This window comes from Natrinema sp. HArc-T2 (assembly GCF_041821085.1).
Taxonomy (GTDB): domain Archaea; phylum Halobacteriota; class Halobacteria; order Halobacteriales; family Natrialbaceae; genus Natrinema.
On the sequence record NZ_JBGUAZ010000009.1, the window covers coordinates 1 to 95,577 of the forward strand.

Genomic DNA, 95,577 nt, shown 5'->3' on the forward strand with positions numbered 1-95,577 from the left:
ACACCTCATTTCCTGAGTGTGTGAACCGTCTCGGAGTCAAGCCTCGAGGCACCCACCGTGCTTATTTATAGAGATCTGTGTAGATGCTATGGGTCAGATGACCGTGGAGCTCTCGCTAGAAATGCAGACCGCCTACAGACAGCACACAGACACACCTCATTTCCTGAGAGTTCAACCACGAATCCGAGACTAGATCCGTTCAAAACTAGCTACAATACAAAAACAATCAACCTTCTAATATGAACTTGTTCCCAGTGCGGATACTGTTCTTAAGCTTATAACTTATAGTTTTCCCTCCTCTAGATATGTTTTGAGAAACTCCGCCCCACTTCAACAACAACTCTCAGGAAATGAGGTGTGTGACTGTCCTTGGTCTCAGGAAGCTCAGGAACTCTCAGGAAACTCGGGAAACAAGGGGGTTTATGATCCTTCAGTTGATTTAACTTATTCATGGGCCTTGAACCTTTCACGGCAGAAGACCCAATCTTCCTTGACGAAGACGTGCTTAGGGACAGCCACAAACCAGAGGATCTGATAGCACGAGACCGTGAACTCGAGGAATACCAAGCAGCCCTCAAGCCCGTAATCAAAGGTGCAAGGCCTCGAAACATCTTCCTCTACGGCCAAACAGGAGTCGGAAAGACAGTCGCCACGGAGATGATAATGGATCGTCTCCGCAAAGATCAAGAAAACTACGATAATCTTGATATCCACGTAGTCCACGTCGTCTGCAAAAATCTAAATAGCTCATACCAAGTTGCTGTCAAACTGGTGAACGAGTTCCGAGACACCAGCAATAAAATTCCTACCACAGGCTATCCTCCAGATACAATCTACGAGTTTCTCTGGGAACACCTACAAGAAATCGACTCCACACACGTCCTCTTCGTACTAGACGAAGTCGACGCAATAGGAAACGATGACGACATTCTCTACGAACTTCCTCGATGCAACGACAACGGAAACGTCCCAGTAGAAGAAACCAAAGTTGGCGTAATCGGAATCTCTAATAAATTCACGTTCAGAGACAATCTTTCCGCACGAGTCAAAGATTCACTGTGTGACGAAGAGATCCACTTCCCTCCTTACGATGCTAACCAGCTCCGCAACATTCTGTACCAGCGAGCGGAAAACGCATTTGTTGACGGTGTCTTAGAAGATGATGTAGTCCCACTAGCCGCAGCATTTGCCGGGCAAGAATCCGGAAGCGCCCGTCAAGCACTCAAACTCTTATTCAAAGCTGGTGACATTGCGCGCAGTCGAGATCTTAAGGAGGTCAAGGAAGAACATATCCGTGAAGCAGAGCCGAAAGTCAAAGAATCGCAGGTCAGAAACGAACTTGAGTCCGTCCCGACTCAAAGCCACTTGACACTGTATGCCTTGCTAACGTTGGAGAAGCAAGACAGTTTGCCGGCTAAAAGCAGTGATATCTACGATGTTTACGAGATCGCAGCGAATAGGATTGATACTGACGTGAAAACTGATAGAACCATCCGTGATCGGCTCAGTCAATTAAAGCTGAAAGGTTTTCTCGACGTGGAGGAGCACAACGAAGGGCCGAAAGGCGGCAGCTACTATCTCTACGAGTTCGGCGACATCCGGCCAAATATGGTGGAAGAAGTTCTACGGGACGTAGACCGGCTAGATGATTTATTCCAAACTGAAATCACTAACTACTGAGTTTAAATACAGAATATAATTAAGAAAATTCGAACTCCCGTGAAGAGTGGGAAAAGATGGGGACTGTTGTCCTGTCTCGATTTTAGATGTTCACACAGTTACAGCCCCGATTTATTTTCGATGAATCCAGACCCTCTCAAACACTCGTGAAATCTGGGGGGGGGTAGGTAAGTGAGTTAACCAGATGACGGCTACAAACATGTTCGCCATATCGACCTCAAGATCCGCATGGGGCTTGTCCTTGTGCCGAATGAAATACTCAGCCACTGACTATTGAACAACCGACTCCAGACGGTTTGTATCCCCCGAAAGGGGTGCGGGGGCTCGAAGGGAGCCCACCGCAGTAACCCATGAGACAAAGAGAGACAGCAATCGCGTCGACAGCCACTGAAACAACTCAGCTCCTGAAGCGAGGGATCGCCAGATGACTGACCGCGACCGCGACGAGTGCCGAATGCCGACGTGTTCGGAGCCTGCTCGCGATCGAGCAGGATATTCTGGTCGGTTCTGTTCGGACAGCTGTGAGGTCCGCTACGAGCATCTCCAAGCAGACGCTCGAGATGCTGCAGTGGATGAAGTCGAGAATCGGTACTGATGCTCAAGCAGATCGATCACCGTGGCAAGCGTTTCACGATCGGTGACGAGGACAGTGTCGACGACGTCGCTGGTGAACGGTGTCGGCGAGCCGAATTGCTCGAACGGCAGGCTCAGCAAGAGATTCGTGAACTCGAGCGTGCGAAGGCAGTTGCTGGACCAGACAGTGCAGGTTCAGATAGTAGAGGACTCGACCGATGACACGGAACGTAGGGGGACGAAAGACACACCGTATTTCCTGAGAAAACAAGGATGAAACTCCCCCTTCATAGATAGTTGATGCCCCACGCACACAGAGTTCACTCTGCACACGGTGTGTCTCAAGTACCGAAAAGCGGTACGTCCGGTGGATCGAAGACAAAGATCAGCACCGGACAGACTGAGGGGTGGGAGTGATCGGACAATGTCGCGCGCAGCGGATCACGCGACAGGTGATATATCCGATGTCCTCATTATCAATCTCTTCCCGATTCCCAGTCAAAGGCGCACGCTGAGAGTAACACATACTCCCCCACCCCAGTGTGTCCAGTGTCTTTGATTAGAGGGAAGGAAAGGAATCCGCGTGAATCTCGCACCCCACTTCAGACACGTGAACTCGTCCGTCTATCAAGAGAACACACTGAGAGTTCCGTTCTCAAATCGAATACTCTTCTGCCAGTTCAACCAGGTCGTAGACGTGAATCCCAGTTTTGAACCAGAGCATCCGCTCGCTCGTTTCACCGAAGTCATCATTCGAGCAGTCTAACTGTTCGGAGACTGCGACAAGGAGATTCTCAGCATCTGCCTGGCGTATTTTCTTCAGTTTCGACTCGAGATACTCGGGTGTCCAGAATCCGATAATTTCGAGAATCGCTCGCCGGCCATCCGGATGCTCGATCGCGAAATCGGGGATCATCACCTCGTCACCAAGGTCAAACACATCGTTTTCGCGTAGTAACTCCCAGTCCGTGGTCGCTCGCTCCCATTTCTGGGCGAGTGTCTGCTCGAGATCGCTATCGAACTGCCTGCCAGTACTGTAGTGTGAATCGAGTCCGTCAGTGTCGTCCAGTCTGAGTTGCCGTGTCTCACCCGCTGTCTCATCGATTAGTACTGTAGCAGTCATCTCCCAGCGGTCACAGAGGGGCAATGCTGGCAGAAAATTCGCCAACCGGATGCCATACTTTTGTGATTGAGAGAACAACGACGCTGGACCGTCAAGTATGGCCTCGTAGCCACCGGCATGGTCGGTTCGTTCGACACGCTTGCCATCAGAATCGATCGGATAGATCCGATGCATCAGTCCGAAGAGTTTGACGTAGCTGAATACCGTCCCGAAATGGTCCCAGACACGGATTCGCATCTCAGTTGCGTCGTAGAGGACTGCCTGGGCGAGCGCAAGATTGTAGCGAGTGACCAGCCAGTCGACCGTCAGATCAGTGTGTTCGTACTCGCCGTCACTACTGCCAGTCAGTGTCGTCGTTGTGGTCGATTGCTCGCCAGCACCGGCATACTGGTCAGCGGTCCGCGTGCCGATCTGGACAAGTCGTTTGTTCTCCTCGAGATCAGCATACATCCCGCGGTAGCACGCTTCGAGTGAGATATCCAACTCATCAGCAACTGCACTATACACCTCTATCTTCTGTGTGTCGTCACCGAGCGTAGGCTGGCGAACAACCGGATACCGCTCGTTAGCTTTCTCGAACAAGTGCTGGCGGATCTCACGAGGCTCAACCGGAGACGTGACTTCGAACTCACACTCGTCGAGAAGCAGTTTCGCCAGTCCCTGGACGATCTTGTAGTCGGTATCCGCCACAGTGAGTTCGTCGATTGCGTCTTCGAGATCGCCTTTTGGCTCACCAAGATGGGCATCAAACAGTGCAATGAGTTGGCGTGCCGTCTCTCGATAGTTCTCATCTGTTGGATCGATAAACAGCGGCTTGATTTCATCGCCGGTGGTACGAGAGCGAGCCAGATCAGCCGTCAGCATTCGTCGTCACCCCTTGTCGGCGCTGTTGGGACACGTACGTTTCCATCGTGTCTGCCGTGATGATCTCATAGAGTCGGGCCGGTTGGCGGTCATCTGTCGGCCGGAGGATGCGTCCAAGCCGCTGGGCATACTGCCGTTTCGAAGCGCTTCCCGACAAGATGATCCCCACGTTCGCAGCGGGAACGTCAATTCCCTCGTCGAGCACCTGTGACGTGGCTAACATCGAGTACTCGCCAGTCCGAAACCGCTCGAGAATCTCGGTGCGCTCGTCCGTCTTCGTTTGATGGGTAATGCAGGGGACGATAAATTCCTGAGAGATTTCGTAGGCAAAGTCATTGTTCGCAGTGAAGATGATCGCGCGGTCGTCGTAGTGGCGTTTGAGCAGGTTGTCGAGCGTCTCGAGTTTTTTCTCTGCCGTTCGGGCGATGCGTTCGGCGCGCTGCTTGGCGATGAGTGCCCGGCGTCCCTTTGGATCATAAGACGTCCGTTTGAGGAACTCCTGATAACCCTCCTCTTTCCAGAGGTCGAACTCGTGGCTGTCGACGTAATCGCGATAGATCTGGTACTCTTCGTCGTATGTCTCCCGTTCCTCGGCCGTGAGCTCGACAGACATGTGGATGGTTTCGTACTCGCTGAGGTACTCGCCAGCGAGTTCGTCGACAGCCTCTTCATAGACAACCGGACCGATGAGATCCTTGAGGAGTTCATGCTTTCCGTCAGGCCGTTCGTAGGTAGCGGTCAGTCCCAGCCGATACGGTGCGATCGTCATTTCGGGAATCTGCCGGTAGGTCGGCGCTGGCAGGTGATGTTCCTCGTCGACGACGAGTAAGCCGAACTGGTCGCCGTATTCGTTGATGTAGCGGTAGGCACTATCGTAGGTAGTGACGGTGATTGCGGTGACCTCGTGGCTGCCGCCGCCGAGAACGCCGATCGGTTCTGTGACCTGATCGCCAAAGGCGTTGGTGAGTGTGGCGTGCCACTGATTCATCAGGTCAATCGTTGGTGTCACGACAAGCGCACTTACGCCGGCGTCAGCAATTGCTTGCAGCCCAAGAAACGTCTTCCCGCTGCCAGTCGGAAGAACGACACTCCCCTGGCGGCCGTGGTCAATCCAGGCGTTGAGGGCAGCCTGCTGGTAGTCACGTGGCTCGATGTGGAGTGCTGGCGTAAGACCGAGTTCCGGGTAGCTTCGAGCAGCATCGTAGAGAGACATAGAACGTGGTAACGCATCTTGGAGTGTTGTCTGTCCATCGCTGTCGGACCAGCCTCCAGCCCATTCGAGAAGTTCCCGATACCGATAGGCCTGCACGCGGTACTCATCAATGCGGTCATCCCACTTCGCAAAGGGGACGTCAGCAGGCGCATCATGGAGCACGAGTGTCCCGTCGTCGAATTCGATCCGCATTCGGTGCGTAGTTCCAAGGGGCCAGTCAGATTGAGTCTGTGGTTTCCAACAAGTCCTTTTCAAATTCAGTATACCATGACAATAGTTCTATCTCTACATTCAGAGATGTATAAACATCCTATAGAGGAGTGCATGTTATTACATCTAGGAAATGCAATACAGGATAATAGCCAGAAGCGGCGCCGATAGATATACCGACATGCGAATGTTGTCGGAGATTCTGGAAATAGAGGATACAGTACTCCATCTGGACTCAAGGATAAGATAGGTTTCTAACTAAAGAACCCATTACGTCCAGTTGACCCCTGAATGTCCGGAAAAGCTGTTATGGTCTATCAATCAGGCTAAGAACATCATTAAACCGATTTTCCTCAGTCAAGACATTGATCGTAGTATCCAAATCCGTGTTCAACTCCCAGTAGTACTTTGGACCGCCACGCGATCCACCACTGCGCTTCGCCCCTGAGACGACACCAATCATATCTAGATCATGGAGATGACTGCGAACCCGACGCATTGCGATCGAGTTCGTGTCGACATGAGATGTGATATCTGTGTACCGCGAGTACACCTCTGGTGTTGGCGCTGGCGTTTCATTCCCTGTTGCCAACGAAGTGAGTGCTAGCAATGCCAACTGATCCTGTATTGTTAAATCACGAATGCTCTGCGCGATGTTCATCTGCTCAACATGGTCCTCGGCCTTGCGGACATGCTCCTCACCGACCTGCGGTTCGTCGTTAAGAGCGGCGAACTCACCGGCCTTGTACAGATACCGAATCGCCTGCCGTGCCGATCCTAGATCTTGGGCAGCAAGCGCCGCTGCTAGTGCGATAGCTTCCTGCGTGACAGCACTATCGACGAACGCTTTCTCTGACCGACGGTTGAGAATGCTCCGCAGCTGATCAGCATCATACGGTGGAAAGTGGATTTCGACCTCGCATAGCGAATCCTTAGCTCGAGGGTCGAGTTCCTCGTAGAACGTCATATCGTTGCTGATTCCGATCACGGAAACGTCCATATCCTCAATATGACTGTTATCACGCGCGCGTGGCAGCTCATAGAGAATCATATCTTTGTTTCCGATGTTGTCAACTTCATCAAGGACAATAACGACAATTCCACCAATCTCTTGAAGAGCATCGTACAGCCGGGCGAATACTTTCCTCTTCGGATGACCGTTCGGGTTGTCACCAGTTAATTGTTCTACAAGATCACACGCAACCTGATACGAAGAGTGATGCCCTTTACACGTTTGAAAAATAGTAGTCAAGTTGATTCCGCTCCGCTCATCGACTTTCTCTTGCAGTTTCTCAAGGAGAAAACGTGCAGCTGCTGTTTTCCCCTGCCCGGGCTTACCGTACAGAAACGCGTTGTGAGGGGGTGCATCGTTGAGAACTGGGGAAAGAACCTCCAACCCAAGTCGTTTGAGTTGCTCTTCTCGTTCTGGAAGATCATTCGGTGTGTAACTCTCTTTCAGGATACGTTCGCTTTCGAAGATCTCTGATCGGTCCTGAAAGTACTCGGTCATGATAGGAGACAACGCACTCATTACACAAATAACCGTAGTGTCCAGAACCCCCCATAATGTCCAGAAATACGGGTGGATGAGACCCACCCCCACCCGGGGGCGTCCGGAATTAGCGGGAAAAAGAGGCCCGCAATGAAACCAAGTTATCAGAGTCTGGAACCACAAGATATCACGATTACTACCTCAATGAAAGAGACTAGGAGAAAACAGTCGAAAGCGCGGTCGGATATTCATCCTTCCTTGCTTTCTACTACCTGCTTTGCGGTTCCGTACAGTAGTACACCTCTTATAGATTTCGAACTAGGATATATTCCACTAGAGAAAGATACAGTCTTACTAGAATGACGTTTTAATAGTTTCTCTGCGATCGTGAGGAAGATCGCTTTTTCTTCCGTCTTTTCTGGACGCCCCCGGGGGTGCCCCTTCCGTCTTCTCTCACTTGATCTTCTGAATCTCTTTGAGGTCTATCTCTCCTGACGAGCTCCACTCCTAAGATGAACTACCCGCCCTACTCGCTCACGGCTGATTCTGTTCGCTCCTTGAGGACGGGAGCTTAGCGCCCTCTCTTTCAGCCAATTCGCCGACCGTCTATGCTAGTCCTTCTATCTCCACATTCGAGAATGTAACTACATGTGCCACACTTCATCCTGTAGATCATTTCTATATTGTATAGAATTCACTCACGGGTCTGAATTCCGATAACGTGGCGAAGTTCACTCAGGTCTCTACATGATCTCTTTCCATCACACTTTATACTGTGGCTACGTGAACTATCCTCTATGGCTAGCGATCCCGAGCTCACGAAAAAACCTCGAGCTGTTGCAGTTAACGTCCTCAAAGGTGGTTTTGGGAAATCAACTACCGCGATCAATCTTGCACGAGAACTTGCAGAGAGAAATGGCCGTGTTCTCCTTGTTGACCTCGACGATAACGGCCACACCACATTCAATCTTGGCTACCGTGACCAGTACGAATCTGACAACCACGTTCAAGAAGTCCTACTTGACGGCGCTGATCCGTTAGATCATGTTGTTCCAGTTACCGATGACCTTGATCTTCTGCCGTCTCATGAAGCTCTCGAGGAGGTGGAGACGAATCTGAAATCGGCAATGGCCTCAAGTCAACGACTTAACCGTAACGTCGTTGATCCTCTACTTGGGGATACATACTCTTACATCGTTGTCGATACGCCGGCCAATCGAGGAAAGCTCAACGACAATGCCTTGTTTGCAACAAAGAATCTCATTGTCCCGCTCCGTCCAGAGAGTGGATGGGAATCTGGGATCACACAGACGAACAAACGCCTGATCCAAGAAGCGCGCCAGTACTTCGACCTCAAATTGCTTGCACTTGTTCCAACTGATCTTAGCGAACGCCTCGATCAGGACACTCGAGACCGAAACCTGCTGTACGCGATTAACAGCCGTGATGAGCTTGCATCGTGCGTCCCAAACTTCGCACATCTCTCTGCGGCTGATTGGGAAGCGATCGACGCTGGCAACTACAATGGTGATCTCCCAGGTATCCGTCACCGTGCTAGTATCGATAAAGCACATCGTGCTCGCAAACCGCTACGCGATTATGATCCAGAGTGTGACCAGCTCAAGTGTTATGAGGAACTTGCCCAAATCGTCGAGAATGGCGGGGTGATGCGGTAATGCCGTTCGACGATCTTGCTGACGAGTCGGAGGAATCTGATCCTGGTGACGAGGCGCTAGATGAACTTGCTGGTACCCTTGCAGACGACTCCACAGCAGGTGAGGAATCATCAGGAAACGACACTACGTCTAAGGATCGTGATAGCGTCTCAGCATACGATTCTCAAACAGAGCCAGCATTCCCGACTGCGAAAACACAGACACAGCATTCAATCTACTGCCTTCCTGAGACGTGGGACACGATTGATGGTGCATCTGGCCTTCTCTTCGAAGCCGAGATTATGCTCCGTCGCGATGGCTATGAAGCTGTGCAGAAACGTGAACTGCACAATGCATTGCTCAAATCTGCAGCACAACAGTTGACTCCCGAGGATATTGCTGAGGTCTTTGTTGCGACTCGAGAAGACCGAGAATCTGGACCACTTCTCACAGACGAATGATAACTATCTCGAGGCCGCAGGTTGGCTCAGCCCACGGCCGATGCGTACACTTCGGAGTAGCTTAGTGGTATCATTCAACAGCCATGACTGTCTATTGGTCTCCCTCTGCCAGTTCGGCGCCCTCATCGTCCTAATCGGGTTGCCGACTCACACGACCGGCAGGCATATTCGGCCAGTCCTCGCGCTGGTATTCGCCCTCGTGCTCGCTGTTAACGTGCGCCGCGAGGCCGGCGGCGCTATCGGATTTAAACGGACAGTCGTCGGGAGAGGGACACTCGTAGGTACGGTCAGACATCGTAATCACCGTCGAACACGACGTCGGCGGGCTTGAAATGCAACTCTGCTTTGTTGCTCGCTGCATCGCCGTCGAAGGCCACTATGCCATACCGGGTTGCGGTCTCAAACACGGATCGGAGGTCGACCGACTGGTTCGATTCCTTTTCGACGACTGTCACCGAGACCTCGCGATCGTGGCTCGTGGCCGCGGCACCGTTGAGTGTGTCGACTTCGGCTGCAAAACTATCCATACGTTCGGCAGGCGAGCGAGGGTCGGTATTAGTCATCGCCGACCACTTGCACAGCCGACGAGAGACATTCAGGACACTCACCGTTTGGTTCTTGTAACTCGGTGCTGGGATCGGTCCATCCACAGCGGGCACACTCGTAAGTTACTGACGCTGTGTCAGGCCATGTGGTGGTTCGGGGAACTCTATTTGGTTTCATTGTATTGGTTGTCGGGCTTATAGTTTACATCACCTTCGCCAACAGAGGTAGCGGTAGATTCGCCTTTTTGTTTTGTGTATGCTTTAGCGTGGCGGTGAGGGTGCCAAGCCCCCGCCCTCAAGGAGCGACCGGAGGGAGTGAGTAGGGTGGGGATACGGCACCCGCACGAGTATCAAACACGGGACAACCAGAATCTTTACCGTCGAATCTGTCGTACACAGAGACACATCGGATGATATACAGCCCTCGCTTCCGATTGCTCCCAACCACGGAGCAACGCGAAGCGATGGACTGGACGCGGGACATCGTACGACAAACCTACAATCATGCGCTCCGCGAGTTCGACAAAATCTCCAACGACGCGGGCACGCTCCGCCAGCGTGTCTGGAGCATCCGCGACACGCTTCCCACGATGAAAGACTGGTGGCCCGACCTGAAACAGGTCTACTCCACCGTCCTACAGAAGGCCGTCGAGCGCATCCGAGACAACATCGAGAACCTCGGGAAGCTCAAAGCCAAGGGCTACAACGTAGGATCGTTGAACTGGAAAAAGCCCCGAGAGTACAGGAGTTTCACGTACCGCCAATCAGGCTTCGAACTCGACAAGAAGAGTGGCCCGAACGGACGCGGACTCCTCATCCTCACGAAACTCAAGGGCAAAACCCGCGAAATTCCGATTCGCCTCCATCGAGACCTCCCTGACCACGAGCAAATCAAAGAGGTGACTCTCAAGAAAGAGCCGACTGGCGCGTGGTACGTCTCGTTCTGCATCGAGACTGACTCATCCGAGAAAACCGCCGTCGAAGACATCCAACCCGATGACACCGTGGGTCTTGACCTCGGTGTGCTAAACTTTATCCACGATTCGGATGGGCGCTCGATCGGGCGGCTCGACCTGTCCGCTGACCGCGAGCGCCTCGAACGCGAGCAACGTTCGCTCTCTCGGAAAGAGTACGAATCAAACAACTGGGAGAAGCAACGCCGCCGTGTCGCGGAAGTCCACGCCCGGATGTCGAACAAGAAGCGGGACTTCAAGCACAAGCTCGCGCATTTCTACACCACTGAGTACGACGCCGTCTTCGTCGAAGACCTCTCGGTAAAGGAGATGCTCGAATCACCGGAGAATGCACGGAACAAGGCCGAGGTCGGGTGGCGCAACTTCATTACCATCCTCGAACACCACGGCAAGAAGAACGGCTGTCACGTCGAGAAAGTCGAGGCGCGCGGAACAACCACAGAGTGTGCCTCGTGCGGCGTTTCGACGTGGAAACCCATCTGGAGACGCGAGCATTCGTGCCCAGCGTGCGGGTTCGAACTGGACAGGGATTGGAACGCGTCGTTGAACGTGCTATCGCGTGGTCTTGACACACTAGGAGTGGTTCACTCCAAATCTACGCCCGTGGAGACTGCGACCGCTGTGGACTCGGTTTCCGTATCTGCAAGTCGCGTTTGTCGAGGGAACCTCGACAGGCTGTCAGACTCAGTCTGACAACGTCGTCGAAACGGGAAGCCCCGCCCTCAAGGAGCCGCCGAAGGCGGCGAGTAGGGCGGGGTAGTTCACACGCGGTTTAGATCGCCCTATTCGGTGTTTGTCCAAGCACCGAAATCGGAGAGAGAAGGACTCACGGACTGATTCTGTTCGCCCATGATGGCCACGAACCGACGTGTTCAGCAGCGTCTAAACAAGCCCCAGAGAGTGCATTCGGCAGCTGGTGGGAATACGTTGCGCATCCTGAGACGAACGAACCATCATTTTATCCACATTCTAACCGTAGTTGGTACTATGATCTCACGAATTCTCGTTCCGATAGACGGCTCGGAAATGGCCCAACATGCGCTTGAGTACGCCCTTGAGAACCATCCCGACGCGGAGATTACCGTCCTACATGTCGTGGGCGAACCGTCACTGTGGGGAGGAGCAGCCACGTCGCTTGCTCTTGAAGAGGATGTTGAAGAGGCCGCAGAGGAGCGCGCAGAGGACATATTCGATGACGCCAAGAAACTTGCCGCCGAGTACGATGTCGAGATCACCACCGAGGTTCAACTGGGCCATCCGGCTCGGGCGATTGTGAACAGCGCCGACGATTTCGATGCGGTCGTCATCGGGAGCCACGGCGGCTCGTTAGTCGATCGACTGGTCGTCGGGAACGTCGCCCAGAAAGTGTTCCGCAACTCGCCCGTCCCCGTGATCGTCGCTCGGTGAGTCGCTGCGACTGAGACCGATGGACGGACGTGGTGTTCTCTTAGGCGAGGAGTGAAAACAAGCCATAGGATCCCACGACCGCCATCGTCGGCGTGATGACCCAGAGCGCCACGATACGCGCCGTGGCTGCGGGGTCAAACAGACTTTCGGCGGACAGTTCCTCCGGGTCTTTCTCGCCAATGCTAGACACACGATCCCCGGATGCGTGCTGCCTGTCCGGGTGAGGAGACTCGCCTTCAGCGAGTTCGCCCACAGTCGGGCCTGCAGCGACCCCCTTGTCGTCCTCAACTGGCGGGAGTTTGAGTGCACCAGTCGTAAACGTTGGAGCGGATTCATTGGCAGGGGACTGTGTGACTATTTCTGCGAGCGTCCGCGCTCGGCTTGCACGGCCCCACCCGAGCCCAATGATGCAACTGGTCGTACTCACGGCGAGGCTGGCTGGAATTCCGAGCCACGAGAGGACGGTGATGATCGTCGCACCCACGGTCGAAACGATGAGCGCTGCCAGAATCGGCATGTCAGTAACATCGTTGCCAACGGTCGCCAGCGTCCGCCGGGCAATCGTGAAGCCGCCCACGCTGATGGCTCCGACCGCGAGGAGAATCGCCGGGCTGGGGTCGAGGGACCCGTTGCCGACGAGCGGGGCGACCGCGTTCGCCGCGTTCGAGGCTCCGGCGCTGAACCCCATGTAGCAGGCAATTGCTACCACAAGCGCCGACCCGATCAGATCCCGAGGCGAGACGGTATCGTTGACCGATAGCTGTGGGAGCCTCCCCTGGGTATCGATTGCGATCAACGGGTTCGTGAGGCGACCAAATTCGAATTTGGCGTCGAGGTGCGGGTACAGATATCTGCCGATAAACGCACCTGTGAAAACGGCGATCAGCGGGGCGACGATCCATGCCGACAGGATGGTAAACATCAGGGCAGTGTTGAGCGTCCCCGTTGCCAATCCGAGTCCGACGATTGCTGCGACGGCTGTCATCGAGGTTGACGCCGGGACACCGTAGAGGTTCGAGATCAGGAGTGCGAGCCCGGTGAAAAAGAGGACGCCAACGCTCGCTTCGGGTGTAAAGGCTGCTGCATCGACGATTTCGGCACTCATCGTCGTGATGACCTTCCGCCCAATCGTCCACGCTCCGAGGAACGCGAACACGGTAAACAGTGCTCCAGCGGTGACTTTTCTGACGGCCCGGCTGCCGACGGCCGGACCGAAGGCAACACCGGTTGATGACCCGCCGATATTGTACCCGACGAATACTGCTACCAGAAACCCCAAGAGAATCAGTAATTCTGCCACGTGTCTGCGATTCGGTTCGCACACGAAAAATAGTGCCGTTTCACTGCTGAACCGTCGGCTACAACCGAGAGACGCAGTAATACGGAGATCCAGTACTTCACAGCTGAAGTCCCACTAGTCTCTACTGATTCGTCTCCACACGGGTTGTCCAAAGATCAGTGACTGATATGCGCTGTGTATGTAGCAATGTCGTTTCGATCTACTCAGTGTAGATTCAAGCGTGAACGGCCTATCTTACCGTAACTCTTACCGTAAAGAGACTCGATTAGTTGTTCATGCCTCCAGAAGGTTACACAACAATCACAATTAGTGATAACTTGGCTGCGAAGCTGACTCGAATCATGGCCCGTCATGATTGCTCCAGCTAGCTGAAGCAATCAAGTATGCTGTCGATACAACACTTATACAGGAAGATGAAATCACTATACGGGAGCTTGTTCAGCTTCTCGCTGAACGGGTAGATGAGGTGGACGAAAACGTTTTACAGTAATATTTACGGTAACCTACATATCGAGAGTTGAAGCTACACTCAGTGTCTGTCAGTCCCGGTGTGACCGATACAGAGCATAGAGCATGGATTCAGCAGAGAGGTAACTACAGACGGAGTTTATTTCAGCACAGGCGGTCCAATTTGCGAGATGAGTGTGTTGGACCGTTGTGCTATCGGCCTATGAGTTCCAGTATCCGTCTGCGAACGTCCTCGGCTGAGTCATATATTTGGTCATCAGTTGCAGAGAGTACGTCCTCTAGGGATTTCTTGCCGCCCTGCGTTTCAAGTTCATAATCGCCATAGGCCTCAACCAACTCAGTTGTCGTGGCTGGGTAGTCGTGCGATTTGAGCGCTTCATCAAGATCACCAAGCCCCTCACCAGGGGAGACGCGCACCGGCTCTTCTTCATCGGCGCGGGTACGTGCGTCCTCTTGCATCCGCTCTCGCTGGCGACGTTTTTCGTCATCTGCTTGTTCATCTCGGCTCTGTTTATCATCTGCCATATACTACGGTAGGGGATTCAGGCGGATAACAGTAGGGCTGCCTATCGGAGATGCGGGTCGAACTTCCCATCCCGACTGACCCAGATTTTGATACTGTCGGACAGAAGTCAATACGAAGTCGGTCGCGGATTCGCGGCCGTCTCCACCGGTGACGGCCGCAGCAGAGCGACCGATCTTCACGTAGTTCTGTCCGGCAGTATGAAGCCACTCCCCAGGACGTTCAGGATCAGGAAAACGACCTCGTCGCCGACGAACGCGATCCCGGTGGCTCTGGCGCTGTTGCTGGTCTTCGGTTCCCACCGCTGGGTGTAGACCTCTTGGATCGAGAGGTCTCCTGAGTCGCCAATGGCTCGGGGGCACGACTCATGTAGTTCGCGCGCGGTATTCGGTGGATTTAGCTACGGGTAGGATTTCATCCCGGACCACCTTCTGGAACTTCTTGACTCCCACCAACGCCCGCCGATCCACCGCCCGCGTTCCTCCGTTACCTCGCTCTACTCTTCGCGATCGCCGAAGGGTTCCTCATTCCGGTCGGAGGCGTCGCGGGTCCGCTGGAGGTAGTTCTGGATCGTCTCGTGGACGGCCCGGCCGAGGTCATGTAACTCGCGATTGATGGCCGAGACCGAACTCGAATCGAGCGATTCGGTCACGTCGCGCTCGCGCCAGTCCTCAGGCACTGTCGGGGCGTCGAAGCGGAGGTGGTCGTCCGTTGGATCACGATAGAAGTCGAAGGCCTGGAACAGGTCGAGGTCGTCGACGACTCGGACCTCCTCCTCGTCGAGATCCGTGTACTCCGCCCACTCCTCGAACCCCTCATTCCACGCGCCTTCCTGGAGGAGGTTCTCGAGATCCTCGCGGTAGAAGTCCTCGGATCCGAGGGTTTCCGATTCTTCCCAGTCGAAACCGCTCGGTCGGCCCCGGTTCGAAAGATCGGGTGGCCCCGGGATGGATACGTCGAGTGTCATATCGATAGTAGAGCGGGCACGACAATAAAGCCCCGAGGCAGTTCACGAGACGGGAGTCCGGGTGAAGTGGTAATCGATAGATCGCTCCTCCCCGACACGCTCTGCGGACACATCCTCCCGAGCACCGCTCCCAGTCCCGGGACGAACAGTCAAGGTGACTTGCCTAGCTTGCCAACGGACTCTCATGCAAGATTCGCGCTTTCTCTGTAGCAGACGCTGAACGAAACCCCAGGCTATTGTCAGAACAGGCGTGGTCGACTTAGAGGGTGAGGGCGAAGTAGAAAGGGGTCCGGTCAGACGGCTTATGGGCTACGCGTAGGCAGTGGAAAACTTACTGAAATTATATTGGAAAGCTATACAGCACTTCAGCGCGAATAGTCGCAGTATTGGGGTAAGACGTGTTTAAAGAGAATAATGAGTATCAGCAGGAAGCACTGTTTTCGCCTGTAAAAGACCTACAATCCGGACTAAAGACGAAGTTACAGAATCACTGGTCTACTCATTTCTACGAACATGTCTTCACCCAGATTGATGAGAAGAAGTTCGGCCGGCTATACCATGACGGGTATAGCCGGCCGAACAAACCGGTCAACGAGTTGGTTTCCCTGGAAATCATCAAGCACCTGCTTGGGCTGTCTGATGAGCAGCTCGAACACGCCTATCTGTTCGATTTTCGCGTCAGGAACGCGCTAGGGAAGGAAACGCTCGGTGACAACATCTGTGCAAAAACGTTCACCAATTTCCGCCGACGCTTACTGGAACACGAAGAAGAGACTGGTCAAGACCTGTTGCACGAGGTTTTCCAGGATCACCGAAGCTACCTCCAAGACGAATTTGAGATCGATGCCAGTACCCAGCGAATGGATTCGACGTTTATCGAGGCTAACATCAAGCAACTCTCTCGAATCGATCTCATCGCCAAAGTCGTTCACAACTTCCTGGACGATCTCCCCAACGAGATCGTCCAGGAACTCCCTGCCGGACTAGACGAATTCGCCGATACGGAGAACCTGGAGCTATCCTATGAACTGGAGCCAGGTGAGGTCGACTCGACCATGGAAACACTCATCGAGCATGCTGCCTGGTTGATCGACAGGTTCGAAGATGAGCAAAACTACGCTGAACTGGAGAGTTTTGCTCATCTTCAGCAAATCCTCGACGAACAGTGCTACCGCATTCCTGAACTTGAAGACGATGACCGTGATCACGATGAAGACGACGATGACGACCATCCCGGTGACGGCGAGTCACCGGGATGGGAACCACTCAGGACATTCACATCCAGCGAGGGAGAAACAGGCCACGAGCAGGCCAGTGATGAGCCAGTCCAGCCCGATGAGGACGACCATGAGCAAGATCGCGTCGGGCTGAAAGAGCCCGACGAGATCAGTAGCGGGTCGATGCAAAATCCCCACGACGTGGACGCGACTCACCGCCGGAAGGGCGGTGAGTCTTTCTGCGGCTACAAAGCGAACGTCGCCGAGACCTGTGACGGAGAGAACCCGTTTCGACTGATCACGACGATTCGCGTTGACACGAACAACACAGACGATGGTGATCTGTTAGCCGAAGACGTACCAGAATTGTCGGAGGAGACCGGGTTAACCGATCTCCTCGTTGACGGTGGCTACACGCACAAAGAAGTAGAGGCGTGCTGCGGTGATCATGGGATCACGCAGCACTTCACGGGACTAACCGGGCAGCGGCCTCCTGCAGAGAAGTTGTCGCTAGCGGATGCAGAGTGGGACGACCACCGAATGGTTGCGTGTCCTGCCGGACACGAACCATTCGAGCAGCGGTACATGCCCGAGAGTGGTCGCATCTCAGGGCGAATGGGGAAAGAGTTCTGTGAAGACTGTCCACACAGGGAGAATTGCTTCGTCCGGGAGAAACAGCAGTTCTACAGTTACGGCTTCTACGAGCGGAAATTAGCACTTGCTCACCGACGCAAGCGGTTGGATAATCCAGCAGAGAAGGAGTTTCTGAACTTACGCGCTGGGGCTGAGTCGTTGGTCAATGAGGTGTATTACCAGGATGGGGAGAAAGCACGGTTCACGGGGACGATTAAGATGAAGAACGCGTCGATAGCGAAAGCTATCGGGACGAATCTCAAGCGAGCCTCACGATTCTTGGAATCGGAGGCGAAGCGGGAGCACTCAGCGGGATAGCCGGAGGAGAAGGGAATTTTCTCGGCTCGGAAGTTGGATTCATCGAGTTGGTGAGCGATCCAGCAAATCAATCGTCGTGATCACTCGGGGTGTTCCCGGCGGAACACCCCTTTCTCCTGTGCCCTCAGAGGGTGAATTCAGCAGATCGGTAACGATAGGCTACAGCGTTGACAGTATGATTCGTGGCTAATAATAATAACTCGTGACCCTGTTACTCCATTATATGGTCAAATGTGCTCGGTGTGACCGTGATGTGGATGACGTTCAAAATATCACGCCAGATTTTATCACGAAAGAACTAATCGACTCAATCGATCACGGCGAAGAAGACCTCGCCGAGGGTGGTATGGAAGTTTGCGCCGAGTGTATGGATGAATTGAAGGGGAACTGAAAACGAAGCGGGTATGATTACTGATGATCTCAGCTTTACACGGTAGCCTCGGAGAAGTCCGTTACCGGCATCGTCCGTCTTTGCTACCGCCTACGTCACGCTCCTACTTCAACGGGCAAAGCTGAGTGATGATTTTCAGCATGATCTTGGTTACAAGACCGTGCCCTGTATGCAGCATAGAGTTCGAAACATGTCATCGTGTGTGAGTTTAAACAGAATCACTTTCCACTAATCCCCGCCCCGGACAACGTGACCGTATTTCAACAGGGCAACGAACACAACCCCGCCGACTGCGTTTCCCATCGTGGCTAACACGAGGAACGATACGTAGTCCATCACTGATACTATGGGCGACAGAAAGACGCCGAATAGCACCTCAACGTTACCCGCAATTGAATGAGGGAGGTGGAGGATACCGATTACACCTGTGACGATCCAGATGATAATGAGACGGCTCGTCGTCTCTTGAGCAGCAGTAACGAGCCACGCTAGCAGTCCCATCAGCCACCCCGCAAGCACGCCAGCGGCGAATAGCCATGTGAAATCGTGGGTAACGAGTGAGAGAGCGATAGTCTCGAAGGCCTCCGGCGAGGCGACACCTAGATCGGGCAGCAGCGTAACGATGAGTGCCACGAACGCCGCACCACCGACGATATTACTGACGTAGACCAAGCCCCAGAGACGGCCGAGTTCCGCGAGTGACGCTCGTCCGTCGAGGACCGGCATCACGGCCACGGTCGTATGTTCGGTGAACAGTTCTAACCGTCCCAAGATGACAAACATGAATCCGACAGAGTAGACACTCGCAAGTAGCAACTCCGTCCCGAGATCACCATACCCACCCGGTGAGAGGGTGAGTATCACCGCCATCAATAATGGTCCGAACCCAATATCGAGACCGGCCGAGAATCCAGACAGTACCAATCCGTTCGTCTCGCGGTTGATTTCGTGGAACCCGCTTTCGATCAACGAATCGAGGACCTCTGTAACTCGCGTTGGATCACCCGTGTCCTTGTTTTCCGGTTCTGATTCCTTCACATACTTCCTCTGTGTCCGTCGCTGCAAAAGCATAGTGACAGCAAACAAACGCGCTCGCGTGATTCTAGTGGTTTAGTAGAATTTGAGATCCCGAGATTGTGGTCGAGTGATCGGGATTTGGTTTGAATACTCGTTTTGGAAGCATCCGCTTGAGCCGCCGGATTTGAACAGCGTACTGGCGTAGCCACGATTCAGAAGTGACGCAGACCACTCCGCCACAATCTCGGAGGATTGGTTTGATGTGTGCCCTAATTACTACGGGCCATTCATCGGAATATACCTTAAGTAGGTATGAATATCTTGATATTTCCAACAAGTAGTCCTTCTGGCCTGAAGGCGGTCAGTATAGGGCGCATAACTCGTGCGATAACTACTCAAGAGTTCAGTATTGAGTCCTGATAAATCACTAGATGGCACCGACTTTGTGTGGGAGGTCACATCGCTTGGGGTGTCACGTTGGACCGGATGCGGTCCGTCTCGGAATCGAGCAGCGGCTCGATACGGCGCTCGAACTCGGCCTCGTCGACCTTGCCGGCGACGGACGCCTCACGATCAGCCTCAGCGGTGTGATCACCCAGGTTATCTGGCGAGAGGCCGACGATCGGTTTTTTACTGATCTCGACACTTCGTCGACGAGATCTTCGACCACCTCGTCACGTGGGCCGTCATCTAGGGCCTCCTTGACGTGACCGACCCAACCGCATTGATTCAACCGAGATGAAACCGATACCTGCCGATCCAGCTGCGTCAAAATACTACGATCAAACCGCTGAAGAGTGCTACTATGGCGACGGTTGCACGATCGTCTCGACTGGCTCAAAGAGGTCCATTACATTGGGGTTCAAGAGAGCCAAATAAAGAACCGTTCGAGGTGATGCCACAGTTGGCGCGGTCGAATCAACCGTTGTTGGGTGTTCGACCGAATCAGGACGCGTTCTTACACTTCTGTTTATACTCCTCGTACTCGCGTTTTGCGCGCTCGTAGGCGTGTTTCTTCTTTTTGAGCTGCTTTTTGTTCACCTTGCCCTTCTCGTATTTCTTTTTGTACTCCTCGTACTCACGCTTTGCACGCTTATATTTGCGTTTTAGCTTCTTCTTGTTCTTCCCGTCGCCCCCATTCTCGGGTGCCTTCGTAAACTCCAGAATGTCACCGTAGACAACCGTGGCACCGACCTGAGCGACCGCTCGGAACTCGTAGGTCGTGCCAGTCTCGAGGTTCGTCGCCGTCGCACTGAACGGTCCGGGTTCGGTGAGGACTGTTTCGTCGGTAAACGTCCACACCTCAGTCCCCTTGACGCGATACAGGAAGTAGACGGTGACCTCCTCTGCACCCTCGAGTTCGAGCAGTTCGCCGTTGAGCGTGGCCGTCGACCCGTTGACCTCCGTCGCCGGCTTCGTCTCGACGTCCAACTCGTCCGGGCCGAGCTTGGTGAACGAGAGCGTGGTTCCGAGGAACCGTTCATCGTCCGCTACCATGACCGCCCGGAATTCGTACGTGCTACCGAGTTCGAGGCCTTCGATCCCGGCGCTGAAGTCACCGGGCTCGTTGAGCGTCTGGGACTCGGTGGTGATCCACTCGTCTGCGCCGAGTTCACGCCACTCGAAGAAGACATCTGCGGTGTCGAAGTCCCCGAGATCGATTAACTCTCCGTTGAGCGTGGCCGTCGAGCCGTTGATTTCCGTCGCCGGCTCTGTCTCGACGTTGGGGACGCCGGCCTCAGCTTTGGTGAACGAGACGATGGTTCCTTCGTCGCGCGTGCCATTCGCCACGACGACTGCCCGGAATTCGTACGTGTTCCCGGGCTCGAGGCTGGCGATCTCGTCGCTGAAGTCGCCGGGCGCGTCGAGCGTCTGCGGCGCGGTGGTGTTCCACTCGTCCTCGCCGAGTTCATGCCACTCGAAGAAGACATCGACCGTGTCGAAGTCACCGATGTCGATCAACTCTCCGTTGAGCGTGGCCGTCGAGCCGTTGACCTCCGTCGCCACCTGAGTTTCAACGATGGGTGCGCCGGGTTCGTCTTTGGTGAACGAGAGAATGGCCCCTTCCTCACGCGTGCCATTAGCCACGACGACCGCCCGGAATTCGTACGTGCCGCCGGGTTCGAGGCCCGCGATTTCAGCGCTAAAGTCGCCGGGCGCGTCGAGCGTCTGCGGCGCGGTGGCAGTCCACACATCCGTGCCGAGTTCACGCCACTCGAAGAAGACGTCGACGGTGTCGAAGTCGCCGAGATCGAGCAGTTCGCCGTTAAGCGTGGCCGTCGAGCCGTTGACCTCCGTCGCTGGCTCTGTGATGACCTCTGGTACACCTGGCACCGTCTTGATGATGCGAAGCGTGGCCCCTTCGACCCGCTCGCCGTTTGCCAGCCCGATCGCCCGGAATTCGTATGTGTTTCCGGGTTCGAGGCCCGCGATTTCGTCGTCGAAGTCGCCGGGCGCGTCGAGCGTCTGCGGCGCGGTGGTGTTCCACTCGTCCTCGCCGAGTTCGCGCCACTCGAAGAAGACGTCGATGGTGTCGAAGTCTCCGAGGTCGGTCAACTCACCGTTGAGCGTGGCCGTCGAGCCGTTGACCTCCGTCGCCGGCGTCGTTACGACGTCAGGGATGGCCGAATCGCAACTAATGTCGAGCGTCGTGATGTCGAGACCGATTGCGATATTGTCGGTCTCGAGCGAGTACGTTCCGTCCGCGAGATTCCCCCACGTCGCCGAACCGCCGGCCGGAACCTCCATGGTCTCCTCGTACGCATCGGGACCGGTGACGGTTACCATCACCGAGACGTCGTTGGGGTTCGATACTGTGATCTCCCCCTCCTCATCTTCACACGCCGAGTCCACTTGCAGGTCTACGAGATCGCAGTCACACCCGGTAACCGTCGCCATCTGAAGATTGACGGCGGTTTGGGCGTACAAACAGCCGTCCACCGTTGCGTCGGTGAGTACGTTGATCGCCGTCTGGGCCAGTACGATCCCCGAAAAGTTTGCGTCCGTTCCGATCTCGACGCCGGGACCGCCGGCGACCACCCAGACGATGTTTTCGGCCTGCGCGCCCCCTTCCAGATTGACGGTCACCCCACTCGCCACGCTGAGACCTCCCGCGACCTGGAAGATCCAAGTGTCGTCCGGACCACCGTTGAGGGTGATATCTCCGTCAATTGAGAGGCCGGTATCCCAATTGTACACTCCTGGAGTCAGTGTTTCTCCGTCAAGATTGCCGCCGCCTAAATTTGTAAAGTCCGGTGGGACGCGGCCGTACGCATCGGTAAACGCGGTTTCCATATCGCTCACGGCCGTGGTCAATCTGGACGGGGTCGGCTCCGCATAATCTGCAGCGTACACCCGTCCGCCTACCTGCGTCGACGTCGCGAAGACGCCCGTCGCATCCAACGTCAGATCGAATCCGGTTATCGCGGTCGACGCGATCGGACTCACGCCAATGTCTCCCGCCACGTCAGAATTGGGAACGCTCGATATTCCGGATTTTGCCAGGATCGAAAAATCACAGGCCGTCCCGAGATCGACCGGTGCCGGACCGTCTTGTTGGATTTGGACCGGGGGATCTTCACCTTCTTGCGCGGCGCCTATACAGCCGGCAAAACCGGCTGCGAGTAACCCACTCGATGCGATGACAGTTCTTCTTGTCGGATTGTACTCCATATCTGATGCTCATCGGTGTAGGATATTGTTTTCGAGGAGTTAATTTTGTATATGTATCACATATCCTCTCCAGATATTCTTCAAATTGGATTAGTGAGTCCATTCCGACGCGCTCGACAACCGGTCCAGTAGGTGGGAAGTGACAATACAGAATTACGTGGGTATTTTTCCCAGTACCGCAGACACATCGCTAGGCGAGAGTGCCGTTGCAGACGGCACAACAGTGACAGTTGGCACACATTACTTGGGACATAGATTATGAATTACTTTTAGCAAGTCCATCATGGACGTGCTATGTCCTTCACCTAAACTGAGCGATCACCACCGACGTAAATCGAGCCGGTCCGTGAGAGCTCATCTTGGGACGAGAATTTATCCAATCAGGTCTAGTTGAAGAGACCGTGTTCTCATTGATCACGCCAAGCATCTAGCGGCTGCACTGCAACGAGCAGGGCTCCGATTTCAGCCCGCTTATTATGGAAATCGGAATGCTGTCGAACATGTCTTCAGAGAATTAAAACGATATGGCACTTCGTTTAGGATATTTTCAGCCACGTTGAACCAACAACCAACGAATCGTGGCTGTAAGCCTTCGCCGTCTGGTGGAACTCGCTTAACTAAACACGATGCAGCGGGACAGCCGAGGATAGATACCAGACACGCTGGACCCGCTTTCGAATCGTGCCCGGTGAGTGTGTCGAGATCGTCGCCTCGGCATTGATACCACCCGACTGAGCGACCAATTCCTCACTCGGCTCGCCGCTCGGGAGTGGCGACAACGTTCAGCAGCACCAGAACCCGCGTAATTTCTCATGCTCGCTTGATAGACACGCCCGCTAAGGTCCGAAGTCGACGCTTGATCAGTGAAAAGAATCACAAGTCGACGGAGATTCGACCAAAACTAGCCCATCCTCCGAAACTGTGTGTGGTCGCCGCGCGAGAAAATCTATACAGCTATATTTGATTTATGGAATGTGATTTTGCACGCTCGAGTACCCGAGACGGCCGAAATCGGCCGCGAGGGCCGTTTTCACATTCACTTGGTCAAATCCCAGTTTGAACAAAAGGTGGCTGTCAGATCACTCGTTCTCGAAGATTTCGGACGCCTCTTCAGCCAATTCTTCGGTCTCGATATGGGCGTACATCTGCGAGGTGGTCCGCGGATCGGCGTGGCGCAATACGCGTTGTGCTGCAGCCGCGCCATGCTCGCGATAGATGGCTTCACCGACACCACGTCGTGCGCCGTGTGGTTTCAGGTACTCACCGTCGATCTCGAGGTCAGCCGAATCACACAGCCGTTTCAGAACTGACCGGCCGCCGTTAGTCGACAACGACGGCGGAACGACCCCGTGTTTCCGGTGTAACTCGAGGGGTTTGCCCGCGGATGGGTCAACGTCATCGGGGAGATTCCCGTATAGCGATGGTGCATGGCTCGTGACGAACACGGGCCACTCGGGTGCCGGCGGCTCGAGCGCTTGTTCCAGCCGCTCGAGTGGCCGATGCACTTGTCGTGGGAGTTGGACCTCCTCGTCTTCGTGCTGGCTTTTCCCAAGCACTTGGAATTGGTTGTTTTCGAGGTCGATGTCGCCCCACCGTAAGCCGTTACGCCGGTCGTCACGTGGGTCTGAAAGGATTTCTCCGCCACGAGCCCCCGAATAGGCCAGCAGATAGACGAGCGCACGATCGCGCAGTTCCTCAAGTGCGGCCGAGCCGTTTTCGTCGACGGCTTCGTGGGCTCGTCGATCGGCATATCGGAGCAACGCCTTCCGATCTTCAGCCGACCAGAACTGTTGATCGCCGCTCTTTTTCGCTGGTCGCGGTGGCAGCTCGTCGAGTGCGATCCCTTTTTGCGCAGGATTGTCCTCGAGCCAGTCCCATTTCACGCAATAGGAGGGAAACGCCGAGACGTAGTCGTAGTACGTCCACGCGGTCGCCGCGGTCTTTGCCTCGTCGTTCGAGAGTGCTTTCGCATACGTCGCCATGTCTCGTTTCGAGACGCGTTCGACCGTCTCGGTGCCACAGGCTTCGAGGCGCTGTCGCCAGTCGGTCAAGACGCGCTCGAGGGCGTCGCGATAGTTGCCGGCCTTGTTGCCCGACTCGAGGAAGGCGTCGATGGCGTCCTCGAGGGCATGTTCGCCGGACGAAGCCGCTGAATCGCTGTGATCCATTTGTTCGGTTTCCCATACAGTGTCGGGGTGCATAAATTCACTGTGCATTACTACTCTAATGCACAGTGAACCTCGAACACACCAATTCGTCCGATTTCGGGCTTCTCGAGTGCTCTCTAGCACAAACCAATACTTGGTAAATCTTATAACGCTATAGAAATTCTGTTCGGTAGCGTTGCGAATGCCCCGATATCTGTGCACGAGATCACCCTCATGTGGACCTCTGTCTCGTCTTCAAATGGAAATCGGCCACTCACAACTGCCACTCTGCTGAATGAGTGGCAGTTGTGTGAGAGATTTTGAAGGAATCAGGCCAGTCGGACAGCAATGCCTCTCACAAAGGGCAAACACGGAGTGGGTTTCACAGCAATTCGATCAACCTCCGATTGAGAAAGCCACGAAACCGCGGGGCCGTAACCCGCGGTTTCGTGCGGAACTCGACGATATCGAGTGATGTCTGAACGAGGAAATCGACTAGCAGCCACATATCGTACAGCAGGACAGCGAAGCCAAAGTGGAACAACCGCACTGAGAAGTTCTTCGAAGTCGTCCAGGGTGCGAACTCTTTGACGCTACTGTAGGCGTTTTCGATTCCTCCTCGCCGGGTATACCGTTTGATCTTCTTGCGAGTCTGGCGGCGATCCAGACCAATCTCGTCGTTCACGGCGAGATTGGTCAGAAACACCTGGCGTCCATCATAATCCTCATCCGGTGGCAGTCCGACCAGCGTCGTCTCTGCCCTGCTGTTGGTTACTCCATTTCTCACCGGACCGTGCATTGCGTGCTTTTCTTTCACCGTGACTTTGTTGCCCATTCGCGCGATGAACCGCTTGACGCGGTCATCGCGCTTCGCCGGAATCACGTAGAAAAGGTTCCGCTCCTCGAGCGCCGCTACAACGTCTGTCGCGTGAAACCACCGGTCTGCATAGACTCGCCGCACGCTGAGACGGGCCCGGTTTTCGACAATGTCCACGAGCCGGCGGACGATCCCGCCGGCTCGGTGAGACTTGTCTTCGCCAGGATACGCTTCAGGATCGTGATTATCGGCGTTCCCTACTGGGACCATCGCGACCGCGAACTGAACGTTGTCACCGACAACGTTCGCGGTCGCGAACTTGTGACACCAGTCGTACTCTTTCTCCTCGGGCGCTCCTTGCACTCGAACCAGTTCCTCACGCTCACCCGAGTAGGCGACGTAGGTCATATCGATCGCGAGCATGATCGGACGCTCGAACTCAACGGATGGCTTGGCCCGCGTCAAGACGCGGGTCAAGCCGCGGTTGACCATATCGGCGATATCTGACGGTTCAAGGCTTTTAATCGCCGTTAACAAGGTTTCTCCAGTCGGTCCATCTTCGAAGAACGGATCGGCGATATCAGGTTCAGGATTAACGTGATCGCCGTAGGTCTCGGCACCGCCGTTGGCGGCGGTGCCTGTAACCCCGAGTAATGTCTCTAAGCGCAGTAATTCCTCGTCGTGGTAGATAGATCCGCTTGGACGGTCGAAGTCGAACGCTGGGAACACAACAGTGGTGAGTTCCTCGAGGACTTCGCGAGTTTTTCCTCGAATGAGTCGGTTGACCGTACGCTTCGAGGAGCCCGCGGGCTCCTCGGAAGCGTCCTCTGTGTACGGCGCACCGACCGGACTGCCTCGTCTAGCGGCAAGTGTCCGAATCTGGCGTACGGACACCTCGATTGTCGTCTGTAATCCTTGAAAACGGGTTTGTCGTGCACGCGTGATCGTGCTTCGATCAGGGACATCAGTTGGATCGAATCCAAGCGCAGTAGCAACTGACGAATCGTTGGTCAGCGTCCGATGCACGGCAGCATCGGACGCGTCCTCGAGTTCACGAAGGAGAACCGTCCGAAGCATCGGCTCGAACGGCTTAGAGTCGTGCCACTCCGGATATGTGTCGTCTCGTGTGTAGGAACTGAGATCGAGGTGGGAGACGAGGTCGACCGCAGAGGCAGTCGCGTCGACGACCTCTGCGGCCTGCTTGGTCAACGGGTGCCAACCGCCTGAGAGGGAATCGTTATTTTGGAGGCGCTCATCAACGGATCGTGGGTCGCGGCTGTCTTCAGCAGCCGCGACCCGATCTGACCGATTTGTTACCACTCGGGGGACTGTTCGTCCCCCATCGGTCAGTGTATCGATGTATCCCGTGCACAGATTCTGTCGTTCGCAACGCTACTGTTCGGCGGCTGATGAGACTATAGGGTCGTTAGCGGGGCTAAAATGCATGATTTCAGGCGAAGTGGGGGTGTTTTGTGCGACTCAAACGACTGTTTATAATCTGGCTCTTAGTTCATTACTCTTCCACGATTGAGCAGCTTACTGTAGAATAGTATCCTGCCAAAGAACTATATTACTCCGCCACGTCAGTACTGATATGAGCGATCGAACCTTACCGGACGAGTTCGAGGATATCAACGAAGCGGTCAGTGAGGAGTGGGTGTCTGAGACGACTCCCTACGAGCGTGTTCGCCACGTTATCGCGCATACGTACGAGTCTGTTTCTGTCGACGCTATCGCTGACGACGCACGGACATCGCCGAAGACAGCACGTAAGCACTTGAATGCGCTCGCGAACGAGGGGTTCGTCGTCACTGCGACTGGTGAACATGGTGGAACGACGTATGGTCGCTCGCCAGAATCACTCGTCGTTGAACAGGCTGCTGACATTCTTGAGCAGGTCTCAACTGACGAACTCACCACGCGTATCGCCGAAATGCGTGACCAGCTTAGCAGCTACCAGTCCGAGTACAGTGTCGACTCGCCCGAAGAGTTAGCCGTTGAGCAGACAAATCAAGCTCTCTCTGAATCTGCCTCTGCGCAACGAGACATCGACGCCGAGACAATCCAAGAATGGCAGACGCTCCGCCGTAACCTCGCATTCGCGAACGCCGCCCTCTCAATCGCGAATGCTCAGCGCTTCGTTGATGGAGACCGTCACTTGACTGATGGCAGCGTTCCTGCGTAACGATGGGTGAGACACCTGCGACAATAGAGGATCATTCGCTCCGTGGGCCGATCGATCGGCCAGCTCTCATCACGATTCGAGATCTCGTCGACGAGGCAGAGCCGCTCGCGACACCACAGCTTGATGATTTTCTCAACCCGTCTGTCCTCGAAGTCTCTCTCGATGATGGTCTTTGTGGTGCCACGAATGCTCGAATCGACGTTCAGTGGACAACACAGGCCGACTATAAGTTCCACTACACTGACTCAAAGGATGTGAACTTCCGTTGGGGGAAGCATCCTCACGATGGCGACTACATTTCGGTCTCTGATCTCGAACACTATCATCCACCGCCAGATGCTAGCTCTAATCCTGACGATGTTGAAGACTCCTGCATTAAACAGTCTCCTGAAGAATTAGTCACTCGTGCTGTCCTCAAACTCTGGCGTGTTGCCTATCGCACTGACTCGTACGCTCCCCTCAATTCGGGGAGCAATCCACCGTAAGGTCTCTGGACGAGGGGCTTCCTCTGAGGGCACAACCGTACTCGAGGCCATCGAGAGCTACCTGCGCTATAAGATCAACGCCGACGGTTCGAAGACGACCATGCGCTCACCACTGCGTGAGTTCGCCGACCACTGTCGAGACGAGCGTGACCTCGAGTTCGTCGACGAGCTCACACCCCACGATGTCCGCAGTTACAGCGAGCACCTCTACGACCGCGTCGTAATCGACGAGGACCTGGCGGCTTCAACTGCTCACAACTACTTCGCCTACGTCCGAGCTTTTCTCTCCTGGTCGGTGCGAGAACAACACCTCGAGTCGAACCCGGCGAATACGAACACCGCGATGGACCCGCTGCCAGAGGACGACGGGAAACGCAAGCGCCAGTATTGGTCTCAAGAAGACCGCGAGACGTTACTCGAGTATTCCACCAAGCGCGTGGACATGGCTCTCGAGGGAACCATCCGGATCGACGCCGAGACAGCCTTCCGTGACCGGGCGATCGTCGTTATGCTCGACGGGACAGGGGCGCGTGGTGCTGAGTTGTTCGCTGATCCGAAAGACGACAAGCGTAACGGCCTCCGGTGGAAGGACGTCGATTTCGACGAGCGGCTGATCGAAGTCTATGGCAAGTCCCGTGAGTACGAACAGGCCCCGTTTCCTGCGAGTGTCCACGACGTCCTCAAGCGATGGTATCGGGTGCAAGAGCCGACGACCGAAGCGTGGCCCGTCTTTCCGACCGGCCACTATGGGTCGAAAAAGCGTACACTCGAGGATGCACTCGGCGAGAAGGCAGTCTCTCGGGCGCTCGGGGATAGGGGTGACGCCGGGAAGACCGAGGTGCTTGACCGTCTACACTGCGAGCACGAGGTTCCGCCGCCGTCGATCTCGAAAGAGGGCGTTCGCCGACTGCTGAAACGGCTCACCGACGAAGCCGACATCGATCCAGACGGCGAGTACGACTATCTGACGCTGCATGGCGCTCGCCGGGCACTCGGACGCGACCTCTATACCAGCGGGATGTCCGAAAAGGCTCAGGAAGCGTTACGACACAACTCGATTGAGACCACCCACGAGGCCTACGCCGACGTCAAAATGAAGGACGTCTCCGATTCGATTGACGACGTTCGCGGCTGAGAACGAACTCGAGTCGTACATCCGCACACTGTCGCGCCGCCGCAACCTTGCGGATAGCACCGTCGAGATGAAACGCTCGTGACTGGCGACCTACGCGCGCCTGTATCGAGATGTGCATGGCAGCGCCGATCTTGCCGATCGACTCGACGACCTCGCACACCGGGCTGACGAAATCGAACGTTTGCTGACCGTCTTTGATGAGCTAGATCAGGACTTAGACAGCGAGGCGTCGAAACTCCGGTATCTCGGCGACGTTTCACAGTTCTACGAACACCTCCAGCGCCGTGGAAAAGCCGCGTATAATCCCGCCGAGACCATCGACATGGAGTATGGGTGGGAACGCTCGGAACCCGACAATCCGGCACTCTCGAGCGATCAGGTCCGTCGGCTGTACGATGCCGTCGAGAGTCCCGACGAGGAATTGTTGGTGCTCGCACTGTGTGGGTGGGGACTACGCCGCAACGAGGTTGCCTCGTTGCACGTCTCCCAGCTCGCACTCGAGGGTGACGACCCACACATCTATTTCGAGGAGCGCAAGAACGGTCCCGGCACGGTCGCGTTGCTATATGGCCGCGAAACGCTGACCGATCGGATCGACGCCCTCGGCGCTGCCGATCGGGAGTGGACAGGCTATCTCTTCCCCTCGAGCCGGGCCGAAAGCGGCCATATCGTCGGCGAGACGATACAAGCGCGTTTCCAACGGATCGCCGAGCGGGCCGGAGTTCGGGTACGTGGCGAGACGCCAACCTCGAAAATGGGTCGGCGTTTTTGGTATACGGCGTATGCGAACGCCCAAAAGCAGTTGCTTGAAAATCTCGACGCGATCGCAGCCGATCAGGGCAGTTCCGATACGAGTGTCGTACTGAAAAACTACCTCTCGGAGGCCGAACGGAGACAGTATCGGCGTGAATACATGCGCGAGCGGCTCGCAGAGGCATTCGGCGAATAATGGGTGCCAGACAAACCTACTCGTGTTCGTGCTTGATGTGTGGCTATCGCCGTGATTTCCTCGATAAATTGAAGGCCAAGCGAGTACGGAATTGAGAAGATCGGTCTCAAGTTCTGCGCGTGACCGAATGATGTGACTATGGGGCCGTTAGCGGGGTGATCGGCAGAGGATCGTAATCGTAGAGCAGCGTTCAATACAGGGAATCCACTTATCAGTGCAGGCAGTATATTGCTATTCTGTATGCCCGAAGAAGTTCTGTTCAAATCAGAGAGCAACCAGACCCGAGAAGAAATCGCATCGTATCTTCACAGTGTCGCTGAGAAGCTTGAACAAGGTGCTGCAGTCACACTAAAATCGGGTTCTGAGTCCGTGACAATGGAACCACCAGCCCGCCCGACGTTTGAGGTCAAAGCCGAACGTGAAGGCCCGACGGACGGTCCCGGTGAATTGAGTATTGAACTCGAACTTGAATGGAGCGAGAACGACAGTGGGGGAGACGGCGAGAGCAGCCAGTTAGAAATTGAGTGATAAGTAAGCAACTGTAGGGCTCTATTGAATCGCCATACGGCGTTGGAATCACGGGGGTCACGTACTGTTTGATGTTGTAGACGAGACACATCAGGACGATCTCACGGAACTCACGATACCACTCACGCGCTCGGACGGCAGGAGTGATCGGGGTTTGGTTTGAATACTCGTTTCGGAAGCGTTCGCTCAAGTCGCCGGATTTGAATAGCGTACCGGTGTAGCCAAGATTCAGAAGTGACGCAGACCACTCGAGCCGTACGAGCGCTTGACCGAGGAATTCGTCGTTTCAGTCATTGATCGCTGGTTGTAGAGTTCGTCGTTGATGCGAGCGTTGTGAGCATGGTCGTACGGAGCAAACCTAATTACTTCCCAACCCTATATGACAGATAGAATTACAGTCGATAAATATATATTTGATAATAGTATGTGGCGTGATACGGAATAGCGTGGAGGTAGAACGATCGCTATGTCGGTCTTACCCGTGGTAGTCACCGGCTCCGCCTTCCGTGCTAACTTGCTCGCCGTCCCTCACTGATAACGGCAGACAAGAAACGAACAATGGCACTTGGATTCATGGTCTTCCTCACGGTACTCGTTGTGTGCATCGGACTCGTCGGGACCTGTGCGATCTGTCTCGATCGAACTGTCTTGGGCCAGACAGCGACCGACTACGATCGTCGGCTCATCGAAATCTCACCGTACGTTGGTGTCACGGCACTGTTTTTCCTCGGCAAGCGGGCGACCCACGGCCACAGTTTGCGCCTTTCGCGTGCGCTCGACTGGGACCTCACTGCTGAAATCTACGCCATTGAAGGCGAGTTCGTCGCGGTGTTGCAAGACCTCGTCCCCACGGCGACACTCGAGTTCTTCTCGGCGATGTACATGTTCGGGTTCCCGTTCCTGCTGGTGACCGCATTGATCCTGTATTTCCTGTTGCCGTCCCAGCGATACATGAAGGAGTTGCTCATCGCATATCTGCTGAACTACGTCATTGGGACGCTTTTTTACACATTATTCATCGTCTATGGGCCGCGCAACCACCTCTCATCCGTCGACGGACTGATGTACTCGTTTTATCCTCAAACGCAGGAAGTCACGGCGGCGGTGTCGGCGAACACGAACGTCTTCCCCTCCCTCCACACATCGCTTGCGGTCGTCGTCATGATGTTCGCTTGGCGATCGCGACGCGAGTATCCGCGGTGGGTTCCGATTGCGTCGTTCGTGACGATCTGTGTCGTCTTCTCAACAATGTACCTCGGCATCCACTGGCTAATCGACATTATTGCAGGCATCCTTCTCGCCGTGGGGAGCATCTCTGGAGCCAAACAAATAGTTACTCGCGTGGAGGGGACGGCCGGATCTGGTCACACTACCGATAAAAGTGAGAATGCCATGATGTCCGACGGGAGTGATTGATCGATATCACTTTGATTGACTTTATTAATGATGCGGTTCTATCAAAGAACGTCAGCTATCTGACTCGCCAACCCGTTGTTTCGCGCAACCGAAGGCAAGTTGGTTTCTCAGGCATTGATATCCATGCTGATATCTAACAAAGTAATACTGTATTGGTCACGGAACAAAAGACAATGGTACCCCGAGCGGTGTCCCGAAACGGGACGGTGAGAGTATCGTGACTGCACAATCGCTCTCCTCACTCAAGCGCGTCCAATCTAAATGAGATCTGCTTGTCCGTTTTTCGCCAATCGGTTACGCCAGCAAGTAACATCTGACAAAGGGCTCCCGAGCTGACGAGCTCCAACTTGAGCAACTAGATGTAGCTCACGAGCGGGACTGGGGTATAGAGCAAGGCGTTGAAATCGGAAGGTCTCTCCCGGCATACGGTCGATCGGTCGCCCTCTGGGGCTGACGGCGATAGTCTTGGTCAGCCAACAACGGGTCATCGCACCGCCCGGACGCCGAACGCCGACACCGACAGCCCGCCAATCAGGACAGGCATCCAGTAGATTGCGCCCCGGAAAATGAGGACGGCCGCGGTGATTGTCGGCGCTGCAACGCCAGTCGTGGGAACCAGCAGCGTGACGAATGCGGCTTCGATACTGCCGAGTCCGCCCGGCAACGGAGCAGCGCCCGCGAGGTTTGCGAGCGGGATCACGAAGAGCGAGACATACGCCGAGACATCGTGGCCGATCGCCGCGAACGCGACCGTGAGCGCAGCCGTCTGAAAGAGCCACCCACATAGCGACAGGCCGATGATTGCGGTCAGTCGCCACTGGTCCGTCGCCACGCGTTCGATGTTCTCGAAGAATCGGCCTAGTCGGTCGGCGATGTCTTCCTCGAGCGTCTCGGAGTCGAAGCGATCGAGCCCGAGCCGGCCGAGTCGGGGCGCGACGATCGCGGGGAGTCGATCGACGATCGTCCGGTGGTACCGCCACACGAGCGCCATTACGAGGACGATGCCCGCGATCAGGACGACCGCCGAGCCGACGGCCGTCTCGAGACGTTCGCCGATCGCTGCAGTGGTTGCGTAGTAGCCGACACCCACGAGAATCAGCGCAATCGATGGAACGACGTTGATAATGTCAACAGTCGCGATCCCGACGAGGCTGGTCTCGTAGCGGGCATCGGATGTCTTCGAGATGAGCAAGGCGGCGATCGGCTCGCCGCCAGCCTGCCCGAACGGGGTAACGTTGTTCGCGAAGACGGCCCCAGCATAGACGAGAAACGACTTGCCGACTGGGAGATCAATGCCGAGCGCGGCCAGCACGGTCCGCAACATCAGGCTCCAGGCGGCCAGCCAGCCGAGCGCGAGTGCGAATGTCACGACGACCAGGGAAGATGTTGCCGACAGCAACGAGTCGAGAACGTCACGGGCGCCGACGAGAAAGAACAGGATCGCAAAGGCTGCGATCGCGCCGGCGATGCCGATTAGGAATGCCCGCCGATTTCGCTCGTCCATGGCGGGTATGGACCATCAGCAAACTTGAAACGTCTGATTAGCCTCGACAGTACAAACGTCTACGTGTGTACGCATCACGGGGGGCTAGTGTCATTGCTGCATCATGTTCCCATGGTGCTAAACTTTAGCTGGCTTGCAACGCGATCCACTCATTGGTCTCTCTTATTCGATCCCTCTGTCCCGATCAGTTGCTGGCCCCGGTCAATCCAACTTTCTGCCAGTTCCTCGGTGGTCTCAGCGGCTGTCGCGACGTGTGTACTGTCGGCGATAGCAAGTTCGGAGACTGACTCGATTCCTGCGGATCGAAGCCGTTCAGCATACACCGGTCCGATTCCTCCAACATCATCAAGCTCGTACGAGTATGGGGCAGCGACAGCCACCTCGTCAACGGCCTCTTCGACTTCAGTACGAATCGCCTCGCTGACGTTCTCAACAACCACCGTCTCGATGCCCTCGCCGGTTTCGACTTCGACAGCGATCCCCTGTGGTCCAGTATTCAAACCGATTTCATGACCGAGTGCGTCTTCAAGAAATGTCTCGATAGCTGTCGCATCACGAGTTACCATTCCACGTTCGAGCTCACCGTCGTCGTCTGCGAGGACCACTTCCAATTCGTCGACGTCACCAACCGTGACATTGGTTTCAACGTCGATACCGAGTGTTTCCTCGATACCGTCGCTAATAACGTCTGCGAGTGTTGGCCGCTCGGATTGCTCGAGGAACCACTCGGCGACTTCGGGCCAGAGATCTCGATGAGCCCCATTGGACATCGCGAGACCGACATGGCCGCTGGGATATTCGATGGTCGAAACGTCAGCAGTCCCGACGACATCGTTAAACGGTTTGCTCGCTGCCGGCGGAACGAGAACGTCATATTCACCGACAATTTGTAGAAGGGGCATATCGATGTTCGTGACGTCGACGTGTTCGCCGTCGATGGTCAGTTCGTTCTCGTAGAGGAGATTGTCCTGATAGATCTCTTCGAGGAACTCAGCATAGACTGTACCAGCGACGTCGACGCTATCGGAGAGCCACTGCTCCATTCGCGCGAAGTTTCGGACGAAATCCTCGTTTTCGAGTCGATTGGACAACTGCACGTACTTCGTGATGTTGTTGGCTACCGGATCCATCACATCGAAGCCAGCAGCGAGAAACTCTCCGGGGACGTTCCCGAACGTATTGGTCACTGTCCGCGGATCATAATAGTCCTCGTCGCCCCACAGCTCAAGAACGCCGCCGGTGTCGTCAAAGTACAGGCCAGTTGCCATCAGCGCGAGTGCATTCACTTTCTCCGGATGGAGCGCGGCGTAGATGGCCGACATCGTGCCGCCCATGCAGTAGCCAAGGACATTGATGGCGTCCTGACCCGATCGCTCGCGTATATCGTCGATGCAATTGTCGATGTAACGGTTGACGTAGTCTTGGAGTCCGAGCCGTTGATCGAGGTGTGACGGCTCGTGCCAATCGATGAGGTACACGTCGTGACCGGCTTCCAGCAGTCGGCGGACGATCGATCGGTCTGTTTGGAGATCGAGGATATACGGTCGGTTGATGAGGGCGTAAACGATGAGAATCGGAATCTGATGCTGGTTCTCGGTAAGCGACTCGTAGCGGAGTAATTCGAGCTTGTTCTCCGTGTAGACGACTTCATTCGGAGTCTGACCGACATCGGCGGACGCGGCGTCCTGGAGCCGGTCTTGGGCGACAGTCGCTTTGCGAACGACATCTGTGGTCGTTTCGAATACCGTCTGCTGGGCCGAGAGAAGGATCTCGAATGGAGGCCATTGCTGGTTGTCGTCCGAGGTCATAGTCGTCCTCTCGTGAACGTTGTTTCTGAGGCGTACTGTCCCGCCATCGTGTTATCCAGACTCCTCCGTGATTTTCCCACCAGTCCCTTCGACGATGCGAACCTCCCGATCACTCTCCTCGAGGAGTTTCCGACGAACCCCCGAGAAGTGCTCTGTGTGGTCGCCATGTTCCCCGACGACGATGATTTCTGCGTCTACCTCGTCGGCGTACTCGAGGATGACATCGTGTGGACTCCCGTGTCGAGTGTCTCCCACGACGCGAACGTCTTCTGTTGCTGCCATCTCCGCGACCTCTTCGATGCATATTGCGGCGTGATCAGCAGCGTAGATAGTCGCCAGTTCCGCCGAACTGAGGGCAGTATCGTCGAAGCGACGCTGGTCGACGGCACAGATGACATGCAGCGGTACCCCGCGATCTGCTGCGAGTTCGATTGCCTGTTTGGCCGCCTGTCTGGCGTATTCGCTGCCATCAGTGGCCAACAGAATTGATCCCATGCGTGGTGACTCAACAGGAAGCGAGTTAGTTCTTGTAGGGAACCCCCTACTCGCTCGGCCCTTGGGAGTGGTGTTAACGCCTGACGCTCTTGTGGCGGAGATTGTTGATACAGTTTCCTGCCGTCGGCTCGAGTCAAGACTTGGCCGCCAGAGTCACTGAGATGCAAGTTCGCGATCTATTGCACTCGCCGCAGAATCGCAGGACGGCTCCGCATCAACAATGTGCTACACAAGAGCGACGCCTGAAATTAGCTCAAGACGAATGTTCCAAGATGGATGTATCGGCGGATTATCGCTGCTTGTCGTCCTGTTTTTGATGGTCCTCAACTCGCACCTGCTCGCTTGTCGTTGACGAGCGGAAAAGTCGGTCATAGACGGTAGACGTGAGAATGTTGAGAAGAAGGAACGCAATGAAGGCAACGCCGATCCACCCCCACTCGTGAACAGCAAGCGGAACAACTTGGAAGAAGTCGTGTACTGGGGTGTACAGAACTATCAGGTGGAGGAGAAACGAGAACCCGATAGCGGCCAACAACCACAGATTAGATCCGAGGGTCAGACCGTACCGAGAGCGAATGACGTAGATCCGGATCAGTTCCCCGACGACGATGAACGTAAACAGGAGCGTCTGTGCACGGACGAGCGAGCCGGTGGCCTCGAGGCCATAAAAGAAAAGCCCGAGACCGATAATCGCCAGTAACATGGCGATCGTGACGATCGACACGAGCACACGCGTATTGATCACGCCTTCGTCCGACGGTCTCGGAGGCCGCTCCATGAGTCCGGCAGCGTGTGGATCCGCCCCAAGGGCGAGCGCGGGCAGCGTATCCGCGACGAGGTTGATCCAGAGGATCAAGACGGGAGTCAGAATCAGTGCCTGGGAAGTTCCTGTAAATCGCTCGGGAAACAGCAGACTGCCAAGCAGGACACCAAGAAACACCACCAGGACCTCACCGGTATTGGTCGAAACGAGGTAGTTGACGAACTTTCGAACGTTCTCGAATATCCCTCGCCCCTCTTCGATTGCGTCTCGTATTGTCGCGAAGTTGTCGTCACGGAGGATCATATCCGACGCCTGCCGTGCGACGTCGGTCCCACGATTCCCCATGGCGATCCCGACATCGGCTTGTGTGAGTGCGGGCGCATCGTTGACGCCGTCGCCGGTCATCGCGACGTTGTGGTCATTCGCCTGTAACGCGGACAGTATCCTGACCTTGTGGTCCGGTGTAACTCGTGCAAAAATGTCGACCTCTTCGACGGTGTCGCGCAACGCGTCGTCCGACTGGTCGTCGATGTCGCTGCCGGTAAGCGCGCCTTCCGGGTCGAACCCGATCTGCTCGCCGATCGCCTTGGCAGTCGTTATATTGTCACCGGTCGCCAGGACTGGCCGAACGCCCGCGGACTGACAGTCGGCGATCGCCTGTTCGACTTCTGCACGGGGCGGATCGAGCATTCCTTGGAGACCGAGAAATACCATCCCGTCCTCGATCTGGTCCGCATCCGCGTCTGGATCGTCGACCGTCTTCGATGCGAAGCCGAGGACACGAAGTGCATCCTCTGCAAACGACTGGGTTCGCTTGAGGACGTCTTGTCGTTTCGCGTCGGTAAGCTCACACACTTTGCCATCCTCGAGGATGCGGTCACACCGCTCGAGCACGACTTCCGGCGCACCCTTCATGTAGGCGGTTGGCTCGTCGCCATTGACGAGTACCGTCATCCGTTTGCGTTCTGAGGAAAACTGAATCTCGCGTATCCGCTCGCCGGGCCGATCGACACCGGCGTCGTCCGCCATTCGCTGGACCGCGATCTCGGTCGGCTCGCCTCTGTACTCGTTTTCGTCTGTTCGTTCCACATTGTTACACGCGGCACCACATCGGAGAAGCCACTCGAGTGCCTGGTCAATGTCCTGGCTGTGCCGAGTGTCCGTTCGCTGACTCCCTCCGTTCCCGTCGGCCGATACCGGACTGAGATCGGACGACTCGACGACGGTTCCAGCGGCGTAGAGGCGTGTCACCGTCATCCGTTCTTCGGTGAGTGTTCCGGTTTTGTCGGTGACGATGACGTCGGTCGATCCGAGGCTCTCGACGACTGGGAGTCGTCTGACGAGGGCGTTTCGATCGACCATCTTTCGGGCTCCAAGCGCGAGCGTAAACGTCACTACCGCAGGCAATCCCTCCGGGACTCCCGCAACGGCCAGGGTAATACTGACGAGAAGGACTGAGACGATACCCGTCGCGGTAAAGAGAAACTGGACGACAGTGACGAGGACGATGAGGACAGCGACGAGAGCGCCGATTTGCGTTCCGAGCTGTTTGACTTCCGCCTCGAACGGGGTTTGTCGGTCGTCGGACTCGCCGAGCTGGGTTGCGATCCCGCCGACCTCCGTTTCCATACCGATCTCGACAACGACGGCTCTCCCGCGCCCTTTCACGACGGTCGTATTCATGTAGACCATGTTACGCCGGTCGGCTAGTGGCGTATCGTCATCGACGGCTTCCGGATTCTTCTCGACCGGCGTACTCTCCCCCGTGAGCGCGGATTCGTTCGTCCGTAGCCCGTCTGCTTCGAGGAGCCGTGCATCCGCTGGAACCGCGTCGCCCTGTTCGAGGTAGATTACGTCACCAGGGACGAGCCGTTTCGAATCGATGGACTGCTTCGTTCCATCACGAATTCCGATCGCATTCGGGCTCGCGAGTTCACGAAGTGCCTCGATCGATCTCGTGGCCTGGTAATCCTGGACGAATCCGAATAGCCCGTTCACACACAGGATTAACGCGATGAACGCGGCTTCGGCGTAGTTCGGTTCACTCTCCGGGAAGAGCCCGACGCCGAGTGAAAGCAGTGCCGCCACGACGAGCAGGTACATGAGCGGATTTCGAAACTGAGAGAGCAGGAGTTCGACGCGCGACGTGCGCTCCGCCTCGCGGATGTCATTCTCCCCGTATTCCTCGAGCCGTCGGCCCGCCTCGGCGGACGACAGCCCACCGTCGTCAGTCTCGAGCGTCTCGAGAGTGTCTCTTGTGGACTTGCCATGCCACGGCTCTGTGCGGTCGTTTCGAGGATTTCCCGTCATACTGTCCACCTCGCTGCTGCTGGGCGCTCGATTACGTGTCCCTCCCACGCCTCGAACTGCTGGGCTACTTCCTGATGTTCGACGGGGTCCGACGGTGGCCCGATGAATACCGGAACGCTATCGGTCCACAGCCGGCCCGATATCCCGTGGTCTGTCCTCGGCTGTCGTCGCTTCACTCTATCGGCCAACGCGGCTTCGATACTCTGTTTTGGATCTCTGTGTGACCAGTCAGCGTTCTCCTCGCGTTCGAACGTGAACGAGTCGACGAAATCACGCGTCACCCGTCATCCCCCAATTTCGAGCGTGACTGGGCTGTCGTCTTCGAGTGGCCAGTCAATTGATGGAGGGACGTGGCAACCGCTGCTCGCGTTCTCGGTTCTTCGGGTTTGAATTCTCTCATAGTCGACCAGACAGTGGACATCCATATGAACAAAGGTACCAGTTCGGTGCGTCACTCACCATTCTCGACAGGCTCTCGAACCGTTAGAACAGGAACCGGTGATGTCCGAATGAGCGATTCCGTGACGCTTCCGAGCATGTATCGATCGAAGCCAGTTCGACCGTGTGTCCCGACAACGACGAGATCGACGTTGTGGTCGTTAATATACGAGAGAATCGCTTTGGGAATCGAGGGGGCGTGTTCGACTGTCTTCGAAACTGGCTCGACGCCAGCGTTCGCTGCGAATTCCGCTGCCTCGTCGAGCAACTCGGTCGCGCTTTCCTCTAATATCGATTGCTGGATGTCGCTCCGGACGTCGACACCGAGACTTGTGAGGGCGATGACGGAGAGGAGGTGAAGCGTTGTCTCCTCGGCGTTCACGACGTCTACGCCCATTGCGAGTGCTTGATTCGCACAGTCACTTCCATCAGTTGGGACGAGGACATCTTCATATGGGTACTGGCGTTCGTCGGCTGCATCTGGTTGCATCGTGAGGACTGGGACGTCCGATCGTCGGACTACCCGCTCGGTGGTACTCCCAAGGAGCAAGCGCTCGAGGCCTTGCCGACCGTGAGTGGGCATAGCGACGAGATCAATGTCGTTCGCTTCAGCGTAGTCGATGATGATTCTGTATGGGTCTCCTTGTCGAACATCTGTAACAGTGCTCACGCCCCGTTGCTTGGCACGGTCGGCTGTCTCTCGAACGAGTTGCTCGCCTTCCTGTTCGAGGGCATCCACGACTTCCCCTCGAATTCGTGTCACACTATCTCGTGTTGTATCCGCCACGTTGAGGATATGGACTGTCGAATCGTGTGCGGTCGCGATATCGAGGACGTGCTCAAATACGTCTGTCGCCCCATCGCTCTCGTCAACTGGGAAGAGAAGGGTATCGAACATATGTAGATCCTTGGGTTGAGTACACAAAACAAGAGGGGATGGTTATAGAGGGATGAGGTAAGTCCTACGGAGGTTGTTCCTGTAGATCTCCACAGAATACAGTCGACAGCCTTTGTGGCTACGCTTTTTCGCGATTGAGATAATCATCAATAGGGTCCTCAATGTCTCCCATGATTGCTTCTAAGAGGTCTGTCACTGTTACCATTCCAATGACTTCCCCATCTTCTATTACCAACGCGAGTTCTTGATGTTCGGCCTGAAACTGATCGATAGCATCGCTTATATCGACATCTGGCGACAGAGTCATCGGCGGAGCAGCGATCTCTTCGAGATTGAGGTCTCCTGTAGCCATTTCATCGCGATATCCGCCTAACACTGGGAAGTAGATGATACCACGGAAATCTGTAAGATCGTCACCGATCAATGGATACCGTGTGTGTGGTTGCTTTTCGATTCGGTTGAAATTCTCCTCGAAATCAACCGCCGTTGAGAGGGCAACAATATCATCAGTGGGGACCATCACCTCACGAACGGGCTGTTCTCCGATGTTGAGTGCATTCATAACCTCTTCCCGCCGCTCTGGCGCGAGATTGCCTTCATCGAGGACAGAACCGAGTCGATTGCGGAGATCCGCTCGTGACTCGATGACTTCCTGTTCAGTTTCACGCCATGCACCAGTCATCTCGATGCCGAACAGTTTCAGCGTTCCCTTTGCGATCCAGTCTCCGAACCAGATCGCCGGGGCAAGCACCTTCGCGAACCAGTAGAGTGGTCGTGCCCCGTACTGACAAACTTGCTTTGAACGTTCGACACCGAGATAGGTCGGTGTCTGTTCGCCATGTGTGAGATGAATCAAGTTAATAAGCAAAAAGCCAAGTAATGAGCCTGCCCCGATCGACGCGAGCGCCGTATTCTGGAATACCGGCTCGAATAGTGCTGCCAGCCCAGGTTCAGCAACAATACCTAACGCGATGCTCGTTCCGGAGATCCAAATCTGGCATGTCGTTAGATAGAACTCGAGATCATTGGTCATCTCCCATGCAAGTTGAAGCGATGGCGTGTCGAATTCAGACTCGGGATACTGTCGAGCACGGGTCAGACCGAACTCAATTGCGACGAAAAACGCGTTCAATCCGATGAGAAGGAGTCCTGCCAGTATTCGTAAACTGATCTCAAGTGGTTCCATCAATGACTCGTAGTGTTAGACACCACAAATTAGTATGGGAATGTCACTGCGACATTTCATAGAATGTAGTGAATTAGGTTCGGTGCCTACTGTTCACGCCGGGGAGGATGCCCATAGCCGTACCATCCGACAGTAAGTAGCGTTACTTTGATCTGCGGGTTTTGAGCCACGGCTCTCCGGGTAAATGACTGCCACCAATCTCCTACGGAAGAGCGAAAATCAAAGAGCAATTGCGAAATCGGTGGTAAAGGTTACGAAACCACTTCATAGCGCTTCTCCCATTTTGAAGCTTGTAGTCTTTCTGCTTCTAAACGAACTCGCGACTGTTATATTAGCACACCTACCTAACCGTTGTTTCAGCGACGATGATGTCGAACGCGTAGGATTTCAACAGAGCCTCTTTGTAGTAGCAATGGAGGAAGCTACGCATAATCTCTGGTGGCTCATGATCTCGTGTTCGCCCCGTCTTCTCCGGAGCGAACACGTCGAACTCTTCGAGAAACCTGAAGGAGAGGTGCTCAAACAACGCTAGCGCCTCTGTCTCTACCGAAGAATGCTCTTGCAGGGTCGCTGGCTCATCCACCACAGCGTTCATCCTGCTCTTTGGTGTGCCACTCGTTCTATGACACCCTCAGTCTCCGATATAACCTCCAGCGGCGACACTGGTTCAAGCACCGACTCGTTTCCGGAATATGGCGCTGAAAGCCTCCATCTTGAGAGAACTCGAGATAACCGATGAAGCGAACAGTTGAAACTGTCCCTGTTCAGTAAGCGGTGACGATTCGTCACCAGCCCTATTGCACGTACTTACTCGTGAGGTAAAGCAGGTACGCCGTTCCCGTCGATCCGAGGAGGGTCAGGATCCAACTTGCAAGTGTTCCGGCATATTTGCGTGTATCTACGCTGCTTCCCGCACCAGCGAATCCGCAGCCGGCGATGCTGTTGATGATGATGTGGTTGTAGGAGATCGGAACACCGAGCGTATTCGCGATGATTTGGACCATCGGAATCGCGGTCAAGAGGACCGCGAGGGACGTTCGTTGTCCGAGGCTGGCGTACTGTCGACCGACGGCCTGGAGCATAACGGGACTTTTCGTCCACGCGCCGACCATGATACCGAGTCCGCCGAACGCGATCAACGGAAGCATCCCGAACCCGAGTTCACGAACCGTGCCAACGAGTGGTCCGACTGCCAGTCCGACTTGGCTGCCGCCACCGATGAACGAAAACACGATTCCCGCGAACAGGACCGCCTTGTCGACCGCACGATCCATTTGGGCCGACTCCGGAACGTATCGCCGTATGAGGACGACTATTCCGTACGCCAGGACCACGGCGACGACCCCGGACACGACCCACGATGCGATCGTGAGATACCAGTAGCCGAGGGTTGGACTGTAGCCTGCCGCCAAACCGACTCCAGCGACCGCGCCGAACGTCGAGAACGCGACGGGGATCGAGTGTTCGAAGTAGATTCCCAGTCCGACGTACAGTCCGATAACGAGCAGTGCGATCGTCCCCATCTCGAAGGTGATGGTTCCGGAGACGATTTCCGTCCCCACGCCGCGTGTCACCGCCGCACCTTGGATGACGGCACCGACGAATCCGACGATTCCGACGAGGAACGCTCCCCGGAGTACCCCGACCGAGTTCGCCCCGATCGCAGGTGCCATTGAGACGGAGACACTACTCGCGCCGGTCACTGCTGCAACGGCGAATGACACGAGAAACGCACCGGCCAGGAGAACCAGTGATGGCATGTCGTCACTTGCGAAACCGTAGACGTTGGTGTAAAGCGTATCGAAATCGCAGTGTACGACTTCCAAAGGATTATCCGGCGTGAGACGTGACCGTTGCATGGCCCAGTCGAAGTTGGAGCGGCCGCCATGAATAGCCGACGAACAATCCATCACGGGCTGTCGGTATACGTTATGGATCCATCATGGGACCCAACAACACCGGGGGATCCCCCGCTGATCGAATCGTGGAGAAAACCGTCCGCACTCCGCAGGTCGAAACGGTTCGGGCGTCCGTTCGACGATTCTTGACGACCGATTGATCGTCGATCGACCAGTACAGCACTGTTTGGTCGAGCGTGCCCGGGAAGTAGCTGAGACGACCCGACGACGGCGGCTACTTGCCGGTGCCTAGTACAGTTTCTCAGTCGCCGTCAGCGGTATACACGCCTCCACGACGTTCACTTCCGATTCTCACGCTATTCCACTTTTGTTGCTCTGTTGCAGCGCATTGGTCTTTAGTTAAGCCTCAATCCTCGGTTGTGTAGCGGTAGCGAGCCTCTCTTGGAGTCTCGATCGTTGTTGATGTCTTTTTGAGCGTCGTCGATCAGTCGATCCAGTAACTGTGGCTCTCTCACTCGAAAACAACAGGGTTTCTTCAGGTCGCCTACCGATCTTACGACTTCTCGTTCGGTTCCACTTCTTGATGTCAGAGCGAGTTGACTGACGCCTACAGAGACGATTGAGATGGAGGGTTAGTTGAATGAGTCTGAGTATGGGTCAAAATCATTATTGGAGTGCCATACGAGTAGTCAGAATGTCTATTCATGGTGCGGCCAACGCAGCAGCGCGAACGCGACCAGATGTCGGTAACGGAAGCCGACGAAAATGAGAGTGAAGAGCAGACATGTCCTGAATGCGATTCAGGCGCTCTCGTTGCTAGCAACGATAGTAACGAAATCATTTGTGAGGAGTGCGGCCTCGTTATCGAAGAGCAAAATATCGACCACGGGCCAGAATGGCGCGCGTTCAATCATGCCGAACGGCAGAACAAAAGCCGGGTTGGTGCACCCACAACCCAGACGATGCACGACAAAGGGTTGACCACCCAGATTGACTGGAAAAATAAGGACGCACACGGAAGGTCAATCTCCTCAAAAAAGCGTAATCAGTTACATCGACTGCGTAAGTGGCAAGAACGGATTCGAACCAAGGATGCAGGTGAACGAAACCTCCAGTTTGCGCTTTCGGAAATTGATCGCATGGCGTCGGCACTCGGTGTCCCCCGTTCTGTCCGGGAGGTCTCATCAGTGATCTACCGACAAGCGCTCAGCAATGACTTGATTCGTGGACGGTCTATCGAGGGCGTCGCCACGAGCTGTCTCTACGCTGGCTGTCGCCAAGAGGGGATTCCGCGGAGTCTTGAAGAGGTGACTGAAGTCTCTCGCGTTGGGAAGAAAGAAATCGGGCGCACATATCGCTATATCGCCAAGGAACTCTCCCTCGAGATGAAACCAGCCGACCCCAAAGAGTACGTCCCGCGGTTTTGTTCTGACCTCGAGGTGAGTGAAGAAGTGAAGATGAAGGCGATCGAAATTATCGATGAGTCTGCTGAACAGGGTCTGCTTTCAGGGAAGTCGCCAACGGGATTTGCGGCAGCAGCCATTTATGCGGCATCGCTTCTCTGTAACGAGAAAAAGACCCAAAAGGAAGTTGCTGAGGTTGCGCAGGTGACTGAGGTGACCATCCGAAATCGGTATCAAGAACAGATCGAAGCGATGGGTCTCAACTGACACTGAGGCTGAGGACGAAATACACCACTGCTACGAAACGACTGACTGCTGCCAGACCGGCTACTCGTTGGCCGCGAGCTCGTCAAGAACACGGTCACCGAACGCAACCACGAGTAATGCGCCGACCAGATCGAAGACAATGTCCAAGAACGTGTCTTTCCGGCCGTACGTGACGAGTATCGGCTCGAGATCCAGGCGTTTCGCCGTTGCGTGAATAGCATACTCGATGGTTTCCCAGACAAGCCCTAAACTAATGACGGCGGCAACGACTCGTGGGCCAGGATCGCGCCCCTTCCTGCGACTGACCACATAGACGATTCCGGCCAGAATCGACGAGGAATGTGCGTGTGTAAGGTGATCCCACCACCAGACGTCGTCATAGGGACCGAGCATGCCGACAGCATGAGTAACCATTGCAGTGTTCACATAGGCTCGCTGCCACGGCTTGAGTTTAACACCATACGCACGCGTGACGACCGTGGGAAGGTATGTGCCGATCGCCGCAACGACAGCATTGACAACGGCGCCTAGATTCCGGCGTCGGAGTCCGACGAGGAATACCGTGAGCAGCGTATATCTAGCCTCACGACCCACTCCCTGTTCAGCTGTCGACATCTTCTGTATACAATAGACTGACTACTCGGGCCATATAGCAGTATCGCCCCGGAGACGGACCCAGACGCCTCGGACAGTCTCAGTTAGTACTCGTCCATCGTTCTCAGTGACAGTCATAGACTCTCGATGCATGCTGACGACGATCTAGAACTGATTTCATCACGGTTGATACGTGGGCCTGCTTGCGATTACCGTAGCTCGATACTGAGGAAGAGCCGCTAGTGAGGACTCCTAGTTTTAAGTGATATCCATGACTATCAGTGAGGCAAGAAGATCGGAGAATATACCCACCGCTCATCGGTTTGGGTCGCGGGGGCGTCAATTCGCCCCCTCGAGTTGGCTACTCAATCCTGCGACCCGGATCGACATAAAAGTTCGCCTCTCGAGGAGCCATTGCTCTGTCCAGCATGATATCTCGTTTCCTTCGAGAGTCGTCTCTCCCCCCAGCAGCATCGTGACTTGACCGACAACCAGCAGTACACGACCACAACGACCCTCCATGACAATTGGAAAAGATCCGGACGCAGTTGACGCAGAAACGCCCACTGATCACGACGTTGCCGCCGCTCTTGGCTTCGACAGCGTCGATACGCACACCAGCACTGATCCAACGGCCGACGACGGTGATGATGAACTCCCGAGTCGCGCAGAGATGTGGACCATCATCCAAGAGCAGTCACAGACGATCGACCGCCTCGAGGAGCGTGTCGACGAACTCCAGCAGGAACAAAACCGCGCCGATCGCAACCGAAAGGAGATCGCCAGTCAACTCCATGAAATCACCGAGTCGGTTGCCGAAACCGACGAGACGGCTGACCAAGCAAAAGAAATTGCGAAGACTGCGAACGCAAACGCTGAGCAGGCCAAGTCGATCGCCGAAACCGGTGAGACCGCGTTCGACCGCGAGGATCCAGAGGAACTGCCCGGCGGCATCGAACCCTCGAGCAGTCCATTGGATTTCCTTGCGAACTGCCGCCAGCACCGCGTCAAAAAACACCTCGTCGACAAGGGGATGACGCGGAAGAACCGATTCCGGGCACTCCTTGTAATGAAGCGCTGGGACGAGTTCGCAACCAAGCGCACGAACGGGAGCGGAATTTTCTGGACACGAGACGATGTCCAGGATGCGCTCACTGCAATCCTCGGAAAGCGTCCCCACGCACAGACACTCAAACGCGTGTGGGACGAGATGGTTGCGCTCGGAAGTTCGGACATCGATGTCACCGAGCGTCGTGTTTCTGCGAAACAGACTCCAACGGAGATCATCGCGATGGACATCGAGACTGCTGAGGGACTGCTCGAGGCCCGCTATCACCATCTCGAATTGCTCGACTCGGATGGACAGGTCACTGGTGGCGTCACACCCGTTGTGACTCAGAACGACAGGGCAGAGGTGTGAGAAAGCGGTTGACTTCATCCCGAGAGGGAGCATCTATCTAACGAGCACAACGAACGGATCTGGTCGTCGTCGGACCACGACGACGTCGCCGCTACCAATAGCCGCAGGTGTAAGAGACGATCGTCCCTTTCAGAGACAGTATTTGTTCCTCTAACGCTGGTTATGGAGGTTCGGCTTTGGACCTACTCACAACGGGTGTGATCATGACCGGTCAGTTGTGATCCGCACGATCGCACTTTCACAGGAGAAGATCATTGTGAGATAGGCATGATGAGCCCCTGATCAACAGAATCCCATGTATCACTGGGTAATATTGTGGAAAGTGAGGGGAATTGATATGAATTCAATCAAAACGGTGACTTGGGCGTGGGGAGAGGCTGTGAGGAACCCGTCCTCACGCTCTGTCAGAGGCACATCTCAGGCACATGGACCGTGTCGAATACTCGTCTCCACACGAGTCGTCTGGGACAAACAGTACAACTTGGAGGAGTGGGAGTGGCGTTCGGTGACTCCGTCGATACCCTGTCTCGAGAAGTGGTTTCTAGTCTGAGCGTGTTACTCAACGAGTTCTGCCTGATCTTTGACGGAGAGTTCTTGGTCACATCGTAAAGCCGTCTCGAGTGTGCCGCTGAGAGTCGCAGCGGCATCTTGCTACAGACAGTGATACTGCGTTAGAATGGCGTGCACTAAGTGCACGTAGTTTAGTTACCGTTAGAGAACGGCACTATCGGACCGCCTACTCACTCACGGCTCGAAACTCTATATCGTTTTGAAATAGCACCAATTTATATCTTGACAACCCACCTATTAGGTGTATAATTCCAATGACGGATTCAATCTCTTCGGACATTAATTTGTCCGATAACGGCGAGAGTATGGCCGATCTTGTTGAAATAATTCAGCAGCATGAGAAGAAATTGAGTGACCTTGAAGAAAACTATGTTCCCACAGTCGTTGTAAGAAAGGTATTACTCGAATATGGAATTGACCCTAACACTGTTGATGAAATCGTTGGAACAATCGAAGAAGTTGACGAGCAGTGGGGTGGTGACAATGTGTGACTGTGGCTATCAATGCTGTCAGCGTGTTCAGGAACTTGGTCGCGTCGCAAAGCCGTCTCGAACCCGCTCGTTTGTTTCAGTGTAGAACGCTCCTCGAGTCATCTTGGCGAACGCCTTCACAGCACGACCGGCGGCCGAATATAGTCGAGCGATAGCCAGCAAACCCAAGTACGGCGTCGGTCGTAGACGTTTGTAGTTGCATGCGCCTGACGTTCGATGATGGAACGCTGCTACTTGAGGACGCACCCGATAGTGTTCCCTACGCCGAGTGGGACGATCGCGTCGACGAGTATCGAGCGCAGGCCTATCGCTATCACGACCTCCATCAGTGGGCAGTTCCCTCCAGTCGCGACCAGCAGACCCTCGCGCAGGCCACGATGGCTAGCGAACCTCTTGAAGACGATGCTAGAGCCTACAGTGACCTTGCCCTCTCACCTGCCGTCGCGATCGAACCTCGAGGCTACCAGCAAGCCGCCCTCGAGGCCTGGATCGATCACGACCGTCGGGGGAGTGTCGTCCTCCCGACCGGCAGTGGGAAAACTTTCCTCGCGATCCAGTCGATTGCCGACGCCGGCGTCAGTACGCTCGTGGTCGTTCCCACGATCGATCTGCTCAACCAGTGGCATGCGACGCTCACTAACGCGTTCGGAGACCAGCTTCCTGACGATGTCGGCGTTCTTGGTGGCGGCAGCCACACAATCACCGATCTGACGGTGACGACATACGATTCGGCCTATCGGTACATCAACGAGTACGGCGACCGGTTCGGTCTGTTGGTCGTCGACGAGGTCCATAACTTACCTGCCCCCACCTACCAACAGATCCCTGAGATGACGATCGCACCCTATCGGCTCGGATTGACTGCCACCTACGAACGAGCTGACGACCAACACGAGGTCCTCGACGAGTTACTTGGTCCCGTCGTCTACAAGGAAGATGTCGACGAACTCACCGGCGAGTACCTCAGCGATTACGAGACGATTCACCTCGAGGTTGAGCTTACCACCGACGAGCGCGATCAGTACGAAGAGGAATACCAGCTGTATCGCGACTACGTCGACTCCCATGACTTCGACATTTGGAAGGAACGGGGCTACCAGGAGTTCCTCAAGCGCAGTTCCTACGATCCACAGGGACGACGAGCTCTAGTCGCCAAACAGCGGGCCGAAGAGATCGCTCGAACTGCTGAGAAAAAACTCGAAACCCTGGATAACCTCCTGAAACGCCACCACGACGACCGGACGATCATCTTCACAGCGAATAATGACTTCGCCTACGAGATTTCCCAGGAGTTCATCATCCCGTGTATTACTCACCAAACGGCTACCGAGGAACGCACAGACCTTCTCGACCGATTCCGGACCGGGGAGTACTCGATGCTCGTGACCTCACAGGTCCTCGACGAGGGTATCGACGTACCGGCGGCGAACGTCGGGATCATCCTCTCGGGAAGTGCCTCGAAACGTCAGTACGCCCAGCGGCTTGGGCGGATCCTTCGCCCGACTGACGACCGCCAGCCAGCACGCCTCTACGAGATCATCGCGGCCAATACCAAGGAAACGTATGTCTCTCAACACCGTCGCCAAGGGGTAGGAACCGATGCTGACAGCTGATCTCGCTCGCTCGCGCACGCGAAACGGATCTGTTGAGCCACTGTTTATTGATCCTGCCAAGCCCCAGTATCGGGAGACGGCCCAGGAACTCATCGACATCTTCGAAGGTCATCTGGGCGAACCCAAGGGTGACCTCGAGGAGACGATCGACCAGCTGACGATCGCCGATACGGATTACAAGATCGTACAGGGGCTGGCGAAACTCCTCACAGACGAGTGTGAGTTCGAGACAGTGGCTGCGACTGATCCCCAGGAGATCCGTCAGGCACTGTTCGCGAAGGCCAACGAGTCGTATCCGATCGTCCGCCAGCCCACCCTGGGAGACGATACGCAACGCCTCGAGGTCTACAGTGCTGTCGCCGACCAGCTCGGAATTAGTCTCGAAGAGTGTTACCGAGGGATGTACGCCGACCTCGAGGACAATATGCTGCTGGTTCGATTCGGCGATCTGTGCGTTGACGAATACACCGATGAGGGCCGTTCGTCAACGACCCGCCTGACCGGGGATAGCGAGGAGACATACGCTGAGGACACGATCAGCGTTGACTGGCTTCTCACGCGGTACAATCTCGCGCTGGCTCAGGCGGTCCTGTACGACGCAACGCAGATGCGGATCCGTGTGTGGGACCACTTCAACACGGTGTTCAGCTACGTCAAGTTGTTCGGGTTGATGCACCGAATCTATCCAATTGACGAAACCGGCGAGCGGGTCGACTCGACGGATGTCGCTGCAGGCTACGAAGCAATTCTGGATGGGCCTGCGTCGTTGTTCTCGAAATCCCGGAAGTACGGTATTCGGATGGCGAATTTCCTGCCAGCACTGCCGCTGTGTGACCGCTGGGAGATGACGGCGGAAGTCCTTGATGGGGACGGAGGATCGACAAACAGTGGATCACTGACGTTCGAACTCGACCAGACCGATGGATTGTCCTCTCACTACAGCGCCCAGGACGAGTTCGACAGCGATCTTGAGCGAACACTGGCCCAGAAGTGGGAACGGGCGACCACCGACTGGGAGTTACGTCGCGAGGACGACGTGCTGGATTTGGGTGCCGAGGTGATGATCCCCGACTTCGCAGTTGAGCATCCAGACGGCCGACGGGCAATCCTCGAGATCGTGGGCTTCTGGACGCCCGAGTACCTCGAGGAGAAGCTCGCGAAGATCGAGGCCGCCGAACTTGACCATCTCCTGATCGCGGTTTCTGATCGACTCGACTGTTCGGCGACCGATGTCGAGAAGGTGAGCGATCAGGTGTTGAGGTTCAAGTCCGGAATTCATGTCTACGATGTTGTTGATCTTGCCGAGGAGTATGCCCTCGAGACAGATGGACAAAAGTTCCATTCAGAGTAACGGTACGCGAGAAAGCTGGTATACTTTCACACATTAACACGGAGTGAAGGTCACGCATCGGCGCATTTGAACTCGGCGGGCAGCGTGACGATCACCGCTGTCTGTGGTTCGGTTTCGACTTTCTGGATCGTGTGGCGACGGGACTCCGTGTTCGCCGAGTGATTTCGCTTGGTTTGGCAATCAAGAAACCAAAGTCCCTACTCTAGACGTGTTTGAGACACAGCCAAAATATTTGAGAATGCCGCTACTGAAGCTCTTCAACGAGTGCAGCAACCGTCTCATCGACGAGATCTCCGGCAAGACGTCCCTGCCAGAAGTCGATATCCTCGTGGTCAATGGATTGAACGCCCCACGGGACGATCCGACTCTCATCCGGTGTCCTGCCACGAAGCCAGCTCTCCTCAGGAATGGCAATGAGGCCATCCATCCAGGACCTTGACGTTAGGGTTACTGCGATATATTGCTCGCCGTAGAATGGACGTCCCTCGTGGTTCTAGAGAATGAGCCAAGGCCGAGCGTCCTCGTCACGTTTGAATGGGTCATCGCCGTAGACGACATCGCCCCGTTCGAAAACAGGGGCTGCTTCTTCGTCGGTCACTGTTCGTCCTCGACGCTCGGGTGTGGTTTCTGAGGTGCGTGCTCGCGCCACGCCTCCTTGTCCTCGGTACCGAGTTGGTCGTTGAACAGTTCGGTCGCCCGCTCGTAGCCGCTGTATCCTTCGAGGCGCTCGGCGTCGTCGGTCACCGCCCAGTACGTTGCCTTGTGCTCGACCAGGTCGCGGTTCTTCAATCGCGAGAGAGCGGTGCTAACCGCACCCTCGTCGACGCCAATTTGAGGGGCGATCTCGCGTGCCTTGAACGCGCGCTCCTCGTTGGCGGCGAGAAACCCGAGGACCTGATCTGGGACCGAAAGATCCGCGAGCTCGTCCTCGCTCGTGTTCTCGAAGGTATCTCGGTCGATGGACATCGTTGAATGGGGATACGTTATGCACTGTAAAGAGTGTTAGGAGTGAAAGCTACGAAAACACTGAAATGCTATCCACTATTCTTACACAGTTGAGCGCGTTCGCGGACGAGTTTGGCCATCGAGCAGACAAACCAAGCACTCTCTGAATCTGACTCTGTGCAACGAGACATCGACGCCGAGACGATCCAAGAATGGCAGACGCTCCGCCGCAACCTTGCATTCGCGAACGCTGCTCTCTCGATCGCGAATGCCCAGCGCTTCGTTGATGGTGACCGTCACTTGACTGATGACAACGTTCCCACGCAACATCTGGATGGGGAACGTTCCTCCGAATACTCGAGTACAAGTGCTTGAAAGACTCTATGGGGGTTCGTCTCGTTCTCGCAAGCAACCGTGCCAACGTTTGGCCGAACACAATCTGGGAAATGGCACATCGTCGGGCCTGATGGATGTCGATACGGACGAGCATTTGCTGATGAGACAGAGAATTCGCCAGATAAGTCCATCACAGCAACAGATATTGTCGCATACGAACCGCCCGAATCACCAGACAGTACTCAATCTCGCTCGATGTCACTCTCCTCGAGAGAGGGTTCCCTTCTACAGGGTCAGACCACTGAGCAGCGCCTGGTCTTTCCGACTGACATTCGTGAGAAGAGCCCTGACGTGTGTGAGTCATGCCGCCTGCAACTAGAACATCAGCAGAAGCGGCGGTCACAAGTCATCACTCAACTCAAGCGAGTGACGCCGATTCGTGACATCGATTGGGAGGTGGTTGAAGAAGAGACTAGACGTCCCTGTGACTGGTGCCGCGCCCACGAACTCACGGCATGGCACAGTAGTGACCTCAACTGTACGGTCTGTCCAGCCTGTGGTCGGATCTTCGAGACACCACTCGGTGAGCCAACTGCTGAAAATGCGCCAGAAGAAGATCTCCTGCCGGAAACGCCAACAGAGCCGATTGAACCGATTGTATTGGGAGCAACACTCCCAGACTACGATCCTATCGAACTGGTCGGGAGCAATCGTCCACTGATCAAACACCGCGAAAAGAACAAATATGCTGAGCTGGTGCTTGAACTCGAGCGGACCGGCCATGCGTTCTCAGCCGATGGGATCGCTGCACTCGAGGAGATTCGTTCGAACTATGCAGACCAAGTTGCTGACGACACCGCCCACCAGACTGATGTCACGTTAGAGATTGGTATGACGCCGCGTACGGTAACGATCAAAGGGATATTTCCCGAGGATAGTTCATCGGTGATCGGAACGTGTTGGGATATCGTGAGCGATCCGACCAAGTGGTACCCAATCGGATGGCCGGAGCAAGGATGGATCCACCGCCGGTCAGCTGATCCCTCTATTCCTGGTGACGAGCCCGTTGTAGACGCATTTCCTCGTCTCCAAACACAGACACCATCTCAATCAGTCGATCTCGAGACGCTTCGAGAAGTAACCGAGCCAGCCCGCTATGAGCGAGGAAGCCGCTACTACGAACGTGGATCTGTGACTGATCTTGAGTACGTAGACGATACTCTCCAAGCAACAGTCCAGGGGAGCCGTCCATACGATGTCCAAGTTATACTCTCACAAGGAAGCTATGTCAGCGGCCAATGTAGCTGTCCTGATGATGCAGTGCCGTGTAAACATATCGTAGCAGCCGTGTTGGCTAGCGGTGACGTCGAAGCCGTCGGTGGTGATCAATCGCTAGATACTCTCCTTGCAGCGGCGTCCGCTGAAGAACTTCGGAGTGTGCTTACTGAGGTCGCGGACGAAGACATAAGGCTCCGCAAGCGCCTCTATGAGGAATTTGGCGAAGACTGAGGAGAATATCACGCTGGCGCAACATCGGAAGAGTGCTGGCCGATAGGAAGGTCGATATCGATCTCATCGTACCACACAACCGGACGCTTTGCGCGACCGTTTTGCTCGAGTTCGACGAGTCCGTAGTCGGCAAGCTCGGTCACGTTCTCAGTGACTTCTGGCGGATGACGGCCGACAATTCGCGCGAGTTCACGAATACTGTCTGGCTCATGATCAGCGATCGCCTCGAGGAGTTCGAGATTCGTCGGCCGAAAGATTCGACCGAACGTCTCGAGGTCCTCCACGGAGAGCGTCGACGGCTTGGGGTCGACACTCTCGCCAGCATCGAGAGCGGCAAGCGTGTCTTCGAGATCGCTACGGTCGGACGACGAGTTGATACGGACGTGAAGTGTTTGGGTCATGGGTGTGGGATCGGTGTATTACCAGTCGGTTCGTTTGGCGAACGGAAGTGCCGAACGCCAAGCACGATACAGCGTCTGCAGTCCCGGATAATCGGCCTCGTAGGAAGATTGCGATTCCACTTGTGATTCAAGAAAATTGTTCAAATCTATTCTCATATAGGACACTCTGTGTGCTGGTTTCTACAAGATCGCCGGGAACTTTATCGGTATTGTTTGCAAACGTAGAACCATGTCGATCCGGGAGGTTGTGGGACCGGACTCACTTGATCAAATGGTCTATGTTATTATGGTTTGGACTATTATCGTGTTCGCTTCTGCTTACATTCTTGACGGGCCAATTGTACGGTTAGAATCCCTCATTGGAACTGGAATTCTCCTTATTTGGGTCATCTGGGGTGTCAATTATCGTCTCCAGCAGATACAACAGGAACGGTACAAGCAGAATAAATAGATATTGAAGACGACAAGTAAATAGTGATAGTTCACCAAATATATCCAGCGAGGACATGATATAAATGCTCTTCCGATATTAGAATGTAACCTCTGTATGTCTAAACAAACTAGTCAACCTTCAGAACCAGCTTATTGGTGGATTGGTTATGTCATGCTTTTTGGCTTCCTATCTGCTGTTATTTCTATAACTCTCCAATCAGGTGTTTTTCCACATCCAGTTCCAAATTCGATCCTGAATATAATCGGATACAGTGGTATCTTTCTGATCCTGGTCGCGTTTTTCATCCAAATATTGCTTGAGTGATTAATATTTTTCTCACCTCCTGTTATTCTCAACCTCTCAATATCTAACAGGAAAACCTCGCACCCAATATTGTACTTTTGACGTTAAAATCTGACTTCAATAGTATCTGTGTACCTTCTGGTGACTAAGCTTTTAGAAGATAACACTACTTCGGGTTGCAGTTGGTTTCATGGTGGTTTTATAGTAGGGGTTTAGTTAAACAGATAGGTGTATTCTCTATGAGTGCTGGGACTGAATTAGTTGCTCTCGTCGTAATCATCTTAGGGTTGGGTGTTGCTTCACAGGTATTAGCTGACCGCTTGGAGATTCCCAGTGTACTCTTTCTCATTCTCGCAGGAGTTGCTGTTGGGCCTGAAGGGGCTGATCTTGTTGGATTAGAATCGTTCGGTGGTCCCGGTCCTCTCTCAGCGATTGTTGGACTGTCTGTCGCAATTATCGTCTTTGAGGGTGCGTTCCACCTAAAGCTTACAAAACTCCGGCAGACACCGCGTGAAGCGATTCGGTTGATTACAGTGGGTGCACTCATTGCTCTTGTTGGGACAGCTGCCGTTGTCAGATTCGCGCTCAATGTCTCGTGGGAGTTGTCGTTTCTTGTTGGCTCACTCCTCATCGCGACTGGTCCGACAGTCATCACACCAATTTTGGATGTTGTCCCGGTCCGAGATCGCGTCGCAGCAGCGCTCGAAACGGAAGGGATAGTTAACGATGTGACCGCAGCAATTTTAGCTGTCGCTGTCTTCGAAATGGTTGTTTCTGAGGAGACCGGGATACAGGTGTTAGTCGAAGAATTTGTTTCCCGACTTGGGATTGGTCTCCTCATCGGTGTCCTGGCAGCGGGGTTCCTCTGGTATCTCCTCAACCACGTTGATCTGTCTCCGTCGAATGCAGTCCGGAATTCACGACTAATCGTTCTCGTTGGAGCGCTTGCCACCTATGGAATCGCAAACACGATTATCACAGAGGCAGGTATTGCGGCGGTTGCAACAGCAGGGCTACTCCTTGGAAATGCTGGAGTCCCCTATGAGGACGAGATTGAGGCGTTCAAGGGCGATATCACGCTGATCGTTCTCTCATTTGTCTTCATCTCACTTACGACGCTCCTCTCTCTCGAGGATCTCTTTTCGCTTGGAGTCGGTGGTGTTGTCGTCGTCCTCGCTGTAATAGCAGTCATTCGCCCTGTTTCAGTGCTCCTCTGTACGCACGGAGAACAGTTCTCGTTCCGTGAGCAACTGTTCATGAGTGTCGTTGGTCCACGGGGAATCATCCCGGCAAGTGTAGCGACGCTCTTTGCACTTGAACTCCGATCATCGAACCCCGAAGCGGCGACTGTTCTCGTTGGAACTGTGTTTCTGGTGATTCTGACAACGGTTATTTTCGAAGGAGGGTTTGCCAGGCATATCGCACAAGCACTCAAGGTACTACCAATGCGCGTAATCATTGTTGGCGGTGGTCGTGTCGGTCGCGGCCTCGCCGAACGGCTGGAGGATCGTGGTGAAAATGTTATTCTTATCGATGATGATCAGGATAAAGTCGAGACGGCACGGAACGCTGGGTTCACTGTCTACCATGGCGATGGGACAGATATATCGGTTCTGCAATCTGCGGGCGCGGCGAATGCGAAAATTGTCGCTGCGGCAACGGGTGACGATGACACAAATTTACTCATCGCTCAACTGGCAAACTCGAAGTTTGACAGCGAGACAGTCATTGCTCGGGTGAATACACCGGGTAACGCCGATGCATTTGAGGAGTTGGGTGTGCGAGCAATTGCAGCTGACGAATCGATCGCCCAGTCCATGGATAATGCAATTGAACGGCCTGCTCTCTCGGAGTGGATGACTGAACTCGGTCGATCCGGCGACGTTCAAGAAATTGAAGTAACATCCGAAAAACTGGTCGGCAAATCGATTCGCGAGCTCGATCAAGAGCTCCCAGATGGCGTCTTAGTCGCACTCGTCAGTCGCGATGGTGAGTCGGAAGTACCTGATGCAGACTTGGTTCTTCAACACGGAGACCATCTCACGTTCGTCGGTCGGCGAAACGCGGTTCATGAGGCACTCGAGCAGTGCCACCCACACCTTCGTACCTAAGAATCGCGTTGGATTTTTCCACACGGTCGAAAAACCACACTGGGTTCTAGCGAGTCTCCAGAAGAAGATCTCAAAGTGCAGTGTTTAATCGTCTTATTGACGTGTTCCACGATAAATAATATATAATATGAAAAATAGTATGTAGATGATTGCGCCTCCAGACGTGAGGACCGACCGTCCCACGACAGCAATAAAGAGAATGAGCAGTGGGCCGACAAGCAGCAGTACATCGAAGACCCGATCCTCAGCGCCTGCCTCAAGGAGGTCTCCGACGACCGGGAAGTCACGAAGATTCATTGGTAAATCCCTCCACGACGGAAGAGTGCTCGGAGTGTTACCAACACGGGGATAATCTCGAGGCGACCGATCCACATATTGAACAGGAACATGAGTTTCCCAAGCGTCGGAAGCGACTCCGGCCCGGTGATGCCCGCGGAGAGGCCGACGTTGCCCTGAGCGCTCGCAACCTCGAAGATGACGTTCTCGAGGGTGTACTCTCCCTGTGGAAGTATCAGGAGAAGCACAAACATCCCAATGCCAAGGAAGACAAACCAGAGAAAGCCGATAATGGCTGCTTCCTCGAACTCCTGACGGACTTCCCGTTCGTCGAGCCGGCGACCGTTGATTTTCAACCGGCGAACTGCTGTCTTAGGATAAAAGACATCCGTGATACGGAATCGGATTCCCTTTAATAGCGTGAGAGCCCGGATGAGCTTAATTCCGCCGACTGTCGACCCAGCTGCACCGCCGACAATCATCCCGAAAACCACCGTGAGCTGGGCCTGTGCTGGCCACCGGCCAAGCGCGACGTTCGTCGAGTCGACTGCAGTCTGGAAGCCGGCGCAGGTCGCCGCCGAGACGAACTGGAAGGAGCTGTAACGAAACGCCGTAAACAGGGTGTCATACGTTTCGGTGACGTAGACGAGCGCGGTAAGAGCGAGCGTGCCAGCGCTCATGTAGATGAATACCCATCGAGTCTGGAGATCCGTATAGAGGTTTCGGAGGTCGCCTTGCAGGATGAGATAGTGCACCGGAAACGCGATACTACCGAGCAGCATGATCGGCAGGAGCGCGAAGTCGATAGCGGCGCTGTCATAGGTGGCGATCGAATTGTCGGTAATCGAGAATCCACCAGTTGATAAGCCAGTCATCGCGTGGTTGATTGCGCCCCAGAGAGGCATCCCGACAACCCAGAGTAACAGGATCGAGACGAATGTAAAGAGGAGGAAGATCCACCAGATCGTCTGCACTGTGGAGACGATACTCGGATGAATCCGTTCGGATCGCGCTTCGCTCTCATAGAGCGTCAGTGACCCACTGCCAGGGCGGGCGAGGATCGCCGTCGTCAGGACGATCACGCCGACGCCACCGACCCACTCGATGAACGATCGCCACCACTGCAGCGTCCGTGGTAAGACCTCCTCGTTGTCGGTCATCGTCAGGCCAGTCCCGGTAAAGCCGCTCATACTCTCGAAGACGGCGTTGAGTGGATTAGTAAACGCCGCGAGTGTCTCCGTCTGTGCCGGCGTCTCGAGGACTGGGAGCCCAAGCTCAACGGTCCACGCAATGAGGAGGAACGGGACCGATCCGAAAAGCGCGACACAGAACCAGCCCGTCGCGGCGATGATCATCCCGTGTAGCTTACCAGGCTGGGTCGCTTCCTCAAACGTCGACGCCAGGGCATAGCCGATACCAAGCGGGAGCAACCCGGAGACGACAAGAGCCGGAATCACATAGTATTCTCCCCAGACAAGCGGGACAAGCAGGGAAACGAACAGTAATCCGGCCAGCGCTTGGAACATGCGCCCTAAGTCTCGGCTGATCGTTTCCATCGCTTCGTTCATACACGCTTCACCTCCAGTTTCGTATTCCCACTTGCAGCGGTGTACTGATCAGCTGTTTGAGCTCTGATTCGCTGCCGCAGCTGGAGTAGTACATACATATAAAAACTCTCACCTCTAGTTTCGGTCATCATTTGGTTCTGTCTTCGGTATGACCGAATACATTGGTCAGTTCGGGAGCAGCGCCAAACGCCGAATAGACGGTCAGTAGATCACCGGCTTTGATCTCCATCCCGCCTTTTGGGGTAAGTGGTGAGTCCTGTCCTTCGCGCTCGATCGCAACGATTAGAACGTCGTCAGGGAGAACCTCCTCTTCCGCTGCCTCGACAATCGTTTTGCCATCGATTGGAGAATCTTCGGTAACAGTGATCTCGAAGACTTCTGCCTCTTCGCCGATTCGCATATAGTCGACGATCGCCGGTCGAGCGACCGCGCGGTAGAGATATTCGGCGATGAGCTCCTGTGGGTTCTCCATCGTATTGACGCCAATCTGGCGAAACACGTTCATGTGCTCGGGATCGTGCACAACTGAGACGACTGCTGGTACCTCGTGTTCCTGCGCGAGCAGACAGACCATGATATTGGTTGCGTCTCGGTCGGTCGTGCTGATTAGAGCGTCTGCTTCTTCGATACCGGCATCCATGAGTACCCCATGGGCCGTCGCATCGTCATTGAGAACCAGACAATCGTACTCACCGGCAACCCGATCAGCTCGTTCTTCGTCGTTCTCGATGACGACGACTTCGTTGCCCGACCGAGTCGTGATGTTGATCAGTGGCGTTCCAATATCTCCTGCTCCAACGATGAGAATATACATGTATACTTATAACTCGAGTCGCTGCATGATCACTTCCCGAATCGACATGGGAGACTCCTCTGGCCTACGTGCCATCATGACTGTTCCGTCTGTTTGTTCGCCAATGCTCTCCACAAGGGAGCCATTGTCTTTTCTACGGCATGGATACCTGTGACGCGGTGGAACTGATAGCGTTCGAAGATAGCTGCTATGTCCCGTGCGTTCGCCTCGTCGGAAACTGGAACAACGTGGTACAGAGATACACTCTACAAGAATTTGCATTAGCAGATCACTCTCTCAAATCTCCGATAAATGACCAGTTGAGGGTTTCTTCGCCATCTGGATGTCTCTCCCGAGTTACATGGTAGAGTGAAACAAGAGACGAATCGCCGTCGGAATCGTCCGTGTCAGGAGACCGCATTCGGACTAACGTGTATACTCCCTCATCCTCTATCGAGAGGACATCCCCTTTTGCTTCTTCGCGGATCTGTTGCTCTAGCGGCGGATGAGCCTCTTCAAGAAGCTGCTCGGCATATTCATGTACTGCGTGAAGTTCTGGTGGCTCAAGGGTATCCAGTTGCTCAACAAGGGCATCCGGGAGCTGCTCTGTGGGTGATCGTCCGTCGTCTGAATTGCTCATACATGGACCCCTATTCTGGAAAGCAAAATAACTTCCGCTGGATTTACGGATTCGTTCTCTTAATCGCGGCAATCTTTCTTATCGTTTAACGCCCTCGAGGTGACGTGTTCCCAGTGAAATCCCTACTTATCCATCAGACAGCATCGCATCTTTGGTGTGGTCGATGCTGTTTCCAATCGAGAACAAAAGTCAAGTTAAATGCCGAAAGGGAGCCAATTGTCTCGTATAAGTATGTCCAAAGGTATCGATGAGATCGATGAGGAGATACTGTATTATCTTACGCGGGAGGGTCGTCACACGTCTGCACCAGATATCGCTGAGAAAGTAGATGTCTCTGCTCCGACTGTCCGTAATCGGATTCGCCGTCTCGAAGAAGATGGGATCATTAAGGGCTACCATGCTCATGTGGACTACGAGCGAGCCGATGGCCGATTAGCAAATCTGTTCACCTGTACCACGCCAGCGACTGATCGGCAGGAACAGGCCCAGCGGGTGCTTGATATTCCTGGTGTTATCAACGTCAGAGAGATCATGACTGGCAAAGGAGATCTCCAAATCAAGGTCGTCGGGATGGATACCGATGACCTCACACGCATCGCACAGGATATTACAGCTCTCGGTATCGAAATTGATGATGAGGGCCTTATTCACAGAGAATATGTCCGCCCATACGCTCAGTTCGGTCCTCGGGAAAAGGAACCAATTTCGCCAGTAACCGGTGTTGCAGGTCTTGCTGGAGATGCAGATGTAATCGAAGTCATCGTGAAGGAAGGTGCACCAATCACTGGCAAAACGCTCCAACAAGCCAACGAAGAGGGCCTCATTCCCGCAAGCGTACTGGTGGTGAGAATTGATCGGGATGATCAGGCCATCACTCCAACAGGAGAGACCATAATCAGAGAGGATGACTTCGTGACGATTCACTCGCGATCGGGAATCACTGATGATACCTTAGAGGTGTTCACTGGCTAATTTGGCAGTGTAATTGAGGTACCCAACTGTTATGCTGTGTGTTATCTTCCTTCTCTTGTATGGGAAGTATACCTGACTCCTCTCATGGTAGCCTTCTTGCACATGTTCTTGTTCCGGTCGCAAACGAGAACGATGCCGAGAAGACAGCGATGGCGCTTGAACCGTACGATCCAGACAAGGTGACAGTGCTCCATGTTGTCGAAAAGGGAAAAGGCGTTCCAGATAAGACACCCGTTGAGCAATCCGAAAACATCGCTGCAGAATCGTACGCCGCTGTCCGCAGCGTATTCCCTGATGCTGATGAACACACTGCTTATGCTCGAGATGTCATTGACGCCATTTTTGAGGCTGCTGCTGAGATAGATGCGAGCGCTATTGCGTATCGTTCCCGTGGTGGAAACCGAATCATGCAGTTTCTGTCGGGAGATCGCTCGCTCAAACTCGTTACCCAAGCTAATCGGCCCGTCATCGCATTGCCGCAGGCAGATGGAGACATGTCAGCCGAGTGATCTCACACTCCCGGCGTCTCAACGACAGCCAAACAGCCGATTACGGAGTGAATCGACGGTGGGTCGTTCAGCCCAATAACACAGGAATTCACCGCTTCCAGAAGCTACCAGTGAACAGCACGAGCACGGGGATGATCTCGAGGCGACCGATCCACATGAGAAAGACCATGACGAGCTTCGAGCTGTCTGGGAACAGAAAGTAGCTTCCATAGGGTCCAACTGAGCCGAATCCGGGGCCGATGTTGCCGATCGTCGCGAGGCTGGCACTGAAGGCCTCGAGCGGCGTCAGCGTGTAGCCAATACGACTGGCATCAAGCGCGAGAAACAGCGTCGCAATGGCGAAAATAAAGAGATACATGAACGTAAATCCGAGGACGCCGCGGATAGCATCTTCGTCGACAACGTTTCCACCCAGGCGAATCGGCCGGACGACCTCGGGATGGGAGGCCGTAAACAGCTCTCGTCGGAGGACCTTGAGGACAATTAGCCACCGGACGACCTTGACACCACCACCGGTCGAGCCAGCCGAACCGCCGACGAGCATGGCAAAGAGGAGGACGATCTTCCCCGTCGAGGACCACTCGACGAAGTCGCTGGTCGCGTAGCCGGTCGAGGTCAGCAACGACGCGATCTGGAAGGCGCTCTGTCGCAACGAGTTCTCGAGGACACCCTCAGTGACGCCGCCAAGGCCCGCAAGCGCCGGTGCGGTGCCAGAGTAGAGCATCCCGGCGAGGAGGACGGTGAGACCAGCGATCGCGGCGATGTAGGCGCGAAACTCGGAGTTGCGAACGAAGCGGTGGCCCTCGCCGCTAAAGACGTGCCAGAACAGGGCGAAGTTCGTCCCAGCGATGATCATGAAGGGGATTGCCGTCCACTGGACAATCGCAGAAAAGGCCGCGACGCTGTCGGCCTCTGGGGAGAACCCGCCCGTCGGGAGTGTTGTAAACCCGTGGGCGATGGCGTTGTACAGCCCCATGTTGGGGGCCATCCCCGCGAGATGAAAGCCATAGAGCAATGCAATGTAGACCGCGGTAAAGGCGAAGTAGACGAGCCAGAGGATCCGCGCCGTTTCGGCGATCCGCGGCGTCAGTTTTTGTAACTCCGGGCCGGGCGCTTCCGACTCGATGAGCTGGGCACCGCTGACAGCGACTTCCGGGAGGATCGCGACCATCAACACGATGATCCCCATCCCGCCGAGCCACTGGGTGAGCTGTCGCCACATCATCACGGCGTGGGAGTGCCGTTCCAGCGAGATTTCCCCGAGGACGGTCGCCCCAGTCGTCGTGAAGCCGGACATTGACTCGAACAGCGCGTTGACGGGATCGGCAAGCGTCGACTCGGTCCCCCAGCCCGCGAGTACGTACGGGACCGCGCCCACGGCGGCGACGGCGAGCCATGAAATCGCGACAAACAACATCGCTTCCCGGATCTGCAGGTTCGGCTCGACCTCGAGCTGCTCGAGGCCGTAACCGACGGTGATCGTCAGTGCAATTGTTGCGATGAACGGGAACAGGGGATCGCCGTAGATGAGCGCCACGACGATTGGGATCACTAACGGAACGGAGAGATACTTGAGAACGGTCCCAACGAGCGCGAAGCTGGCGCGCCAGTCAGTTCGCAGCCGCATCGAACACCCCACTCGAATAGTCACATATAGACATAGTTGTAATGGCCTTTCGCTAAGGCCATAATGAATCCATCGTGACTGCCACAAGGTAAGCGAGGGAGTGCTTGGGGCTTGACCTCAAGTATGGTTGAGTGAAGGTTCTTTATGCGGCTCGTGTGTATTATGAACTATGCACATTCGATTACCAAGCGTTCGCCATCCGCACTCGTTTTACGATGTCTTCGGTGTTTCCGCTATTGCGGTGGCGATCATGGCCCTTGTCCTTACCATCTGGCATGGCTCATTTATCCGGATTGAGATGGTCGTGTTCATGGCGATAGTTTTTCTATGGGCCGGATGGGCAATTGAGCGGATCCTAGCCGAATCCGAAGAACGGTCGAAGCAACGAGGGAAGAAACCGCCTTGGTGGGACCAGTAACGGCGGTGGCTGTTATTTTACGTGAACCGCCTCGGGGCTTGACCACGGGACACTCGGCCTGCTCCGCCCGTAGGTTGGCTAACGTCGCTTGAGGCCGCGATATGCACGTCACCGAAGCGGTATATTTTCATCGGAGACGCAATAAGGCAGACACAATGTACATCATTGTCGTCGGGGCAGGCGATATCGGTATCCCCCTAATCGACATCGCGACCCAATCAGGGAACGAAGTCGTCGTCATCGAGAAAGATCCCGAGCGCGCGGATCGGGCTGCCGGTGAGTACGACTGTCTGATCCTCAACGACGATGCTACGTCCCACGAAGCGCTTATTGACGCCGGAATTGGGAAGGCCGACGCCCTGATTAGCACAACTGACCGGGATGCGACCAACATCATGGTCTGTCTGCTCGCACAGGAACACAACGTTCCCGCGATCGTGTCAGTCGTCCATGATCCCGATCACATGAACGTGTTTCGCCAAATTGGGGTCAATACGATGGAGAACCCACAGGAACTTATTGCCGAATATCTCTACCGGTCGGTCGCCCGGCCAGCCATTGTTGATTATATGCGAATTGGCGAGGAGGCGGAGGTGTTTGAGATCCGGGTCACTGATAACGCACCGATCGTCGGGAAGACAATCCTCGAGGCTGCAAATAAGGAAATCATTCCTGACGATGTCTTGATCGTTGCCATCGAACGTGAAGGCCAGGATCCTCCGATTACCCCTCAGGGAAGTACGACCATCCAAACAGGCGATTTGTTGACTGTCTATTCGGGATTCGGTGCCGATCCCGAACTTACGAACGTATTTGGTCACTATGAGGATCGAGTGAAATGATGACCTACCTGATCGGTTGCGAACCTGTAGCTGTCGGCACCGACTGCGATAAGACTAGGTTTGGACACATCTCAGTTTTCGACGTGTATATCAACCGCGACCAGGCAGTGAGCGATATATGAATAAGGCGGCCGAAACGATTGGCCGAGATCTAGGGCGGATCTTTCAGGCGTTGGCTGGTCTCCTGCTTATTTCGCTGCTCGTTCCACTGGTTTGGGGCGAGTATTGGGCGATGCCAGCGTTATTCGTTTCTGGACTGTTACCGTTCCTCATCGGCTATATCCTAACAACACGGTTTCAGGGGGCTGCCCAACCCAGCAAGCTACATGGGATGATCATCGCCGCGACGGGCTGGTTCTGCGTCGCGCTCTTCGGATCGGTCCCGTTCCTTCTCATCGCGTGGACCGTTGAGATCGGATTGCCAGTCATTGAGACACCGTCTCAGACAGAGACCCTCTCGGCCTTCACCAATCCGCTTAACGCCATCTTCGAGAGTATGAGTGGGTTTACTGGCACTGGGCTAACAATGACCGACAACGAAGAAGTCTTGCCGCGAACGTTGCAGTGGTGGCGGTCATTCATTGAGTGGGTTGGCGGTGTCGGCGTGATCGTTCTCACTACGGCGATTCTTTCACGTCCTGGGAGTGGTTCATTGACGCTTTACGAGAGTGAAGCTCGGTCCGAGCGGATTCACCCGAGCATTGTTTCGACCGTCCAGACAATCTGGTGGATATTTCTTTTGTTCACGTTTGCCTCAATTCTTCTACTCTGGGTTGTCGGCATGCCGCTCTGGGGTGCGATCAACCACGCGATGACGGGACTTTCGACTGGAGGATTCTCGATTACCGACAACTCGATCGCCACCTACGATAGCGCTGCTATTGACTTTGCACTTCTGCCAATCATGTTGCTTGGAAGTATCGCCTTCCCAGTCCACTACCTCATTCTGCAAGGCGACCTCCGAAACTTCTATACAGATCTCCAGACGAGGTGGGTATTTATTTATATGAGTGCTGGTACACTCGTCCTCACCGCATTCGTCTATGCCACTGAGACGTATGAGACTCTCTTTACTGCGTTTCGCTACGGTTCCTTTCAGTTCGTTTCGGCAGCGACTTGCGCCGGCTTTCAGACTGCTACCGATACGACTAATGTCGCACTTGGTCGGTGGCCAGCTCACGCCCAGCTCACGGTGGTCTTTGGGATGATCGTCGGTGGTGCAGCCGGGTCGACAGCTGGAGGGATCAAGCTAATTCGGTCGCTCACTCTCCTCAAAGGGATCCGCTTCCGTATCGCGGAGGTTTTTTATCCTGAGACAGCCGTTCGCCGGTTGCAAATCAACGGTCGCCGTCTCAACGAACGAGAGGTACGCCAAGAATTCGAAGAGGCGGCAATCATCGGCTTCCTCTGGTTTGTCTTCCTCGCTGTCAGTACTTTCATTCTTCTAGTGATTCTTCCACAGAACGAGTACGCTCTTGAAAACGTCATCTTTGAAGTCGCCAGTGCACAGGGCAACGTCGGCCTCTCTGCAGGTATCACCGGGCCTGAGTCGCTGCCGACGCTCGGCAAGATTATGTTCCTATTCAACATGTGGATTGGCCGTCTCGAGATCATTCCCGTCCTCGTTACACTGCGGACAGTTTTGGATCGTGGAGGGTTATACCGATGAAAATCGGTGACCTCCCGTTTGTCGGCGATCCTCTTGAGGGCGGTGCTGAGGACCAGGTCTTTGATTCGCTATTATTGCTTGGTCCAGTCATCATTGCACTTATCGCCATCGTCGGACGATCGGTGCTTACGACCGCTATCGCAGTCGCATATCTCTCAAGTTTCGTCGGGTATGTCTTGTATCAAGGCATACACAAAGGAGCGTGACATCCTCCGCGCCGTAAACGGCGCGGCTTCCCGTACTGCGGGTGGGATATTTACTGGTCTACGATACGACCTGTTCTCTCGTCTGAAACGTCCCGCTCTCGCGGTCGAACAGGTGTACCGATGGCTGTGCCACACAGCCGTTACTCCTATCCTCACCGTGAGGACTCGGAGTTATCTTCTGGCGCATGTTTTCCGCTCCGTTACAGTCCGCGTTGGCTACCAACTCACACGACTCACAGACATACAGGCCACGTTCGACACGGTTCGACTTCGTCGCATCGCCACAGCGTGAGCAGGTCTTACTGGTATCCCACTCGTTCTCCTTCAGCACCTCGACGCCACGAATCTCGCCTTTGTATGCGAGGTACTGGTAGATGCGGTCAAACGCCCACGAGTGCAACTTCTTGTTCCCCGTCTTCCCCTAGTCGGACTCTCGAACGTCTTCGGGCCAACTCACTGCGAGCGTTCCAACACCGCGTTCGACACATTCAGTGATGATGGTGTCCGTGAGAACGTGGTAAAAATGCGTCTCGCGGTCTGCGAGTTTCCGACGCGCCCACATCGACTTCTCTGACGGGCCGTTCTCACCTTCGGTGTCGTACTCGGCCCGGGTGAAGTAATGCTTGTCCTGTTTGAGCGAGTTGCCGGGGTACAGGACGTATTCGTTGGGGAATGCGACCGTGGCGAGATTCGTGATGCCGAGGTCGATGCCTGCTACCCCGTCGCCTGCGGAGTCGTTGGTTTCGCGGTCGACTTTGCAGACGAAGTGTAGTTCCCACTCGTCACCGTTCCAGACGGCGCGAACGTTCTGCACTCGGGCGACTTCTGAGAGATTGACATCTGGCCGAGTCTGGTACTCACAGAGGATGAAGTCCGACCAATTCTCTTTCAGGTTCGACCCTTTCGAGAGTCGGACACGGTTGTTCTCGGGATCGTGTTTGAAGCCGTCTGTTTTAAACGTGACCGTACTGCGCGGTCGTTCGTCACCGTGTTTGCGGTAGCCGGGCGGATTCGCCGTCTCGTTGTTCTGTCGTAGATCGAACCATGACTGGAAAGCGTCGGAAAGTTCTTCGATGACTTTCTGACTGGATTGTGCGTTCAGGTCTTTCCAACACGGTTGGTTCTTCATGTACGCTTTCAACGTTCCTTCATCGGGGATTTCACCGGTTTCATCCCAGATGCGATCGGCTGTCCAGCGTGCAACGTTCCAGAGTTTCGAGACGGAATCGCCGAGCGAATCGAGGTCACCGCAGACCTGCCGCTGGTTCTGGATGGAACCAACGTAGGTACGAGTAACCTGAATCGCCACACATAGGCTATGTAGATAAACCAATTTAATGGTGTGGATTATCGTAGAATATCCAGTCTGCCACCGACGGTGGCTTGTGTAATCCAGTGACGCGATTCACGCCCACCGTAAACGGTGGGATTCTCTCGCTGTTCAGAGATAGCGCCACAGTTGTCACACACGGCTGCTGCTCGCTGTTTCCCCTCCTCAATAGTCATCGTTGATTGTCCTTGTGTGACGAAGTAGGGTTAATAATTATCGTGAAAGATGGTGATATAGTCTTTGGGTGATCAATGCGCATACCTATCCATCGGCTAATTCACCATCGACGTGGGTGTAATAAACACCGTGGGAAGATTTCTATGACACCTTCGACTACATCTAATTCACTTGGGGTATGGCAGAATCTGATCGGGGCAAAGGGATTCACCCGTGCACGCATTTCGAGGAAGGATGGGTCGCCGTAGTCAACGACCGCCTCGCATGCTCTTGTTGTGACTATCGCAGAATCCTCTAACGCCTTTACATTCCGTTTCGGAGTTGTTCAGAAGAAAAGGTGCCGGCAATATTCATTCTCAATTAATTACGGCCGAAACAAACGTATTTCACGTCTGCTCTCGAGTGAGACACAGCAGCAGAGGCCCATTTTAAAGTTTCAGTCAGGCAGCAGTCGGTCCCGAGAGCAACGATTCGAAGACTTCCTTCTGTGCTCGGCGGAGGTGTTGATGGAACGTCGCCGGCGCAATCTCGAGCGAGTCGGCGACCTCTTCACCGGAGGCATCGCGAGGCCACTCGAAAAAGCCCGCGTGATAAGCGGCATCGAGGGCTGCTCGCTGGCGGTCGGTGAGTTCGTCTGTCAGTACGTGACGGACACGTTCAGCGGTGGTGTCTGGACGCGTGGTCTGACTGTGTTTCAGCAGCTCTGCGGTCGGATAGGTCGTCTGGACGGCATCGATGACTTGCCGGATATCCGCGCCTGGCGCGAGGTGAAGCGTCATCTGATAGCCATCGTCATCGATGACGGCACTCTTAACGGCGCCACCGAGTGAGGCAAGCGTCGACAGTATCGGTGCTTTGGAGAGTCGAAGCTCAAAATTTGTCACTCCGTTGTCAGTCCGGTAGGTGACAGAAGTCCAGTGGGGGAGTGCATCGACGAGTCCGTCCAAACTCTCAATAGCGTCTCCAGTGACTGTCCCGTAGACGAGGAATTCGTCGTTCTCGACGGGAACTGTATGGTCAATTTTGATCGAGCCGTCGGCTGGGGCATCGCTTTCAGTGACGTCGAAGATATCACGAATGCGAAACTGGAGTTCGACGACATCGTCACTCATCAACGCTCGCTTGCGCTCAGTGGCGGCGATCGCGTGGCCGATCACCTCGCCCAGTTGGCTGATGACAGTCTGTTCCTTATCCTCGAACGCATTTGGTCGGTCGGCATAGACATTCAACACTCCATAGACAGTGTCCTCGTAGATGATCGGGACTGCCGCCGACGAGCGAAAGCCGTACTGTTTGATATGGTCGCGCCAGGGGTCGTGTCTACTATCGGCCTCGATATCCTGCGTCGTCTGGATCTCGCGCTCAAGGATCGCCCGACCTGTGGGCCCTTGACTGCGCTCGTCGTCCGGATCGGCAGAGATTGTGATCCCATCGAGATAGCCCTCGACGCCGGCTTCCGCTCGCATGGTCACGGTCTGTGAAGAGACATCGACATTACCGATCCAGGCGAACAGATACGACTCCGCCTCGGCGAGACGTTCGCAGACGACTTGTTCGATCTCCGCGCGTGTAGACTGATCGATGACTTCGTCGGTGATGCTGCGGACGACGTCGTTGAGGTTATTGAGTGCGGCGAGTTGCTCGCGCTGACGCTCAAGGACCTGTTCGTACTCTTTGCGCTCGGTGATGTCCTGTGCTGCACCGCGGAGTGCGACGATCCCGCCGTCGTCTCGAACGGGCTCACCGATACTTCGGATCCATCGCTGGTCACCATCGGCCGTGATAATCCGGTTTTCGATATCGTAGGCTTCACCGTCCTCGATCGCACGGCCGAGAGCCTCGTCGAGGTGGTCCCGGTCCTCCGGTGGCAGATGGTTGAGTACCCATTCGAGATCAACTCCCTGATCGGGCGAGCGCTCGAAGATCCGGTAGACCTCGTCGGTCCATTGCAAGTCAGGAGGGTCGTCAGTCAGGTCGAGTTCCCAGGCACCCACGCTCGCCAATTGCTGTGAGTGTTCGAGCAGCTCCGTCGTTCGCTCGAGGATAGCCTCACGTTCGCGGAGCTGGCGCTCTTTTCGCTTGCGCTCGGTGATATCCTGGCCGATCACCATGCCTCCGAACACGTCACCGCCGTCGTCGGTCACAGGGGCTGTCTGCATCCACAGCTCACGGCCGTTTCGCTCTATCTCGAACGCTGCCGTTTCGCCAGCGATCGTGCTCCGATAGTTGGATTTGATTTGTTCGCGAGCCGTCGATTCTTCCACCAACGTCCCCACTGGCGCTCCGATAAGGTCGGTTACATCGACATCGCACTGTTCGATGAGCTGCCCGCCGGCAAGCGTGTACTCGAGATCGTCATCGAAGAGGGCGACCATGCCATTCGGGATGTTCTCGACAAGCGTTCGGTAGCGACGCTCCGACTCCTCGAGTTCGCGTTCGTGCTCCTTTTGATCGGTAATGTCGGTGAAATACACTGAAAGGCCGGACTCTGAGGGGTGCACCCTCACGATCTCCCAGATGTCGAGCGGCTCAGAGTAGCGTTCAAAACTCGTCGCGGTCTGGGTAGCTAGCGCCGTCTCGTATCGGTCACGGAGCGGGTCATCGTCGGGGACGGACAGCGCCTGCCAGATGTTCCTGCCCAGTAGTTCTGACTCGGAGTGTCCCAGCAATGTTTCGGCACGGTCATTGACGTAGGTAAATCGGAGGTCGTCGTCGAGCGCGTAGAACGCGTCGTCGATCCGCTCGAACACCGCTTCGAGTTCGGCCTCGAGGTCGTTGTGCTGACGCTCGAGTCGCTGTGCCTGCTCTTTGAGTTGGGTGATTTCGGCTGTCGTGACGATGACACCGTCGTCGAGCGGTTCGGCGTTTACGGAGAGCCATCGTGTCTGACCGTCGCAACTGTCGACCTGTATATGCTGACCGTCGATTGACTCGCCGGTCGCGAGTACCCGCGCTGCTGGTCGCTCTTCGTACGGAATTTCCTCGCCGTTCTCGTCGTACAGAGGCACGTCCCCGAGCACGTACGTCGTCGGATCGTCTCCGGTCAGCCCGAGGTACTCGGTGAAGCGCTGATTCACGCGGCGTATGTCGCCGTCAGCGTCAAAGATGCCGATTCCTATCGGGCTGGTCTCGAGGACACGCTCGAGAAGGGTTCGTTCCGTATGGCGGGCTCGCTCCGAGCGCTTCTGGTCGGTGATGTCGTAGTAGAGTTCGATGCGCCCGCCGGCGTACGTACCAGACTCGATCGGTTTGCTCTGGTGCTCGAGCCACCGTGCCTCGCGGTTCTCACTCGCTGTGACGCGACACTCGAACTGTTCAATGTGCGTATTATCCTCGTAAGCCGCTAGCACGGTGTCAGTAAACGACGTCCCGTCCGCGACGACCGAGGCAAGCTGCTCCGTGACGAGGTCTCGCTTGTCCTGGCCGAGTACACGCTCACGTTCGAGGCCAAAGTACCGCTCGGCTGTCTTGTTGAGCTGCGCTACCTCGAGATCTGCGTCGATAACAAACAGCCCGATTTCGGCGTCGTCGAGCACGTCGTCGACCGGGAGCTCGGTACTGGCCGGTGGTTCTCCATCACTAATCGATTGATCGGCCATTGACGAGGGTCGCCACCAGACACGGGCACTCGCACCGACCTTTTTGGTTTTGAGTCGATCGTGCTCGACGAGCCGCTCGAGCCGGCCGTAGGTACTCCGGCGGCCGAGGTCGAGCTGGTCCGCCACCTCGGTGGTCGTCCGCGGTTCCCCGGTGCCATCGAAGCACGCAAGCGTTTCCCGGAGACTCTCGGTTAACGCGGAACCTGTCATTGCACGCTCTAGAACGATTCGAGCAAATAAATCATCCGCCGGCGGAAGAGATCCAGTGTGTACGGACGCTTCCTGCTGCTTGCTCATCTCGAGCAGGCCATCGCAGTAAGCGCCGAACCACGACTTGTTTGGGAGAATTACCTAATCACATCTAGTATATGCTTACGCATGCTGGGTCACTGTAAAGGACTATGTCCCAGCCCATATACGACTCTTCGGAGACGCACTCCAATTTGGAGGGTCGTCCCGAGAGCGAGCGGTATCGATTGTTTGCAGCCGACCGACGCCGGCAGACACTTGATATTCTTATGGGACAAACTGAGCCGGTCGACCTGATGGAACTGGCGTCGGGGATCGCCGCGCGAGAACGCGATCTTGATCCGGCTGACGATGAAATCGTCACGCACGTGGCGGTGACACTGCATCACATTCATCTTCCCATGCTGAGCCAGTTCGGTATCATTGAATACGATGCCGAGCGAACTCGTATCGAGTCGTGTCCAAGCCGCACCGACGTCCACGCAGTGCCTCCTACAGGCTTTAATTGAGCAGTCGACGTCATGGCCTGTCGGCAGTGAGTCGCAGCCGTGACTATCACCCAACAGGGCAGTCTATTGAACAAGTGCTTTCGGGCCACTAATTCCACAACGCCCCTTTCTGGCATTCGAACGCGCCAGTATCAGGTGACCCACACGCTCCACCATTAGCGAAGAGTTGGTGACAGCGCGTATCCCTCCCGTGAACGGCGAAGCTTTGTATTATGGCCTATAGGTCGTCGTAGTGATGCCCTCTGTGGAATACATTTGGGCGTACTATTATTATGGAGAATTTCCTACAATAATGTGTAATCAAATAATGGGACACAAGAACCCATCTCTCCCTCTGATCGTTGACCGCCTGAATGTCGGCGTCACACTGCACGACCCAGGGACAGGGACGATTCTCGATGTAAACAATCGATTGGAGCAACTCTATGGGTATTCTGCAGGCGAACTTCGGGGCATGTCTGTTGGGGATATCACAGCCTCTTCACAGGGATACACAGAACCGGACGCTATCCGTCGAATCCAAGCTGCCGCTGGTGGCAATCCTCAAATCTTCGAATGGCAAATCGAACGCGCGAATGGGGAATCTCGATGGGTACGCGTTCATCTTACACCAACACAACTGGATGGGGAAGTCTACGTCTGTGCTGAAGTAAACGATATTACGAAGTACAAGGCTCGTGAGCAACTTCTTCGGCTCTTGAACCGAGTTATTCGTCATAATCTGCGGAATGAAATGAACATTCTCATGGGATATGCAGACCGGGTCAAGACCGCCATTGAGAACGATCAACTCGAGGAGGAACTGGAGACGGTTTTAGAGATCGCTTCTGAGGTCGGACGACTGAGCGAGTCGCTCACCGAAATTGAACACATCGTTGAATCTGAGGCGACACAGCGAGAAGTGACGAACCTTCGAACTGTAGTTCAAACGTGTGCGACAGAGGTCCAGTCAAACTATCCCGCAGTTGATTTGCTGATTGAGGCACCGACTGATGTCTGGGTCGTTGGGAATACAGGACTCAAGCATGCGATCGAGCATGCGATCGATAATGCAGTGAGGCATAACGATCAGGAAACGCCAGAAGTGACGATACTGGTAACTGACGATCCCGAGACCAACCAAGGGATCGTTCGAATCGCAGACAATGGACCGTCTATCCCCGAGATTGAGACTGACGTGTTGGACGACGAGACGGAAATCAGCAGTACGTACCATGGCTCTGGCGTTGGACTTTGGGTGATGCAGTGGGCTGTAAATTCACTTGGTGGGGACCTCTCCTTTGAGGCGAACTCACCCCGAGGCAATATCGTTCAGATTTCGCTTCCAACAGCTGAATCATAGCCTTCTTTTCTAGCCAGAAAATCGACTTCTAATCTAGCTACTCCTTCTCAAGGGAAAGTAGCCCGTCACTCTTGCACAGTTGGGAAACAAGTTGATATTCCTGCAAGACCGATTTTAGGTAGCGTGGACAAGGCGGGTCAACCTACGCCCCTGTACCGTTGACCCTTCCTCGATCACAAGTCAGGGGGAACACTTGTCCGCGCCAGCCGAGATCGGCACGTTCCACAAGATCCACAACTGGTTTCGTCTCCGATCTTTGGCTTTCGAGTACCATCCGGCCTTCGAGAACCTCATGCTGGCCTCTGGCCGGCTTTTCTATGAACTTGACAGTGAGTAGTTCTCAGTCTGTCCGGATGAGTTCGGGATGATAGCCGTCGGATGGTGCATGAGGAACTGTCTCTATCACGTAAGAGTACGAGACACGAGAATTCATATCATGATGTTCATCAACTTCTGTAAGTTAATCGAATCGGATCTATAAATATCTATGAATCTCACTGGGGATACTAATTCCTGTTAATAATCTCTAGAAAAAACTTTTATACACCATATACAATGGGTATTCTATGAACTTACAGCCCAAATGTGATAAATGGTGTATAATTCCAACATTATGAATGGGTCAGTCAAATTGACTGACGAAGTGTCAGTCCTCTCACAACCCGGACCATACGTGCCTATCAGTTTCCAAGGCGCACTGACCGAGAAGTCGCCGTTCGACGAGACTCGTTCTCGTAGCCCTCGCGATAAGCTGAGTGAGCAATCTGAAGCGGATCTTGATCGTGTGACTCTCGAAGTGCTGTTCGAACATTCCTGCAGATTACTCCACTAATGAGTATCAACTCCTCACGTAATTCATCAGAACCATCATCTGAATACTCCGATTTGCCGACCAAGTTCCGAGAGGCGTGCAGACGAGTCGCGCCAGCAGCAACCTCACTTGCTGTGTGGCTGACCTTCATTGCCCTTGCTTCCGGATCGGTCGCTGCCCAATCGAGTGTGGGTGACGTCTACTGTGGAACCGGTGTTGAGACTGGTATTGGCATCGTCTTCGGCGCTGTTGCTGGTCTCGGTCTTCCTGCAACGGGATTCTACGTCGGTCGAGCTGGCCTCTCGTACATGCGCGCTGGTGGGAATCCAGAAAAGAAGAATCAGGCCAAAGAGCAGCTCGTGATGTCGGGTATCGGGTTCGGGATCATCGTCCTCGCGCTGATCTCGCCCGAACTGATTGACAAGGTTGGCAGTCAGATGGGATTCGGCTTCTCAGATTGTGTCAAGCCATTCTGATCCACTAGAGCTTTCGGTTGATTGAATCCTAATGACTGCGTCACGTGCGATCGTCGCCGCCCTCACGCTTCTCGTCGCAAGCGGAGGCGCTGTGTTCCCGGCTGCCGGTGTCGCTGTTACCGAATCGAACTCGAGTTCGAACACAGCGATTCCTGCTGATGGGCCAGATTACGGCGTGAACGAGACACGGTTCCCACTGTTATGGTCAGAAGACCTCGATCAGCAAAACCGCTCGAGCGACGAATTCGAGGACACCATTCCCTCTGAACTGGAGTTTTCGGCCCGGCTTGCAGGGTCGACAGATGTCCCGTTCGAGAAACCGATCGAAGATGTCGAGAGGTGGAACAGCGGTGATATCCAGGACTTTGACCCTGGTGGCGAGAAAACCTCTGTCCATCCTGAAGGGGCACATCTTGAGGATGGGCTCTATATTCGGGATGCGCACGCGAGTATCGCGGCAGTCCAGCCGTCGACAGTGCTGCACTCGGGGAACACGTCGACGCGGTACATCACGCCAGATGGTGAGGTCCTCACTATAGCCGATTACCGAGTCCGTGTCCCAGACGATGACACGAGCGGCTCGGTTCGCCATCACTGGTCGATTGCTGAGAGTGCTATTGACTCGGTTATCCTACAGACAGAGAGCTGGGTACTCGACGCCGATCGTGGCCATCGCTCCACGCTTGAGTATCGGGGACTGTCGGGAGCGCAGAATCTGACTGTCGAAGCCACAATTACTGCTCGTCTTCGCCATGAAACCCGGACGTGCACGGATTACAATAGCACGATCGGATCCTGTGAAGGGTCATGGGAAACAGAGGTCGACTATCCAACCGAACAAGTAACAGCGACTGATTCACGCCACGCCGTTGTCACACAGATCAACGACAGAGGCGGCAAGCGCGTTACGTTCGAAAACGAGACAACTCACACCGGCGCTGTTATTCACCCGGGAACTCGGTGGTCAGCAATCGATGTTGGCAGTGACGCGCGTCTCCGTGGAAACTGGTGGTTCTATTCGGCGGGAGTCGACGGCTGGCAGACGATGGTGTCTCGGACGGACACGGAGACGACTCGGACGAACTCGTCTGTTCGTCCGGCACAGCTCCACGCGATCCCCACGCAGAAACGGCCAGATATGCCGAGCAAGGCAACGGAGGATGCCGAGCCGCCGTTAGTGATCGAAGAGGCGTGGGGGAGCGAACACGCTGGCCCGTCTCTTCCCGGTGAGATCGCCATTCCGACGGTTGGCAACTATACGAATGCGACGTCGATCGCCGTCCGATCAGAGACACTTCCAGCAGCGACCTTTGACGAGGTAACCGTTCACGGGATCGTTCGAGGCCAGTCAGAGACGATTTCGATCACGGACAACGGAACCGTTCGTGACACAACTCTCGAGTTGACGGTTCTCGAGACGAACTCGTCGGGGACGCTCGTTCAGGCCACAGTCACGGAGACGACGACCGGCGATCCAGTTACAACTGGGCAAGTCGAAATCGACAGCCAATCGGCTGCGCTGAACGCGAGCGGAATGGCCGTCTTCGAACTTGAGAAGCGACCGTCGTCGCTCATCACTGGCCAATACGTTCCAGCAGACTGGTGGCATGCCGATCAGCTGTACTCAGCAGCGGAGGATCGGACGACAGTACCTCCGAACTATCCCGAGTTCCAGAAGCTTGTCCAGTTGTTCCTCGTGACGCTGCTCTGGTTCCTCCCGGCTGCTCTAGCTGTCTACGGCTTTGACTACCTGACTGGCGGTGCGGTCCTTGGACTACGAGACTATTAATGACAGAGAACACCAATACAGACAACAACAGTATCGATCGCCGAACAGTCCTTGCTACCCTTGGTGTGAGTACGGCCGCTCTTGCTGGCTGTACGTCGGGTACATCCACAGACCCATCGAACACCAGTAACAGTGCGGATGGCAACGGGATTAGTGCAGAAGGTAGTGATGTCTTCACTTCTGTCGAGATGGGTGACGCAAATCTCGAGATCGAGGTTGCTGATGATGCGTCAGTAGAGGTCATCAACCTCATCGATCCGAACGGCGAGTTGTTCGATCAACAGCGTCTCGCGACCGGTGAGACCACGACATCATTCGAAATTCTCGGTCGCTACGAGGACAGTGTCCCCACTGGGGACTACGAACTGATTGCTCTCGATGGAGATGAGCAGATCGACACGACGACAATCACGCTCGAGGCAGAGTGTGTGATTACGGATGTGCTGTGGGCAGCGGAGAATCCCGACATGGAGTGGGACAAGAATTCGCCCAATTGGGAGACGTATGCAGCGGTTGTGATCGAGAATACAGGGACGATTCCATCGTTACTTACCGAACTCAAATGGGAAGGAGCACCTGTTGCCCGATTACAATCTAAGGAATCGCAGTCGTACTATCACGAGACACGTCTCCCACCGGGAGAAACAACCGTCTACTCAAAACGACCAGTCTATCGAACTGAGAACGCGCTTGGATCACTTGACTGTGGACAATTGGGGACAGAACCGATGGTCGTAACAGCTGTTGTGCAGGTGGGAAATGATCCGTCCTATTCTCAGCAAATTAGGTATGGCGGATCTCAGTCATGTGAACTTTCGATTGTGGAAGACGAACCAGATGCACCACTCTCCAGTGGGGGTGAGGATTGAATGGCATGGTTGCAAGAAGAGGTTGAGAATGCGATTAAGAACGTCATTGAAGACCTCACCGATGCACTCCTGAGTCTTGTAAATGATGTTTACACAACAATACTGGAACCTATAGTCGGCGTTCCAACCCCAAAATCGGATTCGGGGTATATGGTTGTCGGAACTCCAGATAATCCGCCATGGGCGAGTCTGTATCAGGAGGTGTATCTGGCGTACATCATGCCGCTAGCAATCATGATGATGGTTATCGCCTTTGCGTTTGTCGGCCTCCGAGCAGGCTCAATGAGCGAGTACCGCCGAAAACAGCTCCTGCGACGACTTGGGCTTGTATTCATAGGTACTTTCGTATGGTTTCCGCTGGTGTCTATTCCACTGCAGTTCATTGATGCGGTGGGTATGACGATCGCTCCGATAGATGATATGTCTGCAGGTCTCGGCGGCCTTATTCAATCTTCTCTCGGGGGTACGTTCACTATTCTGGCAATGGTCGTCATATCGAACTTCTTCTTGATCGTTGCTGGATTCGTTGTTGCTCTCCGCTGGATTGCTCTTTCCGTGTTAACTCCACTTATGCCGTTACTGGGTGTCCTTTGGTCGATGGAGGTGTGGCCGTTCAGTCCAGCGGCAAACATGGCACGTCGAGTCGCGGGAATTTATCCTGGATTAGTGATTTCTGGGGTACCAGCAGCGATTCTCTTTCGGATCGGATGGGAAGTTGGTGGCCTCGAAACCACCGTTGACGGGCTGTTCTCCTTGCTTATTGGATTAACGCTGATCCCTGCAGCGGTTATTGCGATGGTCATGACGGTCTACTGGAGTAGCCCTGCGATGCGAACGATCGCCCAGAAAGGAGCATCTACGACGAATCCTGCAGCGGCCAAAGCTGGCGCTGCAAAGGCAAAGCACACCTCTGGAAAAGCGGTCCGTGGTGCCCGAAACGTCCACCGTGGATACGCAGAGAACCAGGTTGGTGCCGTCACGAAAAGCGGCCAGACGACACTCGAGAGCGGCGATTCGAAAGCGTACAAGCTTGGTTCTTCGGCACGCTCAACGAAGGATCACGCTGGTCGCTACAACAACTTGCGGAAGTCGAAGACAGGACGAATGCGCGATAAGGCAGCTGATGATACTCGCAAAGCTACACAGAAGGCGTCGACTCGAGCGAAGCGTGGGCTCAAAAACACGAAAGAGAAGGTCTCGAGGTGGTGAATTCGATGAGTACCAACACTGAAGACTACGAATACAACGCGCGAAAGATCCACCAGTCCTTGGGGGGCACAACGGCCTTCTTCCGGGGCTACACGATCGGCGAACTCATGCTGTTTCTCGCAGTGGCGTTCGTCACGGTCGTTGCAGCGACGTTTGTCCCGGCAGCACTGACAATTCCGATACTGGGACTCGGGCTCATGCTTGTGACGCTGCTGTTCTTGCTCCACAAGGTCAAGCCCCGATATCTGTGGCTGACTGAGTGGCTTGCTGCCCGTCTTAGCTGGGCGATCAAGAACAAGGAGTACACGCACGGCGGCGAAGACAATAGTGAAGTCCGGTATCTGACTCGCCTCCAGCGAGTGTACCCACACGCGATCGAACGAACGGATGGCGCACTCGTTGGGGCGATGAAAGTTGAGCCCGCGAACATGGCCCTCGAGGATGATGATGCGTGGGCGAAGGCTGTTCAATCACTCTCGGAGTTCGCCAACTCGACTGTCGACTTTCCAGTGAAGATCTACGTCACTAGCCGCGAGGTCGATGACGACGAAACCATCCGTGCACACCAGGACCGACTTGCCGACGCCGACGTTCGCTCACGTCCCGTGTTGAAACGGCTTCTCGAGAAATACGTTGCGGCGAATACGACTGACAACGGTGAAATCGACTCTGAGACGACCACGATCCGCGAGTACTACCTCATCACCGCGGTGAACGACGATGATATCGAGCACTTCGATAAAACGGACGACAGTGTCCTTGCCTATCTTGCTGACCTTCCTGCTTTTGGACGGTTTTTCGGTCGGTTCCAAACTGACGATCTGACCGACGCCGAGCGAGAGCAATTCAAGGAAGAACACCTCGAGTCACGACTCACACAACTCCGCCGTGGTGGGTCGTCGCTCTATCGGTGTTCGGTCAGCCCTGTCGATGCCTACGATCTCGCTCGGATCACGAAGGAGTACTGGACGTGCCATCCCGAAGAGTACGCCGATATCACGAATGCACTCGGCACGTTCCCGGTCGTCTCCCACGGGATAAGCGACGGTGTCCCAGCAACACCGGATCCCAATGATGTCCTTGATGCGATGGCTGAGCACGACAGTGATAGCCCGTCAGGCACGGCCTCGAGCGATCGGGCAGAGGACACTATCGACGAGGATGCTGTCGACGACTCGTCAACCGGAACTGATGATCGGTTACCAGACACGTCGACGATGCACCAGTCGGTGGTCGCGCCGTCGACAGTCGACTGGGAGACGACCTACGCCGTGATCAACGACGAGACGTACGTTCGCACGTTCTGGATTGAACAATTCCCTGAGGAACCGCCAGATGGCCTTCTTGAGCGACTATTACTCGACACGGAGTTGCAGACCGACATCAGCATCCATCTCGATCCGTTCGACAGCCAGTCGGCCCAGGATATGATGGCAGACTGGATCTCGGATTTGAAGATCAACCAGCACGACTCGAACAGTCTCAAATCCGAGGACCTCCAGGAAGACATCGATCAGGCGAAGTACATGCGGTCGCTCGTCCGTGCGAACAAAGCGTCGTTCTATCGCGGTGGCGTGTTCATTCGCCTCGCCGCTGATAGTCAACAGGAACTCGATAATCAGACGACGCGTCTCCGCTCGATCATCAAGGATGCGCCGGCGAACTGTACGCTCAAGGTTGCGAATCGCTGGCAGGAACGTGGACTTGCGACAGTGTCGCCGCTTGGCGCGAACGAACTTGGTCGTGACCGCATGTCGACGCTGACGAACCAAGCTATCGGCGCGATGTTTCCGTTCTCATCGAACTACTTGATGATGGACGAGGGTATCGAGTACGGCTATCACGGCCACAACGGCTCTCCGATTCGGCTCAACCCGTGGGAGCTTGAGACGGGCCACAGTGAACTCGTCGTCGGGATGCCGGGTGCTGGGAAGACGTTCGGCGACATTATGCGCCACCTTCGGATGATGAAACGCCGCAACGACACCATGCTCGTTCTCGTCGATCCAGTTGGTGGCTTCCGTGGGATCGCAGACGCGCTGAACGCGAAGACGATCACTGTCGGTGGCGACACGAAGCTGAACCCACTCGAGATCCGAGAGACACCCCAGCATGTCCTTGATTCCGGTGACGGGATCTCACCTCTCTCGGCGAAGAAAGACGAAGTCTATGCCGTCCTCGAGAACTTCCTCGACGCTCGCGATATCGAACTCGGAACCGAGACGGGCGTTCTCTCGTATGTCATCGACGAAGCCTACCGGCAAGCAGGGATCGTTGAGGACGACGTCTCGACGCACACATCGGCGAACTCGCCGACGATGCAGGACGTTCATCGCATCCTCTGTGATATCGCCGAGAACCCGGATGAGCACAATATTGCAGAGTCCGAATCTGCTCGCGAGCGTGCTGCCCAGTATGCAGATGAACTCGCGATTGCGTTCCAGCCATTCCGCGAGGGTGGCTCCTACGAGAATCTCTCGCACCACTCCGAGATCGATATCCTCGAGGGCGACAGCAAAGTCGTCTATATCGACCTCGGTCAGATCGAAGGGAGTGCATCGGGGATCGATCGCCAGACGTTCCTGATGCAGCTGCTACTCTCGACGATCTACCAGCAGGCGAAAAACACCCAACGAAACGTCGAACTCGCGATCGACGAAGCCCACTACCTCTTCGAGGATCAGGCTAACCTCGACTTCCTTGAGACAGCGTTCCGGCACCAACGCCATGCAGGGCTTCGGATGGTGTTGCTCTCTCAAACCGCTCAAGAGTTCTACGAGACCGAGCAGGCGGAGAAAATCATCGGCATGTGCCCGATCAAGGTTCTCCACAAGCTCCCCGAACTGGATGATCGGACAGCGGACAAGATCGGCCTCACGGAAGAGCAGCGCCGGTACGTTAGAGGTGCCGACGCAGGGAATGAAGACCTTGGCTACAGCCAGGCACTCGTTCGCGTCGAAGAACACGGGACGTACCCGTTGCATATCGTCGCTGATGACTTCGAGAAACGGGTCATCGACTACGAGCCCGAGGATCAGGCCTTCATCGAGCAGGCGATTCGCGACGAGCCAGCAGAGTTGCTCGCCTTCGAAGAGTTCGTCGAAAACGAAGCTCAGCGCAATGCGCTTGCAACGCGTCTCGATCTCACTGCAGACGCCGCCGGTCGACTTCTCGAGGATGATCTCACGAAAGAGGAGGTCCTCGATGCGGTCGTTGAGCATTCCCTCGAGATTGAGACGGATGGTAAGAAGTCGCCTGTCCGGCCAGATGGTGGAGAATCAGCTACTGAACAAGATACGACTGAAACAGTGTCTGACCCGCAAGATCATGACTAGTCTCAACTCAATCAAGACAATCCTGGGTTCGTCGCCACAGTACGAGGCGACGCAACTCGACTTCGGAGAGCACGACTCGTTTGTCCAACGGCAAGCGGACACACCAGGGACACTACTGCGAATTCGTCCCTACAAAGAGAACAACGGTATCGCGGACGGGGCTGGAGTCCTCCAGTCAGTCCACGATGTGACGACGAACTTCCGTGGGAAGAATACGAGTGATCATCACTCCTTCGAGGTCTGGTTCGACGAAGGGAAGATCAAGTTCTACATGCACGCTGCCACTGAGGCGGCTGCTGACAAGTTCCGTCGTCGTGTCGGGAACAACTACGCCAACAGTGAGGTCTTCCCGGTCGAGGAGGGCTATGCGTTCCCCGTCATCGGCGCTGACGAGTATGTCGCTGGTGCGTGGCTCGAGATGGAGAAGATCCCCTACTATCCGATTCGCCATCACAACAGCGAAGGCTTCGAGACAGATCCTTACGGCGAAATTACGAGCGAGATGCTCTCGCTCGATGAGAGTACAGTCGTTACGCAGGTCGTCTTCCGACCTGCGAAACAGTCGTGGACCGACGGTGACCAGTTCAAGCATAATAGCGTCGATGAGCTCGCTCACGCGCTTCGGCAAGGGACGTCCGTCGGCTGGCTGAATCCTCGTACGCGACCGCCGAGCGAGAAGGACAAACAGGCTGCGAAAACCATCGAACAACAACGTGGCCAACAGGCGTTCCACGTGAACATTCGCGTGCTTGCTGCCTCGAGCGAACAGGACGAGGCTGAGGCCCGTGCCCGTGGCGTCGCGGGGATGTTCAGGAAGTACTACAATGCGATCACTGAGCAGGGCCTTGACGACAAGCCTGTCTGGCATCGCCGAGAGCGGAAACGTGCCACACGGCTTCGGCAGTTTGTCGAGCGAATGCGTGACCGCGAGTGGATTGATCGGCACATGATTATGACCGTCGACGAACTCGCCGGCGTCGCACATATCCCCAATTCGGAGATTGAAACGCCAAAGATCGACTGGCGGTATACACAGCGTGGCGATCGGCTGCCAGCAGATGGGAGCCGATACGGAGCTGATGAACCACCGGTAGATGGGCAGGCTCCTGGCGTTCCGAACGAGACAGCAGTCCGTTTTGAAGAGCCAACGCGAGAGCAGGAGGGATTCGATGGTGCTTGATCGCTTCTTCGGATCTGATGATGAGGCTTCCAGTGACGACCAACATGATGGGCACGCTACTGAAGGCGATAAACAGCCGGAAGAAAACACGACCGCTGAATCATCCACGCATCAGCAACCCAGTCCCGATGAGGGTGACCAATACGATATCGTAGAACAGAACACAACTCGTATTGGCGGAAAGCCAGTCATCACGGAAACCGCCGACGAGGGGACAGTTGCAGGCCCATTCATTCGAGAAATGTTCGAAGCCGGGATGTACAATGCACCAGCGCCACTCTGGATCGGCTACTCAGAGGACCCCCAGACTGGGTTTCGTGAAGCACCGCTCCGGTTCGAGTCGCTCTTTCGGCACACCTGGATCGCCGGAACGACCGGCTACGGAAAGACGACCGAACTCCTGAATATGATGGTTCAGTGGGCCTACTCCGGCTACGGCTTCACGTATCTCGATCCGAAGGGCCGTGACTCTCGAGAGCTACTCCGGATGCTCCCCAAACATCGTCTTAAGGACGTGGTTTGGATCGAACCCGGTTCGACTACCCATGAGAAGACGATCGGGATGAACTTCCTTGAGGTGCCCGAGTGTGAGACGCCCGAGGAACTCGAGAACGAGATCGAAAACCGGGTCGAGAACCTGAAGGCGGTCTTCGACACTTCCGATTACTGGGGCATCAACATGGAGGCGATCACCGAGTCGATGGCTCGGGCGATGATGAAATCGGAGAAGCCGTTCTCGATCATCGATATGTACTTCACGTTGCTCAACGGCGAGCGACGCGAAGACTTCGCGCTCGATGTCGAGGACCCCTATATCAGGGAGTTTTGCCTCGAGATCGCGAATATGGAAGAGGAGACGGTCCGGCCACTGCTAAAACGGATCAAGTCATGGGTCGAGAATTCGGTGATTCGCCGGATCATCGCCCATCGTGAGAGTACGATTGATTTCCGAGACATCATCGATAATGATCGAATCGTCATCGTCCGAACGCCTGTCGAGAATACGGACATCAAGAAGATGGTCACGCTCGGCGTGATGCGCAATCTCTGGAGTGCGATTCAGCGGCGGTCATATGAGTTGGATACGACGCCAGATCCATACTTTGTCCTCTGTGACGAGTTCGATGATATCGCCAGTGACAATCTCGACATCGAGTCAATGCTGGCTCGAGCCCGGTCGATGCGTCTCTCCGTGACCCTTGCCTCGCAGTATCCCTCGCAGCTTGACGAGGACACGTTGAAAGCGATGCAGAACAACTGTGACAACCTCCTCACGTTCTCGGTCAACGACAGTGATGACGCCGAATTATTGATGAAACGGTTCCGCGACTACACCGCAGAAGATCTCATCACGACCAACCAGTTCAAAGTGTGGACGCGGATTCCTCTCTCTGGAGGGCGATACTCCGAACCCGTCTTGATTCGGACGTTTCCGCCATATCCGCCTCTCCGTGAGACAGACGACGTCGATGACATCATCGAACAAAGTCTCGAGCGGTATGGGACTGAGCCGCTGACAGATAGCGAGATCCTCCGCAATCTCATCTATCGCGAGTACAATGAGGCAGCAAGTCCTGACGAACTCATCGTTGATCGGCTGATGGCCGAGGCAGTTCGTACCGTCCAGTTACGTGAGGATGTTCGCGACCAGAACGGCTGGGTTCCTGTGACCGATGTCGACGCAGAGGTGGTCGATCGTCTCGAGAGTGAGACCGGTGAGACCGCTGAAACCCTCACTCCAGACACTGCAACAGAGGAACTTCCCGATGTGCGTCAGGAGTCGCCGTTGATTGATGTCGATCTCAGTGTCAACAATGAGACGGTCGTCGTTCGACTCACTGACGAGGGCGAAGACGTTGCGACACCTGAGACTGGTTATGTGCGCTCTGCAGGTGGCTCGGAGCACGATGCCCTTCTCTTCGATCTCGAGGCGGCGCTGACGAAGCTTGGCTTCACTGTTGATATCTATGAACAGGATGGGAGTGAACAGCCTGATGGGACAGCCACACATCCTGATCACGACGGTGAGTTTGCTCTTGAAGCTGAAACAACGACACCGAATCGGCCAGCGAAGGTCCTGCAGAATCTCAAACGTGCTCAAGAGGACGACCGGATTCCACTGTTTGTCGTGCGACCGGGCGAAGAGAGGGTTACTCACTCGGCAGCCCGACTCGAGAGTATCCTTGCGTCACCACTCCGAGAAATGGCTGATGGCACAGAGAAACTCTACAATATGGACGAACACGTCACGTTTGGCGATGGAGCGACGTCTCATGGGGGTGTGACGGCTGTTCGACCAGCTACTGGCGAGTCAACACGAACGGTCTGGAAACGTGATGGCGGTGAGCGTGTCCTTTCGGACGGCGACACAGAATTCATTCGAACGGCATCGTCGGTTTCACTCTCGAAGGATACTGTGCCAGCATACTACAGCTACGACCGTGAGACAGATCAGTACACGGTCTATGAGCAGGGTGAAACCCATGTCTACGATACGTTAGATGCATTCGAGGCAGATTGGACGCCAATCAAGCGCCCTTTTGTTCCTGAAACTGATCTACCAGATCCAGAATACGACCGAGCCAGCTATGGCGTGGTGATCCTGCCAGAAGATGCACCGTCCCAACTCTATGTGGAAGGTGAAACAGCACTCCTCTCAGACGAGATTGAGGGACTGTTGGAAGCTGATCAAGAGTCCCTACAAGAGGACACAGACACCTCGCCAGCAACTGACCAAGATCGGCAGACAGGTGATGGCACTCCAGAGCTGGATTCTGACGGAGATGGTGTTGCTGTCTTTGTCGATCAGTTCCTCATTGCCGATACCGAGGGCTCGGTCCCGAAGAAAGAACTCTATCAAGCCTATGTGGCGTGGGCAGAGAGACATGACCTCGACTACACTAACGATGTCTGGTTTGGACGAAAACTGAGTGGCCATCTCGAGATTGGTAGCGACCGGCGGCGGAAAGATGGAGAACGTATCACTGTTCATACGGGAATTGAACTGGCTGATGCTGGTGCCCGTCTTCTTGAGGAGGTGATCAATCAGAATGATGGGTAGTTTGTCTGCGTTTCAGGATCACCTCGTGTCCAGGGTATTTCTGAATCAGAAAAGCTCCATAAAACCGCGCTTTAAACGTTCTCCGTGCAGTTTAGATCGAGCTGTCCAGGGTAAATCTCTGTTCAGGACACGTTCCCATCTCGGTGTCCAGGGTAAAAATCGCAAGATGGCGTTACTGTCCAGGGTAAATGAGGGTCAAAAACCAACTAGTATAGAGAGGGTTGCCGCCGCAAAACATGGTAAAGCAGGTTGGGAGAGCTATTGGAGATCTATCGTGCCGCTGATAATGCGGCGGCAGCACAGTAGCACGGCGCTACAGCGGTGTTAAAATACATGAAAGAAAAGCAGACACATTCAATCGATACGAGCGGCATTCCTGAGACTCTACAGGAGTACGACCAGTGGATCTGCTGGCGTGTTAAGGATCGTGATGGGAAGGCAACGAAGGTCCCAATTGTTCCTGGGACTGGCGAGTATGCCTCATCAACTGACCCGCAAACATGGCGACCGTTCAATGAGGCACTCGAGTATTTCGAACGTGGCGAAGCGGCTGGGGTCGGGTTCGTCTTCACAGACGATGATCCATTTGTCGGGATTGACCTCGATGACTGTCGTGATCCAGAGACGGGATCGCCGGGTACAGATGCTCGAGAAATCATCCTCGAACTCGAGTCGTTTACAGAGGTCTCGCCGTCGGGGACTGGCTATCACGTTATCGTCCGTGGGTCACTGCCTGGAGACCGGAGTCGACGTGGATCTGTCGAGATGTATGAGACGGCACGGTTCTTCACTGTGACTGGTGATCGTGTCGAAACAACACCGTCACAGGTGATGGAGCGACCTGCTGCACTCGAGAGCGTATACACCGAATACATCGCTGAGACAGAGCCATCTGACAGCGAGAACAAAGTTCGAGCCCAGCAGGCTTCGACGCACGAGACCAGCCAGAGCGTGACGCTCGAGGATGAAGAACTGCTCGAGCGAGCGCGGAATGCATCGAATGGCGAGAAATTCGAGCGGTTGTGGCGTGGCTCGACTACTGGTTACGAGAGTCAGTCAGAAGCAGACATGGCGCTGTGTTTCTTGCTGGCGTTCTGGACCGGTGGCGACGCTGCTCGAGTCGATCAGCTCTTCCGACAGTCGGGACTGCTTCGAGACAAATGGGATGAGGTCCATTACGCGGATGGATCGACATACGGCGAGAAGACGGTCGAACGAGCAATCGCGAACACAGACGATGTCTATGACCCATCGAGCAGCGAGGCGTCGCGTGGAAAGCAGACCAAGAAGCGAGGGCAGACGACCATACAGGAACCCGCTCAAGATGGACAGTCATCGCCAACTGAGCAGACCCTTGGTGGGACTGAAGGGACACAAGCAGCGTATCTAGCCGAGAAAAACCAGTTATTGAGTGACCGTGTCGACGAACTCGAGGCTACGCTCGAACAGAAAAATGAGCGTATCGATCGCCTCGAGGTAACAATCGAGGGTCTCAAAACTGAACTTGCAGAGCGTAACCGAGAGATCGAGCAGACTCGAGGAGAACAAGTCGAGACGACATCCAACTGTGATACCGCTTCAGAGACATCCTCCCCGTGGGGGCGATTATTCGGAGATAGCTCCAAGTAACAATCGTTGAGAAGATCGCTTATTCAATTCAGAGTAAGGTACGATAGGGGCACTCGATTCGGTAGGTGAGTCTGCTTACTCCTCAGACGTGACGAACAGGACAATATGTTCATTAAATAATATATGGCTGTTTCATCACTTTTGTATTATTTATTCAGTGGATAGCAAGCACAAGTGCCCAGGCAATCAGTCATCCTCATTTTCTCTGCCGGGAAGGCGACGGATTGCCTTTACCCATCTGTCTTTGGCCGCCTGCCCGGGGTCAGCAAACGGATCATGTGTGATGTCTTCAGTTGTTTCGGAATACGTTTCACCGCCCTTGTCGGTTCTCCTCCGCCACAGGCTAACTACCGTTGCAACCGCTAATAATGCTAATAAAATAGCTGATGTGAATTTAGATAAAGTGAAATTATCAAATGGGGCTACCACGAAAATTAGGGCCAACAGAAGCACAGCTAACTGGGTCGCATAGAAAAGACGACTGAGCCAGAAGTTCAGTATCCCGAAAATTTGTCCCATCGCTCTACAAGACGTACCAGCGGTGTGCATATAATATTTTACACTACGTTTATGTAAAGAATTCTATGATATCTGGTAGTAGAGTTTGGTTAGTCTGTACATGCATATATCTGAGTGACACAAACATATATTGAGCATGGTCGCGTACAGTTAGATATGGCTCAGTTCGATCCGGCACCTGAATCTGATGCTGCTCAGCGGCGGTGGCAAGAGGGTACGGACACGTTTGGTCGTGTCTACGATGTTGCCCTTGGAGTGACATCGCCCACCGCGTACACTGAGATTGCGGAGCTTGCCGATTGCTCTCCGAACGCCGCCAAAAAGCATCTCGAGCGTCTGACCGAGATGGGTATTGTTCGAGCAGACCGTGATAGTCGCCCCGCGCAGTACGAACGGAACGATGGGTATCTCGAGTGGCAGGAGGCCAGCCAAATTGCAGATGAACTCTCCATCGACGAGATAATCGACCGCGTGGCAGCACTCGAAGAACAGCTCACAGAGTACGAGGAGCAGTTCGGAACCACTGACCCGACAGCGGTCTCGGTTGTTGAGCATGACGACCACGAGATGGTTCATGAACGGATGACTGCGATCAGTGAGTGGCAAGGAATCATTCGAGAGATTCGACTGTACGAACTTGCTCGACAGCTCTCCCAGAACGATGGGCATCTGATTCCTGCCTGAATGAGTCGGCCACCATCGGATTCGGCCCCTGACTCGACAGGGCCACCGGATCGCCAGACGTTGCGATTGCTCGAGCGACATCTCACATCGGATTCACTCGTCGCCGAGACAGCATTCGATCCAGATTTCTACGAGCCGCGACTCCTCAAGGCGTTCCTTGATATGGAGCGATATCCAGAATCAGTCTCAGCAGCCCGGCTCGACATTCGGTGGTTCACGACTGAGGATTTCACATTTCATTATGTTGAAGATCACAACGATGGGAGCCGGTGGGAATGTCGTTGGGATCGGCATCCAAACACGCACAATGCCCGGTTGCACTTTCACCAGCCACCGGCTGCGAACGACATCACTGATCTTGAACTCCCGTCGCTCCACCCCCTCGAGGTGTACTCGACGGTGCTTACTGCGATCGAGCAGCGTCTCGAGACTCTTTGGTCTCAGTGAAGGTATGTGAGTCTCATTGGCCTCTCGCACACAGTATTTGCGAGGATGTCAGCGGGGTCTTCCACTGGACGGAACACTCAAACGCGTCTCGTGAGATGACCGTGTATGAACCGAGCGACCCTCGTGGTTTCTGTGGCGCTCCTCGTCGTTCTTGCGGGATGTGCGAGCGACACCGGGGACTCCGAGAATGCGATTGACGACTCTCAGACCGTTGGGAATGCTCTCGAGGTTGTTGACATGAACGTCGAAGACGTGTCGCCCGACGAGGAGTACATCGTCCTCGAGAATACCGCCGATGAGCCCGTTGATTTGTCTGGGTTTGAACTCCGAGACCGAGAGGGTGGACAGGTCGATGGCGGCCTCTCTCCGTTTTCGTTTCCAAGTGAGTTCGTTCTGGAGTCTGGGGAGACGGTGAAGATAACGACTGGTGAAGGCGATCCAACGGACAACGAACTGTACTGGGGATACAACGTGAATATCTGGCGAGACGATGGCGACGTGGTTCGGCTTGTCAACGCCAATGGCCAGGTCGTACTCGAGCACGTCTACGGCGATATCGAACTCGATGAGTCTGAGTCGGACGGCGATGGAGAGAGCGGCACTGGTGACGAGAGCGATGGACTCGACGGGAGCACTGTCGAGGGAGAACTCGAGATTCACCACATCGACGTCGGACAAGGCGATTCGACTCTCATCGTCACGCCAGCCAATGAGACGATCCTGATCGATACTGGCGACTGGCGAGAGGACGGCAGTGAGGTCATCGCCTATCTCGAGGCCCAGGGGATCGATCGGATCGACCATCTCGTCGCGACACACGCTGATGCCGACCACATCGGTGGTCACGCTGCTGTGATCGAGCACTTCGAGACGACTGGTGAGGGTATTGGAACCGCATACGATTCGGGTGTCCCATCGGATTCTGCGACCTATGGGAACTACCTCGATACCGTCGACGAGTACGACGTCGAGCTGCTCATCGTCGAAAGCGGCGATGAGCTACCGCTTGAGGGCGATGTCTCTGCCCAGGTGATGAACCCGCCTGCTGGGGACGCTGGGAGTGATGTTAACGATAACAGTGTGGTACTGGCGCTCGAGTTTGGTGACTTCCAGTATTTGGCACCCGGTGATGTCGATACTGGCGTTGAGCAGCGCTTGGTCGACGAGTGGGAAAACGATCTCGAGAGCGATGTCTACAAGGCTGGCCATCACGGCTCATCGACCTCCTCGAGTGACGCCTTCGTAGACGCCATCGATCCGGAGACGGCTATCATCTCGAGTGCCTATGATTCACAGTATGGGCACCCAAGCGATGAGGTGCTCGAACGGTTTGCCGCTCGAGAGATCGAAACATACTGGACGGGAGTCCACGGCGATATTGTGGTTCGCACCGATGGCACGTCGATCGAGGTAGAGACGGAAGAGTTGTTCTCGACGGACCCAGAGGATATCCTCGCGGAGACACCTGATTCCGACGATGAGACGAACTCCCTGATATCACCTCCTCTGGTCGCCAGTGGAATTGATGGAGCTGTCGCTCCTGCTATGGGGTGAGAACGATGGACGGGACTTACACTGGCGTTGTCGATCGAATTGAGGACGGTGAGATTGCTATCATCTTGCTCGAGGAGAACGGGCAGGTGATCGAGCAAGTGGATGTCCCTGTGGCTCGATTGCCTGAGCCCGCTCAAACAGACGGTGGTGTGTTGTCGGTTACGCTCGAGGATGGCGACATCGTGTCGATGGAATATCGACCGGACGCCACTCGCGACCGCCGTGAGTCTGCGCAGGAGAAACTGGATCGGTTGTCGGAGAAGTTGTCTGATCGCGAGGAGTGAGTCGACGCTGGCGGTGATGAAGAGTGACTCTCGAGGAAAAGTCTGTAGTGGACACTTGGTTCTGTTTCGAAGTTCCGTCTGATAAGAGGAGAATCGTGGATTGTCAAACGCTCAGTACAGAGAGGCCAGCAAACAGATGAGAACGTGAGTGCTCTATTTCAGTTCTTTCGGAAGATCGTCTACACCCCACACCTGTAGTACTTGTCGAATGTGGAAATCCTTCTCTGATGGATCATTGTTCTGTAACGCTTCTTCTAAGTGTTGTCTGCCTTCAGCACTCAGCTCCCCCATTTCGTCCTACGGTACCCCTATCAAAGGATTTAAAATATTTGATTGCTTTTTGCATATGGACTATAGATATTACCAATAATGAGATGAGGGAGATCTACTACAGCCCGTTCTGTTCGCACCTGTAGTGCGCAGTGATTCCACGGGAATAAACAGCTAAAGAACCGAGTTTCAACAGAGCTACGTATTCTAAAACGACCCCTCCGGAGTATTTTTTCGCCCCGAGATGGGTGCGGGGCGATCGAACTGCCCCGAGATAGCGAATGACTACTGAGCGACAGCACCCACGAGACCGTGGAATTGATCGGACACCAACTCACCGGCACCCCTCCAAGCAACCCTGGGCTGGCCTCAAGTTACGCGTTCCGAACGACCGAAGTCGGGAGTCACTCATCTCATTCGTTGAGTGTGCTCTCGTCGAACTCACGCATGCAGACGTCGGTGCCGAGTATCGATCGTCGAACATTTGGGGAGTTAAACTGACGCAGTACATCGCTGCCGATACGGTTGGCGAGAGATTCAAGAAGCGCCATTATGACGAACGGCTCGGCTGGCACGAACAGACGATGTCCCAGCAGGACGTGCGTGATGAACTACTCAACCGCCTCGAACGGCCCGCGTCACTGGCGACGAACCAGAGTCATTCCTATCCTGTTGAAGAACCAGATACGTTCAGGGTGAAGCCGACGTGGCAACTTCGAATGGGTCGACGGCCCAGCAAGAGGTAATCACGAGCCGTCGGTACTCCAGCCTGTTGTTGAATATCGGTCACTGACTCCAGTTCCTATCTTCTAAACTCTATTGAATTTATTAGATCCTGGTATATTTGGCACCGTCCGCGGTAAGTACAGAGGATGCATGCAGCAAAAGCCAGTGGTCGTTTCAGGTGATGAAGTGTGAGCTGAGCCGTTACGACGAGTGGTATCTAGCCGGGCCTGAGAAGTGATCAGACCCAGAATCGACCTTCGAGATACTCGCTTCGGTCGGGCGAAACCAACAGGCGACACGCAGAGTCAGCGGTGCTCGGAGGCATGGACGGGCGCCTCGGGTACTTCGATTTCTTCGCTGGCGAAGGCGGCCAGCGAGCGCTCTGTCACGTCCGAGGCGAACGCGAACTCGTCGCGCAGGTCGGCCACGTAAGCCTTGCCGCGAATCGTCCGATAGTAGGACTCGTCCTCGACTAGGACCGTGAACGAGTGGTCATCGTCGACGTAGACGTACTTCGAGGTCACCATGGCTTCCCTGACGATCGCACTCGCTCTATCGACGTCGGCAGCGGCGGTGACCGCGAGTTCGACGACGACCATCATCTGCGGGGTGCCGTCGTTGGCGTTCGAGACGTTCGAAGTGAACATCGTTCCGTTCGGGATACTAACGGCGCTGTCGTCGGGCGTCCTCAGCGTTGTCGCCCGAAGGTCGATGTCGGTTACCTCGCCGTAGTCGTCGTCGATGGCGATCTTGTCGCCGACCTGATAGGGACGCTCGGTGACGAGCACCAGCCCACCGACTATCGCCGCGAAGAGGTCCTTCAGGCCGAGCCCCAGAGCCGCCCCGAACAGTCCCGACACTGCGAGCAACTGTGCGGCCGATAGTTGAAGCAACGGTCCCAGGATCAGATACGCCGCGGTTCCGTAGATGAGAACCCGCGCGACCGGAATGAAAATCTTGATCGTAACCCCCCGACGGGGAATGCGCTCGACGGCCGCCGTGAGCACGAACCTGACTACCTTGGTTGCCAGGTACGCAGCTACGAGCACGCCCACCATTCTCGTGAGTGTCTCCTGGGCTACCCCCAGGTCTACCAGCGTCTGGAGCACGGTCACAGTATCCGCCCCAGTTCGGTCGCCGGCGCGGCAGCCGGCACTGCCGCCGGTACCAGTTCCACGATATCGTCCTCGACCGTGACGAGGCCGTCGCGCGAGAGGCGTCCGAGAACCCGGTCGAGACCGTCAATAATGCCCGCGAGCTGTGCCCGGTTGACCCTCTCTTTCGCGAGCACGATCCGCAGACAGAACGCCTCCTCGCGGTCCAGATCCGGGTCGGACGCGGGGACGGTCACGTCGCTCGGGCGCACCTTCGGCCCCTGTCGGGTCTCCCAGATCGCCGTGGCGACGCCGAGGTTCCCGTTTGAGACCGCAGCGAGGCGGCCGAACGTTACGTCCTTTGGATCCAGATTTCTCTCCGAAAACAGGTTCTTGACTGCAACTGGGCTCAGCATAGGAATCGGCACCGATACCGACCAGTCCCGCCAGCCAATCTCGTGGCGCGTCGTGATGACCAAGCCGCCCTGCTCGGGGTCGTCTGCGACGAACGCCGGCATCACGTCATACCGATCTAGCACGAGTTCCGCAATCCGTTCTGCGGGAAGGAGCTGGATCTCAACAGTGACGGGAAACTCCCGGTCGAGGGCCTGCACCGCCACGAGGTACTCCCACGCGTACCGGTTCCAGCTGGTCACCACTGTCGCATCGACGCTCGCTAGGTCGTCGAGAAACGCAGACAGCTCCTCGAAGCCGCCGATGCGACGCTCGTACAGGTGCTGGCAGTCCTCTATCACGACTGGCCCCCCGTTGATCCTCGCCCGGATCCGGTCGACCCCGTCGCCCGGGTCAAGGCTAACCCGGGTTGCGTCCAGATCCCGCACAGCCCGGTCTAGGACGGATCCGCGTCCGGAGAAGGGATCGCCCACGACGGCAACTGGCCCGGCCTCCTCGCCCGAGAGAACGGCCTTGAACGCCTCGTGGTCGTCACCGAGGAGTGTGGGGACGTCGACGTCCGGCACCCGACGTCTCCTTTCGACGGCACCATGCTTCATTATACCTATACCTTTGTGTCCAGCCGGTTGATAATACCGAATCAGGGTCGACCCCGTCAGATGGTTTTAAGCGCCCTCTCAATCCGTCTGGCTCGCGGCTCAACACGGATGTGAGACAATCATTCGGGTCACTGATTGTTAGTCCTACCCGGCTCATCAAGGACGTTAGCGATACCGCCGCTAAATACGTGCTCTGTATTCTGCTCTGTAGGATCACTAGACTGCGGCGACTTCGGAGCAATTGGAGCTGGTTAGTTACGATGTGATTTGGACGAATATTTCCCTGATGCTGATGGCTGGATGAACAGATTCCTGTAAAATCAAGAGACTGCGGTGGATTCCAGATACGAGTCCAGTGGTTGACTGTTCTCCAACGAGAGTAGGCTACTCACAGCGTCGTCTAGCGATCCTACAGAGCACTGTATTCACCTATGGAAATTCTGCTGGCTAAACAAACCACGTTTGCTAAGATAATTCTTCGGGCAACAAGGACTTGCTGTAGTTTTTGAACGTAGAATCGACAACCGA

72 protein-coding genes and 7 pseudogenes are annotated in these 95,577 nt (G+C 55.1%); 44 read left to right on the forward strand and 35 right to left on the reverse strand.

Going from position 1 to position 95,577, the window contains the following annotated elements; genetic code table 11:
• Nucleotides 1-450 precede the first annotated feature (450 nt).
• A complete protein-coding gene (locus ACERI1_RS16620) occupies nucleotides 451-1,680 on the forward strand; it encodes a Cdc6/Cdc18 family protein (RefSeq protein WP_373619584.1) in 1,230 nt (409 codons plus the stop codon).
• 594 nt (nucleotides 1,681-2,274) lie between these two features.
• Nucleotides 2,275-2,475, forward strand: a complete 201-nt coding sequence (locus ACERI1_RS16625) for a hypothetical protein (protein WP_008165019.1) — start codon at nucleotides 2,275-2,277, stop codon at nucleotides 2,473-2,475.
• A gap of 433 nt (nucleotides 2,476-2,908) precedes the next feature.
• On the opposite strand, the gene ACERI1_RS16630 is transcribed toward ACERI1_RS16625, so the two are convergent.
• From ACERI1_RS16630 to ACERI1_RS16640, 3 genes are all read right to left on the reverse strand, one after another.
• Nucleotides 2,909-4,240: a DUF790 family protein gene (locus ACERI1_RS16630; protein WP_373619585.1), complete on the reverse strand. Its 1,332-nt coding sequence runs from the start codon at nucleotides 4,238-4,240 to the stop codon at nucleotides 2,909-2,911.
• Nucleotides 4,227-5,645: a DEAD/DEAH box helicase family protein gene (locus ACERI1_RS16635; RefSeq protein ID WP_373619586.1), complete on the reverse strand. Its 1,419-nt coding sequence runs from the start codon at nucleotides 5,643-5,645 to the stop codon at nucleotides 4,227-4,229. The genes ACERI1_RS16630 and ACERI1_RS16635 overlap by 14 nt, the downstream gene beginning before the upstream one ends.
• A 325-nt stretch (nucleotides 5,646-5,970) precedes the next feature.
• Nucleotides 5,971-7,173 (reverse strand): Cdc6/Cdc18 family protein, encoded by a 1,203-nt coding sequence (locus ACERI1_RS16640; RefSeq protein ID WP_373619587.1) that lies wholly within the window; start codon nucleotides 7,171-7,173, stop codon nucleotides 5,971-5,973.
• Between the two features lie 779 nt (nucleotides 7,174-7,952).
• On the opposite strand from ACERI1_RS16640, the gene ACERI1_RS16645 reads away from it, so the two are divergent.
• Both ACERI1_RS16645 and ACERI1_RS16650 read left to right on the forward strand, forming a co-directional pair.
• A complete protein-coding gene (locus ACERI1_RS16645; protein WP_373619588.1) occupies nucleotides 7,953-8,831 on the forward strand; it encodes a ParA family protein in 879 nt (292 codons plus the stop codon).
• On the forward strand, nucleotides 8,831-9,271 hold the full coding sequence (locus ACERI1_RS16650; RefSeq protein ID WP_373619589.1) for a hypothetical protein: 441 nt from the start codon (nucleotides 8,831-8,833) through the stop codon (nucleotides 9,269-9,271). The genes ACERI1_RS16645 and ACERI1_RS16650 overlap by 1 nt, the downstream gene beginning before the upstream one ends.
• Nucleotides 9,272-9,401: 130 nt before the next feature.
• Here the strand turns inward: ACERI1_RS16650 and ACERI1_RS16655 are convergent, their stop codons facing one another.
• A complete protein-coding gene (locus ACERI1_RS16655; RefSeq protein WP_373619590.1) occupies nucleotides 9,402-9,566 on the reverse strand; it encodes a hypothetical protein in 165 nt (54 codons plus the stop codon).
• Nucleotides 9,559-9,798 carry a hypothetical protein gene (locus ACERI1_RS16660; protein ID WP_373619592.1) on the reverse strand — a complete coding sequence of 80 codons (240 nt, stop codon included), beginning with the start codon at nucleotides 9,796-9,798 and terminating at the stop codon, nucleotides 9,559-9,561. The genes ACERI1_RS16655 and ACERI1_RS16660 overlap by 8 nt, the downstream gene beginning before the upstream one ends.
• 482 nt (nucleotides 9,799-10,280) lie before the next feature.
• On the opposite strand from ACERI1_RS16660, the gene ACERI1_RS16665 reads away from it, so the two are divergent.
• Both ACERI1_RS16665 and ACERI1_RS16670 read left to right on the forward strand, forming a co-directional pair.
• Entirely contained in the window at nucleotides 10,281-11,483 is a 1,203-nt protein-coding gene (locus ACERI1_RS16665; protein WP_373619593.1) for an RNA-guided endonuclease InsQ/TnpB family protein, read from the forward strand.
• A gap of 294 nt (nucleotides 11,484-11,777) precedes the next feature.
• Nucleotides 11,778-12,197 carry a universal stress protein gene (locus tag ACERI1_RS16670; RefSeq protein WP_373619594.1) on the forward strand — a complete coding sequence of 140 codons (420 nt, stop codon included), beginning with the start codon at nucleotides 11,778-11,780 and terminating at the stop codon, nucleotides 12,195-12,197.
• Nucleotides 12,198-12,237: 40 nt separating this feature from the next.
• Here the strand turns inward: ACERI1_RS16670 and ACERI1_RS16675 are convergent, their stop codons facing one another.
• The 3 genes from ACERI1_RS16675 to ACERI1_RS16685 all read right to left on the reverse strand — a co-directional run bounded on the left by ACERI1_RS16675 (nucleotide 12,238) and on the right by ACERI1_RS16685 (nucleotide 15,455).
• Entirely contained in the window at nucleotides 12,238-13,497 is a 1,260-nt protein-coding gene (locus tag ACERI1_RS16675) for an anion permease (protein ID WP_373619595.1), read from the reverse strand.
• 660 nt (nucleotides 13,498-14,157) lie between these two features.
• On the reverse strand, nucleotides 14,158-14,490 hold the full coding sequence (locus tag ACERI1_RS16680; RefSeq protein ID WP_373619596.1) for a hypothetical protein: 333 nt from the start codon (nucleotides 14,488-14,490) through the stop codon (nucleotides 14,158-14,160).
• A 494-nt stretch (nucleotides 14,491-14,984) separates the two neighbouring features.
• Nucleotides 14,985-15,455 carry a hypothetical protein gene (locus tag ACERI1_RS16685; RefSeq protein ID WP_373619598.1) on the reverse strand — a complete coding sequence of 157 codons (471 nt, stop codon included), beginning with the start codon at nucleotides 15,453-15,455 and terminating at the stop codon, nucleotides 14,985-14,987.
• Between the two features lie 398 nt (nucleotides 15,456-15,853).
• On the opposite strand from ACERI1_RS16685, the gene ACERI1_RS16690 reads away from it, so the two are divergent.
• Nucleotides 15,854-17,623 (forward strand): transposase, encoded by a 1,770-nt coding sequence (locus ACERI1_RS16690; RefSeq protein ID WP_373619599.1) that lies wholly within the window; start codon nucleotides 15,854-15,856, stop codon nucleotides 17,621-17,623.
• Nucleotides 17,624-17,876: 253 nt separating this feature from the next.
• Nucleotides 17,877-18,014, forward strand: coding sequence for a hypothetical protein (locus tag ACERI1_RS16695; protein WP_373619601.1), 138 nt, complete (start codon nucleotides 17,877-17,879; stop codon nucleotides 18,012-18,014).
• Nucleotides 18,015-18,242: 228 nt separating this feature from the next.
• Here the strand turns inward: ACERI1_RS16695 and ACERI1_RS16700 are convergent, their stop codons facing one another.
• The gene (locus ACERI1_RS16700; RefSeq protein WP_373619602.1) at nucleotides 18,243-19,052 is read right to left on the reverse strand and encodes a formate/nitrite transporter family protein; all 810 of its coding nucleotides are present in this window, start codon (nucleotides 19,050-19,052) and stop codon (nucleotides 18,243-18,245) included.
• A gap of 587 nt (nucleotides 19,053-19,639) precedes the next feature.
• Between ACERI1_RS16700 and ACERI1_RS16705 the strand changes: the two are divergent.
• Nucleotides 19,640-19,907 (forward strand): annotated as a pseudogene (locus tag ACERI1_RS16705) (IS5/IS1182 family transposase); the annotation flags it as partial.
• Nucleotides 19,908-19,976: 69 nt separating this feature from the next.
• Here ACERI1_RS16705 and ACERI1_RS16710 read toward each other — a convergent pair.
• The gene (locus tag ACERI1_RS16710) at nucleotides 19,977-22,592 is read right to left on the reverse strand and encodes an ice-binding family protein (RefSeq protein WP_373619654.1); all 2,616 of its coding nucleotides are present in this window, start codon (nucleotides 22,590-22,592) and stop codon (nucleotides 19,977-19,979) included.
• Between the two features lie 517 nt (nucleotides 22,593-23,109).
• On the opposite strand from ACERI1_RS16710, the pseudogene ACERI1_RS16715 reads away from it, so the two are divergent.
• Nucleotides 23,110-23,291: pseudogene (locus ACERI1_RS16715) on the forward strand (IS6 family transposase); the annotation flags it as partial.
• 491 nt (nucleotides 23,292-23,782) lie between these two features.
• On the opposite strand, the gene ACERI1_RS16720 reads toward ACERI1_RS16715, so the two are convergent.
• Together ACERI1_RS16720 and ACERI1_RS16725 are read right to left on the reverse strand one after the other, a co-directional pair.
• Nucleotides 23,783-24,871 (reverse strand): tyrosine-type recombinase/integrase, encoded by a 1,089-nt coding sequence (locus tag ACERI1_RS16720; protein WP_373619603.1) that lies wholly within the window; start codon nucleotides 24,869-24,871, stop codon nucleotides 23,783-23,785.
• Between the two features lie 361 nt (nucleotides 24,872-25,232).
• Nucleotides 25,233-26,876: a transposase gene (locus ACERI1_RS16725; RefSeq protein WP_373619604.1), complete on the reverse strand. Its 1,644-nt coding sequence runs from the start codon at nucleotides 26,874-26,876 to the stop codon at nucleotides 25,233-25,235.
• A gap of 385 nt (nucleotides 26,877-27,261) precedes the next feature.
• On the opposite strand from ACERI1_RS16725, the gene ACERI1_RS16730 reads away from it, so the two are divergent.
• The 5 genes and pseudogenes from ACERI1_RS16730 (at nucleotide 27,262) to ACERI1_RS16750 (ending at nucleotide 30,949) form a co-directional block, all read left to right on the forward strand.
• Nucleotides 27,262-27,852, forward strand: a complete 591-nt coding sequence (locus ACERI1_RS16730) for an Rrf2 family transcriptional regulator (protein WP_373619605.1) — start codon at nucleotides 27,262-27,264, stop codon at nucleotides 27,850-27,852.
• 2 nt (nucleotides 27,853-27,854) lie between these two features.
• The gene (locus tag ACERI1_RS16735; RefSeq protein WP_373619606.1) at nucleotides 27,855-28,337 is read left to right on the forward strand and encodes a hypothetical protein; all 483 of its coding nucleotides are present in this window, start codon (nucleotides 27,855-27,857) and stop codon (nucleotides 28,335-28,337) included.
• Nucleotides 28,327-29,472, forward strand: a complete 1,146-nt coding sequence (locus ACERI1_RS16740; RefSeq protein WP_373619655.1) for a tyrosine-type recombinase/integrase — start codon at nucleotides 28,327-28,329, stop codon at nucleotides 29,470-29,472. The genes ACERI1_RS16735 and ACERI1_RS16740 overlap by 11 nt, the downstream gene beginning before the upstream one ends.
• A gap of 4 nt (nucleotides 29,473-29,476) precedes the next feature.
• Nucleotides 29,477-30,421, forward strand: a pseudogene (locus ACERI1_RS16745) (tyrosine-type recombinase/integrase); the annotation flags it as partial.
• 240 nt (nucleotides 30,422-30,661) lie between these two features.
• Nucleotides 30,662-30,949, forward strand: coding sequence for an amphi-Trp domain-containing protein (locus tag ACERI1_RS16750; protein ID WP_373619607.1), 288 nt, complete (start codon nucleotides 30,662-30,664; stop codon nucleotides 30,947-30,949).
• Between the two features lie 58 nt (nucleotides 30,950-31,007).
• Here ACERI1_RS16750 and ACERI1_RS16755 read toward each other — a convergent pair.
• Nucleotides 31,008-31,306 (reverse strand): annotated as a pseudogene (locus tag ACERI1_RS16755) (hypothetical protein); the annotation flags it as partial.
• 201 nt (nucleotides 31,307-31,507) lie between these two features.
• Between ACERI1_RS16755 and ACERI1_RS16760 the strand changes: the two are divergent.
• Nucleotides 31,508-32,365 carry a phosphatase PAP2 family protein gene (locus ACERI1_RS16760; protein ID WP_373619608.1) on the forward strand — a complete coding sequence of 286 codons (858 nt, stop codon included), beginning with the start codon at nucleotides 31,508-31,510 and terminating at the stop codon, nucleotides 32,363-32,365.
• Nucleotides 32,366-32,849: 484 nt separating this feature from the next.
• Here the strand turns inward: ACERI1_RS16760 and ACERI1_RS16765 are convergent, their stop codons facing one another.
• The 8 genes and pseudogenes from ACERI1_RS16765 to ACERI1_RS16800 form a co-directional block, all read right to left on the reverse strand.
• Nucleotides 32,850-33,869 (reverse strand): YbhN family protein, encoded by a 1,020-nt coding sequence (locus tag ACERI1_RS16765; protein WP_373619609.1) that lies wholly within the window; start codon nucleotides 33,867-33,869, stop codon nucleotides 32,850-32,852.
• Nucleotides 33,870-34,018: 149 nt separating this feature from the next.
• Nucleotides 34,019-35,677, reverse strand: coding sequence for a class III poly(R)-hydroxyalkanoic acid synthase subunit PhaC (gene phaC / locus ACERI1_RS16770; RefSeq protein WP_373619610.1), 1,659 nt, complete (start codon nucleotides 35,675-35,677; stop codon nucleotides 34,019-34,021).
• A gap of 51 nt (nucleotides 35,678-35,728) precedes the next feature.
• Entirely contained in the window at nucleotides 35,729-36,172 is a 444-nt protein-coding gene (locus ACERI1_RS16775) for a universal stress protein (protein ID WP_373619611.1), read from the reverse strand.
• A 289-nt stretch (nucleotides 36,173-36,461) separates the two neighbouring features.
• Nucleotides 36,462-39,245, reverse strand: coding sequence for a cation-translocating P-type ATPase (locus tag ACERI1_RS16780; protein WP_373619612.1), 2,784 nt, complete (start codon nucleotides 39,243-39,245; stop codon nucleotides 36,462-36,464).
• Between the two features lie 451 nt (nucleotides 39,246-39,696).
• Complete coding sequence (locus ACERI1_RS16785) at nucleotides 39,697-40,581, reverse strand: universal stress protein (RefSeq protein ID WP_373619613.1); 885 nt, start codon at nucleotides 40,579-40,581, stop codon at nucleotides 39,697-39,699.
• Nucleotides 40,582-40,699: 118 nt separating this feature from the next.
• The gene (locus ACERI1_RS16790; protein ID WP_373619614.1) at nucleotides 40,700-41,767 is read right to left on the reverse strand and encodes a CNNM domain-containing protein; all 1,068 of its coding nucleotides are present in this window, start codon (nucleotides 41,765-41,767) and stop codon (nucleotides 40,700-40,702) included.
• Between the two features lie 397 nt (nucleotides 41,768-42,164).
• Nucleotides 42,165-42,362, reverse strand: a pseudogene (locus tag ACERI1_RS16795) (IS5/IS1182 family transposase); the annotation flags it as partial.
• A 199-nt stretch (nucleotides 42,363-42,561) separates the two neighbouring features.
• Nucleotides 42,562-43,527, reverse strand: coding sequence for an anion permease (locus tag ACERI1_RS16800; RefSeq protein WP_373619615.1), 966 nt, complete (start codon nucleotides 43,525-43,527; stop codon nucleotides 42,562-42,564).
• Between the two features lie 803 nt (nucleotides 43,528-44,330).
• Between ACERI1_RS16800 and ACERI1_RS16805 the strand changes: the two genes are divergently transcribed.
• On the forward strand, nucleotides 44,331-45,296 hold the full coding sequence (locus ACERI1_RS16805; RefSeq protein ID WP_373619616.1) for a transcription initiation factor IIB family protein: 966 nt from the start codon (nucleotides 44,331-44,333) through the stop codon (nucleotides 45,294-45,296).
• A 60-nt stretch (nucleotides 45,297-45,356) separates the two neighbouring features.
• On the opposite strand, the gene ACERI1_RS16810 is transcribed toward ACERI1_RS16805, so the two are convergent.
• The gene (locus tag ACERI1_RS16810; protein ID WP_373619617.1) at nucleotides 45,357-45,911 is read right to left on the reverse strand and encodes a hypothetical protein; all 555 of its coding nucleotides are present in this window, start codon (nucleotides 45,909-45,911) and stop codon (nucleotides 45,357-45,359) included.
• A gap of 499 nt (nucleotides 45,912-46,410) precedes the next feature.
• On the opposite strand from ACERI1_RS16810, the gene ACERI1_RS16815 reads away from it, so the two are divergent.
• The 4 genes from ACERI1_RS16815 to ACERI1_RS16830 all read left to right on the forward strand — a co-directional run bounded on the left by ACERI1_RS16815 (nucleotide 46,411) and on the right by ACERI1_RS16830 (nucleotide 51,335).
• A complete protein-coding gene (locus ACERI1_RS16815) occupies nucleotides 46,411-47,310 on the forward strand; it encodes a methyl-accepting chemotaxis protein (protein ID WP_373619618.1) in 900 nt (299 codons plus the stop codon).
• Nucleotides 47,311-48,134: 824 nt separating this feature from the next.
• Nucleotides 48,135-48,371: a hypothetical protein gene (locus tag ACERI1_RS16820; RefSeq protein ID WP_373619619.1), complete on the forward strand. Its 237-nt coding sequence runs from the start codon at nucleotides 48,135-48,137 to the stop codon at nucleotides 48,369-48,371.
• A 200-nt stretch (nucleotides 48,372-48,571) separates the two neighbouring features.
• Nucleotides 48,572-49,984, forward strand: a complete 1,413-nt coding sequence (locus tag ACERI1_RS16825) for a DEAD/DEAH box helicase family protein (RefSeq protein ID WP_373619620.1) — start codon at nucleotides 48,572-48,574, stop codon at nucleotides 49,982-49,984.
• A complete protein-coding gene (locus ACERI1_RS16830; protein ID WP_373619621.1) occupies nucleotides 49,971-51,335 on the forward strand; it encodes a DUF790 family protein in 1,365 nt (454 codons plus the stop codon). The genes ACERI1_RS16825 and ACERI1_RS16830 overlap by 14 nt, the downstream gene beginning before the upstream one ends.
• 244 nt (nucleotides 51,336-51,579) lie before the next feature.
• Here the strand turns inward: ACERI1_RS16830 and ACERI1_RS16835 are convergent.
• Both ACERI1_RS16835 and ACERI1_RS16840 read right to left on the reverse strand, forming a co-directional pair.
• Nucleotides 51,580-51,933: pseudogene (locus ACERI1_RS16835) on the reverse strand (type II toxin-antitoxin system PemK/MazF family toxin).
• Nucleotides 51,930-52,301 carry a MarR family transcriptional regulator gene (locus tag ACERI1_RS16840; RefSeq protein ID WP_373619622.1) on the reverse strand — a complete coding sequence of 124 codons (372 nt, stop codon included), beginning with the start codon at nucleotides 52,299-52,301 and terminating at the stop codon, nucleotides 51,930-51,932. The pseudogene ACERI1_RS16835 and the gene ACERI1_RS16840 overlap by 4 nt, the downstream one beginning before the upstream one ends.
• A gap of 156 nt (nucleotides 52,302-52,457) precedes the next feature.
• Between ACERI1_RS16840 and ACERI1_RS16845 the strand changes: the two genes are divergently transcribed.
• Both ACERI1_RS16845 and ACERI1_RS16850 read left to right on the forward strand, forming a co-directional pair.
• Nucleotides 52,458-52,655: a hypothetical protein gene (locus ACERI1_RS16845; RefSeq protein ID WP_373619623.1), complete on the forward strand. Its 198-nt coding sequence runs from the start codon at nucleotides 52,458-52,460 to the stop codon at nucleotides 52,653-52,655.
• A gap of 417 nt (nucleotides 52,656-53,072) precedes the next feature.
• Nucleotides 53,073-54,125: an SWIM zinc finger domain-containing protein gene (locus ACERI1_RS16850; RefSeq protein WP_373619624.1), complete on the forward strand. Its 1,053-nt coding sequence runs from the start codon at nucleotides 53,073-53,075 to the stop codon at nucleotides 54,123-54,125.
• Between the two features lie 8 nt (nucleotides 54,126-54,133).
• On the opposite strand, the gene ACERI1_RS16855 is transcribed toward ACERI1_RS16850, so the two are convergent.
• Nucleotides 54,134-54,526 (reverse strand): MarR family transcriptional regulator, encoded by a 393-nt coding sequence (locus tag ACERI1_RS16855; RefSeq protein ID WP_373619625.1) that lies wholly within the window; start codon nucleotides 54,524-54,526, stop codon nucleotides 54,134-54,136.
• Nucleotides 54,527-55,501: 975 nt separating this feature from the next.
• On the opposite strand from ACERI1_RS16855, the gene ACERI1_RS16860 reads away from it, so the two are divergent.
• On the forward strand, nucleotides 55,502-57,373 hold the full coding sequence (locus ACERI1_RS16860) for a cation:proton antiporter (protein ID WP_373619626.1): 1,872 nt from the start codon (nucleotides 55,502-55,504) through the stop codon (nucleotides 57,371-57,373).
• Nucleotides 57,374-57,466: 93 nt separating this feature from the next.
• On the opposite strand, the gene ACERI1_RS16865 is transcribed toward ACERI1_RS16860, so the two are convergent.
• From ACERI1_RS16865 to ACERI1_RS16880, 4 genes are all read right to left on the reverse strand, one after another.
• The gene (locus tag ACERI1_RS16865) at nucleotides 57,467-57,670 is read right to left on the reverse strand and encodes a hypothetical protein (protein WP_373619627.1); all 204 of its coding nucleotides are present in this window, start codon (nucleotides 57,668-57,670) and stop codon (nucleotides 57,467-57,469) included.
• Nucleotides 57,667-59,217 carry a TrkH family potassium uptake protein gene (locus ACERI1_RS16870; protein WP_373619628.1) on the reverse strand — a complete coding sequence of 517 codons (1,551 nt, stop codon included), beginning with the start codon at nucleotides 59,215-59,217 and terminating at the stop codon, nucleotides 57,667-57,669. The genes ACERI1_RS16865 and ACERI1_RS16870 overlap by 4 nt, the downstream gene beginning before the upstream one ends.
• Before the next feature lie 127 nt (nucleotides 59,218-59,344).
• Entirely contained in the window at nucleotides 59,345-60,031 is a 687-nt protein-coding gene (locus tag ACERI1_RS16875) for a TrkA family potassium uptake protein (protein ID WP_373619629.1), read from the reverse strand.
• A 268-nt stretch (nucleotides 60,032-60,299) separates the two neighbouring features.
• Nucleotides 60,300-60,650 carry a hypothetical protein gene (locus ACERI1_RS16880; protein ID WP_373619630.1) on the reverse strand — a complete coding sequence of 117 codons (351 nt, stop codon included), beginning with the start codon at nucleotides 60,648-60,650 and terminating at the stop codon, nucleotides 60,300-60,302.
• A gap of 231 nt (nucleotides 60,651-60,881) precedes the next feature.
• Between ACERI1_RS16880 and ACERI1_RS16885 the strand changes: the two genes are divergently transcribed.
• Nucleotides 60,882-61,622: a winged helix-turn-helix transcriptional regulator gene (locus ACERI1_RS16885; RefSeq protein ID WP_373619631.1), complete on the forward strand. Its 741-nt coding sequence runs from the start codon at nucleotides 60,882-60,884 to the stop codon at nucleotides 61,620-61,622.
• 59 nt (nucleotides 61,623-61,681) lie between these two features.
• Entirely contained in the window at nucleotides 61,682-62,131 is a 450-nt protein-coding gene (locus tag ACERI1_RS16890) for a universal stress protein (protein ID WP_373619632.1), read from the forward strand.
• A gap of 88 nt (nucleotides 62,132-62,219) precedes the next feature.
• Here ACERI1_RS16890 and ACERI1_RS16895 read toward each other — a convergent pair whose 3' ends face one another.
• Entirely contained in the window at nucleotides 62,220-63,758 is a 1,539-nt protein-coding gene (locus ACERI1_RS16895; protein ID WP_373619633.1) for a TrkH family potassium uptake protein, read from the reverse strand.
• Nucleotides 63,759-64,331: 573 nt separating this feature from the next.
• Between ACERI1_RS16895 and ACERI1_RS16900 the strand changes: the two genes are divergently transcribed.
• The 3 genes from ACERI1_RS16900 (at nucleotide 64,332) to ACERI1_RS16910 (ending at nucleotide 66,893) form a co-directional block, all read left to right on the forward strand.
• A complete protein-coding gene (locus ACERI1_RS16900) occupies nucleotides 64,332-65,018 on the forward strand; it encodes a TrkA family potassium uptake protein (protein ID WP_130501563.1) in 687 nt (228 codons plus the stop codon).
• A 118-nt stretch (nucleotides 65,019-65,136) separates the two neighbouring features.
• A complete protein-coding gene (locus ACERI1_RS16905; RefSeq protein ID WP_373619634.1) occupies nucleotides 65,137-66,687 on the forward strand; it encodes a TrkH family potassium uptake protein in 1,551 nt (516 codons plus the stop codon).
• Complete coding sequence (locus ACERI1_RS16910; protein ID WP_373619635.1) at nucleotides 66,684-66,893, forward strand: hypothetical protein; 210 nt, start codon at nucleotides 66,684-66,686, stop codon at nucleotides 66,891-66,893. Before ACERI1_RS16905 ends, ACERI1_RS16910 begins: the two co-directional genes overlap by 4 nt.
• Nucleotides 66,894-66,951: 58 nt before the next feature.
• Here ACERI1_RS16910 and ACERI1_RS16915 read toward each other — a convergent pair.
• Nucleotides 66,952-68,202: pseudogene (locus tag ACERI1_RS16915) on the reverse strand (RNA-guided endonuclease InsQ/TnpB family protein).
• A gap of 638 nt (nucleotides 68,203-68,840) precedes the next feature.
• Nucleotides 68,841-72,209, reverse strand: coding sequence for a PAS domain S-box protein (locus ACERI1_RS16920; RefSeq protein WP_373619636.1), 3,369 nt, complete (start codon nucleotides 72,207-72,209; stop codon nucleotides 68,841-68,843).
• Between the two features lie 335 nt (nucleotides 72,210-72,544).
• Here ACERI1_RS16920 and ACERI1_RS16925 point away from each other — a divergent pair, with 335 nt between their 5' ends.
• The 10 genes from ACERI1_RS16925 to ACERI1_RS16970 all read left to right on the forward strand — a co-directional run bounded on the left by ACERI1_RS16925 (nucleotide 72,545) and on the right by ACERI1_RS16970 (nucleotide 88,458).
• Nucleotides 72,545-72,757, forward strand: coding sequence for a hypothetical protein (locus tag ACERI1_RS16925; RefSeq protein WP_373619637.1), 213 nt, complete (start codon nucleotides 72,545-72,547; stop codon nucleotides 72,755-72,757).
• 307 nt (nucleotides 72,758-73,064) lie between these two features.
• Nucleotides 73,065-74,099 (forward strand): PAS domain S-box protein, encoded by a 1,035-nt coding sequence (locus tag ACERI1_RS16930; RefSeq protein WP_373619638.1) that lies wholly within the window; start codon nucleotides 73,065-73,067, stop codon nucleotides 74,097-74,099.
• Between the two features lie 831 nt (nucleotides 74,100-74,930).
• The gene (locus ACERI1_RS16935) at nucleotides 74,931-75,386 is read left to right on the forward strand and encodes a pilin (RefSeq protein WP_373619639.1); all 456 of its coding nucleotides are present in this window, start codon (nucleotides 74,931-74,933) and stop codon (nucleotides 75,384-75,386) included.
• A 31-nt stretch (nucleotides 75,387-75,417) separates the two neighbouring features.
• The gene (locus tag ACERI1_RS16940) at nucleotides 75,418-77,175 is read left to right on the forward strand and encodes a hypothetical protein (RefSeq protein ID WP_373619640.1); all 1,758 of its coding nucleotides are present in this window, start codon (nucleotides 75,418-75,420) and stop codon (nucleotides 77,173-77,175) included.
• Nucleotides 77,175-78,044, forward strand: a complete 870-nt coding sequence (locus tag ACERI1_RS16945; RefSeq protein WP_373619641.1) for a hypothetical protein — start codon at nucleotides 77,175-77,177, stop codon at nucleotides 78,042-78,044. The genes ACERI1_RS16940 and ACERI1_RS16945 overlap by 1 nt, the downstream gene beginning before the upstream one ends.
• Nucleotides 78,045-79,253, forward strand: coding sequence for a hypothetical protein (locus tag ACERI1_RS16950; RefSeq protein ID WP_373619642.1), 1,209 nt, complete (start codon nucleotides 78,045-78,047; stop codon nucleotides 79,251-79,253).
• A gap of 5 nt (nucleotides 79,254-79,258) precedes the next feature.
• Nucleotides 79,259-82,588, forward strand: a complete 3,330-nt coding sequence (locus ACERI1_RS16955; protein WP_373619643.1) for a VirB4 family type IV secretion system protein — start codon at nucleotides 79,259-79,261, stop codon at nucleotides 82,586-82,588.
• Complete coding sequence (locus tag ACERI1_RS16960; RefSeq protein WP_373619644.1) at nucleotides 82,581-83,768, forward strand: hypothetical protein; 1,188 nt, start codon at nucleotides 82,581-82,583, stop codon at nucleotides 83,766-83,768. The genes ACERI1_RS16955 and ACERI1_RS16960 overlap by 8 nt, the downstream gene beginning before the upstream one ends.
• On the forward strand, nucleotides 83,758-86,829 hold the full coding sequence (locus ACERI1_RS16965) for a TraM recognition domain-containing protein (protein ID WP_373619645.1): 3,072 nt from the start codon (nucleotides 83,758-83,760) through the stop codon (nucleotides 86,827-86,829). The genes ACERI1_RS16960 and ACERI1_RS16965 overlap by 11 nt, the downstream gene beginning before the upstream one ends.
• Before the next feature lie 333 nt (nucleotides 86,830-87,162).
• Nucleotides 87,163-88,458, forward strand: a complete 1,296-nt coding sequence (locus tag ACERI1_RS16970; protein WP_373619646.1) for a hypothetical protein — start codon at nucleotides 87,163-87,165, stop codon at nucleotides 88,456-88,458.
• 186 nt (nucleotides 88,459-88,644) lie between these two features.
• On the opposite strand, the gene ACERI1_RS16975 is transcribed toward ACERI1_RS16970, so the two are convergent.
• On the reverse strand, nucleotides 88,645-88,977 hold the full coding sequence (locus tag ACERI1_RS16975; protein ID WP_373619647.1) for a hypothetical protein: 333 nt from the start codon (nucleotides 88,975-88,977) through the stop codon (nucleotides 88,645-88,647).
• Nucleotides 88,978-89,133: 156 nt separating this feature from the next.
• On the opposite strand from ACERI1_RS16975, the gene ACERI1_RS16980 reads away from it, so the two are divergent.
• The 5 genes from ACERI1_RS16980 to ACERI1_RS17000 all read left to right on the forward strand — a co-directional run bounded on the left by ACERI1_RS16980 (nucleotide 89,134) and on the right by ACERI1_RS17000 (nucleotide 92,962).
• Nucleotides 89,134-89,661: a winged helix-turn-helix domain-containing protein gene (locus tag ACERI1_RS16980; RefSeq protein WP_373619648.1), complete on the forward strand. Its 528-nt coding sequence runs from the start codon at nucleotides 89,134-89,136 to the stop codon at nucleotides 89,659-89,661.
• On the forward strand, nucleotides 89,662-90,108 hold the full coding sequence (locus tag ACERI1_RS16985) for a hypothetical protein (protein ID WP_092935830.1): 447 nt from the start codon (nucleotides 89,662-89,664) through the stop codon (nucleotides 90,106-90,108). It begins immediately after the preceding gene.
• 105 nt (nucleotides 90,109-90,213) lie between these two features.
• Nucleotides 90,214-91,662, forward strand: coding sequence for an MBL fold metallo-hydrolase (locus ACERI1_RS16990; RefSeq protein WP_373619649.1), 1,449 nt, complete (start codon nucleotides 90,214-90,216; stop codon nucleotides 91,660-91,662).
• A 5-nt stretch (nucleotides 91,663-91,667) separates the two neighbouring features.
• Entirely contained in the window at nucleotides 91,668-91,946 is a 279-nt protein-coding gene (locus tag ACERI1_RS16995; protein ID WP_373619650.1) for a DUF3006 domain-containing protein, read from the forward strand.
• Nucleotides 91,947-92,497: 551 nt separating this feature from the next.
• Entirely contained in the window at nucleotides 92,498-92,962 is a 465-nt protein-coding gene (locus ACERI1_RS17000) for a hypothetical protein (protein ID WP_373619651.1), read from the forward strand.
• A gap of 285 nt (nucleotides 92,963-93,247) precedes the next feature.
• Here the strand turns inward: ACERI1_RS17000 and ACERI1_RS17005 are convergent, their stop codons facing one another.
• Entirely contained in the window at nucleotides 93,248-94,057 is an 810-nt protein-coding gene (locus tag ACERI1_RS17005) for a mechanosensitive ion channel family protein (RefSeq protein ID WP_373619652.1), read from the reverse strand.
• Nucleotides 94,054-95,049: a hypothetical protein gene (locus ACERI1_RS17010; protein ID WP_373619653.1), complete on the reverse strand. Its 996-nt coding sequence runs from the start codon at nucleotides 95,047-95,049 to the stop codon at nucleotides 94,054-94,056. Before ACERI1_RS17010 ends, ACERI1_RS17005 begins: the two co-directional genes overlap by 4 nt.
• Nucleotides 95,050-95,577: the final 528 nt, after the last annotated feature.

Bases quoted from the DNA above. Each gene is read 5' to 3' on its own strand.
- ACERI1_RS16620 (WP_373619584.1), top strand. From the start codon at position 451: ATGGGCCTTGAACCTTTCACGGCAGAAGACCCAATCTTCCTTGACGAA.
- ACERI1_RS16625 (WP_008165019.1), top strand. From the start codon at position 2,275: ATGCTCAAGCAGATCGATCACCGTGGCAAGCGTTTCACGATCGGTGAC.
- ACERI1_RS16630 (WP_373619585.1), bottom strand. From the start codon at position 4,240: ATGCTGACGGCTGATCTGGCTCGCTCTCGTACCACCGGCGATGAAATC.
- ACERI1_RS16635 (WP_373619586.1), bottom strand. From the start codon at position 5,645: ATGCGGATCGAATTCGACGACGGGACACTCGTGCTCCATGATGCGCCT.
- ACERI1_RS16640 (WP_373619587.1), bottom strand. From the start codon at position 7,173: ATGACCGAGTACTTTCAGGACCGATCAGAGATCTTCGAAAGCGAACGT.
- ACERI1_RS16645 (WP_373619588.1), top strand. From the start codon at position 7,953: ATGGCTAGCGATCCCGAGCTCACGAAAAAACCTCGAGCTGTTGCAGTT.
- ACERI1_RS16650 (WP_373619589.1), top strand. From the start codon at position 8,831: ATGCCGTTCGACGATCTTGCTGACGAGTCGGAGGAATCTGATCCTGGT.
- ACERI1_RS16655 (WP_373619590.1), bottom strand. From the start codon at position 9,566: ATGTCTGACCGTACCTACGAGTGTCCCTCTCCCGACGACTGTCCGTTT.
- ACERI1_RS16660 (WP_373619592.1), bottom strand. From the start codon at position 9,798: ATGGATAGTTTTGCAGCCGAAGTCGACACACTCAACGGTGCCGCGGCC.
- ACERI1_RS16665 (WP_373619593.1), top strand. From the start codon at position 10,281: ATGGACTGGACGCGGGACATCGTACGACAAACCTACAATCATGCGCTC.
- ACERI1_RS16670 (WP_373619594.1), top strand. From the start codon at position 11,778: ATGATCTCACGAATTCTCGTTCCGATAGACGGCTCGGAAATGGCCCAA.
- ACERI1_RS16680 (WP_373619596.1), bottom strand. From the start codon at position 14,490: ATGGCAGATGATAAACAGAGCCGAGATGAACAAGCAGATGACGAAAAA.
- ACERI1_RS16685 (WP_373619598.1), bottom strand. From the start codon at position 15,455: ATGACACTCGACGTATCCATCCCGGGGCCACCCGATCTTTCGAACCGG.
- ACERI1_RS16720 (WP_373619603.1), bottom strand. From the start codon at position 24,871: ATGGATCACAGCGATTCAGCGGCTTCGTCCGGCGAACATGCCCTCGAG.
- ACERI1_RS16730 (WP_373619605.1), top strand. From the start codon at position 27,262: ATGAGCGATCGAACCTTACCGGACGAGTTCGAGGATATCAACGAAGCG.
- ACERI1_RS16735 (WP_373619606.1), top strand. From the start codon at position 27,855: ATGGGTGAGACACCTGCGACAATAGAGGATCATTCGCTCCGTGGGCCG.
- ACERI1_RS16750 (WP_373619607.1), top strand. From the start codon at position 30,662: ATGCCCGAAGAAGTTCTGTTCAAATCAGAGAGCAACCAGACCCGAGAA.
- ACERI1_RS16760 (WP_373619608.1), top strand. From the start codon at position 31,508: ATGGCACTTGGATTCATGGTCTTCCTCACGGTACTCGTTGTGTGCATC.
- ACERI1_RS16765 (WP_373619609.1), bottom strand. From the start codon at position 33,869: ATGGACGAGCGAAATCGGCGGGCATTCCTAATCGGCATCGCCGGCGCG.
- phaC (WP_373619610.1), bottom strand. From the start codon at position 35,677: ATGACCTCGGACGACAACCAGCAATGGCCTCCATTCGAGATCCTTCTC.
- ACERI1_RS16775 (WP_373619611.1), bottom strand. From the start codon at position 36,172: ATGGGATCAATTCTGTTGGCCACTGATGGCAGCGAATACGCCAGACAG.
- ACERI1_RS16780 (WP_373619612.1), bottom strand. From the start codon at position 39,245: ATGACGGGAAATCCTCGAAACGACCGCACAGAGCCGTGGCATGGCAAG.
- ACERI1_RS16785 (WP_373619613.1), bottom strand. From the start codon at position 40,581: ATGTTCGATACCCTTCTCTTCCCAGTTGACGAGAGCGATGGGGCGACA.
- ACERI1_RS16790 (WP_373619614.1), bottom strand. From the start codon at position 41,767: ATGGAACCACTTGAGATCAGTTTACGAATACTGGCAGGACTCCTTCTC.
- ACERI1_RS16800 (WP_373619615.1), bottom strand. From the start codon at position 43,527: ATGCCATCACTGGTTCTCCTGGCCGGTGCGTTTCTCGTGTCATTCGCC.
- ACERI1_RS16805 (WP_373619616.1), top strand. From the start codon at position 44,331: ATGGTGCGGCCAACGCAGCAGCGCGAACGCGACCAGATGTCGGTAACG.
- ACERI1_RS16810 (WP_373619617.1), bottom strand. From the start codon at position 45,911: ATGTCGACAGCTGAACAGGGAGTGGGTCGTGAGGCTAGATATACGCTG.
- ACERI1_RS16815 (WP_373619618.1), top strand. From the start codon at position 46,411: ATGACAATTGGAAAAGATCCGGACGCAGTTGACGCAGAAACGCCCACT.
- ACERI1_RS16820 (WP_373619619.1), top strand. From the start codon at position 48,135: ATGACGGATTCAATCTCTTCGGACATTAATTTGTCCGATAACGGCGAG.
- ACERI1_RS16825 (WP_373619620.1), top strand. From the start codon at position 48,572: ATGCGCCTGACGTTCGATGATGGAACGCTGCTACTTGAGGACGCACCC.
- ACERI1_RS16830 (WP_373619621.1), top strand. From the start codon at position 49,971: ATGCTGACAGCTGATCTCGCTCGCTCGCGCACGCGAAACGGATCTGTT.
- ACERI1_RS16840 (WP_373619622.1), bottom strand. From the start codon at position 52,301: ATGTCCATCGACCGAGATACCTTCGAGAACACGAGCGAGGACGAGCTC.
- ACERI1_RS16855 (WP_373619625.1), bottom strand. From the start codon at position 54,526: ATGACCCAAACACTTCACGTCCGTATCAACTCGTCGTCCGACCGTAGC.
- ACERI1_RS16860 (WP_373619626.1), top strand. From the start codon at position 55,502: ATGAGTGCTGGGACTGAATTAGTTGCTCTCGTCGTAATCATCTTAGGG.
- ACERI1_RS16865 (WP_373619627.1), bottom strand. From the start codon at position 57,670: ATGAATCTTCGTGACTTCCCGGTCGTCGGAGACCTCCTTGAGGCAGGC.
- ACERI1_RS16870 (WP_373619628.1), bottom strand. From the start codon at position 59,217: ATGAACGAAGCGATGGAAACGATCAGCCGAGACTTAGGGCGCATGTTC.
- ACERI1_RS16875 (WP_373619629.1), bottom strand. From the start codon at position 60,031: ATGTATATTCTCATCGTTGGAGCAGGAGATATTGGAACGCCACTGATC.
- ACERI1_RS16880 (WP_373619630.1), bottom strand. From the start codon at position 60,650: ATGAGCAATTCAGACGACGGACGATCACCCACAGAGCAGCTCCCGGAT.
- ACERI1_RS16885 (WP_373619631.1), top strand. From the start codon at position 60,882: ATGTCCAAAGGTATCGATGAGATCGATGAGGAGATACTGTATTATCTT.
- ACERI1_RS16890 (WP_373619632.1), top strand. From the start codon at position 61,682: ATGGGAAGTATACCTGACTCCTCTCATGGTAGCCTTCTTGCACATGTT.
- ACERI1_RS16895 (WP_373619633.1), bottom strand. From the start codon at position 63,758: ATGCGGCTGCGAACTGACTGGCGCGCCAGCTTCGCGCTCGTTGGGACC.
- ACERI1_RS16900 (WP_130501563.1), top strand. From the start codon at position 64,332: ATGTACATCATTGTCGTCGGGGCAGGCGATATCGGTATCCCCCTAATC.
- ACERI1_RS16905 (WP_373619634.1), top strand. From the start codon at position 65,137: ATGAATAAGGCGGCCGAAACGATTGGCCGAGATCTAGGGCGGATCTTT.
- ACERI1_RS16910 (WP_373619635.1), top strand. From the start codon at position 66,684: ATGAAAATCGGTGACCTCCCGTTTGTCGGCGATCCTCTTGAGGGCGGT.
- ACERI1_RS16920 (WP_373619636.1), bottom strand. From the start codon at position 72,209: ATGACAGGTTCCGCGTTAACCGAGAGTCTCCGGGAAACGCTTGCGTGC.
- ACERI1_RS16925 (WP_373619637.1), top strand. From the start codon at position 72,545: ATGGAACTGGCGTCGGGGATCGCCGCGCGAGAACGCGATCTTGATCCG.
- ACERI1_RS16930 (WP_373619638.1), top strand. From the start codon at position 73,065: ATGGGACACAAGAACCCATCTCTCCCTCTGATCGTTGACCGCCTGAAT.
- ACERI1_RS16935 (WP_373619639.1), top strand. From the start codon at position 74,931: ATGAGTATCAACTCCTCACGTAATTCATCAGAACCATCATCTGAATAC.
- ACERI1_RS16940 (WP_373619640.1), top strand. From the start codon at position 75,418: ATGACTGCGTCACGTGCGATCGTCGCCGCCCTCACGCTTCTCGTCGCA.
- ACERI1_RS16945 (WP_373619641.1), top strand. From the start codon at position 77,175: ATGACAGAGAACACCAATACAGACAACAACAGTATCGATCGCCGAACA.
- ACERI1_RS16950 (WP_373619642.1), top strand. From the start codon at position 78,045: ATGGCATGGTTGCAAGAAGAGGTTGAGAATGCGATTAAGAACGTCATT.
- ACERI1_RS16955 (WP_373619643.1), top strand. From the start codon at position 79,259: ATGAGTACCAACACTGAAGACTACGAATACAACGCGCGAAAGATCCAC.
- ACERI1_RS16960 (WP_373619644.1), top strand. From the start codon at position 82,581: ATGACTAGTCTCAACTCAATCAAGACAATCCTGGGTTCGTCGCCACAG.
- ACERI1_RS16965 (WP_373619645.1), top strand. From the start codon at position 83,758: ATGGTGCTTGATCGCTTCTTCGGATCTGATGATGAGGCTTCCAGTGAC.
- ACERI1_RS16970 (WP_373619646.1), top strand. From the start codon at position 87,163: ATGAAAGAAAAGCAGACACATTCAATCGATACGAGCGGCATTCCTGAG.
- ACERI1_RS16975 (WP_373619647.1), bottom strand. From the start codon at position 88,977: ATGGGACAAATTTTCGGGATACTGAACTTCTGGCTCAGTCGTCTTTTC.
- ACERI1_RS16980 (WP_373619648.1), top strand. From the start codon at position 89,134: ATGGCTCAGTTCGATCCGGCACCTGAATCTGATGCTGCTCAGCGGCGG.
- ACERI1_RS16985 (WP_092935830.1), top strand. From the start codon at position 89,662: ATGAGTCGGCCACCATCGGATTCGGCCCCTGACTCGACAGGGCCACCG.
- ACERI1_RS16990 (WP_373619649.1), top strand. From the start codon at position 90,214: ATGAACCGAGCGACCCTCGTGGTTTCTGTGGCGCTCCTCGTCGTTCTT.
- ACERI1_RS16995 (WP_373619650.1), top strand. From the start codon at position 91,668: ATGGACGGGACTTACACTGGCGTTGTCGATCGAATTGAGGACGGTGAG.
- ACERI1_RS17000 (WP_373619651.1), top strand. From the start codon at position 92,498: ATGACTACTGAGCGACAGCACCCACGAGACCGTGGAATTGATCGGACA.
- ACERI1_RS17010 (WP_373619653.1), bottom strand. From the start codon at position 95,049: ATGAAGCATGGTGCCGTCGAAAGGAGACGTCGGGTGCCGGACGTCGAC.